109 protein-coding genes, 1 tRNA gene, 1 other RNA gene and 1 other annotated feature (1 of these 112 cut by a window edge) are annotated in these 115,343 nt (G+C 38.2%); of the genes, 30 read left to right on the forward strand and 81 right to left on the reverse strand.

Going from position 1 to position 115,343, the window contains the following annotated elements; genetic code table 11:
- The first annotated feature begins 68 nt into the window (after positions 1 to 68).
- Positions 69 to 1,247: a tyrosine-type recombinase/integrase gene (locus tag MKZ14_RS18060; RefSeq protein WP_339280303.1), complete on the forward strand. Its 1,179-nt coding sequence runs from the start codon at positions 69 to 71 to the stop codon at positions 1,245 to 1,247.
- Between the two features lie 289 nt (positions 1,248 to 1,536).
- Positions 1,537 to 2,700, forward strand: a complete 1,164-nt coding sequence (locus MKZ14_RS18065; RefSeq protein ID WP_269897772.1) for a site-specific integrase — start codon at positions 1,537 to 1,539, stop codon at positions 2,698 to 2,700.
- 145 nt (positions 2,701 to 2,845) lie between these two features.
- On the opposite strand, the gene ssrA is transcribed toward MKZ14_RS18065, so the two are convergent.
- From ssrA to secG, 5 genes are all read right to left on the reverse strand, one after another.
- Positions 2,846 to 3,201: a transfer-messenger RNA gene (gene ssrA / locus MKZ14_RS18070) on the reverse strand.
- Between the two features lie 345 nt (positions 3,202 to 3,546).
- On the reverse strand, positions 3,547 to 4,014 hold the full coding sequence (gene smpB / locus MKZ14_RS18075) for an SsrA-binding protein SmpB (RefSeq protein WP_016994795.1): 468 nt from the start codon (positions 4,012 to 4,014) through the stop codon (positions 3,547 to 3,549).
- A gap of 71 nt (positions 4,015 to 4,085) precedes the next feature.
- Positions 4,086 to 6,560 (reverse strand): ribonuclease R, encoded by a 2,475-nt coding sequence (rnr, locus tag MKZ14_RS18080; RefSeq protein ID WP_333003707.1) that lies wholly within the window; start codon positions 6,558 to 6,560, stop codon positions 4,086 to 4,088.
- A 37-nt stretch (positions 6,561 to 6,597) separates the two neighbouring features.
- Complete coding sequence (locus tag MKZ14_RS18085; RefSeq protein WP_016994797.1) at positions 6,598 to 7,344, reverse strand: carboxylesterase; 747 nt, start codon at positions 7,342 to 7,344, stop codon at positions 6,598 to 6,600.
- Positions 7,345 to 7,532: 188 nt separating this feature from the next.
- Complete coding sequence (secG, locus tag MKZ14_RS18090) at positions 7,533 to 7,760, reverse strand: preprotein translocase subunit SecG (protein WP_004228101.1); 228 nt, start codon at positions 7,758 to 7,760, stop codon at positions 7,533 to 7,535.
- Positions 7,761 to 7,965: 205 nt separating this feature from the next.
- Between secG and MKZ14_RS18095 the strand changes: the two genes are divergently transcribed.
- From MKZ14_RS18095 to dltD, 7 genes are all read left to right on the forward strand, one after another.
- Positions 7,966 to 9,213, forward strand: a complete 1,248-nt coding sequence (locus tag MKZ14_RS18095; protein WP_339280304.1) for a DUF5050 domain-containing protein — start codon at positions 7,966 to 7,968, stop codon at positions 9,211 to 9,213.
- 148 nt (positions 9,214 to 9,361) lie between these two features.
- Positions 9,362 to 11,008: an alkaline phosphatase gene (locus tag MKZ14_RS18100; RefSeq protein WP_339280305.1), complete on the forward strand. Its 1,647-nt coding sequence runs from the start codon at positions 9,362 to 9,364 to the stop codon at positions 11,006 to 11,008.
- Positions 11,009 to 11,287: 279 nt separating this feature from the next.
- Entirely contained in the window at positions 11,288 to 11,425 is a 138-nt protein-coding gene (locus tag MKZ14_RS18105; protein WP_004228095.1) for a teichoic acid D-Ala incorporation-associated protein DltX, read from the forward strand.
- A gap of 17 nt (positions 11,426 to 11,442) precedes the next feature.
- Positions 11,443 to 12,918: a D-alanine--poly(phosphoribitol) ligase subunit DltA gene (gene dltA, locus MKZ14_RS18110; RefSeq protein WP_339280306.1), complete on the forward strand. Its 1,476-nt coding sequence runs from the start codon at positions 11,443 to 11,445 to the stop codon at positions 12,916 to 12,918.
- On the forward strand, positions 12,915 to 14,078 hold the full coding sequence (dltB, locus tag MKZ14_RS18115; protein ID WP_333003713.1) for a D-alanyl-lipoteichoic acid biosynthesis protein DltB: 1,164 nt from the start codon (positions 12,915 to 12,917) through the stop codon (positions 14,076 to 14,078). Before dltA ends, dltB begins: the two co-directional genes overlap by 4 nt.
- Before the next feature lie 42 nt (positions 14,079 to 14,120).
- Positions 14,121 to 14,354: a D-alanine--poly(phosphoribitol) ligase subunit 2 gene (gene dltC / locus MKZ14_RS18120; protein ID WP_016994756.1), complete on the forward strand. Its 234-nt coding sequence runs from the start codon at positions 14,121 to 14,123 to the stop codon at positions 14,352 to 14,354.
- Positions 14,351 to 15,526 carry a D-alanyl-lipoteichoic acid biosynthesis protein DltD gene (gene dltD, locus MKZ14_RS18125; protein WP_339280307.1) on the forward strand — a complete coding sequence of 392 codons (1,176 nt, stop codon included), beginning with the start codon at positions 14,351 to 14,353 and terminating at the stop codon, positions 15,524 to 15,526. Before dltC ends, dltD begins: the two co-directional genes overlap by 4 nt.
- A gap of 42 nt (positions 15,527 to 15,568) precedes the next feature.
- On the opposite strand, the gene MKZ14_RS18130 is transcribed toward dltD, so the two are convergent.
- From MKZ14_RS18130 to MKZ14_RS18190, 13 genes are all read right to left on the reverse strand, one after another.
- A complete protein-coding gene (locus MKZ14_RS18130; protein ID WP_274517289.1) occupies positions 15,569 to 15,694 on the reverse strand; it encodes a hypothetical protein in 126 nt (41 codons plus the stop codon).
- Between the two features lie 295 nt (positions 15,695 to 15,989).
- A complete protein-coding gene (gene tnpA / locus MKZ14_RS18135) occupies positions 15,990 to 16,463 on the reverse strand; it encodes an IS200/IS605 family transposase (protein ID WP_036129052.1) in 474 nt (157 codons plus the stop codon).
- Positions 16,464 to 16,655: 192 nt separating this feature from the next.
- Positions 16,656 to 18,010 (reverse strand): IS3 family transposase gene (locus tag MKZ14_RS18140; RefSeq protein WP_339280308.1). Its coding sequence is split into 2 segments (ribosomal slippage): positions 16,656 to 17,542 and positions 17,542 to 18,010, totalling 1,356 coding nucleotides; the frame shifts between segments, so codons are not numbered across the junction.
- Positions 18,011 to 18,565: 555 nt separating this feature from the next.
- A complete protein-coding gene (locus MKZ14_RS18145; protein ID WP_016994759.1) occupies positions 18,566 to 19,093 on the reverse strand; it encodes a DUF6241 domain-containing protein in 528 nt (175 codons plus the stop codon).
- 585 nt (positions 19,094 to 19,678) lie between these two features.
- Complete coding sequence (gene eno / locus MKZ14_RS18150) at positions 19,679 to 20,971, reverse strand: phosphopyruvate hydratase (protein WP_016994760.1); 1,293 nt, start codon at positions 20,969 to 20,971, stop codon at positions 19,679 to 19,681.
- A 2-nt stretch (positions 20,972 to 20,973) separates the two neighbouring features.
- The gene (gene gpmI, locus MKZ14_RS18155; protein ID WP_339280309.1) at positions 20,974 to 22,515 is read right to left on the reverse strand and encodes a 2,3-bisphosphoglycerate-independent phosphoglycerate mutase; all 1,542 of its coding nucleotides are present in this window, start codon (positions 22,513 to 22,515) and stop codon (positions 20,974 to 20,976) included.
- The gene (gene tpiA, locus MKZ14_RS18160; protein ID WP_016994762.1) at positions 22,508 to 23,269 is read right to left on the reverse strand and encodes a triose-phosphate isomerase; all 762 of its coding nucleotides are present in this window, start codon (positions 23,267 to 23,269) and stop codon (positions 22,508 to 22,510) included. Before tpiA ends, gpmI begins: the two co-directional genes overlap by 8 nt.
- Positions 23,270 to 23,288: 19 nt before the next feature.
- Complete coding sequence (locus tag MKZ14_RS18165; RefSeq protein WP_026023505.1) at positions 23,289 to 24,473, reverse strand: phosphoglycerate kinase; 1,185 nt, start codon at positions 24,471 to 24,473, stop codon at positions 23,289 to 23,291.
- A gap of 544 nt (positions 24,474 to 25,017) precedes the next feature.
- Entirely contained in the window at positions 25,018 to 26,034 is a 1,017-nt protein-coding gene (gap, locus tag MKZ14_RS18170; RefSeq protein ID WP_016994764.1) for a type I glyceraldehyde-3-phosphate dehydrogenase, read from the reverse strand.
- 126 nt (positions 26,035 to 26,160) lie between these two features.
- Positions 26,161 to 27,213 (reverse strand): sugar-binding domain-containing protein, encoded by a 1,053-nt coding sequence (locus MKZ14_RS18175; protein WP_036078797.1) that lies wholly within the window; start codon positions 27,211 to 27,213, stop codon positions 26,161 to 26,163.
- Positions 27,214 to 27,389: 176 nt separating this feature from the next.
- On the reverse strand, positions 27,390 to 27,512 hold the full coding sequence (locus MKZ14_RS18180) for a hypothetical protein (protein WP_004228055.1): 123 nt from the start codon (positions 27,510 to 27,512) through the stop codon (positions 27,390 to 27,392).
- A gap of 261 nt (positions 27,513 to 27,773) precedes the next feature.
- Positions 27,774 to 28,007, reverse strand: a complete 234-nt coding sequence (locus MKZ14_RS18185; RefSeq protein ID WP_016994766.1) for a glutaredoxin family protein — start codon at positions 28,005 to 28,007, stop codon at positions 27,774 to 27,776.
- Between the two features lie 52 nt (positions 28,008 to 28,059).
- Positions 28,060 to 28,977, reverse strand: coding sequence for a DMT family transporter (locus tag MKZ14_RS18190; RefSeq protein WP_339280310.1), 918 nt, complete (start codon positions 28,975 to 28,977; stop codon positions 28,060 to 28,062).
- A 122-nt stretch (positions 28,978 to 29,099) separates the two neighbouring features.
- On the opposite strand from MKZ14_RS18190, the gene MKZ14_RS18195 reads away from it, so the two are divergent.
- A complete protein-coding gene (locus MKZ14_RS18195) occupies positions 29,100 to 30,470 on the forward strand; it encodes a PLP-dependent aminotransferase family protein (RefSeq protein WP_339280311.1) in 1,371 nt (456 codons plus the stop codon).
- A 54-nt stretch (positions 30,471 to 30,524) separates the two neighbouring features.
- Here the strand turns inward: MKZ14_RS18195 and MKZ14_RS18200 are convergent, their stop codons facing one another.
- The 3 genes from MKZ14_RS18200 to MKZ14_RS18210 form a co-directional block, all read right to left on the reverse strand.
- Positions 30,525 to 32,798, reverse strand: coding sequence for a S9 family peptidase (locus MKZ14_RS18200; RefSeq protein WP_339280312.1), 2,274 nt, complete (start codon positions 32,796 to 32,798; stop codon positions 30,525 to 30,527).
- 148 nt (positions 32,799 to 32,946) lie between these two features.
- Positions 32,947 to 33,696 carry a TPM domain-containing protein gene (locus MKZ14_RS18205; protein ID WP_339280313.1) on the reverse strand — a complete coding sequence of 250 codons (750 nt, stop codon included), beginning with the start codon at positions 33,694 to 33,696 and terminating at the stop codon, positions 32,947 to 32,949.
- Positions 33,696 to 34,277, reverse strand: a complete 582-nt coding sequence (locus MKZ14_RS18210) for a LemA family protein (RefSeq protein ID WP_016993911.1) — start codon at positions 34,275 to 34,277, stop codon at positions 33,696 to 33,698. The genes MKZ14_RS18205 and MKZ14_RS18210 overlap by 1 nt, the downstream gene beginning before the upstream one ends.
- Before the next feature lie 133 nt (positions 34,278 to 34,410).
- Between MKZ14_RS18210 and MKZ14_RS18215 the strand changes: the two genes are divergently transcribed.
- Positions 34,411 to 35,025: a spore coat protein gene (locus MKZ14_RS18215; protein ID WP_036078811.1), complete on the forward strand. Its 615-nt coding sequence runs from the start codon at positions 34,411 to 34,413 to the stop codon at positions 35,023 to 35,025.
- Between the two features lie 88 nt (positions 35,026 to 35,113).
- Here MKZ14_RS18215 and MKZ14_RS18220 read toward each other — a convergent pair whose 3' ends face one another.
- The 4 genes from MKZ14_RS18220 to MKZ14_RS18235 all read right to left on the reverse strand — a co-directional run bounded on the left by MKZ14_RS18220 (position 35,114) and on the right by MKZ14_RS18235 (position 38,001).
- A complete protein-coding gene (locus MKZ14_RS18220) occupies positions 35,114 to 35,836 on the reverse strand; it encodes an amino acid ABC transporter ATP-binding protein (protein WP_016993912.1) in 723 nt (240 codons plus the stop codon).
- Positions 35,833 to 36,543 (reverse strand): amino acid ABC transporter permease, encoded by a 711-nt coding sequence (locus MKZ14_RS18225; protein ID WP_004228035.1) that lies wholly within the window; start codon positions 36,541 to 36,543, stop codon positions 35,833 to 35,835. Before MKZ14_RS18225 ends, MKZ14_RS18220 begins: the two co-directional genes overlap by 4 nt.
- A gap of 90 nt (positions 36,544 to 36,633) precedes the next feature.
- Entirely contained in the window at positions 36,634 to 37,428 is a 795-nt protein-coding gene (locus tag MKZ14_RS18230; protein ID WP_016993913.1) for a basic amino acid ABC transporter substrate-binding protein, read from the reverse strand.
- Positions 37,429 to 37,926: 498 nt separating this feature from the next.
- A tRNA-Arg gene (locus MKZ14_RS18235) sits at positions 37,927 to 38,001 on the reverse strand.
- Positions 38,002 to 38,310: 309 nt separating this feature from the next.
- Here MKZ14_RS18235 and clpP point away from each other — a divergent pair.
- Entirely contained in the window at positions 38,311 to 38,901 is a 591-nt protein-coding gene (clpP, locus tag MKZ14_RS18240) for an ATP-dependent Clp endopeptidase proteolytic subunit ClpP (protein WP_004228025.1), read from the forward strand.
- Between the two features lie 54 nt (positions 38,902 to 38,955).
- On the opposite strand, the gene MKZ14_RS18245 is transcribed toward clpP, so the two are convergent.
- The 29 genes from MKZ14_RS18245 to MKZ14_RS18385 form a co-directional block, all read right to left on the reverse strand.
- Positions 38,956 to 39,213 (reverse strand): HPr family phosphocarrier protein, encoded by a 258-nt coding sequence (locus MKZ14_RS18245; RefSeq protein WP_004228023.1) that lies wholly within the window; start codon positions 39,211 to 39,213, stop codon positions 38,956 to 38,958.
- Between the two features lie 112 nt (positions 39,214 to 39,325).
- The gene (gene whiA, locus MKZ14_RS18250; RefSeq protein ID WP_036078812.1) at positions 39,326 to 40,273 is read right to left on the reverse strand and encodes a DNA-binding protein WhiA; all 948 of its coding nucleotides are present in this window, start codon (positions 40,271 to 40,273) and stop codon (positions 39,326 to 39,328) included.
- Between the two features lie 65 nt (positions 40,274 to 40,338).
- On the reverse strand, positions 40,339 to 41,334 hold the full coding sequence (locus MKZ14_RS18255) for a YvcK family protein (protein WP_016993556.1): 996 nt from the start codon (positions 41,332 to 41,334) through the stop codon (positions 40,339 to 40,341).
- Between the two features lie 4 nt (positions 41,335 to 41,338).
- Complete coding sequence (rapZ, locus tag MKZ14_RS18260; RefSeq protein ID WP_026023440.1) at positions 41,339 to 42,232, reverse strand: RNase adapter RapZ; 894 nt, start codon at positions 42,230 to 42,232, stop codon at positions 41,339 to 41,341.
- Positions 42,233 to 42,241: 9 nt separating this feature from the next.
- Positions 42,242 to 42,709, reverse strand: a complete 468-nt coding sequence (locus MKZ14_RS18265) for an 8-oxo-dGTP diphosphatase (protein WP_016993558.1) — start codon at positions 42,707 to 42,709, stop codon at positions 42,242 to 42,244.
- Between the two features lie 348 nt (positions 42,710 to 43,057).
- Positions 43,058 to 44,002 carry a thioredoxin-disulfide reductase gene (trxB, locus tag MKZ14_RS18270; RefSeq protein WP_036078816.1) on the reverse strand — a complete coding sequence of 315 codons (945 nt, stop codon included), beginning with the start codon at positions 44,000 to 44,002 and terminating at the stop codon, positions 43,058 to 43,060.
- Between the two features lie 161 nt (positions 44,003 to 44,163).
- Entirely contained in the window at positions 44,164 to 45,687 is a 1,524-nt protein-coding gene (locus tag MKZ14_RS18275; protein WP_036078818.1) for a tetratricopeptide repeat protein, read from the reverse strand.
- Positions 45,688 to 45,777: 90 nt separating this feature from the next.
- Positions 45,778 to 46,395 carry a bifunctional phosphoribosyl-AMP cyclohydrolase/phosphoribosyl-ATP diphosphatase HisIE gene (gene hisIE / locus MKZ14_RS18280; RefSeq protein WP_339280314.1) on the reverse strand — a complete coding sequence of 206 codons (618 nt, stop codon included), beginning with the start codon at positions 46,393 to 46,395 and terminating at the stop codon, positions 45,778 to 45,780.
- Complete coding sequence (gene hisF, locus MKZ14_RS18285; protein WP_016993560.1) at positions 46,392 to 47,153, reverse strand: imidazole glycerol phosphate synthase subunit HisF; 762 nt, start codon at positions 47,151 to 47,153, stop codon at positions 46,392 to 46,394. The genes hisIE and hisF overlap by 4 nt, the downstream gene beginning before the upstream one ends.
- Positions 47,147 to 47,779 carry an imidazole glycerol phosphate synthase subunit HisH gene (hisH, locus tag MKZ14_RS18290; RefSeq protein ID WP_339280315.1) on the reverse strand — a complete coding sequence of 211 codons (633 nt, stop codon included), beginning with the start codon at positions 47,777 to 47,779 and terminating at the stop codon, positions 47,147 to 47,149. Before hisH ends, hisF begins: the two co-directional genes overlap by 7 nt.
- Positions 47,776 to 48,375: an imidazoleglycerol-phosphate dehydratase HisB gene (hisB, locus tag MKZ14_RS18295; protein ID WP_339280316.1), complete on the reverse strand. Its 600-nt coding sequence runs from the start codon at positions 48,373 to 48,375 to the stop codon at positions 47,776 to 47,778. Before hisB ends, hisH begins: the two co-directional genes overlap by 4 nt.
- Positions 48,376 to 48,379: 4 nt before the next feature.
- Entirely contained in the window at positions 48,380 to 49,654 is a 1,275-nt protein-coding gene (hisD, locus tag MKZ14_RS18300) for a histidinol dehydrogenase (protein ID WP_339280317.1), read from the reverse strand.
- 42 nt (positions 49,655 to 49,696) lie between these two features.
- Complete coding sequence (gene hisG / locus MKZ14_RS18305; protein ID WP_016993564.1) at positions 49,697 to 50,332, reverse strand: ATP phosphoribosyltransferase; 636 nt, start codon at positions 50,330 to 50,332, stop codon at positions 49,697 to 49,699.
- Positions 50,325 to 51,497 (reverse strand): ATP phosphoribosyltransferase regulatory subunit, encoded by a 1,173-nt coding sequence (locus tag MKZ14_RS18310; protein ID WP_016993565.1) that lies wholly within the window; start codon positions 51,495 to 51,497, stop codon positions 50,325 to 50,327. The genes hisG and MKZ14_RS18310 overlap by 8 nt, the downstream gene beginning before the upstream one ends.
- A gap of 603 nt (positions 51,498 to 52,100) precedes the next feature.
- Positions 52,101 to 52,643: an acyltransferase gene (locus MKZ14_RS18315; protein WP_339280318.1), complete on the reverse strand. Its 543-nt coding sequence runs from the start codon at positions 52,641 to 52,643 to the stop codon at positions 52,101 to 52,103.
- Between the two features lie 5 nt (positions 52,644 to 52,648).
- Positions 52,649 to 53,290: a pyrophosphatase PpaX gene (gene ppaX, locus MKZ14_RS18320; protein WP_016991707.1), complete on the reverse strand. Its 642-nt coding sequence runs from the start codon at positions 53,288 to 53,290 to the stop codon at positions 52,649 to 52,651.
- 13 nt (positions 53,291 to 53,303) lie between these two features.
- The gene (gene lgt / locus MKZ14_RS18325; RefSeq protein WP_016991708.1) at positions 53,304 to 54,125 is read right to left on the reverse strand and encodes a prolipoprotein diacylglyceryl transferase; all 822 of its coding nucleotides are present in this window, start codon (positions 54,123 to 54,125) and stop codon (positions 53,304 to 53,306) included.
- A 46-nt stretch (positions 54,126 to 54,171) separates the two neighbouring features.
- A complete protein-coding gene (hprK, locus tag MKZ14_RS18330) occupies positions 54,172 to 55,107 on the reverse strand; it encodes an HPr(Ser) kinase/phosphatase (RefSeq protein WP_004227974.1) in 936 nt (311 codons plus the stop codon).
- Between the two features lie 142 nt (positions 55,108 to 55,249).
- Positions 55,250 to 55,573, reverse strand: coding sequence for a cytochrome c551 (gene cccB / locus MKZ14_RS18335; protein WP_016991709.1), 324 nt, complete (start codon positions 55,571 to 55,573; stop codon positions 55,250 to 55,252).
- A gap of 48 nt (positions 55,574 to 55,621) precedes the next feature.
- A complete protein-coding gene (locus MKZ14_RS18340) occupies positions 55,622 to 56,464 on the reverse strand; it encodes a YitT family protein (protein ID WP_016991710.1) in 843 nt (280 codons plus the stop codon).
- A 163-nt stretch (positions 56,465 to 56,627) separates the two neighbouring features.
- Positions 56,628 to 57,857 (reverse strand): HDOD domain-containing protein, encoded by a 1,230-nt coding sequence (locus MKZ14_RS18345; RefSeq protein ID WP_258860815.1) that lies wholly within the window; start codon positions 57,855 to 57,857, stop codon positions 56,628 to 56,630.
- A 166-nt stretch (positions 57,858 to 58,023) separates the two neighbouring features.
- A complete protein-coding gene (locus MKZ14_RS18350; protein ID WP_016991712.1) occupies positions 58,024 to 58,671 on the reverse strand; it encodes a VTT domain-containing protein in 648 nt (215 codons plus the stop codon).
- 249 nt (positions 58,672 to 58,920) lie between these two features.
- Positions 58,921 to 60,468: a fatty acid--CoA ligase family protein gene (locus MKZ14_RS18355; RefSeq protein WP_016991713.1), complete on the reverse strand. Its 1,548-nt coding sequence runs from the start codon at positions 60,466 to 60,468 to the stop codon at positions 58,921 to 58,923.
- 142 nt (positions 60,469 to 60,610) lie between these two features.
- Positions 60,611 to 62,545, reverse strand: a complete 1,935-nt coding sequence (locus MKZ14_RS18360; RefSeq protein WP_258860814.1) for an ABC transporter permease — start codon at positions 62,543 to 62,545, stop codon at positions 60,611 to 60,613.
- On the reverse strand, positions 62,517 to 63,293 hold the full coding sequence (locus MKZ14_RS18365) for an ABC transporter ATP-binding protein (RefSeq protein ID WP_004230460.1): 777 nt from the start codon (positions 63,291 to 63,293) through the stop codon (positions 62,517 to 62,519). The genes MKZ14_RS18360 and MKZ14_RS18365 overlap by 29 nt, the downstream gene beginning before the upstream one ends.
- A 12-nt stretch (positions 63,294 to 63,305) precedes the next feature.
- Positions 63,306 to 63,731: a hypothetical protein gene (locus tag MKZ14_RS18370; RefSeq protein WP_258860813.1), complete on the reverse strand. Its 426-nt coding sequence runs from the start codon at positions 63,729 to 63,731 to the stop codon at positions 63,306 to 63,308.
- A gap of 11 nt (positions 63,732 to 63,742) precedes the next feature.
- Positions 63,743 to 64,726: a sensor histidine kinase gene (locus MKZ14_RS18375; protein ID WP_036078847.1), complete on the reverse strand. Its 984-nt coding sequence runs from the start codon at positions 64,724 to 64,726 to the stop codon at positions 63,743 to 63,745.
- Entirely contained in the window at positions 64,726 to 65,430 is a 705-nt protein-coding gene (locus MKZ14_RS18380) for a response regulator transcription factor (protein WP_036078849.1), read from the reverse strand. The genes MKZ14_RS18375 and MKZ14_RS18380 overlap by 1 nt, the downstream gene beginning before the upstream one ends.
- 100 nt (positions 65,431 to 65,530) lie before the next feature.
- Positions 65,531 to 66,523 (reverse strand): lipoate--protein ligase, encoded by a 993-nt coding sequence (locus tag MKZ14_RS18385; protein ID WP_339280319.1) that lies wholly within the window; start codon positions 66,521 to 66,523, stop codon positions 65,531 to 65,533.
- 144 nt (positions 66,524 to 66,667) lie between these two features.
- On the opposite strand from MKZ14_RS18385, the gene yhfH reads away from it, so the two are divergent.
- The gene (yhfH, locus tag MKZ14_RS18390; RefSeq protein ID WP_004230455.1) at positions 66,668 to 66,793 is read left to right on the forward strand and encodes a protein YhfH; all 126 of its coding nucleotides are present in this window, start codon (positions 66,668 to 66,670) and stop codon (positions 66,791 to 66,793) included.
- Between the two features lie 398 nt (positions 66,794 to 67,191).
- On the opposite strand, the gene MKZ14_RS18395 is transcribed toward yhfH, so the two are convergent.
- From MKZ14_RS18395 to MKZ14_RS18420, 6 genes are all read right to left on the reverse strand, one after another.
- Positions 67,192 to 69,381: a YhgE/Pip domain-containing protein gene (locus MKZ14_RS18395; RefSeq protein WP_257962200.1), complete on the reverse strand. Its 2,190-nt coding sequence runs from the start codon at positions 69,379 to 69,381 to the stop codon at positions 67,192 to 67,194.
- A gap of 133 nt (positions 69,382 to 69,514) precedes the next feature.
- The gene (locus tag MKZ14_RS18400; protein ID WP_009373269.1) at positions 69,515 to 70,087 is read right to left on the reverse strand and encodes a TetR/AcrR family transcriptional regulator; all 573 of its coding nucleotides are present in this window, start codon (positions 70,085 to 70,087) and stop codon (positions 69,515 to 69,517) included.
- 121 nt (positions 70,088 to 70,208) lie between these two features.
- Positions 70,209 to 70,733, reverse strand: coding sequence for a FixH family protein (locus MKZ14_RS18405; protein ID WP_004230451.1), 525 nt, complete (start codon positions 70,731 to 70,733; stop codon positions 70,209 to 70,211).
- 3 nt (positions 70,734 to 70,736) lie between these two features.
- Positions 70,737 to 72,125, reverse strand: coding sequence for a HAMP domain-containing sensor histidine kinase (locus MKZ14_RS18410; RefSeq protein WP_279496104.1), 1,389 nt, complete (start codon positions 72,123 to 72,125; stop codon positions 70,737 to 70,739).
- A complete protein-coding gene (locus MKZ14_RS18415; protein ID WP_016995104.1) occupies positions 72,122 to 72,805 on the reverse strand; it encodes a response regulator transcription factor in 684 nt (227 codons plus the stop codon). The genes MKZ14_RS18410 and MKZ14_RS18415 overlap by 4 nt, the downstream gene beginning before the upstream one ends.
- Positions 72,805 to 73,764, reverse strand: coding sequence for a YncE family protein (locus MKZ14_RS18420; RefSeq protein ID WP_036078858.1), 960 nt, complete (start codon positions 73,762 to 73,764; stop codon positions 72,805 to 72,807). The genes MKZ14_RS18415 and MKZ14_RS18420 overlap by 1 nt, the downstream gene beginning before the upstream one ends.
- 192 nt (positions 73,765 to 73,956) lie before the next feature.
- Between MKZ14_RS18420 and MKZ14_RS18425 the strand changes: the two genes are divergently transcribed.
- Complete coding sequence (locus MKZ14_RS18425; protein WP_339280320.1) at positions 73,957 to 75,042, forward strand: glycosyltransferase family 2 protein; 1,086 nt, start codon at positions 73,957 to 73,959, stop codon at positions 75,040 to 75,042.
- Positions 75,043 to 75,220: 178 nt separating this feature from the next.
- Complete coding sequence (locus MKZ14_RS18430) at positions 75,221 to 77,953, forward strand: collagen-like protein (protein ID WP_339280321.1); 2,733 nt, start codon at positions 75,221 to 75,223, stop codon at positions 77,951 to 77,953.
- A 132-nt stretch (positions 77,954 to 78,085) separates the two neighbouring features.
- Here the strand turns inward: MKZ14_RS18430 and hemY are convergent, their stop codons facing one another.
- From hemY to hemE, 3 genes are all read right to left on the reverse strand, one after another.
- Positions 78,086 to 79,507 (reverse strand): protoporphyrinogen oxidase, encoded by a 1,422-nt coding sequence (hemY, locus tag MKZ14_RS18435; protein ID WP_333006813.1) that lies wholly within the window; start codon positions 79,505 to 79,507, stop codon positions 78,086 to 78,088.
- Between the two features lie 14 nt (positions 79,508 to 79,521).
- Complete coding sequence (hemH, locus tag MKZ14_RS18440) at positions 79,522 to 80,442, reverse strand: ferrochelatase (RefSeq protein ID WP_339280322.1); 921 nt, start codon at positions 80,440 to 80,442, stop codon at positions 79,522 to 79,524.
- Between the two features lie 152 nt (positions 80,443 to 80,594).
- Positions 80,595 to 81,647 carry a uroporphyrinogen decarboxylase gene (gene hemE / locus MKZ14_RS18445; protein WP_016994888.1) on the reverse strand — a complete coding sequence of 351 codons (1,053 nt, stop codon included), beginning with the start codon at positions 81,645 to 81,647 and terminating at the stop codon, positions 80,595 to 80,597.
- A gap of 233 nt (positions 81,648 to 81,880) precedes the next feature.
- Here hemE and MKZ14_RS18450 point away from each other — a divergent pair, with 233 nt between their 5' ends.
- The gene (locus MKZ14_RS18450; protein WP_339280323.1) at positions 81,881 to 82,396 is read left to right on the forward strand and encodes an antibiotic biosynthesis monooxygenase; all 516 of its coding nucleotides are present in this window, start codon (positions 81,881 to 81,883) and stop codon (positions 82,394 to 82,396) included.
- Between the two features lie 72 nt (positions 82,397 to 82,468).
- On the opposite strand, the gene MKZ14_RS18455 is transcribed toward MKZ14_RS18450, so the two are convergent.
- Entirely contained in the window at positions 82,469 to 83,650 is a 1,182-nt protein-coding gene (locus MKZ14_RS18455) for an ABC transporter permease (RefSeq protein WP_016994890.1), read from the reverse strand.
- Entirely contained in the window at positions 83,634 to 84,383 is a 750-nt protein-coding gene (locus MKZ14_RS18460; protein ID WP_339280324.1) for an ABC transporter ATP-binding protein, read from the reverse strand. The genes MKZ14_RS18455 and MKZ14_RS18460 overlap by 17 nt, the downstream gene beginning before the upstream one ends.
- Positions 84,384 to 84,487: 104 nt before the next feature.
- Between MKZ14_RS18460 and MKZ14_RS18465 the strand changes: the two genes are divergently transcribed.
- From MKZ14_RS18465 to MKZ14_RS18490, 6 genes are all read left to right on the forward strand, one after another.
- Complete coding sequence (locus tag MKZ14_RS18465) at positions 84,488 to 84,901, forward strand: HIT family protein (protein WP_016994891.1); 414 nt, start codon at positions 84,488 to 84,490, stop codon at positions 84,899 to 84,901.
- Between the two features lie 148 nt (positions 84,902 to 85,049).
- Positions 85,050 to 85,586: a tryptophan transporter gene (locus MKZ14_RS18470; RefSeq protein ID WP_016994892.1), complete on the forward strand. Its 537-nt coding sequence runs from the start codon at positions 85,050 to 85,052 to the stop codon at positions 85,584 to 85,586.
- A gap of 133 nt (positions 85,587 to 85,719) precedes the next feature.
- Entirely contained in the window at positions 85,720 to 86,115 is a 396-nt protein-coding gene (locus MKZ14_RS18475; RefSeq protein WP_016994893.1) for a YtxH domain-containing protein, read from the forward strand.
- 157 nt (positions 86,116 to 86,272) lie between these two features.
- The gene (locus MKZ14_RS18480; protein WP_016992097.1) at positions 86,273 to 86,833 is read left to right on the forward strand and encodes an HTH-type transcriptional regulator Hpr; all 561 of its coding nucleotides are present in this window, start codon (positions 86,273 to 86,275) and stop codon (positions 86,831 to 86,833) included.
- A gap of 202 nt (positions 86,834 to 87,035) precedes the next feature.
- Positions 87,036 to 87,581 carry a DUF3267 domain-containing protein gene (locus MKZ14_RS18485; protein ID WP_036075845.1) on the forward strand — a complete coding sequence of 182 codons (546 nt, stop codon included), beginning with the start codon at positions 87,036 to 87,038 and terminating at the stop codon, positions 87,579 to 87,581.
- Between the two features lie 70 nt (positions 87,582 to 87,651).
- Positions 87,652 to 87,837, forward strand: coding sequence for a hypothetical protein (locus MKZ14_RS18490; protein WP_008173337.1), 186 nt, complete (start codon positions 87,652 to 87,654; stop codon positions 87,835 to 87,837).
- A gap of 243 nt (positions 87,838 to 88,080) precedes the next feature.
- On the opposite strand, the gene MKZ14_RS18495 is transcribed toward MKZ14_RS18490, so the two are convergent.
- Positions 88,081 to 88,185: a YjcZ family sporulation protein gene (locus MKZ14_RS18495; protein WP_004230765.1), complete on the reverse strand. Its 105-nt coding sequence runs from the start codon at positions 88,183 to 88,185 to the stop codon at positions 88,081 to 88,083.
- Between the two features lie 143 nt (positions 88,186 to 88,328).
- Here MKZ14_RS18495 and MKZ14_RS18500 point away from each other — a divergent pair, with 143 nt between their 5' ends.
- A complete protein-coding gene (locus tag MKZ14_RS18500) occupies positions 88,329 to 89,309 on the forward strand; it encodes a peptidylprolyl isomerase (RefSeq protein WP_016992099.1) in 981 nt (326 codons plus the stop codon).
- Between the two features lie 61 nt (positions 89,310 to 89,370).
- On the opposite strand, the gene MKZ14_RS18505 is transcribed toward MKZ14_RS18500, so the two are convergent.
- The 4 genes from MKZ14_RS18505 to MKZ14_RS18520 form a co-directional block, all read right to left on the reverse strand.
- Positions 89,371 to 90,675: a HAMP domain-containing methyl-accepting chemotaxis protein gene (locus tag MKZ14_RS18505; RefSeq protein ID WP_036075847.1), complete on the reverse strand. Its 1,305-nt coding sequence runs from the start codon at positions 90,673 to 90,675 to the stop codon at positions 89,371 to 89,373.
- Positions 90,676 to 90,840: 165 nt separating this feature from the next.
- Complete coding sequence (gene yhaM, locus MKZ14_RS18510) at positions 90,841 to 91,776, reverse strand: 3'-5' exoribonuclease YhaM (protein WP_036075849.1); 936 nt, start codon at positions 91,774 to 91,776, stop codon at positions 90,841 to 90,843.
- Entirely contained in the window at positions 91,773 to 94,661 is a 2,889-nt protein-coding gene (locus MKZ14_RS18515; RefSeq protein ID WP_036075851.1) for an AAA family ATPase, read from the reverse strand. Before MKZ14_RS18515 ends, yhaM begins: the two co-directional genes overlap by 4 nt.
- Positions 94,662 to 94,665: 4 nt before the next feature.
- Positions 94,666 to 95,880 (reverse strand): DNA repair exonuclease, encoded by a 1,215-nt coding sequence (locus tag MKZ14_RS18520; protein ID WP_016992104.1) that lies wholly within the window; start codon positions 95,878 to 95,880, stop codon positions 94,666 to 94,668.
- A gap of 257 nt (positions 95,881 to 96,137) precedes the next feature.
- On the opposite strand from MKZ14_RS18520, the gene MKZ14_RS18525 reads away from it, so the two are divergent.
- Positions 96,138 to 96,323: a YhzD family protein gene (locus MKZ14_RS18525; RefSeq protein ID WP_036075853.1), complete on the forward strand. Its 186-nt coding sequence runs from the start codon at positions 96,138 to 96,140 to the stop codon at positions 96,321 to 96,323.
- 52 nt (positions 96,324 to 96,375) lie between these two features.
- Here the strand turns inward: MKZ14_RS18525 and MKZ14_RS18530 are convergent, their stop codons facing one another.
- The gene (locus MKZ14_RS18530; RefSeq protein ID WP_016992106.1) at positions 96,376 to 97,158 is read right to left on the reverse strand and encodes an enoyl-CoA hydratase; all 783 of its coding nucleotides are present in this window, start codon (positions 97,156 to 97,158) and stop codon (positions 96,376 to 96,378) included.
- 137 nt (positions 97,159 to 97,295) lie between these two features.
- Here MKZ14_RS18530 and MKZ14_RS18535 point away from each other — a divergent pair, with 137 nt between their 5' ends.
- On the forward strand, positions 97,296 to 98,267 hold the full coding sequence (locus tag MKZ14_RS18535) for a rhodanese-related sulfurtransferase (protein ID WP_339280325.1): 972 nt from the start codon (positions 97,296 to 97,298) through the stop codon (positions 98,265 to 98,267).
- A gap of 181 nt (positions 98,268 to 98,448) precedes the next feature.
- Here the strand turns inward: MKZ14_RS18535 and MKZ14_RS18540 are convergent, their stop codons facing one another.
- A complete protein-coding gene (locus MKZ14_RS18540) occupies positions 98,449 to 100,098 on the reverse strand; it encodes an FAD-binding dehydrogenase (RefSeq protein WP_036075857.1) in 1,650 nt (549 codons plus the stop codon).
- A gap of 403 nt (positions 100,099 to 100,501) precedes the next feature.
- Positions 100,502 to 100,743 (forward strand) — a binding site (T-box leader).
- A 163-nt stretch (positions 100,744 to 100,906) separates the two neighbouring features.
- Between MKZ14_RS18540 and serA the strand changes: the two genes are divergently transcribed.
- The 3 genes from serA to MKZ14_RS18555 all read left to right on the forward strand — a co-directional run bounded on the left by serA (position 100,907) and on the right by MKZ14_RS18555 (position 104,034).
- Positions 100,907 to 102,520, forward strand: a complete 1,614-nt coding sequence (serA, locus tag MKZ14_RS18545) for a phosphoglycerate dehydrogenase (RefSeq protein WP_339280327.1) — start codon at positions 100,907 to 100,909, stop codon at positions 102,518 to 102,520.
- Positions 102,521 to 102,626: 106 nt separating this feature from the next.
- Positions 102,627 to 103,121 carry an RNA polymerase sigma factor gene (locus MKZ14_RS18550; RefSeq protein WP_036075861.1) on the forward strand — a complete coding sequence of 165 codons (495 nt, stop codon included), beginning with the start codon at positions 102,627 to 102,629 and terminating at the stop codon, positions 103,119 to 103,121.
- A complete protein-coding gene (locus tag MKZ14_RS18555; RefSeq protein WP_339280328.1) occupies positions 103,111 to 104,034 on the forward strand; it encodes a hypothetical protein in 924 nt (307 codons plus the stop codon). The genes MKZ14_RS18550 and MKZ14_RS18555 overlap by 11 nt, the downstream gene beginning before the upstream one ends.
- A 44-nt stretch (positions 104,035 to 104,078) precedes the next feature.
- Here MKZ14_RS18555 and MKZ14_RS18560 read toward each other — a convergent pair whose 3' ends face one another.
- The 5 genes from MKZ14_RS18560 to MKZ14_RS18580 form a co-directional block, all read right to left on the reverse strand.
- Entirely contained in the window at positions 104,079 to 104,867 is a 789-nt protein-coding gene (locus MKZ14_RS18560) for an HAD family hydrolase (RefSeq protein ID WP_339280329.1), read from the reverse strand.
- 131 nt (positions 104,868 to 104,998) lie between these two features.
- Positions 104,999 to 105,247 (reverse strand): DUF3006 domain-containing protein, encoded by a 249-nt coding sequence (locus tag MKZ14_RS18565; RefSeq protein ID WP_339280330.1) that lies wholly within the window; start codon positions 105,245 to 105,247, stop codon positions 104,999 to 105,001.
- Positions 105,234 to 106,424 carry an MBL fold metallo-hydrolase gene (locus tag MKZ14_RS18570; protein WP_036075867.1) on the reverse strand — a complete coding sequence of 397 codons (1,191 nt, stop codon included), beginning with the start codon at positions 106,422 to 106,424 and terminating at the stop codon, positions 105,234 to 105,236. Before MKZ14_RS18570 ends, MKZ14_RS18565 begins: the two co-directional genes overlap by 14 nt.
- Positions 106,425 to 106,493: 69 nt before the next feature.
- Positions 106,494 to 107,840: a GntP family permease gene (locus MKZ14_RS18575; RefSeq protein WP_036075870.1), complete on the reverse strand. Its 1,347-nt coding sequence runs from the start codon at positions 107,838 to 107,840 to the stop codon at positions 106,494 to 106,496.
- Entirely contained in the window at positions 107,841 to 108,980 is a 1,140-nt protein-coding gene (locus tag MKZ14_RS18580) for a glycerate kinase (protein WP_333006887.1), read from the reverse strand. It lies immediately after the preceding gene.
- 165 nt (positions 108,981 to 109,145) lie between these two features.
- Between MKZ14_RS18580 and MKZ14_RS18585 the strand changes: the two genes are divergently transcribed.
- Positions 109,146 to 110,243 carry a sugar diacid recognition domain-containing protein gene (locus MKZ14_RS18585; RefSeq protein WP_066037067.1) on the forward strand — a complete coding sequence of 366 codons (1,098 nt, stop codon included), beginning with the start codon at positions 109,146 to 109,148 and terminating at the stop codon, positions 110,241 to 110,243.
- A 22-nt stretch (positions 110,244 to 110,265) separates the two neighbouring features.
- On the opposite strand, the gene MKZ14_RS18590 is transcribed toward MKZ14_RS18585, so the two are convergent.
- Positions 110,266 to 111,771 carry a coproporphyrinogen III oxidase gene (locus MKZ14_RS18590; RefSeq protein ID WP_333006885.1) on the reverse strand — a complete coding sequence of 502 codons (1,506 nt, stop codon included), beginning with the start codon at positions 111,769 to 111,771 and terminating at the stop codon, positions 110,266 to 110,268.
- Positions 111,772 to 111,937: 166 nt separating this feature from the next.
- Between MKZ14_RS18590 and MKZ14_RS18595 the strand changes: the two genes are divergently transcribed.
- Positions 111,938 to 112,336, forward strand: a complete 399-nt coding sequence (locus MKZ14_RS18595; protein ID WP_054548655.1) for a hypothetical protein — start codon at positions 111,938 to 111,940, stop codon at positions 112,334 to 112,336.
- 170 nt (positions 112,337 to 112,506) lie between these two features.
- On the opposite strand, the gene MKZ14_RS18600 is transcribed toward MKZ14_RS18595, so the two are convergent.
- From MKZ14_RS18600 to MKZ14_RS18610, 3 genes are all read right to left on the reverse strand, one after another.
- Positions 112,507 to 113,856 carry an IS1182 family transposase gene (locus tag MKZ14_RS18600; RefSeq protein WP_339280244.1) on the reverse strand — a complete coding sequence of 450 codons (1,350 nt, stop codon included), beginning with the start codon at positions 113,854 to 113,856 and terminating at the stop codon, positions 112,507 to 112,509.
- Positions 113,857 to 114,146: 290 nt separating this feature from the next.
- Positions 114,147 to 115,058 carry a copper amine oxidase N-terminal domain-containing protein gene (locus MKZ14_RS18605; protein WP_333006810.1) on the reverse strand — a complete coding sequence of 304 codons (912 nt, stop codon included), beginning with the start codon at positions 115,056 to 115,058 and terminating at the stop codon, positions 114,147 to 114,149.
- Positions 115,059 to 115,177: 119 nt separating this feature from the next.
- Positions 115,178 to 115,343 carry the final stretch of a ribonuclease H family protein gene (locus MKZ14_RS18610; RefSeq protein WP_036075878.1) on the reverse strand. The gene runs 497 nt beyond the window's last position, so 166 of the gene's 663 nt are visible here — the last part of the coding sequence; the start codon falls outside the window, past its right edge; it ends in the stop codon at positions 115,178 to 115,180.

Raw genomic sequence — 115,343 nt, forward strand, 5'->3', positions numbered from 1 at the left:
TGAGGGGAATTACTTCGCAAAACTAATCTCTTCAATTAAATAAAATTCAATCGTGGAGGATATATAACATGCTAAATATTTCAAAAAAGTACCCACAAATTAAATCATATCAATTAAAGGATGAAACAACAGTATTTCGTTTTACCGTATACCTTGGCGTTGATCCTTTAACAGGTAAAGAAAAAATCGTAACCCGAAGTAAATTTAAAACTGTAAAACAAGCGGAGCGAGCAATTGAAAAGTTAAAATTTGAATTTAGTAACGGGCTAAATCCCTCAAATATGTTAAAGACGTTTAAAGATGCTTATGTATTTTGGGACGAAGCATATAAAGTATCAGGAATTACGATGAGTACTTACTCTAAAACAGAGGGTTACTTTAAAAATCATATTTTACCGTTCTTCGGCGAAAAGAAATTAGCAAAAATTAATGTCGCAATGTGCGAGCAATTTGCTATCGGACTTTCAAAAAAACTGAAGTATTTTCATCACATTGTTAACTATGCTTCAGATGTTATGGAAACAGCGTTTCGTCTCGGAGATATTCATAAAAATCCTTTCAAGTTTGCACGAATTCCAAAGGAAGTACCTCATACTCAAAACGATAATTACATCGAAGTAGCAGATTTCAAAAAATTACTTCAAGTTTTACCCGAACTAGATTATAAAAAACAATGTTTATTACGTCTTCTTATGTATACAGGGATGCGTAAAGGCGAATTATTGGTTTTAACCTGGTCTGATGTAGATTTTGATAACGGACAACTTTCGATTCATTCAGCTTACTCCTATTCAAAACATAACAGGGGTAAAAATGTTGGTCTTACCAAAGGGAAAATTAGTCATATTATTCCTTTAGACCCTACAACCTTAGAGATGTTGAAAACATGGGAAGAGTTACAATTTAGACAGTTGAAGCAATTGGGTCTACCTCGTAAATCGGATAATGAACAGATAATTTTCAATAACACAGTCAATAAATATTTAAAAACAAGTTCTCCAAATGACTATCTAACTGAAGCTATTGATAAAGCTAATATCAAGTATGTTACAGTTCATGGTTTACGCCATACCCACGTGACACACCTTCTTGAAGCCGAAGCAGACTTTTTTGGTATTAAGGATCGTGTAGGACATTCAAAAAAGGAGAATACGACTCATATGTTTTATTCGCATGCTACAAATAAAATAAAACAAAATACTTTACAATGTTTACTTGATTACTATAAAGAATTTGATATCAATTAATCAGGAGGAAAACAGATGAAAAATGAAATTTAAACGAAAATACCGGACTTAAAATGTTACGAAGAGTGCCTCTAAGGAATTCTCATTCGATGACTTTCCACTCTGCACCTCCCGATATCTAATCGAATAAATATTTATTTAATACGCAATAGAACCTCAAAACTCTATTGCGTTTTTTGTTGTCTTACAATGTCTTATTTGCTAAAGCGTCGCCTATCACATAAACTGAAACTGTAGTACTAGTTACTACAACCTCTTTGTCTCCGTAAGCACGAAACAGGAGGAACATATGGTTAATATTAAAAGTTACAAACTAAAAACTAATGAAATCCGATATAAATTCCACATTTATATAGGCACAGATCCATTAACAGGCAAGGAAAAAACAACTACTCGTAGCGGCTTTAAAACAAAGAAAGAAGCTAAAGAGGCTTATTATGAGTTGCAACAAGAAATTAAAAATGGTACTTTCGGAAAAGTTTCTAAAGACACGTATCAAGAGGTCTATGAATTATGGTTAGAACAATATGAAAATACAGTAGAGGATAGCACCCTATTAAAAACTAAACGTATTTTCAGCAATCACATTTTAACTGCCTTCGGATCATATCGAATTGCTAATATTGATGCCGCAATCTGTCAAAAGCATGTAAACCAATGGGCAAAAAAACTAAAGCGCTTCAAAATGGTGAAAAACTATGCAGCTCTTGTTATGAAGTACGCTATGAAACATGGCATCATTGATAATAACCCTTTTGAATTAATCGAAATGCCTATTATCAAAGCAAAAATTTCAATTGATGAGGACGATGAAGAGTTTGAAAATTTTTATTCGCGTGAGGAGCTTGTACAGTTCTTAACCCTTTTACAAGAAGACCCTAATATTAAAAAGCGAGCTGTTTTTCGTTTGCTCGCTTTCTCTGGAATGCGTAAAGGGGAAATTTTCGCTTTAAAATGGAAGGATATCGACTTTGATACTTTTGATGTTCGAATTACTAAAGCAGTGAAACGTGGCGAGAAAGGGCTTTATCTTGGACCAACAAAAAATGGTAAACCTCGAACAATCAAAATTGATGAAGAAACCATTGAGATTTTAAAATTATGGCGAAGTGAGCAAGAAAAGATTTTTGCTGAGAAAGGGATTAACACTAATAAGAAGCAACAATTAGTGTTCTCTAATATTTACAACGTTCTTCAAGACCCTAATAAAACTGTACAATGGCTTTCAGACTTCCTTGTAAAACACAGTTTGGTGCATATTACGACACACGGACTACGTCACACACATTGCTCGTTGTTATTCGAAGCGGGTGCCTCGATTAAAGAAGTTCAGTATCGTTTAGGCCATAACGATGTGAAAACAACATTAGAAATTTATGCCCATGTTACTCGAAAAACGAAAGAAGGTACTATTAATAAATTTACAGCCTTTTTAAACAATGAATCCGATTAATTCCTAACAAAGGATTAACAAAGGTTAATAAGGTTTTTAATAAGGATTCAATCCTATTCAGTACAACTCAAAGGCAATAAAAAAGCGCCATAAACGTTGATATATCAACATTTATGACACTCCATGAAATTCAGTAAATTTCACTGTATGGAGACGGCGGGAGTCGAACCCGCGTCCAGAAACTCCAATACTTCAGCTTCTACGCGTGTAGTTTGCCTATTTACGATTCACGTAACATTATGCCGACAAACAGGCGTCCTGTACGCTAACCTGGAAATCTCTTGCCGATGACTCAGGTGGCACCATCGACCGTATCCCACTAAAGTTGGGCCCCACGTTCTCTACATGGGCGATAGAGAGGCAGAGCGCTTACGAGCTTACGCTGCGAAAGCTAAGTTTTGTTGTTTGCCAGTTATTATATAACTGTCGTTGATGACGGAGCCGAGCCCTCCGACGCGCGACCAAAGCTTGAACCATCCCTGTCGAATCCGTAACGTCCCCTTGAATATGAAGCGAAGCAGCTTGGCCTCGTTCAAACAAAGAGCTAGAATTGCTTCTAGTACGGTGGGAGCTTAAAAGTACGCTTCCATGAAATCTGGCAATCAGTAATACATATTATAAAACAAAATGAGAGAGAGTTCAAGTGTACCGCTTTAATAGAAAAAATTGGCTTAGCTATAAATACTATCCGCCAGATTAAGTCTGCTATCCATTACTTTTGCTACTCTATCCACCACTTTTCAACCTCTATCCGTCACTTTCGCCATTCTATCCGCCACACTCGCTCGCCCCACCCAACAACGAAAAAAACTCACCGCTATTCGCAGTGAGCTTTATCTAAATCTATTAAAATTGATTTTTTGCCTTGAAGGCACGTTCCATCTCGCGTTTGGCTTCTTTTTTGCGCATGTCGTTGCGCTTGTCGTAGTCTTTTTTCCCTTTACCGATGCCAATTAGGAGCTTGGCGTAGCCATCCTTGATGTACATTTTCAGTGGAACGATTGTGTAGCCGTCACGTTTTACGGCACCGACTAGCTCGCCGATTTGCTTTTTGTGGAGCAGCAGCTTGCGAGTGCGTAGTGGATCGTGGTTGAAACGGTTGCCTTGTTCGAATGCGCTAACGTGCATATTGTTGATCCATGCCTCGCCATTACGGACGCGGACAAAGGAGTCTTTCAGTTGGACTTTGCCTGCACGGATGGATTTGATTTCTGTACCTGTTAGGACCATGCCTGCTTCGATTGTTTCTTCGATGAAGTAGTCGTGGCCTGCTTTTTTGTTTTGTGCTAATACTTTACCAGAACCTTTTGCCATATCTTTCACCCTCTACTTAAAAGGTTGAGCTTAAGCGAAAGCACCCTTCCAATGGATACTTTCGCTTAGGCTTATTTACGTTTTGTTTTTTTCTTTTTGCCTTTTTTGGCAATGCCCTCATAGAACTTTTGCTTTTGCTTCACGCGTTTTTTAGGACCTGGGCTTGAGTCATCTTTGCGGCGTCCACGTGGATCACGGTCGCTTTCGCGTCGTTCACCTTGCTTTGATGATGAGCTACGAGTTCCACGGTCATCCTCTTGACGACCACCTCTACGATTGCCACCACGTCCGCCTTTTTCCTCATCACTGCGTGTGCTTCGGCGACTGCGTCCACCTTTGTTATCGCTGTAATTTTTACGTGCATGAATAACAGTTGGTGCTGCTTTGCGTGTTCGTCCATATGAAGTTACCATTCCAACGATTTCAAAGTCAATGGATGACTCCTCAATAATGACATTTGCCACACGAACTGTCACTTCATCACCAATACGGAATTGGCGATTTGTTCGTTCCCCGATCATAATCATTTGACGATCATCGAAGCGGTAGTAATCATCTGTCATATTGCTAATATGGACAAGTCCTTCGATGGTGTTTGGTAGCTCCACGAAAATACCGAAGTTTGTAATGGATGAAACAATTCCTTCGAATTCTTCGCCAATTTTGTCGGACATATATTGGGCTTTTTTCAGTGCGTCTGTATCACGTTCTGCATCAACAGCACGACGTTCACGCTCAGATGTGTGGTCAGCAATTTCATCCATTGCCATACTCCACTGTGCAACGGTTTCTCTCGATGTATCCTTGTTAATTAAATACGTACGAATTAAACGGTGTACAACTAAGTCAGGATAACGACGAATTGGTGATGTGAAGTGTGTATAGAAATCCGTTGATAAGCCAAAGTGTCCAAGACTTTCAGGGTAGTACTTCGCCTGCTGCATTGAACGTAAGAGCATCGTTGAAATAACAGGCTCCTCTGGCATCCCTTCAATTGCCTTCAATACATCCTGTAATGCCTTAGGATGAACGGTATTACCAGTACCTTTAATTAAAATACCGAAGTTCGTGACAAATTCAAAGAAGCGTTGAAGCTTTTCAGGCTTTGGATCTTCGTGAATACGGTATAGAAACGGTACATTCATCCAGTGGAAGTGCTCTGCCACTGTTTCATTGGCAGCTAGCATGAAGTCTTCAATTAATTTCTCCGCTACTGTTCGTTCACGTAATTCAATATCAACTGGCCATCCTTCTTCGTTTACGATCACCTTGGATTCTTTGAAGTCAAAGTCAATGGCTCCTCGCATTTCGCGTTTACGGCGTAAAATACCCGACAGCTCAGCCATGTTTTTAAACATTGGAACAAGTGGCTCATAGCGTTCAATTAGTGCCTCATCCTGCTCCTCTAAAATCTTGTAAACGTCCTTATACGTCATACGCTCAGTCGTTTTAATGACACTTTGGAAAATTTCATGTGCAACCACATTACCATTCGCATCAATAATCATTTCACAGGATAGTGTTAAACGGTCAACCTGTGGATTTAATGAACAAATACCGTTTGATAAACGATGTGGAATCATTGGAATTACACGGTCCGTTAAATAAACACTTGTCGCACGATCGTAAGCTTCAATGTCAATGACTGAGCCTTGCGTTACATAATAACTTACGTCTGCAATATGTACGCCAAGCTTATACGTACCATCTACATTTTTCGTTACGGTTACAGCATCATCTAAATCCTTTGCATCTGCACCATCAATTGTCACAATCGTTTCATGACGTAAATCACGACGACCTACTAAATCGGCCTCGGTAATTTCATCTGGCACACGTTGTGCAGCAGCAATGACTTCATCTGGGAATTCAGGTGGAATGTCATGCTTATATAAAATGGATAAAATGTCCACACCCGGATCATTTTTATGCCCTAAAATTTTTGTAATATAGCCTGTAGCAGATTTTAAATCCTCTGGCCATGTTGCTACCTCAACAACAACCTTATGTCCATCGACAGCTCCTAATGTATCTCCTTTGGCAATAAAGATATCCATTGGTAGCTTTTTATCATCTAGGACAACAAAGCCGAAGCCACGGTTAGCCTGAAATGTGCCGACAAAGCTTGTTTGACCGCGCTCAACGACCTTTGTAACCGTCCCCTCACGTCGATCACCAAATGATTCCTTTAAAACACGAATCAGAACGATGTCTCCGTTAATGGCACCGTTAATTTCATGCGGTGGAATGAACACATCATCCATGCCCTCGACATCAGGTGTCACGAAGCCAAAGCCCTTCGCATGTCCGATAAATTTACCTCTTAGCAAATTCATACGCTCTGGTAGGCCATAGCGATTGGAGCGAGAACGCACAACTAAGCCCTGCCCTTCCATGCGGACAAGCGTTTTTACAAGCTCCTTGAACTCCTCCGCATCCTCAAAGCCGAATTCATCCTCGATTTCACCGACGGTTAGTGGTTTATAATCATCTTTGCTGAAAAAATCGAGTAAACGACTTTGTAGTGTATCTTTTTGATCTTTCATACATATTCCCTCCTTCATGAGAAAATCCTATTTATAATTATTGTGCCCAATTTAGGCTTTCTAAAAAGCGATAAATGTCCTCATGTAATTGATCTTTTTCTTGATCTAATGTAATAACATGTTTTGAGTTTTCATACCACTTGATGTGCTTTTCAAGTGACTCAGTTTGATTATATATAATGTTGGCAGATTCTGTCTCTATTACTTCATCATTTGTAGCTTGTACGACAAAAATAGGCGCATAAATCATGTCAATTTCTTGACGAGTGCGGGCTATAAATTCTCGTAGTTGCTGTAGAGATGGCATGCCTTTGTCAGCAATACTTGCAACTTCAGCTTCAATTTGTTCTTCCTGTTTCCCTTGGAACTTTTTATAGTCCCTTGCATATTTCAAGACACCCTCAAACATAACGTCGGTTGTACGCATTGTCATAGGGGCACACATTGTAACAATTCCTTTAACAGGATTATTTAATGCAACGTTTAATGCCATAACACCGCCTAATGAAAGGCCAGCAACGGCTATTTCCTGATAGCCAGCATCCTGTAACTGTTTGTAGGCGGCAACAACATCCTGCCACCAGTCTGCTGGACCTGTTGTGATTAGTTCTTCTGGTTCCACACCGTGACCTTTATAGTGAGGTGCTAATGTAGTATACCCTTTTTTCTCTAAAAATCTACCAAGCATTCGTACGTCTGCAGAGCTTCCTGTGAAGCCGTGTAATAATAAAACAGCACGTGGTCCTGCCTGAAAGAAAAATGGCTGTGATAATGATTTGTTCACTGTAAGCACTCCTTCATTCTAAAACACTTATACATACTATACCCATTCTCGTCATCTCGATGATGCCCAGCGGATGGCATTGGTTATTTCGTCACAATTCATTTTTAACTACTGAGAGAGAATTTACCATTTAACAATGATAAAAGAAAACGCCCAACCAATTCGGTTAGGCGATATATCTTCAACTATTAGATTTTTGTAATAGCGATTGCTAATAAAAAGAACACTATAGCTAACACAATTGTTGCACGGTGAAGGATTAAATCCATACCACGTGCTTTTTGCTTTCCAAATAGTTGCTCAGCTCCACCCGAGATGGCACCTGATAAGCCTGCACTTTTACTAGATTGAAGTAATACCACAACGATTAACGCTAATGATACGATAACTAATGAAACTAATACTACTGTATGCATTCACTGCACCTCCCGAACTTTGAAACATCACAACAGACTACATTATAACAAAAAAAGGTTACGATGACAAACTTCGCTTTATGTTTTGCTGGAAATTTTCCGCCTCATGCTTCCATCCTTGTCGACTTATGCTACTATTTGTGGATGTCACTCCCTGTAAATTAAATTATAATGGCAAAAATGAATTTTTTTGGAGGGTGGGAAAATGAATAAAAAAATAGCAGCGCTGCTTGTATTATGCTGCATGATTCCCTTTCTTACGGCATGCTCAAAGGCCATTGACCTACTTCTTGAGGAAGAGGATGTAACAACTACAACCTTAGCAGAAGATACAGAGAATGATATGAAGAAACCAGAAAGTAAAGCGTTATCTGCCTCTTTTTCACCGAATGATCTTTTCTCAACCTCATTATTTAAGGATGATCCTGCCTTACTACAATTCACTAAAAGAGTCGAAAAACAAGTAGCAAAGTTTGAACAGCACTTTGAAGTCCCTTATACTGGGAAGCTAAACTTCGAAGATTTTGAGGTGCAGCTGAATGACTTAAATAGCCTGCTTTCCTTCGTTAATCCCTATACAGCTGGTTATTTTCTTACTTATGAATGGACGGCTTGGGAAACAGATGATGGCTATCTGGTAGAGTTGTCGATTGATTACTTAACAGATGCCAAAAAGGAGCAAAAGGTCGATCAATATGTAGAGGCTTTTGCTGACCAGTATATTACGACAGATATGACAGATTTTGAACGTGCTAAAATCATTAATGATACGGTCGTACAGTTAGCCACTTATACAGAACAAGGCTCTACTGAGGGACAAACGGTTTTTGAGCTGATAGACGAGGAAACTGCGGTATGTCAAGCCTATGCTCTGCTAGCTTATCGCCTATTATTAGCTTCGGATTTAGAAGCGAAATATGTTTATGGCTATAGTGAGGATCAGCTACATGCTTGGAATTTAGTCAGTATCGATGGCAATTGGTATCATCTTGATACAACGTGGAATGATGTGGATTCAGCGGAGCCTTATGCGATTTCCTATGAATACTTTTTAGTCAGTGATGAAAAACTAAGCCAAGATCATTTATGGGTAAAAGAAAATTATTTTACTGCTACAAATAACAATTATGATTTTATGCATGATATGTGGTATGCCAATACTGTGGATGATGTGATTTATTATAATAGTATCAATGATAATATGGTCTATTCCTATAATTTAGCCACAAATGAAAACAATCAAATTACAGAAACGGCATGCTATTATTTAGCTACTTATGATGATTCCATTTATTGCAGTGACTATGACAATGCTGGTTATTTAACAAAAATTAATGTTCAGGACGGCTCAGAAGAAGTCTTACTAGAAGATGAAGTCCTTAACTTGTACATCGAAGAAGACATTTTATATTATGAAACGATTGATGGCGCACAACATCAGGAAAATTTGTAATGCCCCAAAAGAATCTGTGTGACTATTACACAGATTCTTTTCTTCCTCTTTATTTACATAATTACCATCTTTCATTAACAAACCTTTAACGCTAGCTTTACACCCTTCCTTTACACTTACAGTTGAATTCACCTAAAGGAGGAAAATCATGAAATACGCAAAAAAATGGACTTCATTGTTTTTAGCAAGTGCAGTGACTTTATCCGCAGTTAGTATCCCACAGCAAGAGGTACATGCAGCCGAAGTAAAGAAACCGACAAATGTCATTATGCTTGTGATGGATGGTAGCAGTAATAATGCTGTCACCCTTTCTCGTTGGTATAAAGGTGAAAGCCTAGCAATGGATGAAATTTTATCGGGTGCTATGCGCACATATTCTGCTGAATCAGCCATTACTGATTCCGCGCCTGCTGCTACAGCATTAGCAACTGGGCATAAATCGAACGATAAATATATAGGTGTGCTCCCCTCTGTGATCAACTCCCCTGGATTAGCGCAAATCGCTAAGGAAGATGCCTTCCGACCTGTTGCCAATGTGCTAGAAGGAGCTAAGCAGCAAGGTAAGGCCACTGGGTTAATTTCTACTTCCGAAATTCAACATGCTACACCAGCTGGTTTTTCTGCACACGTCAACAATAGAAGTCAATACGGGGATATTGCAGAGCAGCAAGTTTATCAAAATATTGATGTTGTCTTAGGCGGTGGTCTAGAATCACTTTCACCAGGCACATCAAAAAATGCTCGTCAAGATGGCGAAGACTTAATCAAGGTTTTGAATGAAAAAAATTATGATCTCGTTAAAACACGCGATGAGCTTTTTAATAGTCAATCCTCAAAAATTTGGGGAAGCTTTGCACCAAGTGCACTTGCTTATGATTTAGATCGTGCAAAAACAAGGGCATCTGAGCCTACACTTGCTGAAATGACGAATAAAGCAATCAATACGCTGAAAAAGGATGAGGACGGCTTCTTCCTCTTTGTAGAAGGTAGTAAGGTTGACTGGGCTGCACATGCCAACGATACAATCGGTATCATTAGCGATATATTATCATTCGATGCTGCAGTGAAAGAGGCGGTTGATTTTGCGAAGGAAGACGGTAACACTTTAGTCATTGCAGTAACTGATCATGGAAATAGCGGCATTACGATGGGGAACGCTAACACTACTAGTACCTATTCTAGCATTCCAGTCTCTGCTTACATCGACCCGTTAAAAAAAGCTACGATGACCATTGAAGGAGCTTTAAGCCAACTAAAAGAAGATCGCTCTAATTTAGTTGAGGTCGCTGCTCTATATGGCTTAGACTCGTTAACGGAGGTCGAGCTTAAAACATTACAGTCCGCTAAAGACTTAGGCAATGAAATGGTAAAAATGCTAGCCAATCGTGCTAACATTGGTTATACAACAGGTGGCCATACGGGTGAAGATGTATTCTTATACTCATTTGGTCCTTCTAAATTGACAGGATTAGTTGAAAACACTGATTTAGCTCATACAATGGCACGCTTTATGGGCTTTGACTTAAACACATTAACAAATGATTTATATGTGCCTGCAACGAAGGCATTTACGGAAAAAGGATTTACAACAAAAATCGACTTATCAGATAAAGAAAACCCAACATTTATTGCACAAAAAGCAGATATCACAGTGAAAATTCCAGTCAATAAAAACACGATGACGTATGAACAAATTTCCTCAAACACGGCAAAGACTCATACATTTGATACAATCAATGTCTACAATGGCTCTGAATTTTATGTATCTAAAAAAGTTATTAATGAAGTGAAATAAAAATAATAGCACGAACATAAGTTGAAATTATTCCCTTATGTTCGTGCTTTTTTTACATAAGATAACCAACCAATAGTTTGTAAAACCCACACATTCCCCCAAAACCTTAAATTTACCTTAAATTAATCTTATGATTTACTGAATTCATCTTAATTCAGCAACATTTTTCTCCACATTCCGTCAAATCAGTGTTAAAAACATAAGGTAAGGATTTTTAACTAGTAAATTACTATTTTTTGAAAGTTTAATCTTATACTTTTTTTCATTGGAGGTGGACAAATGCAATCCATCAAAAATAATGAGTATTTACGCTTCATTGGCTTCACGCTGTTTTATTTGATTGTTTTGGTACTGTTGTTTCTTATACATGGCTTCCATGATATGAACGCTGGACCATTTATATATACGGAATTTTAAATAAAGGAGATTAAAATATGTTAAGTATTTTGGCAGCTATTGAACGTGTGGCCATCCAGCAGCCACAAAAAACTGCTTATCAGACACACAATGCCTCCTTAACTTATAGTGAGCTTTGGCATTTATCGGATCGTCTTGCCGATTATTTAATGAAGCTTAACTTGCGGAGACAACAACCTATTGTCATTTATGGACATATGTCCCCCCTGCAAATTGTTGCGTTTATCGGAGCTGTAAAGGCTGGCCATCCATATGTACCTGTTGATTCATCAACACCATCGGAAAGATTACAGCTCATTACAGAAGCTTCTGGAGCAGGTTTAGTATTGACAACAGAGCTATTACAGATGCAGATGAACATTCCCGTTATGGCAGTGCATGATATTCTGGATGCCTCCTCAAAGGACGTGATCCTATCATCCGCAACATGGGTTCAAGATGAGGATATCCATTATATTATTTACACTTCTGGTTCAACGGGTCAACCAAAAGGGGTTCAAATAACAGCTAGTAATCTAACACACTTTGTTATGTGGATGCAGGAGCACTTCCCTTTACAGGAAGACGGCGTATTTTTAAATCAAGCACCTTATTCCTTTGATTTATCTGTTATGGATCTCTACCCAGCTCTTGTTGGTGGACACACACTTTATGCGATTACACAGCAAGAAATTGCTAATCCAAAAGCGTTGTTTGATACATTAGCGACGTCAAATACTCGTGTATGGACTTCTACACCTTCCTTTGCCAAGATGTGTTTGATGAACAAAGAATGGGATCAAAAACTCATGCCTGCATTGGATACTTTTTTATTTTGCGGAGAGGTATTACCGATAGCGGTATGTAACGAGTTGATGCTCCGTTTTCCACAGGCAATAATTTATAATTTATATGGTCCTACAGAAACAACAGTTGCTGTATCCTATGTAAAGGTGACGAAAGAGCTAGTAGCTCGCTTCGAACAATTACCGATTGCCCCTATAACGGAGCCAAACGTATCTGTAGCTGAAGATGGAGAAATTATTATTTCAGGGCCAACCGTTAGCGCAGGGTATTTGGGGGCGCCTAAATTAACAGCTAAAGCTTTCCCGATCGTGGATGGCGATCGCATCTATCAAACGGGTGATATAGGCTATGTGCAGGATGGTTATTTGTTCTTTTCAGGTCGTAAGGATTTCCAAGTGAAATTACATGGCTACCGTCTAGAGATTGAAGAGATTGAAAAACAAATTAGTAACCTGCCACCTGTTTCAAGCTGTGTCGTTGTACCTGTTTATAAAGAGAAGGAAATCATTTCTCTTAGTGCCCATATTGTTTTACATGAGCCATTAACAGACGGTGCTTTTAAAACAACAAAGCAATTGAAGGCACTTTTATCAGCGTACTTACCTGCCTATATGATACCGAAAACGTTTAAATATATGGACGCTTTACCACTAAATCCAAATGGTAAGGTAGATCGTAAAGGATTGGCGGTTATGGAGACAGTATGACGCCTTATGGAAATATAGCATTTTTTGTGATCATCGGACTTTTATTACTACCTACCATCCTCTTAGGGTTACGAGGCAAATCTTCGAAACGCTATAATCTTTTTGTTTCGGTCATTGTCTTAGCATTAATCTTCGGACATTCAATGAATGGGACCATCTCGCTCGTATTATTTACTGTCTTTCAGGTAGTTCTTATTGTGGCTTATCAGCGTTACCGACTTCAGCAAAATAGCGGAACCATTTTTATAATAGCAGTGCTTTTATCCATATTACCCCTGATTCTTGTGAAGGTTTTGCCGATTCTCGGGTTACATCATTTATTTGGCTTCCTTGGTGTATCCTACATTACGTTTAAAGCGGTGCAAATGATTTTAGAAACCCGTGATGGCTTGATGAAAGAGAAATTTTCGGTAGTAGAGCTAGTCTATTTCTTATTATTCTTTCCTACCGTATCATCGGGACCTATTGATCGTTGGCGTCGTTTTACAAAGGATTTTCATACCGTGCCTTCCTCGGAGGAGTACCAAAAGCTGCTATTGAGTGGCATTAACTATATTTTTGTCGGCTTTTTATATAAGTTTATTTTGGCTTATTTAATTTACAACTACACGCTTATTTATTTGCCTAACCATACGTATAACTATTTGACACCTTTTCAGGGGCAGCTAGCGTATATGTATATGTATAGCTTTTACTTATTCTTTGATTTTGCTGGCTATAGTGCATTTGCTGTCGGTGTGAGTCGGATAATGGGTATCCAAACACCGATTAACTTTAATCGCCCATTCGCCAGCCGCAATATTAAAGATTTTTGGAATCGTTGGCATATGAGCCTTTCCTTCTGGTTTAGGGATTATGTCTATATGCGCTTTGTCCTTTGGATGACAAAGAAAAAATGGTTAAAAAATAAATTTGCTATTTCGTATATAGGCTTCTTTTTACTATTCTTTTTAATGGGTATTTGGCATGGTCTGGAATGGCACTTTGTGGTCTATGGACTCTATCATGCCCTATTGATTATTAGCTTTGATAAATTTGAGCGCTGGAATAAAAAGCATAAGCGTTGGCCAAAAAATAAATGGACGCATGCTATTGGCGTAATCATTACGTTTCATGCTGTATGCTTTGGCTTCTATATTTTTTCTGGCACATTATTTTAAACAAAGGGCTGTAAGAGCCTGTTCACTAAAGGAGAATTATTAATGGATCAACAACAAGTTTTAGAAATGCTAGTCGAGTTATGTGAAGATGAAATTATTGTAGAAAATCCAGATATTGATTTATTTGAAGAAGGTTTACTAGATTCATTTGGGACAATTAATTTATTAGTTGAAATTGAAAACCGTTTTAATATTTCTGTCCCTATTACTGATTTCAATCGTGAAGAATGGAATACGCCTAATCGAATAGCAGGGAAATTAGCTGAAAGACAATGATCAAAAAAGGCTTTCTTTCTTTATTTATTGCATTTGCTCTTTTTACTGGCTTTGTCTTTTTTCCTAATGCTTGGATTAAAGCATGGATATCCAATGAGGATGTGGAGCAAGCCAAAACAAACATGTCTCCACTTGTATTTCAGGGCACATATTTACAGGAGCGAATGTTGCAAGAGCCTAGTTCCATGCCACTTTATGGATCCTCAGAATTAAACCGATTTGATCCATTCCATCCATACAATTATACGCGAGCAACTGATGCTCCGTATTCGACATTTATGATTGGGCGTGGAGGCATGCAGTCCATTACCCACTTCTTGAATTTCGCAGCACAAGAAAACAATTTAAAGGATAAAAAAGTGGTCTTTATTATCTCCCCTCAATGGTTTACAGAGAAGGGCATGGGTGAATTTCACTTTTCACCGAATTATTCCATGTTACATGCTTATGATTTAGCCTTTAATCAGGAGATGGATGCCAACCTTCGTAAAAGAGCAATGGAGCGCCTACTTGAATTTGATACTGTCAAACGAGATCGCCTCTTAAAGACCATGTACCAATATCAAATGTCTAACGGCAAGGAAAAACCAATTACTGGACGTATGGCCATGGTTGCGGGGCGTTTCCACAAGGCGTTACTAGAAAAGAAGGATTTATATTATTCCCTTTTCCCACGTAAAGGTCATGCATTAAAAAGTAATGACAAGCTCATTGCCAATCAAAGCTTTGAGCAACAATTGCAGCATGCAGAGGCCTATGGGGAGAAGCGTGTATCCAACGATTATATGATTGAAGATCGCGCCTATCAGCGACTTGTAAATGCTAAATTTTCAAAGTTTAAAGATATACGAAAAAAAGAGGATTATACAAACTCTCCTGAATATGAGGATTTCCAACTAGTTATCGATGTTTTAAAAGATGCTGGTGCCAAGCCACTATTCGTCTCCATTCCAGTCAATGGCTATTGGTATGATTATAATGGCTATCCTGAGGAGCGTCGTCAAAAGTACTACGATAAAATGGAGCAAGTATTAAAGGATGCAAATGTTGCCTATGTTGATTTTTCAGATCATGAATATGATCCTTACTTTATTATGGATACGATTCATATTGCCTGGAAGGGCTGGGTCTATCTCGATCAGCAATTAGATCAGCATTGGTCACAGCCATAAACATAATCAGGACAGTCTAACATAGTAGACTGTCCTTTCCTATTATCGTAAGAGACCTTTTATGTAAAGCGCCATTTGCTCGCTTATTTCATTTAGTTTTTCAATGGCTTCACTAAATTGTTGAACCTGCTCTGCCTGATCATTTGAAGCTACTTCAATTTGCTCCATGCTCTCCATAAGTGCTTGAATATTACTCGTAATCGTTTTAAGAGAGGTTTCACTGTTGCTGTAGTTGTCTCACTAGAAAGTTTACTTACCTCTTGATCCCCATAGCCCTATCCCCCTCTAATTTTCTTTATTATACTTGACTGCTTGGGGTATACATACTTCTAATCAGAACCACCAGTATAACTGGTGGTTTGCTCTGCGCGTGAAACGCTGGGGTACTGGCCCATGTCTAAAGACATTCTGAATGGTCCGCCAACCGCACTCCGTTTTCACACAAACCGCTAAAGCGGCTTACTTATTTTTTCTTTCTCTTGATTTCTTCTCCTGTGAATGGGTCAATGAATTCTTTCATCGTCATTTGATCTTGCAGGATATCTTCTTGTAATTGATTTTTTATATACTCCTGTATCTTTTTCTTATTTCGGCCGACTGTGTCCACATAGTATCCTCGACACCAGAATTGACGATTACCGTATTTATACTTTAAATTTGCATGTCGGTCGAAAATCATTAGACTACTCTTCCCTTTTAAATAACCCATGAACGCAGATACACTCAATTTCGGTGGAATACTTACCAACATATGAATATGGTCAGGACAGGCTGTTGCCTCTATGATTTCTACATCTTTTCTTTCACATAATTGGCGCAATATTCTTCCAACATCCGCTTTAATTTGACCATAAATAATCTGCCTTCTATACTTTGGCGCAAAGACGATATGATACTTACAATTCCACGTTGTATGTGCTAAACTTTTATTATCCATTTATGGGGGCTCCTTTCGTACGAAGTCGGTTGACTAGACCTGACTTTATTGTACGTTTGGAGTTTTTTTATTGTCCATAGCTAAAAGCTTTCCGGAACCCCCTGCATAGCAGGGGGTTTTCAAAGCACACAAATAAAATACCTCAAAGTATGTACTGAAGTGACCCCTAAAAGTTAGACACGGTTATTTCGTTTAGACAGCTTGGGTAAAATGAGTTCGGTACTGCACTGGACTCATTTTTAATTTTGCCTTCATACGTTTCGTGTTGTAATAGTTTATATAGTTTTCCAGTTCCTTTTTAAAATGCTCGACACTTTTAAATTCCTTTAAATAGAGAAATTCTGACTTCATGATGCCAAAGAAATTCTCCATGACAGAATTGTCGTAACAGTTGCCTTTACGCGACATACTTTGCACAATCCCTCTTGATTGAAGGGCGTGGCGATATTGTTTCATTTGATAATGCCAGCCTTGATCGGAATGCATGAGGAGCTGGTGTTCTTCTGGCAACCGCTCTAAAGCCTTTTCTACCATCTCTGAAACTAACGAATATGTAGGTCTAGAGCCAATTGTATACGTAATAATTTCGCCATTAAATAAGTCTAAAACAGGCGATAAATAAAGCTTTTCACCAATTAACTTAAACTCTGTAATATCTGTTACCCATTTCTCATTAGGCGCTTTTGCTGTAAAATTGCGATCTAAAATGTTAGGCGCAATTTTACCAACTGTCCCTTTATATGACTTATATTTTTTCATACGAACGATGCACTTTAAGCCTAGCGCTTTCATCAGGCGTTGCACTTTCTTATGATTCACTTTTTGCCCACGATTCGCTAGCTCATCACGAATGCGACGATAGCCATAACGGCCTTCATGTTCCTTATAGATTTCTTGAATTTCGGCCTTTAACTCGGCATCTGGATCGGGACGATTCATCTTCTTTACTAAATCATAGTACGTGCTACGTGGAATTTCTGCGAACGCTACAAGCGCCTTCACCGAGTATTTATGCCTTAATTCATAGATGACGTTTACTTTGTCTTCTTTGGTGATTTTTCCTTGGCTTGAACTAAGGCGTTTAACTTTTTTAAATATTCGTTTTCCATACGTAGACGATTGATTTCTGCTTGAAGTGCTTCTGGTGAGCCTTCTACTGGTGCTTGTTTTGGTTGTTTATTTGTTTCTTTTTTCATGGATGGACGCCCCTTTTTCTTTGATTGAAGGGCATCGAATCCTTTTGTTTCAAATTGTTTTTTCCAAAAACGAAGTGTAGAAGGAGTAGCTATATTAAAGATAGCTGCCGTTTCAAGTAAGGACGTACCGTTTTCAATCATATAGTTTAGTACGTCTAGTTTAAACTGTGCCGAATAATTTGTATATCGTTTTATAAACGCTTCTACGCCGTTATACTCATATTGTTTCACCCAATTAAGAATCGCTTTGTGATCTGTTCCAATTAATCTAGCAATTTCATGTGAACTTTCTTTACCTTCTATGTAACGCAGGGCTGCTTGTAATTTTTCTTCTGATGTATATTTTGCCATATAAAAACTGCTCCTCCAATTGTTAGATGTGTCTAACAATTGGGGAGCAGTTCAGTACATACTTTGAGGTATTATTTGTCTATTATTTAGTTGTAGAACGATTGTAAATCAAGATACTGAGCTGTTGAACCAAGTTGCTCTTTAATGCAAAGAGTTGGTTAATTTTACTACACGGTCTGTACGTGATGGAGCACCTGAGCATGCACCTTAATTGATTATGGTCAATTCTATGAAGTCTACAATAAATTCGGGAGTCTTAGTGAACACAAAAACTTGAAATTTCGGATTTCGCTTGTTCCGTTTTGTAAGGTCCAAATTGTGACTGTATGAATGGTTGAATCGCCCAACTCTTCTTGTACACGTTCTTCAATCCATTGGCTTTTGCGTTCAAAGTGATATTTAAATGATAAAGTCCTTTGTCTGTTAAGTTCTTTCTTCGTTCATTAATAAAACCCTTCACCGATAATGTTTTTGTATCCTAGTAATTGGTGGATTTTGTGTAATAAATATTAATGGTAACAAACAGAAAAATTTGCATACAATTTAAAAATTCACCTATTTTTCATCTGTGTAAAATTGTTCAATATACTGCTCTTCTTCCTCGGGCGATAATAAACGAGTTGCTCTTCCTGAATTTGTTGTGTCATCGCCACCTTGCAATTCCCAAATTTTATTATGGTCGTCAACGGCGTTTGAAAAATCACCTTTCGACCATCTTTCTAATATTGAAATGTAAAGATCTTTATATTTATAATCGTTCATTTTAACTACAGTTAACAATCGATCAACTTTTTCTTGTGTTATTCGCTCACGACCCCATTGAGAAGCAGCTTTCACTTTTTGGTGAGACATGCTATGGATGGTTTCATTTACTTTGCTTTCCATTAAATTGTCAGGATAAAGCAATTCTTCTTTTGTAACTTTTTTATCTTCAAGCGCTACTCCGTCAACAACAATAGTGGCTCTTTCTTTTTTGGTAACAGGTTTTTCCTTTTGTTCGGTGGATTTAATGTAACCAAAAATCCCTCCAAAAATTATCAATATTGCAATGATAACAATTGCAGATTTTGTTTTTCTCTTCATGTTATTAACTCCTCATTGTAATTTATATCATTATATCATTATGTAATTATGTATTGGTTTATATTATGTAATTAGGATAATAATAACAGAGTGTTCAATGACTATAGTACGAAAACTGTTCGTAGATAATGGTATATACTTTGTATTCAGCATGTTAACCAACGCAAAATTGCGTCCTTAATTAAATACAACTAATACAATTTTGTATGCGTTAATCCGTCACAGGTGCTCTCTATAGAGGAGAGTACCTCAAAAAAACATTGCTGAGGTATCTAGCATTTTGCTAGGTACATAACGTTTTTACAAGGGGGGCGTGTTTTGCGACTCCTTTTACATGAACTGTAGAAACGTTTTCAATTTCATTCACCTCATGAAACTCGTCCAGATATTGAATGAAGTGAGTTGTATTGTAGTTATAAATTTCTGTTGTTCTGATTGAATAATTTTTAATCTGTAAATGTAAATTCTTTCAACAAATCTTTAATAAGCACGAAAAAACCTCCGATCTACAAGTGTTTCTCACACTTATAAATCAGAGGTTGAAACAATACATCCGTATTGCCTATTTTCGCTTTAATCAAATACCTATTTTAAGTTATAGAAGGAATTTAAACCAAGATACTCTGCTGTTGAACCAAGTTGATCTTCGATACGAAGAAGTTGGTTATATTTAGCTACACGGTCTGTACGTGATGGAGCACCTGTTTTAATTTGACCAGCATTTGTTGCAACAGCGATATCAGCAATTGTTGCGTCTTCTGATTCACCAGAACGGTGAGAGATAACTGCTGTGTAGCCTGCACGTTTCGCCATTTCGATTGCTTCAAATGTTTCTGTTAGTGTACCGATTTGGTTTACTTTAATCAGGATGGCATTGCCTACGCCCTGCTCAATACCAGCAGATAACTTTTTCGTATTTGTTACAAATAGGTCATCACCTACTAATTGTACGCGACTGCCGATACGGTCTGTTAATAGCTTGTGTCCAGCCCAGTCGTTTTCGTCTAAGCCATCTTCAATTGAAATGATTGGGTATTTATTTGTTAACTCTTCGTACCAATCCACCATTTCTTCAGAAGTTTTGACAACACCTTCTCCATCTAAGTGGTATTTGCCGTCTTCTTTATTGAATAGTTCAGAGGATGCTACGTCCATTGCAAGTTTCACTTCGTCACCTGGTTTGTAGCCTGCTTTTTCAATCGCTTCTAAGATCACTGTAATCGCTTCTTCGTTAGAGCCAAGGTTTGGTGCGAAACCACCTTCATCACCTACTGCTGTGTTGTAGCCTTTTGCTTTTAGAACAGCTTTGAGGCTATGGAAAATCTCAGCGCCAATACGTAATGCATGACGGAATGATTCTGCACCAACAGGCATAACCATAAATTCCTGAATGTCTACATTGTTATCTGCGTGAGCACCGCCATTTAGGATGTTCATCATTGGTACTGGTAATTGCTTAGAGTTGAACCCACCAAGATATTGATAAAGAGGTACATCTAAATAATCTGCCGCAGCATGTGCAACTGCCATGGATACACCTAGAATTGCGTTGGCACCTAGCTTGCCTTTATTTTCTGTGCCATCTAGCTCGATTAAAGCTTTGTCGATGACTACTTGATCAAGAACAGAATAGTTACCTTCCAATTCTTCCGCAATAATTGTGTTTACATTTTCAACTGCTTTTAATACACCTTTGCCTAGGTAACGAGATTTGTCACCATCACGTAATTCTACCGCTTCGTATTCACCTGTTGATGCACCTGATGGTACGATTGCGCGACCAAATGCGCCTGATTCTGTAAATACTTCAACCTCTACTGTTGGGTTCCCACGTGAGTCTAAAACTTCGCGCGCATAAACTTGTGTAATAAATGGCATAATTAATTCTCCTCTTTTTCAATTAATGATTGTCCTGTCATTTCAGTAGGCTGTGACACCTCTAATAATTCTAACATGGTTGGTGCTAAATCGGCTAAAATACCACCATTTCTTAACATTATATTTGGTTTTGTCACAATTACTGGAACAGGGTTTGTTGTATGAGCTGTCATTGGCTCACCTGCTAAAGTTAACACTTCATCAGAGTTGCCATGGTCAGCTGTAATAATAGCTGCGCCCCCTTTTGCAAGGAGTGCATCTACTACTTTTCCTAAGCATTCGTCTACTGCTTCAATGGCTTTAATAGTTGGCTCCAGCATTCCACTATGACCAACCATATCAGGGTTGGCAAAGTTAAGAATAATGCCATCAAATTTTTCAGCCTCAATTTCTGCAAGTAAAGCATCTGTCACCCCATAGGCAGACATTTCAGGTTTTAAATCGTATGTCGCCACCTTTGGAGAAGCAATTAAAATACGTTCTTCACCTGGGAATTTTTCCTCACGTCCACCACTCATAAAGAATGTAACATGTGGATATTTTTCAGTTTCCGCAATGCGCAACTGTGTTTTTCCATTCGTCGCTAATACTTCACCAATTGTATTTTTCAAGTTGTCATTTTCATAAGCAACCTGTGCGTCGACTTCATCACTATAGTGTGTGAAGGACACAAATTTTAAATTCTTTGGATGATTTGCAGATATAGCAAAGCCATCGAATGCTTCATTTGTAAACACTGTTGACAGCTGAATGGCACGATCAGGACGGAAGTTAAAGAAAATCACAGCATCATGATCGCCAATTGTTGCTACTGGCTCGCCATGCTCTTGAATGCTAAATGGGATGACAAATTCATCTGTTACCTCACGCTCATAGGATGCTGCTACACCACTTTTAGCACTTTCTGCTGTTTGACCAACGCCATCCACCAGGACATTATAAGTCAGTGCGACACGATCCCACCGTTTATCACGATCCATTGCATAGTAACGTCCATGAATCGAAGCAAATTGCCCTATGCCTATTTCAGCCATTTGCTTTTCAGTTTCTTCGATATAGTCTAATGCTGTTGTTGGACCAACATCACGACCATCTAAGAAGCCATGTACATAAACTTCATCTAATCCCTGCTGTTTAGCTAGCTTCAATAGTGCAAACATATGCTCATAATGACTATGGACACCACCGTCTGACAATAAGCCCATAACATGTAGCTTTGACTGATGAGCTTTAACATGTGCTACTGCATCTAAAAAGGCTTGATTCGTGAAGAAATCTCCATCACGAATAGATTTATTTAAGCGTGTTAAGCTTTGATATACGATACGTCCTGCACCGATATTTAAGTGCCCTACCTCGGAATTCCCCATCTGTCCTTCAGGTAATCCAACGGCTTCTCCCGCAGCTGTTAATGTCGCATGAGGGAATTGATGCCAATATCGATCAAAATTTGGCTTATGGGCCTGTGCTACTGCATTCCCAAATGTTTCATCTCGAAATGCAAAGCCGTCTAAAATAATTAATGCTACTGGCTTTTTAGGCATTTGCTGCCGCCTCCAATAATGTTAAATAAGATTCTGGTTGTAAGCTTGCTCCACCAACTAAAGCACCATCAATATGTTCTTTCGATAAAAGCTCCTGAATGTTATCAGGCTTGACACTGCCACCATATTGAATGCGCACAGCATTCGCAGTTTCAGCATTATATAGCTCTTCTACTACTGCTCGAATCGCTCCGCATACTTGATTTGCATCGTCTGCTGTAGCAGTTTTACCAGTACCAATCGCCCAAATCGGTTCATACGCAATGACCATATGCTCTACTTGCTGTGCTTCAAACCCAGCAAGTGCCGCTTTAATTTGGCCTGCCACTTTTTGCTCTGTTGTGCCTGCTTCACGTTCTTCTAGTGTTTCGCCACAGCAAATAATAGGCACGATAGCGTGTGCAAGTGCTGCTGCTACCTTCTTATTAATCGCTTCATCTGTTTCGTTGTAGTATTCGCGACGTTCTGAGTGTCCTAAAATGACATAGTCAACATCCACACTTGCTAGCTGTGCTGGACTAATTTCACCAGTAAAAGCACCTTCATTTTCATAGTGCATAGTTTGTGCACCAATCGCCAGCTCTGACTCACTAGCAACTTGCACAAGTGTAGGTAGGTAAAGAGCTGGTGCGCAAATAACAGCATCTACTTTGTCATTGGAAGGAAGTTTTTCTTGTACAGCATCTACAAACTGAATAGCCTCTTCAAATGTTTTAAACATTTTCCAGTTACCTGCAATAATTGGTTTACGCATCATTTTGCCTCCGATTAGCTTATTTATCGTTTAGTGCTACAATCCCTGGAAGCTCTTTGCCTTCCATTAATTCTAAGGAAGCACCACCACCTGTAGAAATGTGATCCATTTTATCTGCTACTTCAAATTTTTCAACTGCCGCTGCCGAATCGCCACCACCAATTACTGTGTAGCCTGCTGTTGTTGCCATTGCATCAGCAACAGTTTTTGTGCCGTTTGCAAATTTGTCCATTTCAAAGACACCCATTGGTCCATTCCAAATGATTAATTTAGAGTTTTTGATAACTTCTGCATAGTTTGCAGCCGTTTTTGGTCCAATATCTAGACCCATCCAATCAGCTGGAATAGCATCTACATCAACGATTTGTGTTTCAGCATCCTGTGAAAATTCATTTGCCACAACAGCATCGACTGGCATATGTAATTGCACACCTTTTGCTTTTGCCTTCTCAATAAAGGACTTTGCTAGCTCGATCTTATCTTCCTCTAGCAATGATTTACCGATATCGTGGCCCTGTGCCTTAATAAATGTAAAGGATAAACCACCACCGATAATTAAGTGATCTACTTTTTCTAATAGGCTTTCAATAACACCAATTTTATCTTTTACTTTGGCACCACCAATAATGGCTGTAAACGGATGCTCAGGGTTAGACAAGGCTTTACCTAGTACATCTAATTCCTTTTGCATTAAGAATCCAGATACAGCTGGAATATGCTTAGCGATTCCTTCTGTAGAAGCATGCGCTCGATGGGCTGCACCAAAAGCATCATTAACATAAATATCTGCTAGCTGAGCAAATTGCTGTGCTAATGTTGGGTCATTTTTCTCTTCACCAGCATGGAAGCGTACATTTTCAAGCAATAGAATATCTCCATCTTGCATGTTTGCAACGGCTTCTTCCACTGCTTGCCCAATGGATTCATCAAGCTTCGTAACAGGCTTGCCCATTAATTCAGCTAAGCGAATGCCAACAGCTGTTAAACGCATATCCTCTTTTACCTCACCTTTTGGACGTCCTAAGTGAGAAGCTAGAATAACTTTAGCACCCTGCTCTACTAAATACTCAATTGTAGGAATCGCTGCACGAATACGCGTCTCATCGGTAATAGCACCATCTGCCATTGGCACATTAAAATCTACACGCACAAAAACGCGTTGACCCTTTACATCAATATCTTTCATTGTTTTCTTATTTAACATGAAGAAACTCCCTTCAAAGTTTGTTTTAGTTTTACACCCTTGTGTTTTACCCATCTTGGCTCTACACCATGCTTACTAAATTGAAAAGTCAGTTAGTACTTTTTCAGCGTCACTATCTCATGTAAGTATGATTCTCCAACTTTTGATAATGAACCCTAATACTTGTTTTTATAGTAGCAAAAGTTAACTGCGATGTCTTGTAATCAACATGTATCAATTACGTCTCAGCGTAATTGTGTCCAGATTTTTTTAGAACTTGCTTTGAAACATTCCTCTTCAAAATCCGTGACATTCGCTGAGGCTTTTATCTTGATTCAGTCGTGATCGGACACCAATGAACCAAGAGAGTCATTTGTGTATACATCTCACCACCTATAAAGGTGGGTGTTTTCTGGCTGAATCTAGAAAAAAAGGAGTAAGGGTTATCCCTTACTCCCAATACCCTTGTATATTATATCTATTCGATATTATAAAGGCTATACTTTTTGTGCATAAAAAGCAGTAATATGTCACACTTTTTACTCAAAATGTCGAAATATGATACTTATTTATGGTTTAAGCCTTGTTCAGCAATGTATAAAGCTAGGTCCATTAAGCGAGTAGAGTAACCAATTTCGTTATCATACCAAGCTAAAACCTTCACCATTTTGTTTTCTAACACCATTGTTGAAAGGCCGTCTACCGTAGAAGAATGATGGTTACCGTTATAATCAATTGAAACTAATGGTAGCTCATTGTAATCTAAAATGCCTTTTAACTCATTTTCAGAAGCTTCTTTTAATGCTGCATTAATCGTTTCTTTCGATACATCTGCTTTTAGCTCTACAACTAAGTCAACACATGATACGTTAGGTGTTGGCACACGCATAGAGAAGCCATCTAGCTTACCTTTTAATTGTGGCAATACTTTTGATACAGCTACTGCTGCGCCTGTTGTTGTTGGAATCATAGACACCGCTCCAGCACGTGCACGACGTGGGTCAGAGTGTGGGAAGTCTAGAATTCGTTGGTCATTTGTATAAGAGTGAATTGTTGTCATCATACCGCGTTCGATGCCAAATTTCTCATCAAGTATTTTAGCTACTGGTGCCAGACAGTTTGTTGTACAAGAAGCATTGGAGATCACATCATCAGTTGCTGGGTTATAATCCTCATGGTTTACACCCATAACAAATGTAGGCATTGCTCCTTTTGCTGGTGCTGATAGAATCGCTTTTTTCGCCCCTGCTTCAATATGCTTGCCTACTTCTTCCATTGAACGGAATCGACCAGTACATTCAAGCACTACATCTACGCCTAATTCGCCCCACGGTAATTGTGCAGGATCTTTTTCAGCATATACTTTTACACGTTGACCATTTACTACGAAAGAATCTTCATCTGCATTGACTTCAGCATCATAGATACCGTGTACTGAATCATATTTCAATAAGTGCGCAAGCTGACCAGCATCTGTTAAGTCGTTTACGGCTACTACTTCAAATTCATCATGCTTCATTGCCTCACGAAATACTAAACGTCCAATACGTCCAAATCCATTAATCGCTAATTTTAATGCCATTGTTAATTCCTCCAATAATGTGTGATGTCTGTCTCTATGAATAGAGACATCAAAATTTACTTTATGCTCATTCAAAAAATGCTTTAGCACTTTCTGAGATCGAGTGACATGTTTACAACTTTGCCATCATTCAAGATGCTTATTTTCTATAGAAGATATTTTAGCAGCAATTGCTTTGGCCGCTGCTTCATCTGTTACAAATATGGTTTGCTTAGGTGCTACTTTAAAATAAGAAAGCATTGCATTGACCTTCTTTTTGCCTGCTGCAACTGCAATGACCTGCTCACTGTTTTGTACCTGCTCAAGCTGGATACCAATTGTGCGTATGCGATGTACTATTTCTCCATCGGCATTGAAATAATAACCGAAAGCCTCACTTACAGCGCCTTTGTCCTCAAGAATTCGCAAATCCTCAGGAGATGAGTTACGACGAATAGCCATTTCCTCTGCGGAGCCAATCCCATGAATGACGCAATCTGCTTGATCATAGAAGGCCATCATTTCTGTTACCATCGGCTCTGTTAACATCGCTTGATAAGCTTGCTCACTTAAATGCTCTGGTAAAAATAAAGTACGGTACTGAGTTTCCATTTGCATGGCAAATGTTGCAACAAGTGTATTGGCCTGCATTTGCATTTCATGTCCAATCCCCCCGCGTGCAGCTACAAAGGTGATATGCTTTTGTCCGTCTAAAGGATGTAAAAACTGCGCAAGAGAGGCAACAGATTTTCCACCAGTGACAGCTACAACTTGCTCATCAAAAGCAGTCGACATAAATTGCAATGCTGCTTCTTTGCCAAGCATGGTTAGGATTGTCTGATCCTCATTGTAATCACCAGGAACTACGACTACACGTTGGATGCCCAAGTGGCTTTCAAGCACTTTTGCAAGCTGGGTTAAACCAGCCCATTCATAAACGATGGCTCTTAATTTTTCAATGACTATTTCACCATCATCTGTACATACCATACCCGACTTTTGCGCATCTAATAACCCTTGTTCACGTAAAATATCAGTTTCTTTGCGTATTTCTCTTTCTGTCATTTTCAGTGAATCGGCTAGCGTACGTCGCCCGATTGGTTGCATAAGTTGAACGGCTTGCAAAATTCGATATCTTGCTTGCAGAAGCGGATACATTTCAGGAAGTAGCCTTTGCTGTGCCTCTGGAACAGTTAACATATCTATCTACTCCCCTAATTAATAGTGGTGGGTTTGTTTTTAACCCACTAAATTATTTTGTGTCCCACTTATGGTTTTATTATAATATGCATTGTTTTAAAGTGCAAGTAGTTGTCTTGTTCTGGATAAAAAAAAAGCCTCATAGCTATAAAAACAGCTACAAGACTTTGTTGAACTTATTTAGTGAAAGATAAAATCGCGTTCTTTTTAAAACCTTCTAAAGCTTTTGTTGCTTCAGTTTTATTTGTAAATTCAAAAATACGAACGTCCTTTTTCTCAAATACTGTAATTACCCACATTGTAAAATCTCCCTTCACATCATTCATTTTTGTAATATAACAACCACTAAAATTTGTGATACATTTGCTAAACTGTTTTATAACAACTTCTTACTTGATACCTATTCTACTCCGATTTTTAGGAAAAGAAAGTCTAATGTGAAGGTCTTCACAAACTGTTCAAATTCAAACCGCTTTCATTGAACAATTTGTGAATTGTGAGAATGACAGCTAATAATAAAGTCATTTATACCGTTAATAACTCTTTATACTTTCAGTAGATTAACTGCCTAATCGCTCCATTAACGTGGCATAATCTAAATTACCATACTGAATGACGACACCATCTTTTTCAACTACCGGAATCATTAGCATATATTTTTCATGTATGCGATCATCCTGCTCTATATCAATTATTTCAATATCAAATAGAACATCTTCCTGAACAAGCTGTAATGTCTGTAGCCCTTCTACACATAAAGGACAATTCGCCCTACTAAAAAATTTAATTTTCATAGATAGCACCTCCTCCTTTATTATAAACGATGTGGCAATGAAGAAATGGCTACTATTCTTTGATGATGTTTATTTGAGCTTTCTTAGTATCCTTCTTTGTAATGGCTGTATTTTTGCCAACAATGACGGAAATCACGACAATCATTGCCACGACGATCGTAAACCAAGAGATGGATTCATTTAAAAATAGCGTAGCAAAAAGAATCATTAAAAATGGCTGTAAATATTGGATCTGACTAACTCTTGCAATACCTCCTAAAGCCATTCCACCATACCAAGCAACATATGCTAAAAACTGACTGACAACAGCTAAATATAATAGGCTAACCCACGCTGTAAGAGGGGCATGTAGCATTTCCAAGGAAAATTGGGAAATGACAGGGACAATAAAAAAGGGAGCCGCCAGCAAAATAGCCCAAGCAATAACCTGCCAGCTCCCTAATTCCTTCGCTAACTGTCCTCCTTCTGCATAGCTAAGACCTAATATTACAACTGCTGCTAATAATGCTAGATCTGCCATATGTAATTGTCCTAAGCCTAAAAAGCTAGCATAAATAATAACTGCTATAGCCCCAATAACACTCGATAACCAAAACTTAAATGATGGACGTTCACCTGCTCTGAATAAAGCAAAGCCCGCAGTCGCTAAAGGTAAAAGTGCTAATTCGATTGCGCCATGTGTAACTGGCAACCTTGTCATTGCCCAAGATGTAAGTAAAGGAAATCCTAATACTGCCCCAAAGGATACTATTATCAAGCTTTTAAATTGTCTAGCATTCGGTAGTCTTTCTTTTCTTACAAGTAAAACGATGGCTACGATGAACGCCGCGATGACAGCTCTCCCCAATCCTACAATTGTCGCTCCAAAGTATGGTACAGCTGTACTTGTTGCGGGTAACGTTAGACTAAAGCAAATTACCCCCACAAATCCTAACAGCAAACCTATTTTTTCTTTTCTTTTATCCTGCATGTGCTCATCCTTTCATTTTCCTCTCCATCTGTCCCTGGTATAATCCATAGTAATCGGTGCTATCTCTAAAATGAACAGAATTTTCTACCAACTGTCCTGGTACAGATAAAGGAGGAAGGACGATGATTGCAAAATATGTAGAGGTTGTAGAGAACATTAAAGAGCAGCTTGCTAATGGTGTGCTCATTGCAGGCAGTAAACTACCTTCCGTACGACAACTGTCTGAGAAATTTTCCTGCAGTAAAAATACAGTGATAAGAGCTTATAATGAGTTAGAAAAGGAGCATCTTATTTTTTCCAAACCTAAAAGTGGCTACTATGTTGTGAATAACATAGAGCAACCGAGTACACACCAACAAGTTATTGATTTTTTATCTGCTGGTCCAGACAAAAGCATTATGCCCTATATTGAATTTCAGCATTGCATCAATCAAGCTATTGACACATATAAAGAAGAATTATTTAGTTATAGTGATCAGCAAGGGCTTTACTCGCTACGTGTACAATTGGCTAAGTATCTGCAGGATTTACAGGTCTTTACTGAACCTGATCGATTATTTATTGTCTCGGGCTCACAGCAAGCATTACATTTACTAGCGGCGATGCCTTTTCCGAATGGTAAAAATAATATATTAATAGAACAACCTACCTATTTTGGTTTTATAGAATCTGTCCATCTACAACAAGCTACAACTTTTGGGATTGATTTAACAATGGAGGGCATTGATTTAGATCGTCTTGACTATATTTTTCGCAATAATGACATTAAGTTTTTCTATACTGTCCCGAGATTCCATAATCCTCTTGGTCATAGCTATACAAATGACGAAAAAAGAAAGATTGTGGAATTAGCAGACAAATATGATGTTTATATTGTGGAGGATGATTTTTTAGGAGATTTAGATCCTAACACAAAAGCGGATCCGTTATTTTCTTTTAATCCCTCTGGTAGAGTTATTTATATTAAAAGCTTTTCAAAAGTATTTCTTCCAGGTTTAAGAGTAGCGACAGTCGTTCTTCCCACTATAATGACAAATCATTTTCTACGTTATAAATTTAGTGCTGATTTCAATAGCTCTGTTCTCTCGCAGGGTGCCTTAGACATTTATTTAAAAAGCGGTATGTTTCATAGCCATATTAAAAAGATTAAAGAGCTTTATATAAGAAAAATGAGCGTTTTACAGGAGGCTTGCGAATCATTACTTCCCACCTCTACTAACTATACGAAACCAGTATCAGGCTTTTATCTTTCTATTGTTCTTCCTGATAATGTAAGTGCTAGGCAGGTGGTTCATTTATTAAAGGAAAAAAATATATTGATGGATGACGTTACTAGAATGTTTCTACCAGAATTTAAAAAGGATAATCTTATTCGTTTAAGTATTTCTCAGGTAGATGAACAATTAATTTATACTGGTATTCAGGAGCTAGCACTTTGCATTTCATCATTTAAACGTAAAATGCGCTATCCAAATTCCATTCACCTATTGTAATTAAAAAAGGCATTGATTGTGAGCAAGCTACACATCAATGCCTTTTGTTTTAAGTTATTTTAAATGACTATCGAAGAATTTTACCATGGCATTATAGAATTCAATTCTATTTTCTTCATTTGCGAAGCCATGTCCTTCATTATCTTTTAGCATGTACTCTACCTCCACACCTCTAGCGCGTAAGGCTTCCACAATTTGATCGGATTCTGCTTTGTTCACACGTGGGTCATTTGCTCCTTGAGCGACAAATAAAGGTGTTTTGATTTTATCTGCATGGAAAACAGGTGAAACAGCAGTTAACAATTCTTTGTCTTTCTCTGGATGGCCTACACGCTCATAAAACATGTTACGCATAGTTTCCCAGTAAGGAGGGATGGTATTTAATAATGTAAATATGTTAGATACCCCTACATAATCAACTGCAGCAGCATATAGATCAGGTGTATACGTAATACCCGCTAATGTTGCATAACCACCAAATGATGCTCCATAAATACCAATGCGATCAGGGTCTGCAATGCCCTGGTCAATTGCCCATTGTACACCATCAGTAATATCATCTTGAATCTTCAGACCCCATTGCTTATTACCAGCCTGAAGGAACTCTTTACCATATCCAGTTGACGAACGGAAATTCACCTGAAGCACTGCATAGCCACGATTAGCTAATAATTGTACTTCTGGATTGAAGCCCCACATATCACGTGCCCATGGTCCACCATGTGGATTGACAATAAGAGGGAGATCTTTCACTTCTTTATTTTTCGGTAAAGTTAAATAGCCATTAATCGTTAAACCATCTCGGCTCTTATATGAAATTGGATGCATTTCTGCAAGTTCATTCGGATTTAACCAAGGGCTTAAAGTGGCCAACTCAGTTAATTCATCTGTTGTAGAATCGTAGTAATAATATTTTCCATAGACAGTATCACTTGAAACGCTCACAATAAATTTTGTCATTTCTTTATTGTAATCATTGATACCAAGCTCACTTTCATGCACATTCAGCTTGCTTTGGATTTTACGGAAAAGCTTTTCAAAGTTCTCGTCAAAGAATTGGTAATGTGGTTTATCTGTTACATACGCACCATATAGCAATTTATCGTGTTCGGCACTATATAAGACACCAGAAACATCTACTTGATCATTCGACATAATTACTTCTTCATTACCTTTTAAGTCGTATTTCACAACTTCAACTTTGTCTCTACCTTTGTTTGATGTAGCATAAATGTATTGATTGTCTTTTGAGAAAGCTAGTGGCATTACTTCATCTCCAGCTTTCATTTCAATAAATGGCTTGAATTCATCCTTTTCAGAATCTCGATAAAGAATCGTGCCTTCCACACCATCTGAAGCTACAGCAATTCGCACATTGCCATTGCGATCCGCTAGCCAGCTCGTAATATTACCTGGATTTTTTGCAACGTGCGTTGTTTCACCAGTCTTTACATTCAGCTTGTAGACATCAAAAACTGTTGCATCTTCCTTATTCATCATGATAAGTATTTCATCTTTAACACCCTGTAGGCCACTTAATACCCCAACTGTGACATTTGGATATGGCGTTAGATCTTTTTCCTCAGAGCCATTAAATGTTGTAGAATAAATATGGAAGTTCTCATCTCCACCTTTATCCTTTAAATATAGTAAATTATTATCCTTCCAGAAAAATCCTGCGACATCCCGATCTTTTGAATTCGAAACACGAACAGGCTCACTATCATCATTCATCTTTTTCACGAAAACATTCGCTCTATTCTCCCAAGCAGAGGAGTAAGTAATGTAATTGCCATCTGGTGAAAGTTCATAACCGAAATTACCAGGATTTTTCATAAAGTCTTCAACTGAAATTTCCTTTACACCTTCATGATTGGAACCATTTTTTATTTGTTTTGCATTGTTTAATATTTTTACTGCATCTTGTTTGGACATTGCTTCTGTATTTAATGATAAGCCATTAAATAGACCAATCTTATTGGCTTTCTCTAAATAGTCAGCAAGTGAAGCTTCTTTTTCTTCTTTATTTAACGCTCTAACTAAAATACGAGCCGCTTCATCACGTTTAATTGTCAAACTTAAATCTGTGAATTCTCCAGCCTTTACCCATTTATCAATAATTTGTTGACGCATTGAATCCGATCCGTGCTGGAATGTTAAAGTTGTTACAGCTAAATTCAAAAATTCCTGCGCTGACACACGTTCTTCTTGTGCTGTTACTGTGCTATTAGTTTCATTTGCAGCACGGACTTCTTGCATTGTTGCAGGAATAACTACAGAGGTTGATAAAATAATTGCTAACGATGCAGATAAAAATCTTTTTTTCAAAATGATTCCTCCCTATATCAGTTTACGTTATATCGATTGTCGATATATTTAAATTATACCAATTCTAGCATTATTGTCAATAATTGAGAGGCTATTATTTAAGCCATAATGAAAGCGAACTAAACAGATTAGTTCGCCACTACCTCTATTAAAATTTCCTGCTTGCTCCGCCACCAGCAGAAGATCCACCACCAAATCCACCAAAGCCGCCTCTACTCGAACGTCCTCCACCAAAACTACCAGGATAACCGCCATAGCCTCCAGCACGAGGACCTCCGCCACCTTTCGAAAAGAACGTATAAAAAATAAGGACAATGATAATGATTAGGATAATTAACCAAGTGGGCATGTCTTCCTCTTCGTTTGTTTGCGCTGGCATATCACCGGTCCAATTATACTCTTGGGCAACAGCGCGAAAAACTTCAGAATAGGTCGCTTGAAAAGCTTGATCTAAATTACCCGTACTTGCTGAGGGATAAAATGCATTATCTAAAATGCGTCCTAATTTACCATCTGGTAATGCTCCTTCTAATCCCTGGCCCACTGCAATTACAACGTCGTTATTTCCTTCCCCTTGACCAAAGGTAGCTAAAATCAAGACACCGTTATTTTTTTCCTTATCTCCAATGCCCCATGAACGAATCAATTTTGTCGCATACATTTTCGGCTCTTGTCCATGAAGACTATCAATTGTGACAACCATGATTTCAGCCCCCGTGCCTTGATCCAATTGCTCGGAATAATGATTTATCTCTTCTTTGACATTCGCTGAAATGACATTAGCAAAGTCATGTATATACGTATTTTTCATAGGTGACGGCATCGTTGCTTTCGCTAGATTTGAGAAAAAAAGAAGCACCGAACAAACGATGATCATCTGTACAATGCAACGTTTCATTAATGGGTACCCGATTGGCTAAAGTCGATAGATGGTGCTTTGTCAGCTCCTGCTGCGGCTTTAAAGTATTCTTTTTGTTCGAAGCCAAACATTCCTGCCATTAAATTCCCCGGGAAACGTTTAACATGTTTATTGAATTGTTGCACCTCATTATTGTAATCCTCACGTGCTACAGCTAGACGATTTTCGGTACCTGCTAGCTCATCCATTAACTGGCGGAAGTTTGCATCTGCCTTTAAGTTTGGATAATTTTCTACAACTACTAGTAAACGACTAAGAGCGCCAGTTAAAGCATCATTGGCAACAGCTTGCTCCTCTGGTGTTCTTGCACTTCCCATTTGTGCACGTGCCTGCGTAATATTCGCTATCACCTCTTGCTCATGACTCGCATAGCCTTTCACAGATTCCACTAGATTGGGAATCAAATCATAACGACGTTGGAGCTGATTTTCAACTTGTGCCCATTTAGAATCAACATTTTCCTCGGCTGTCACCAGGCTATTATATTTAGGTATAAATAATAAGGCGATTACAACAAGAATGATGACAATTATTCCAATTGGTCCAAGTAACTTTTTCAATTTTAAGCCTCCTTGACTTGCATTTCCTTCTAACTTTAGTCTACATTTTTACCTTTACATTTATACCGTATGAAATTGAATTGACACGACATACTAAATACTGCAACAAAAAATTATTGAGGAGGCGTTTTTTTTGTCACAATCGTTTTACAATGAATCATCAAACCAAACAAATTTCAATCAACAACATAGCCTAAATCATGGTGGACATGAAATGATGGACATGCATGAAACAATTGGCGAAATTATTGCAGGTATGAACCAAGCGATTATTTTGCGTCCCCATGTAAAAGATCCTGAATTACTCAATATTTTGGATCGCCAATATAATTTCACTCTTGGTATGTACAATACGATCGTAGAATCCTTCAAAACAGGACACGATCCATCTGTTCCAACAGGACGCTACCAAATGGAAACAGGAAATGACTTCAAATATGGCCTAAATCCTGGTCAACCAAAAAAGCCAATGCAAAACGCAAATGAAATCAATGATGAAGCTATTTCTGGATTTTTACTTGGCGCTCAAAAAGGAGCAGCAAAATGCATGACAACTGCTGCGTTGGAGACAACAAACCCTGTAGTTCGACGCGTTGTTGCGGATAGTATTCCTAACTGTATCGAAATGGGCTACGAATTATCCATTTATCAAAATAAACACGGCTATTATCAAGTGCCTCAGTACTCTCAACAGGATATGCAAGCGATGCTGAATGCATACGACACAACATCTAATCCCCTTCATTAAATAAAAACAGTCCATGGTGAATACTCACACCATGGACTACTTTTTTAGTACAAAAAAGCGAACAAGCATGTCGTTCGCTTTTTCAGTTTTATAATACTTTTCCTAAAAACGCCTTCGTACGGTCGCTTTGTGGATTGCCGAATAGTTCCTCTGGAGAACCTTCTTCTACAATATAGCCCCCATCCATGAAGACCACTCGATCGCCTACTTCACGGGCAAAGCCCATTTCATGTGTCACAACAACCATTGTCATCCCTTCAGCTGCTAGATTTTTCATAACATCTAGCACCTCTTTTACCATTTCAGGGTCAAGTGCTGAAGTTGGTTCGTCAAATAAAATAGCTTTTGGCTTCATTGCTAAGGCACGAGCAATTGCCACACGCTGTTGCTGACCACCTGATAGCTGCTCAGGATAATTATATGCCTTGCTATCGAGGCCAACCTTTTTTAATAGTTCATGTCCTAGAGCCTCTGCGTCTGTACGACTCATTTTACGAATTTGCATAGGTGCCATTGTAACATTATCAATAACAGTCATATGCGGGAATAAGTTAAATTGTTGGAACACCATACCTACTTCAGCGCGAATTTCATTGATATTCGTTTTAGGGTCGTTAATTTTTACATTTTCAATATAAATAGCACCATCCGTTACTTCTTCTAACATATTGATGCAACGGAGAAATGTACTTTTTCCTGAACCAGACGGCCCAATAACACAGACAACTTGTTTTTCTTGAATTTCATAATCGATTCCTTTTAATACTTCAAGCTTGCCAAAGTATTTGTGTAGGTTTTCAATTTTTATCATCTAGCTTCCCGCCCTTCTACCTTAGCTTTACGAGGGACATAGCTATTGCTAAATCGTTTCTCGATAAATGCCACAATTTTCGTTACACCATATGTTAAAACTAAATATAATAATGCTGCAACGATATACGGTTCCCAGAAGCGGAAGCTTGCACCAGCTACGACCTTACTAGCGTATAAAATATCTGGTGCTGCAATTACTGTTACGAGTGAAGAATCTTTTAATAATGCGATAAATTCATTTCCTAATGGTGGAATCATCCGTCTAAATGCTTGAGGTAAAATGACCTTACGCATCGCTTGGTTATGCGTTAATCCAAGAGAGCGAGCAGCCTCCATTTGTCCTTTTGCAATACTTTGGATCCCTGCACGGAAAATTTCTGCATTATAAGCAGCACAGTTTAAAATAAGCGCTGTAATCCCTGATACCATATAGCCTAAAGAATGACCAAAAATTGTTGGAATAACTGCTAAGTGAATTAACAAGATTTGTACAAGCATCGGTGTTCCACGGAATAAATCGATATATAGTTTAGATGGCCAATAGATCCATTTTTTACTCGATAATTTTCCAAGGCCTAAAAATAGCCCTAATAGAATACCGCCAAAATAACCACTAAGTGTCAAAATAAGTGTTACGCCAATACCTCGTATAAACATATCTCGGTAGTTCCAGACAATGTCCCAGCGTAAGTCAAAGATGTCCATCCGAAAACCCCATTCCCCTTTAAATTACGATTAATAAATGAGCCGTTAGCACAGTTACTATGTTAGTAGCATCATGTCATTCATTTCTTACTAAAAATCAGTACCTGTAATTTCTTTTAATTTACCGTTTTCTTTAATCTTTTTAAGACCTTCGTTTAATTTATCTAGTAATTCTTTATTGCCTTTTTGAACCATGAAGCCATAGTATTCTTTTTCGAATGCGTCATCTTCAATTACTTTTAGTTTTTGATCTGGATGAGCCTTAATATATTCATAAACGACTGCGTTATCTCCGATAGCTGCATCAACATTACCATTTAGCATCTCTTGAATAGCGATTGGCTGACTTTCAAAAGCCATAATATTTGTACTTGCTTCCCCTTGAAGCTTTTTCGCCGCCATATGACCAGTAGCATTAATTTGTACTGATACTTTTTTATCTTTTAATTCATCAAGAGATTTAATTTTTGAATCTTCTTTCACAACAATTAATAACTGAGACTCATAGTATGGTTCTGTAAAATCAAATGATTCTTTACGTTCTTCCGTAATTGTGATCCCTGAAGCACCGATATCTGTTTCACCGTTTTTAATTGTTTGGAACACTGGCTCCCATCCAATATTATTCCACTCAACCTCAAAGTCCATCTCATCTGCAATTGCTTGTAGAATATCGACATCAATCCCTACAATTTTCCCTGAATCGTCAACAGATTCAAATGGTGCAAAAGTGGCCTCAGTACCTACTTTATAGACCTTTTTGCCATCTCCACCATCTTCTGAAGAAGAGCTACCTGAAGATGCCCCATCTTTTGTACCACATCCTGCAAGCGCTAATGTTAATGCCGCAATAATCATCAGTAACATCCAACCTGTTTTTTTCATTATATTTCCCCCTAGTTCGATAATTTTCCAAATTACGTATTATTTTTCGCAATTCGGAAATGTTAGACTATTAGGTCAATTATATTAACATTATAGTATTTAGACAACAACTTTTCGCATAAAACTAAATATTTTTTCATATAAATTTATATGAAATTCATATAATTTGAAAAAACATGTATAAATAACAAGAAAATAAACCTAAAACTAATATATATACAATGAGAACCATGCCAAATTTCGATAAATTTAGGCAAAAAAAAAGAATCCCCTCAGATAGGATTCTTTTTTTTTCGACTATTGCTAGTCTCACGTACAGTATGTTCACTAAAAAATAATTTGGAGTTGTTGCTTTTTTGAAGGTTTGAAAGGAATAAATAGGGGAATAATGCCAACTAGGACAGTATTCCCTATTCTTCCTCTCGATCTCCAGTAAGCAGGCTGCTAAACTACTTATTAGGAGATGAGCTATAACAGTATATCAATTAATCAGTAAAATGGCGCCCTCGGAGGGAATCGAACCCCCAGTGCAAGAACCGGAATCTTACGTGTTATCCATTACACCACGAGGGCAAAAGACACAAAAAAAAAGTACTCACTCTAGGCTTACGAAAAGCATGATGTAGATAACCCTCATTTTTGAAGCATACCTGCAAAATAGTGTTCTGTACTTTAAACCTTATAACCTTAATCATTATACAAGCCTATCCTATATAATTCAACCATAGATTGCAAAAACAATTTATTTTTTTTAATTTCACTTTAGCAGGGTTAATATTTGACCTTCCCTGACTATAATGTGTATGATAAGGATACAGCTGAAATACAAAGGAAAATTTTCAGCAAAGGTATTCGAATTTAGCTTTTTAAGGAGGATTTAACATGAATTTAATTCCTACAGTTATTGAACAAACTAGTCGTGGTGAGCGTGCATATGACATTTATTCACGTCTACTTAAAGACCGTATTATCCTTTTAGGAAGTGCCATTGATGACAATGTTGCCAACTCCATTGTCGCTCAGCTTCTTTTCCTACAAGCAGAAGATCCAGATAAAGATATCTCTCTTTACATTAATTCACCTGGCGGATCCATTACGGCTGGTATGGCAATCTATGACACAATGCAAATTATTAAACCACAGGTACAAACAATTTGTATTGGTATGGCTGCATCAATGGGTGCTTTCCTACTTGCAGCTGGAGAACCTGGTAAACGTTTTGCCTTACCAAATGCTGAAGTTATGATTCACCAACCACTAGGTGGTGCGCAAGGGCAAGCGACAGAAATTGAAATTGCTGCTAAACGTATTTTATTCTTACGTGAAAAATTAAATGGCATTTTATCTGAACGCACTGGTCAACCACTTGAAGTCATTGCAAGAGACACAGATCGTGATAACTTCATGACTGCTGAACGTGCAAAAGAATATGGCTTAATTGACCACATTATGCATCGTAGCGATAATAAATAAAAAAGAGAAGGCATCACAGAATTGCTCTGTGATGCCTTTTGTATTTATTGAATGTTAATCTTCGTTTTCAATAATTGTTGCCAACGCTGTAACCGCTTGCTCAGCATCGTTACCTTCACTGCTTAAAGTCACTTCAGTACCTTTAGCAACTGCTAAGCTCATGACACCCATAATGGATTTGGCATTTACTTTTTTCTCGTCTTTTTCTAGAAAGATATCAGCACTAAAACGATTTGCTTCCTGCACAAATAGTGCTGCTTGTCTAGCTTGTAGTCCTAATTTTAATTTAACCTGGACTCTTCTCTCAATCATTCTCAAAACTCCCCTTCACTACCGTTCATCTATTAGTTTTATCTTACCTTACTTACAGGCAAAAGAACAATAAGCGATTAGCATGACATTCATACCTGAAAAGTATGATAACTTAACCACCTATTTTTTCACCACGCCTTAATGCATCCGCAATCTCATCAATTTTTCTCAATCGATGGTTAACACCAGATTTACTAACCGTTCCACTAGATACCATTTCACCAAGCTCTTTCAATGTCACATCTTGGTATTCAACACGGAGACGAGCTATTTCACGAAGCTTCTCTGGTAGTTGATCAAGACCAATTGAATTTTCAATAAATCGAATATTCTCTACCTGCCGTAATGCTGCACCAATGGTTTTATTTAAATTGGCAGTTTCACAGTTCACAATACGGTTGACACTATTACGCATATCTCGCAAAATCCGAACATCTTCGAATTTCATCATAGCCTGATGTGCGCCAACAATATTAAGGAAATCTGAAATTTTTTCCGCTTCCTTTAAGTACGTCACAAAGCCTTTTTTACGTTCGATTGTTTTGGCATTGAGTTCAAATTCATTCATCAAATCCATTAATGCTTCACCATGCTCTTTATATAAAGAATAAACCTCTAAATGATAAGCCGATGTTTCTGGATTATTGACAGAACCTCCTGCTAAAAAGGCTCCCCTTAAATAAGCTCTTTTTTGGCCACTCTTTTGAATGAGCTTTCTTGAGATAGTATGGTTAAATTGAAAGTCGTCTGAGATGATTTCTAAATCAATTAATAGCTCACGCGCACCTTCTCTTACACGACATATATACACATTATTTTTTTTCAATCGCATTTTCTTTCGAACAAGTAATTCCACATTGTACGGATACAATTTTTTCATAATCGTATATAGTCTTCTGGCTATTGCAGCGTTTTCGGTTTGCACGTCTAAGCTTAGTTGTTTATTTGCAAAGGATAATGAACCATTCATACGAATTAGGGCAGAAACTTCTGCTTTCATACAATGATCGTCCGCTTCTATTTGTGTCAATTCTTTTTTTGTTTCAGAAGCAAAAGACATATCACGCCCCCCTTTCAATCATGATTTCTATGTATATGTTCATCTTACCATATACAATAAAGCCATTATGTTTCTATTATTGGTCCTCTTACTTTTTGATGGTAAATATCAGCATAATCTACCAGCCATTCTGCAACATTCGTAGCATTATGGCGAACCGTTCCATCTGGTCGAATTGTAGCAATGTCCCGTTTAATAACTTCTAATCCCATACTTTCAAGCTTTGCTACATCAAATGTTACTGGTTCCGCTCTTTCTTCTTTATACAATTCTTTTACAGGGTTCGGTAGTTCTTCATCATTTACTAAAATGGAATCGATAAAATCATGGCCAACATGCTTATGTATGGCTGTTACATGATCGCCTGCTGTATAAGAAATAGTTTCGCCCTTTTGTGTCATTAAATTACAAACATATATTTTTCTTCCTTTAGCCTTAACAACTGCTTCTCCTATTTCCTTCACAAGCAAATTCGGAATAATACTTGTATATAGGCTTCCTGGTCCTATTAAAATATAGTCTGCACGAAGTATTGCACGAATAGCTTCTGGTAACGGTTGCACATTTTCAGGTACTAAAAAAACGCGATTAATGCGTTTGGTCGCTGTCGGGATTTTTGATTCGCCCTCTATAATTGAGCCGTCATCAAGTACAGCATGTAGGGTGATTTTTTTATTAGCAGCTGGAATTACTCGACCATGAACTTTTAAAACCTTTCCCATCTCACTTATAGCATGACTGAAATCTCCGGTAATATCAGTAAGGGCTGTAAGCATTAAATTTCCTAAGGAGTGGCCTCGTAAATCTTCAGATGCCGAAAAACGGTATTGAAACATTTGCTCTACAAGGGGCTCAATATCTGATAATGCTGCAATCACGTTGCGTACATCACCAGGTGGTGGGATATCATAATCATCACGTAAACGACCTGAAGATCCACCATCATCTGCTACTGTTACAATAGCAGTTATATCAAATGGGTGATGCTTCAGCCCGCGAAGTAACGTGGAAAGCCCTGTGCCACCACCAATTACCACAAGCTTTGTTTGCTTTTTCCCCATTCACTCATTCCTTTCTACGATTAATATCACGATGCGTAATAACCGTATTTTCCTTGCCCGCAAAATATGCACCAAAAAATTCTGCTAATGTCACGGAGCGATGCTGGCCCCCAGTACATCCAAAAGCAATAACAAGCTGTGATTTGCCTTCTTGTCGATAGAGCGGAATCATAAAGTCTAATAAATCCGTTAGTTTTTGTATTAGTATTTGTGTATCTTCCAACGCTAACACATAAGAAGATACCTCCGTTTGAAGACCCGTTTTTGGACGTAGCTCCTCCACATAGTACGGGTTTTTAAGGAAACGAACATCAAACACTAAGTCTGCATCAATCGGCATTCCATGTTTAAAGCCAAAAGACATAATATTAACGGTAAAAATAGTATCTGCCTCACTCGCAAATTCTTTGACGATTTTTTCACGTAATTGCTTTGGTTTCATGTTAGATGTGTTATAAACAAAATTGGCACGACCTTTTACGACAGATAAAAGTTCTCGTTCCTGTTTAATCCCATCTAGAGGTAAACCATTCACTGCTAATGGATGTGCACGTCTTGTTTCTTTATAACGTCTGACTAATGTGGCATCATCTGCATCTAAAAATAAAATACGAGCAACAATATCGCCTTCTTTTAGTATATGGTCTAATGCGCCAATTAGAGCATCAAAAAAGTCGCCTCCGCGCATATCCATCACTGCTGCAATTCGAGTACTGTTTTTACCAGAATCCCTTAGTAAGGTTAAAAAAGTTGTAAGTAACGCAGGTGGTAAATTATCAATACAGTAATACCCTAAATCCTCAAAGCTTTGAATAGCTACTGTTTTCCCAGCCCCAGACATTCCTGTAATAATAACCAATTCATGTGTACTTTGTTGGCCTTCAACCACCACTGTCATGCAACTCCTTTATTGTTCTTTTGAAATTTGTATTTTTTGATGAAGTAATTCAAAATCCGTTGTATAGTCAAACGTGCCATACTGAATGCCTGATTGCGAAACAGCAAATTGTAAATTAGTTCGATCTCCTTCAGCCATTGGCAAATGTGCTAAATCCTCTACTGGGTGCCATGCAAGTTTGCCTTCTCTTGTTTCTTCAAATGGTACTCCATCTACATCCTTTGCAACAAATGTATAGAGCATCCATTCATCCACTACATCATTGTTTTCTTTAATGATCATCGTATAAACACCCTTTAAATGAACATGTAAAGGTGTGACATTTGTCTCTTCTTGAAACTCACGAATAGCAGCCTCAAAGATTGACTCGCCGCTCTCCATTTTCCCTCCTGGAGCTACATACCAGCCTCGTCTTGGTTTCTGAAGTAATAATACTTTACCGTCTTTTACGGCAATTAAATTTGCAATTCTTTGCATAGGCACACCTCTAATCACTTTTGCATTCTACTCTTCATTATAACAAGACCTTGTAAGATTTGTCCTCATTTACAACTCTTGTACGCAGACTATTAACAATTTAGTTCTATTCAAAGATAACCATCTCATCTTGGGCGAAATTTACGTGTTTCGTAATATTATTATTTGATTTTTTACACATAAAAAAGTAGGCTGCTCCCACCTAATGGAGGCGGAAACAACCTACTAAACAAAATAAAAGGGGGATTGCTAATTACATTTTTAATCATACACCTTTTATATGTCATTCAAGTTACAGCAATATTAAAACCACATTAAAATTGTATTTTTTTCCTTAAAATAGCCATGTTAGGCATTAATCTTCTCTAATAGCTCTTCTACATAATGTTGAACAGCTTGCGCGGCAATACTACCGTCACCAGTTGCTGTTACAATTTGACGAAGTGATTTTTCACGAACATCTCCAGCTGCAAAGATACCTGGGATTTTTGTTTCCATCGTGTCATTTGTCAAAATATAGCCAGCGTCATTTAAAATACCTAATGATTCAAATGGTTTAGTTAAAGGTAGCATACCAATATAGACGAATACACCATCTGTAGCAAATTCAGATTCTGTACCATCAACAGTTGATTGTAGTGTTACACTCCCAACTTTACCATTCGCTTCATTGATTTCTTTGACAGTTGCATTCCAAATGAAATCAATTTTTTCATTGGCGAAGGCACGATCTTGTAGAATTTTTTGTGCACGTAATTTATCGCGACGGTGGACAATTGTCACTTTATCTGCAAAGCGAGTTAAATAAACACCCTCTTCAACAGCTGAATCTCCGCCACCTACGACAACAAGATTTTTTTGTTTAAAGAATGCACCATCGCATACTGCACAGTAGCTGACACCACGACCACCAAGTTCTTTTTCACCTGGCACACCCATTTTTTTATATTCTGCACCAGTTGTAATAATAATAGCACGTGTTTTATATTCTTTTGCGCCTGATTTAATTGTTTTATATTCTTCTCCATCGATGATTTCCGTTACATCACCATAGGCGTATTCAGCACCAAATTTTTTAGCATGCTCAAACATTTTTGTAGAAAGCTCTGGTCCTAAAATTGTCTCAAAACCTGGGTAGTTTTCCACTTCTTCTGTGTTTGCCATTTGTCCACCCGGAATGCCGCGTTCAATCATTAATGTTGACAAATTCGCACGAGATGTATAGACGGCAGCAGTCATCCCAGCAGGACCTGCACCAATAATTACTACATCATAAATTTTTTCTTCTGACATAAATACTTCCCCCTAAACAGAATACTTTTTATCTTCATTCAACCAATACACAAAACGTCATTATAGAAGAAGATCAATGACGCTACGAAAAAATTGGTGTTAGCGTTAGTATGTTCATCGTATGTGAAAGTATAAAGTTATTCAACTATGTTGCTCATACTTTAATTATGACTGTTTGGCAAAAACGTTAAGATTTCGTCAATATACTTCGATAAAGTAGATACAGATACTCCATATTGCTGTGCAATTTCCTTTTTTGTCACTTTGAGCATTTGTGAAGATCTGAATAAATAATCATTTGCTCCTGCAATTGCTGTTGGATTTGTAAAACGATAATTTTCTACTAAAGCTTGTTCACATAGCACAAACCACATTTGAAACATAGGTACAATTAATGATGATAGCTTTCCATACTGTTCTAATAAAATTTCTGAAACCTCTACTGACCGTAAAAAGCTTGCTTCTACTTTGTTTTTCTTATCAAATTCATGTCCTAGTGCATAAGCCAAAAATAATTTCTCAAAAGAGCCTAATTGTTCAATATTAATCCATTTTGGATGGGCGATAATTTCTTGCTTATGCGCTGTGCCTTTCAGTAAAAACAAGCCAAAAATGCGCTCACTTGTATAAGTGCTCTCTAATTTTTCAACAATAAAATCACGATCATGCTCCAATGCATCAAGCCCAAATTCATTTTCTTGTTGACGCCAAGGTTCAAAGCCCTCTTTGTCTGGGTCTAATTCTAGAAGCTGATCCCAAGCACTTTTCGAAATCTCCTCATGTCCTGAGAAATAGGCAGCATGCGACAACCAAAAGTAAAATCCTGCATCTCCTACATAGCCTCTCTTTTGCATACTGCGCAGCCATTTATAGGCTAATTCATATTGGCCGATTAAGGCTAATGTAGCACCAAGTTTATATCGATGCTCCCAAGTATAGGGTTGAATTTTGACAAGAACATTTAACAGTTCTTGTAAATCCTCTTCATTTTTTTCATAATAAGCAATCACCGTTAAATTGCATAATGCATGTAGATTGCCCTTATTTTCACGTAGCACTGTATGCAAGAGAGCCTTTGCTTGCTCTTCTTCTCCAACATAAAAATAAGCGAGTGCTAGATTATTATAGGCGGACCAAAATGCTGGTCGATCTTCAATTAAATCTTCTAAAATAGTAATAGCTTCAGGAAAATCTCCCTTTTCCATGCAACGACGAGCTTGCTCCTGACGATATAAATCCTCACCAGAGCCTTCAAGCTCTTCAAAATCATCTTGCTCAAAAGCGACAAACTCTAATATTTCTGCCGCTTCATCTGCATAAGCACCCTCAGGTTCTAGCTTTAAATATTCTTCAGCAAAGCGTTTTGCATCATGCATGATGCCCACACATCCTGATACTTCTGCCATGTAAAATATGATTTCTGGATTATCTGGATCAATTTGATAGGCACGACGAAGTAGATCATACGCTTCCTCAAAACGTTGACCTTCTAACTCTACTATGGCTAACTGCAAGATAATCATTGGATCGTCGGGGCTTAAATCTACCGCACGCTGTAAATATTTATAGGCTTTATTCATTTGTCCACTGTTCATTGCTTGAATTGATTTCTTATAATAATAGTCGCCTGTTGGAATGAACGACACTATATTCGATTGAGTCTCATTTTGACGTTTCTTTTCCAATATATTTCCTCCGAAACAAGAAATAAGGAACGTATTTTACGTTCCTTTACACAGTATCTCCTATTATACCACACAATCAATAATATGCTGTTATTTCTCCTCGTGACGTTTTTCCAACACATGTAGAACATCATAAATGCTTACTTTTTGTTCTTGTAATAATACTAGTAGGTGATAAATTAAATCAGCAGCCTCCCATTTTACTTCCTCAGCATCTCGGTTTTTGGCACCAATAACCACCTCTGTTGCTTCTTCCCCAACCTTTTTACAGATTTTATCAATACCCTTATCAAATAAATATGTAGTGTACGCTCCTTCTGGCATTTCCTGCTCTCGCTTTTCGATGACACGAGCAAGTTTAGAAATGATGTCAATAGAACCTACCTTCTCATTTTGCTGAATGACTTCAGTGAAGCAAGAAATTGTACCATTATGACATGCTGGCCCCGTCGGTAGAACCTCCACTATTAACGCATCTTGATCACAATCTGCTTTGATTGACACTACTTTTTGTGTATGGCCACTTGTTGCTCCCTTATGCCAAAGCTCTTGACGGGATCGAGAATAAAACCAAGTTTCCCCTGATTCAATGGTTTTAGCTAATGACTCCTTATTCATATATGCTACTGTTAATACCTCTTTTGTATTGGCATCTTGTACTACAGCTGTAACAAGACCGCTCTCATCAAATTGAATGTTCTCTATCATCTTACCGCCACTCCTTTTTCACGTAAGTATTCCTTTACTTGCGCTACACTCGTTTCTTTATAATGGAAGATGGAGGCTGCTAGTGCAGCATCTGCATCTACCTCATGTGCTAATACTTCGTAAAAATGTTCGGCATGTCCCGCTCCACCACTGGCAATCACAGGAACTGTCACAGCTTCACGTACTGCTTTGGTTAAGGCTAAATCAAAGCCTGATTTTTCTCCATCTTGATTCATACTTGTTAATAAAATCTCACCAGCTCCTAAGCGTACAGCCTCTTTTGCCCATTCAATAGCTGACCAAGATGTTTTGTTGCGTCCACCATGTGTATAAACCATCCATGTGCCATCTTCCTCACTATAGCGAGCATCAATTGCTACAACAATGCATTGTGCGCCAAAGTAATCAGAGCCTTCCTTAATAAGTGCAGGTCTTTCCAACGCGGATGTATTCACCGAAACTTTATCAGCACCTGCTCGTAAAATACGCTTCATATCATCCAACGTACGAATGCCTCCGCCAACAGTAAAGGGTATGGCAAGCGTAGCCGCTGTTTGACGAACGACATCTACCATCGTTTCTCGACCTTCATGTGAAGCAGAAATATCTAAAAATACAAGCTCATCTGCTCCTTGTTCATCATAGAACTTCGCAAGCTCTACAGGATCTCCTGCATCTCGGATAGAGACAAATTGTATACCTTTTACAACACGACCTTCTTTCACATCAAGACATGGGATAATACGTTTTGTTAGCATGCCTTCACACCTTTCAACCATTGCTCTAATAAATAAACACCTAATTCCCCTGATTTTTCAGGGTGAAATTGCATGCCAGTCACAAAACCATTCGTCACAATACCAGGTACTTTAATGCCATAGTAATCAGCATAGGCAACAAGCTCTGATTCTACTATATCTGTTGCATAAAAGGAGTGAACAAAATAGACATGCTTGGCTGATACTTCATTGTGTAACCATGCAGGACGATTTGTCACAATCAGTTCATTCCACCCCATATGTGGTACTCTATATGCTTGGCCCTCTTGGCTACCACTAAAGCGTTTAATACACCCCTTGAAAAAGCCTAGTCCCTTTGTTGGGGTTACTTCATCACTTTGCTCAAATAATAATTGCATGCCTAGACAAATCCCTAAAAGAGGACGGTTTTCGCTTTGTACCTTCTGTAAATATTGATCTAAGTTTGTTTCAGCTAAACGCTTTCTGGCATCAGGGAATGCACCCACCCCGGGTAATAAAAGTGCGTCAGCTGTATCTAACGCCTTCTCATCAGCAGTTATAATAACCTCACAGCCAAGCCGTTTTAATGCTTGCTCTACACTAAATAAATTGCCCATACCATAATCAATAACACCTATTTTCACGTCAACAGCCCCTTAGTAGATGGTACGCCTTTAACACGCGGGTCAATTTCCACTGCGGCATCAATCGAACGTGCTAATGCTTTGAAAATTGCCTCAATAATGTGATGTGTATTCTGGCCATAAGGTACAATTACGTGAACATTCATCCTTGCCTCAAGGGCAAATTTCCATAAAAATTCATGCACTAATTCTGTATCAAACGTTCCTACTTTTTCTTTCAATGCTGGCACACGATACTCTAAATGAGGTCGATTCGAACAATCGACCACTACCTGAGCTAGTGCGTCATCCATCGGTACAAAGGCGTTACCATAGCGTTTAATGCCTTTTTTATCACCAAGTGCTTCTCGAACAGCCTGTCCTAATACAATACCAAGGTCCTCTGTTGTATGGTGATCATCAATATAAGTATCGCCATTAGCATGTATTGTGCCATTAAATAGTCCATGCTTAATAAATAAGTCAAGCATATGGTCCATAAAACCTACGCCTGTTTGGATATCAGCCTTGCCCTCACCATCTAAATCAATGGCTACTAAAATTTGCGTTTCATTCGTTGTACGCTCTATCTTTGCATATCGTTTCTTTTCTGTCATCGTCCTATTCCTTCTCCCATCCACGTGATTCCACTGCACGAGCATGACCCTCTAAGCCTTCCATACGCGCTAGACGTGCAATTTTTGGTGCATTGTCACTCCAGGTTTTTTTACTATAGTAAACAATACTTGATTTTTTCACAAAATCATCGACATTTAAGCCACTTGCAAAACGAGCAGTACTATTGGTTGGTAGTACATGGTTGGTCCCTGCAAAATAATCACCAACTGGCTCAGAACTATATCGACCTATAAAAATACCGCCTGCATGTCTTATTTGCTCAGCTAGTGCCTCCGCATTTTCTGTCACAATTTCTAAATGCTCTGGTGCTAATGAATTAATAGCTTCCACTGCATCCACCAATGTTTCTGCTACATAAATTACTCCAAATTTCTCTATAGAAGCACGAGCTACTTGTTGACGTGGTAAGTTCAGCAATTGCTTCTCTACTTCCTCAGCTACTTTTTTGGCTAATTGCTCTGAGGTTGTGACAAGAATTGCGCAAGCTAGCGGATCATGCTCTGCTTGTGATAAAAGGTCTGCAGCAATTTCATCAGGATAGGCTGTGTCATCAGCCAGCACAGCAATTTCACTCGGTCCTGCGATCATATCAATGGCCACTTCTCCAAATACCTCACGTTTGGCAAGTGCCACATAAATATTTCCTGGACCTGTTATTTTATCGACTGGGGAAATTGTTTCCGTACCATAGGCAAGTGCAGCTATGGCCTGTGCCCCACCAACTTTATAAATCTCATCAATCCCTAAAAGGTGAGCCGCCACAAGTACACCTGCTGGTAGTTTCCCTTTCTGCCCTGCAGGTGAAGTAATAACAATACGTTTCACCCCTGCAACCTGCGCTGGTATAACATTCATCAATACAGATGAAGGATAGGCTGCTGTACCACCCGGAACATATAGTCCTACTGCATCTAAGGCCGTTACCCGTTGACCTAACCAAGAACCCTCTCCCAGTTCTAGGCGATACCCTGAACGTATCTGTTGTTCATGATAAAAGCGAATATTTTCTGCTGCTTCCGCTAAGTCCTTATAAAGTTGAGGATCAAGTTCACTTACTGCTTCTTGTATTTCTTCTTCAGAGACGCGCAAACTTTTAGGGACATAGCCATCCCACCTCTCAGTATAGGTACGTAACGCCGCATCTCCCTGTACCTTAACATCTGAAAGGACTTGTCGCACAACTTTTATTTGTTCCTCATTTCCTCCTTCAAGTGGTCTTTTTAAGGAAATGCCTTTTTCAAGCTTTGTTATTTTCATCGGATTAATCCCCTTTAGTCCTTCATATGTAGCTAAAAATGATTACTCTTTCTGCTCATTCACACATTTCTTTAATCGCTTCACAAGATCAATAATACGCTCACCTTTCATACGATAACTTACTGGGTTTGCAATTAATCGAGAAGAGACAGCAGTAATAAATTCATATTCTACTAAGCCGTTTTCTTTTAATGTACGACCTGTAGAAACAATATCGACAATTCGATCAGCTAAGCCAATCATTGGTGCTAATTCAATAGAACCATTGAGCTCGATTATTTCCACTTGCTCACCAATGCCTTTGTAGTACTTCATTGCAATATTCGGATATTTCGTAGCAATTCTTGGCGCAATCTCATTCATGGAGGTGTTTGGTAAGCCTGCAGAAGCGATATAGCAATTACTAATTTTCAAATCAAGTAATTCATGCACCTCTCGCTGTTGCTCTAACAAGACATCCTTACCAGCAATACCTATATCCGCAACACCATGTTCAACATAGACAGGAACATCCATTGGCTTTGATAAAATAAAGCGAATTTTTTCCTCTGGTATTTCAATCATTAATTTACGTGACATTTCTACTTCTTCTGGTAAATTAAAGCCTGCCTCTAACAGCATTTGATATGCCTCTTCAAAGATTCGTCCTTTGGGCATTGCAATCGTTAATTCATTCACCGCCAACTTCCTCCTGTCCAACTACCACCACTTCTGTAAAATATGCTAAAAAGGCCGCTTCATCGACTAGACTACTACGTAACTGCAAAGTAGCTAATTTTCCTGCTGCTCGTAAAGTTTTAACCTTTAGTAAAGCTGCCTCAAATTGTTCTTCTTCAAAAAGTACAACTGTTGCTTCCTGTCGTTTCTCGGACTGCCCATTAAGTGTTTCTAATAAACGATCCACACGAATACTAAATCCTGTAGCACCAACCTTTGAACCAAATACCTCTAACAAGCCATCATAACGGCCTCCATTTCCTAATAGGAAGCCACTTCCTACAGCAAATACTTCAAATAGCATACCCGTGTAATAACTCATATGACTCGAAAGTGTGAAATCAAAAGCTACATAATCAGCTAAGTCAGCCATTTCAAGTAGTTGAGCAAGTTGTTGCATGTATTCTAATGCGTCATTTTTACGTACATATTTTTCAATATCTCGTATATCCTTGACATTCATGGCTTCTTCAATAAATTGTAAGAGGGCATCGGATTTAGCTTTTGGCAGATCAAATGATTCTACTGCTTCTTCAAACCCTACATAATTTCGTTGGACAAGCAATGTTCTAAGCGTTGTTTGCTGTTCAATACTCTCTGTGTAATCTTGTAAAATGCAATTTAATATACCAGCATGTCCAATTGTGATTTTAAACTCTTCCAATTTAAAATGCTTTAATAGCTCCATTGCCGTTACAATAACTTCTGCATCGGCAAAAACTGATTGATCACCTATTAACTCAATTCCCATTTGATCAAACTCAGCTGGCCTGCCACCTTCTGCTTCCTGAGCTCGAAAAACGCTGGCAAAATAGGCAAGGCGTAATGGAATCATTTCCTTTAATAGTTTCGATGTAGCTACTCGGGCAATCGGTGTAGTCATGTCAGGTCGCAGCACTAACGTATTCCCTTGGCTATCCACTAACTTAAATAAATGAGCATCAGCAATCGCTGAAGCCTTCCCCACTGTATCGAAATACTCCACCGCAGGCGTTTTTATAAACTCATAACCCCTTTTATATAAAAAGTCTCTACCAGCATGTCTAACTGCTTCAACTTTCTCATAGATTTGCGGAAATGTATCGCGCATTCCAAGTGGTTTTTCAAACATTTTTATCGACGACATATGGACACTTCCTCACATTTCACTTTAATTCACTAGAGTGTTAGAGAATTAGATTATGAAAGAATTTTAACTTATTTCAATAAAACAGTCAACGTTATCCTCATTAATTATCGAAATCTTTAAATACTTATTATTCTGTTAATTATACACATTGAATTGAAAAGACTTGCAAAAAAAGCATGACTCATTTTTCTTATAATTTGACAAAATGCTTTAGCGAGAACAAGAATAGGTCTAAAATGTGACAAAACAATCATCAAACTTTTATATTAATACCTTTCAAAAAACTTAATTTAGAATAGCATTAATAACAAAAAGAACCATTTACACTACACATTGGTGCGATTTATTATGGAAAAGGTGATTTTATACTGGTGACAAAGTGTCACTTCACTCAACTGAAAACATTGATGGAACTGCAATTAAATTAACTTTTGTTGAAACAACTTGCTTAGGCGATCATGACACTTGTAAATTCAAATCAGACTAAGACATAGCTCTTATATAAACAGTAAAAGCTACTCCAAAAACTAGTGTGTTTTGGAGTAGCTTTTTTATGCTAAAAAACTCACGAAGTATAGAACCATACTACGTGAGTTTTTATTATTTCTTTGGTGTACACCACTTTACAACCTCATTACGTTTGCGCTCTGCCATTTGTTCAGCTGTATAAATAATTTGCATCGGATTCCCCCCTGCTAAACAGCCTGCTGGCACATCCTTATGTACAAGTGTGGCAGCTGAAACAATGGCGCCATCACCAATTGTTACCCCTGGTAAAATGGTTGAATTTGCCCCAATCATTACTTCATTTCCAATATGAACATCACCTAAGCGATATTCCTCTATTAAATATTCATGTGCTAAAATGGTTGTGTTAAATCCAATCACAGTGTTGTCTCCAATGAAAATTCGTTCAGGAAACATGGTATCTGGCATGACCATTAAGGCTAATGACGTTTGCTTACCAATAGTCATGCTTAAAAATGTACGATAAAGCCAGTTTTTCACACGTAAAAATGGTGTGAAGCGTCCGATTTGAATGACAATGAAACACTTCATCACCTTCCAAAAGGACACCGTGTCATATATATTCCAAAGTGAATTGGCTCCTTGGACACGGTAACGTTCTGTTTTACGCGCCATCTACCTTACCCCTCTTTCACAATATCAAATAAATCTGACATATGTTGCAACATATATTCTGGTTGATACTGCTGTAAGTAAGCCTCTCCCTTAATTGCCCAAGCGACACCCGCTGCTCTTACACCAGCACGATGTCCAGCTTCAATATCGTGCGAATTATCGCCAATCATAATCGCATAGTCTTTTTCTATTCCTAATCTTTCCAACGCAAGTAATACTGGCTCTGGATCAGGCTTCACATTCTTCACATCATCTGTACCAATACGTACATCAAATAGATGTGTTGCACCAAGAATAGCAAGTCCACGATCGATGGTCTCATTACGTTTCGTCGAAACAATAGCCAATCGTATACCTTGCGCTTTTAATTGCTCTAGAGTTGACACAACATCAGGGTATTGGCTAACTAGTTCATCATGGTGTGCAATATTCCAAGCTCGATACATTTCTATCAAAGTATCTTCTTCACCTGGTGCAATGTCATTAAATGTCTGTTTCAATGATGGACCGATGAATTTCAGGCAGTCTTTTGGCGAATATTGCCCGGGAAATCGCTCATTTAATACATGCATAAATGTTTGAATGATTAAATCATTTGTATTCAGTAAAGTTCCATCAAAATCAAATAGTAGTGCCTTTACAGCCATTTTTTACAACCCCTTATTTATTATCCAAGTATTTTACGGCTGGTTTCACCTTTATTCTACGATAAATAATGGCACCTAGACCCACTACAATACCAATAATGGATACAACCTGTGCTGAACGTAAATCTCCAACTAAGTAGAGGCTATCTGTACGCATTCCTTCGATAAAGAAGCGACCGATAGAATACCAAATTAAATAGCTAAAGAAAATTTCACCACGATTTAAGTTCACTTTGCGCAAAACTAATAAAATGATAAGCCCAATCAGGTTCCAAACCGATTCATATAAAAAAGTGGGGTGTACATAAGAACCTAATTCTTCGATATACATTTGATTAATAATCCAATCTGGGAGCATTAGGTTTTCTAAAAATGCTTTCGATACCTCACCACCATAAGCCTCTTGGTTCATAAAGTTGCCCCATCGACCAATAATCTGCCCGATTAAAATACTAGGTGCTGCAATATCTGCTACTCGTAAAAAGCTTACATTTTTTATACGAGTAAATATGTAAGCTGTCACAAATGCCCCGATGAGTGCACCGTGGATGGCAATACCACCATTCCATATCTCAATAATTTTGCCTGGATTTTCGCTATAGTAATCCCATCGCATTGACACATAGTAAATACGTGCACAGACAATGGATATAGGCACTGCCCATAATAATAAATCTGCAAGAAAGTCTTCAGGCAAACCTCGCTTAACGGCCTCTCTCTGCCCAACAACATAGGCTAAAATGATTCCCGATACAATCAGTAATCCATACCAACGAACTGGAATTGGTCCTAAATGAAAGGCAATCGGGTCAATTTGCAATAGTAATAAATCCATTTTCTACTCCTCTCAATATGCCATTAACAATATTATTCGAAAATTTTTAATCGTCTAACACATCATTTGATGAAATCACTTCATCTAAACGTCTTGAAAATTCCTCTGCCGCATTGACGCCCATTTTCTTTAAACGATAGTTCATCGCTGCTACTTCAATAATAACGGAGACATTGCGTCCTGGTCTTACTGGAATTGTTAATTTTGTTAGTTCCGTATCGATTATTTTCATTTTTTCTTCTTCTAAGCCTAATCGATCATAAACTTTTTGTGGATCCCATATTTCGAGTTCAATGATGAGGGTAATACGTTTATAGGGGCGTACTGCACTTGCACCAAATAGTGTCATAATGTCAATAATGCCGATGCCTCGTATTTCCAATAAGTGCTCTAATAAAGGTGGAGGGCTTCCAATTAATAGGTTCTCTGATTCTTGACGAATTTCAACACAATCATCCGCTACTAAACGATGACCTTTTTTTACAAGCTCAAGAGCTGTTTCACTTTTACCCACACCGCTTTTACCAATTATAAGCACACCGATGCCATACACATCGACAAGTACCCCGTGCGCTGCTGTCATCGGAGCTAAGCGTCCCTCTAAGTAGTTCGTCAATCTACTCGAAAATTTGGTTGTGGTCATATGTGTTTTAAACACAGGTACATGCTTTTCGTTTGATGCTTGAATAAGCTCCTCTGGTACTTCTAAATCTCTAGAAATAATGATAGCAGGCGTGTCCTGTGAACAAAGTAAACGCATACGCTCAAGCTTAACATCTGCTGGGAGCATTTCAAAAAAGGAAAGTTCAGTCTTGCCGAGTAATTGTACACGATTCGCTGGATAATGAGTAAAGTATCCTGCCATTTCAAGCCCTGGTCTTGAGATATCGCTTGTCACAATTGTCCTGCCTATTCCTTCTTCACCAGCTAATAACTCTAACTTAAATTTCTCCATAACATCTCTTGTTAATACTACGACCAATGAAAAAGCCTCCAATCAATGGATAAGGTTCACCTTATTTTAGCATGTCTATGTGTAAAAGAAATGTATTTACTCTCAATACAGCGTTTGCTTGCACTAAAAAAACTAGCGGCTCTCCAGCCCGCTAGTTTTTAAAAAGCAATTATTTTTGAGTTGCTAACCACTTAGCAACTGCCTCAGCATCTGCACCTTTTACTAATCCTGCAGGCATGCCGTTTTTACCATTATTTATAATATCTAAAATTTCTGATTCAGACAAACGTGAACCTACATTATTTAATGCTGGACCATTTGCACCTTGTAGCTCGCCACCATGACAAGTAACACAAGATTTCATCGCAATTGCTTCGCCATTTGGCTCTGCAGCACTTTCATTACCCTTATTAGATGCAGTTTTATCTCCGCCACCACATGCAGCTAAGAAGATTGCTGATCCGAACACTAATGTTAACATTGCTTTTTTCATTAGTACCCCTCCTCATAATAAATACCTTACGCCGCCATTATACCAAAATTATGCACGTTTGAAACCTTCTCCTAATACCTCGTATGCATCAGAAACGATAACAAACGCTGATGGGTCAACGCTTTTAATGAGTTGTTTCAGCTTTGTGAATTCTGTTTGATAAACAACAACCATCAGAACTGGTCGTGCCTCTCCTGTATACCCACCAATCGCTGGTAACTTCGTTACTCCACGATTAATTTCAGCATAAATGGCTTCTCTAACCTCATCTTGTTTCAATGTAATGATATAGACCATTTTAGATTGACTAAAACCTAGCTGAATAATATCAATCGTTTTTGTGGTAACATAAAGTCCAATGAGAGCATACAAACCTTTTTCTAAGTCAAAAACAATTGCTGCACTAATTGCGATTACGCCATCTATTAACAGCACACTTGTTCCAAGCGACAATCCTGTAAACTTCGTAATGATTTGCGCTAGTAAATCAGTGCCACCAGTTGAAGCATTCCCCTTAAAGACCATTCCTATTCCTAGCCCAACAACAATTCCACCAAAAAGAGCACCCAATAAAGGATTATCAGTCCAAGGTTCCCAGCTATTTGTTAATAAAACAATAAACGGTAATGTAATTGTCCCAATAAAGGATTTTATCCCAAATTTTTTGCCCAGTAATAAAACACCAGCAATAAAAAGCGGAACGTTAAACGCATACTGAACGATTCCCGGATTCCAGCCAAATAAACCATGCAAAATCGTACTAATTCCACTTACCCCACCTGAAGCGACTTGATTTGGTAATAAAAAGACATTAAAACCAATAGCAATTACTGCCGCTCCTACAATGACATACACATACTCCACAATGCTATCTCTCACATCATGTTTCATTTCCCCACGCCCACTTCAACTATCAGAATTTTTTAAAGACGAGATGATTATAGCAAATACTTTTAGCATTGAGAACTTCATCTTGATGAAGGGATACTATATTGAGGAGCTGTAAAATAAGCTATCTTACTGTCATCAATAAGATAGCTTTTGCTGAATTAATTTAAAATGATTTTTCTGCCCATTCAATGGCTTCATAATATAAAAGATCAATGTCAACTAACTGAATATTCAACTGTACAGCTAGCTCTTCTAAGCGCGGCCAATCTAGTTTACTTAACGCAACACTAAACTCCAAATAAGGAGTCATTTCCGTTTCAAAGCCCAGAATGGTATTCGTAATATCCTCTGAGAATGGTAACTGCTGTAAAATAACATTCATCGGTCTTTGAAGTAATGTATCAATTAGAGAAAACATGCCGACTAAAAAATACTCTGAGAAATTCTTTTTATAAGCTAGCTTAGCTAGTTTTTCACAAACCTTAGCTCGGAATAAAGACGTACACATCACTTCTTTAAAAAGATCAGAATCGGCATCAATATCAATTTCACGCATGGCCAATAAATAAATCCATTTACGTAGATTTGATACACCCAATAACACAATCGCTTGTTTGATGGAGCGCACTTTCGATTTAGAACGTTTAGATGAGTTATTAATCATTTGCAATAATTTGTATGTTAATGAAATATCACGTTCAATATTTTCTGCTAACAATTGAATATTCGGTTCTTCCTCTTTTAGTAAGGAGATAGTGTGAATGTATTGAATCGCATTTGCTGGAATGTCTGTTGCTCGTATTATTTGCGGTTGTTCAAAAAAATAACCTTGAAATAACACATAGCCAGAGGATTTAGCGACTTCAAATTGATGACGCGTCTCTACTTTTTCAGCAAGCAATTGAATATGTGGAAACTTCTCCTTAACCTTATTTTCGATTTCCATTCTTTTTACAATGGAAGAAGCTAAAAAATCCACCTTAATATAATCAATTTGTTCGAATAATTCATCATAAACTTCCACTTGATCATCCATCATAAAATCATCCAAAGCAATTTGGAACCCCTGTTTTTTTAGCTCAATTACACGTTCCACTAATTGATTGGTAAGTGGAACATCCTCTAATATCTCAATCACTACCTGTGAGGGATTTAAAAATTCATATATAGAGCTCATCAATAAGTTTTCAGTAAAATTTACAAAACCAGGTTTACCTTTCGTTACCTCTTCAAAACCAATTGAAAGAAATGAGTTCACAAGTACATCAATCGTTGCTGCATCTGAATCGACCATTGGAAAGGCATTTACGTTTTTGCTACGATATAACAATTCATATGCAACAACTTGCTCATGAAGATTAAATATAGGCTGTCTGCCAATGAATACTTCCATTCCGTTGCCCCCCCATTTCTCCATTTTCTAGTAATTTATAGTATAACATTTTTTACGACCTGATGCTTATACTTCAAGCTAACTTAACATGCCAAATTGGCTTTTTTAGACAATTAAAAAGAAAGGACAGTCCCCCGTGGTATTGCTCACTTGAGGACTATCCATATTATTTACCGACTTTGGATTTTATTGCTCCGATCACTGCAGGCACAACCGATATAAAGATAATCAAAATCAATACAACTGAGAAGTTATCTTTAATAATTGGAATATTCCCAAAGAAGTAACCTAATAATGTGCAACTGAATACCCATAAAATGGCACCAAAAATATTATAAAATAAGAAATAACTATATTTCATTTTACTTGCACCCGCCACAAACGGGATAAATGTACGAATAAATGGCATGAAACGAGCGATCACGATCGTTTTCCCACCATGTGTATTAAAGAATTTTTCAGCTGCTTCCATACGTTCCTTTTTAACAACTCTACCGAGGAGGCTCTTTGGCGGAATAGATGTCCCTACCTTATGTCCAATATGATAATTCACCGTATCTCCCAAAATAGCTGCTGCTAAAAATACAGGGATTAAAATCCACATATCAAACGCGCCCATTGCTGCTGCTAATGTTCCACTTGCAAATAACAAGGAATCGCCAGGTAAGAATGGGAAAATAACAACGCCTGTTTCTACAAAAACAATCGCAAATAAAATAAGATAACTCCAATTGCCAAAATCACGAATAATTTCTTCTAAATGCACATCAATATGCACAATAAAACTTATTAACTCCTTAATGAGTTCTAACATGTTTTTGTATGCTCTCTTTCAATAGTATTTTTACCTAAAAGCTTTGACGTGGCTTCACCTCAAAGGGTTCCAGTTTTGTACGTCTTTTTACATTACTTCCTCACTATATGACAAGCCCTCGAAAAGTATGTAGAAGATTTCACAAGTTTGATTTTATCACTTACAGATATCTACTCTCAACTGATTTTACTATTATACGAATAATGTACAAAAAAAGAGCTACCATTTTTCAATAGTAGCTTTTCTCGCTTAAACTTTTTCTTTTAATGAGCGTCTTAATATTTTTCCTGTAGTGTTTTTTGGTAGTTCATCCAGTATCTCAATTACCTTCGGAACCTTGTACTTCACCATATGTTTAGCACAATAGGATAGAAGATCGTCTGTTGTAGTAGCCGCTACTTCTTTTAACACAACATAGGCATGTACCGCTTCCCCTAAGTTAGGGTCTGGGAAGCCTACTACTGCTGCCTCCACAATATTATTATGGGCAAACAACACTTCCTCCACTTCACGTGGATAAACATTAAAGCCCCCCACTATAATCATATCCTTTTTGCGGTCGACAATGTAGAAATATCCTTCTTCATCTACCTTTGCTAAATCTCCTGTATAGAGCCAGCCGTCACGAATCGCCATTGCTGTTTCTTCAGGCATTTTATAGTACCCCTTCATCACATTGGGACCCCGTACAATTAGCTCTCCAACTTCGCCCACAGGTACTTCCTGACCATTGACATCGACAACTTTGTTCTCAACATTGCTGATAGATGTTCCAATAGAGCCAGCTTTACGATCACGATCTAGTGGGTTAAAACATGTAACAGGTGAAGCTTCGGATAAGCCATATCCCTCTGACACACGCACATTAAATTTCTGCTCGAAATTATGTAATAGCGCAACAGGCAAGGAGGCGCCACCTGAAATAGCTAAACGAATAGTCGAGAAATCTTCAGGATTGCCTTCCGGTAATTGGTATAAGAAATTATACATAGTAGGAACACCAGCAAATACCGTTGCTTTTTGCTCTCTTGCTAAAGCGAAAATTTCGCTAGGGCTAAAGCGTGGTGCAAGTAAAACTGTTGCTCCACTTAATAAAGGTGCATTAACTACAACCGTTAAGGCAAATACATGGAAGACAGGAAGTGTCGCAATAACACGGTCCTCTGCATTAATGCCTAAATAATGAGCAACATCTCGTGCATTTGAGTACACATTACCATGTGTCAGCATGGCCCCCTTTGGACTACCTGTAGTTCCTGAAGTATATAAAATAATGGCATTGTCATCATCTGCAACTTCAATAGGTTGTAAAGATTGAGTTGTTTTGGCGATGACATGTGTAAATAAATGTGTTTTTTCTTGTGCCTGTGGTGATAAAGCTGCCACTTTTTCCGCTATATCTGGTGTTGTTTCACAAACTATAAATGTTTTTACTTGTGGAAATGCTTGTACACCTTTTTCAACCAATGGTAGCAACATATCCAGAGCAATGACTGCTTTTACATCTCCATTATGCAAAATATAAGAAATTTCATCAGGTGTATAGATTGGATTAACAGGTATTGCCGTTGCCCCTAAGCGCATTGTTGCATAGAGAGCAATTAAGTAGTGTGGCGTGTTGCCGAGTAAAAACGCCACATGATCCCCTTTTTCAACGCCTAAATCTTGTAATCCTTTTGCAAAGCGGCCAACAGTTTGCTCAAATTCCCCATAAGTCGTATCTTTCCCCATAAAATGATACGCCACTTTTTCAGGTTGTTCTGTTGCCTGTTGACGAACACGTGAAACTAAATTCAATTACACCATCCCCTTATCGTATAAAATGAATCGCTATTCAGTAATATTATATAAGAAATATATCTAAAAAACAATGAGTCTTTTTATCTCATGTCATAAATTACGTTAAATAATTCATTTTTTTCTCTTTTAAACCATTACCTCATGAGCGAATATGGGAGATATAGCGCCATCGAATTAAATAAAAATAAACAACTTGTATTAAGACAAAAAAGCCAAAAGCAAAGAATACTTCTTTTACAATCGATATATTTGCAAAGTCTCTTAAAATACCTTGAACCATTAGAAAAGCAAAGGCACTATGCATCATCGCAACACCCCAAGGTAAGAAAAATTGGGGAAACAAATGGCGATTAACTAGCTTTTTTAGCTCCGTATCTGTTAAACCCATACGCTTTAACACATCAAATTTACGCTTTTCACGTTCGAGGGATGTATGCAATTTAAAATAGATAAAGCTACCAGCCGCAAGTAAAAATACAGTAGCTACTAAGACACCCACTAATGTAAATAATGAGTAGGTAGCTAATATATAAGAATAATTTAATCCTGCATTTTCAAAGTAAAAAGGGCTAAATCTATTCTTTTTAATAAAATACAGATTGGATTCTAGATGTTCTATATCCTTACCGATATCCTTTGTTTCCATCCATTGAGGAATAACAAATGTAAATAGATGATAGCTTGGTTGAATAATATCTTGATCGGAAATCGGATGAATAAGCTTAGCGAAGTCTTCATCACTAATGACAATCGAATTAACACTTACAATCGAGCCTGGAAACACAATTTTTGGATAGACACTATCGATAGTGAGCGGTATATTGTTTTCTTCTAAGACCGTCTGCACGACTCGATCTTTTAATTTTTTTAGGGAATCCTCCGAATAAGGAATGAATACTGCCTCACCTGCTCCCAGATTTAATAATGGATAACTATAGGAAGAAAGCAAGACATTCATATCGGACTCGCGAAAAACCTCCACTTCATTTCGCGTGAAGGAAGAGGTTTGCTTTACAACAATAAATCGGGATAGCTGATAAGATAAACCTTTCTCCTCTAATTGTAGCCTTAAAGAATTGATATGCTCCCGTTCATATGGGTTATCGACATCCCCCTTATATACCAGTCCGAGTGGATTTAATCGATCATATTGAGTTGTATAAGAGGACATCGTCGCTAATACACCAACAGATAAAAATGCAAGTGTCGATACCATTGTCACAACGAAAAACATTTTCACGTTATCCATCATTATATGCGTTTGTTCTGCTAGTGACAGGAGACGATAGCGTTGCCAATGATATTTGCGTTTCCCACGTGCTAAATCTAAAAAACAAGGCACGGAATCACTGAAAAAATAATAGGTGCCAAATGTTGCAGAAAATGGTATTAATAGCGTTAGCCCGATTAGTGATGTATGGCCCACAACAAACGCGAGGACATACGTTGTTACAATTAAAGCAATACCATAGAAAGCTCGTATTTTGGAATACGTTGTTAAGCTATTTAAATAATCACTGCCTTTAATAAGATCTCGTAATTTTCTCTCTCGTGTAAAATACACACTAATAAAAGAAATAACGAAAAATGCACTTGTGAAAACACCAATCGTCAGTAAAAATGGCTCCCATGAAACGTACAGTGGTAAATCATCTAAATGTAAAATTTCCCGAACAATCATAAAAAAGAATTTTGAAAATGAGAAACCAAAGACAATCCCTACAATAATGGAGCCTGTTCCAATAATCATTGTCTCTAAAAAGACAAGTCTATTCATCTGACGTTTTTCCATTCCCAAATGCAATAAAATGGCAAACTCATGTGATCTGGCCTCTAAAAAAGCACTCATGGAATAATATAAAAAGAATAATGTAAACAGGACGAGAACAATTTCAGCCCCCACCATACCAATGAGAGACATCTCCCCTAATATCCCACGTTCAATATCAGGGTGAAACATCAGCATAGAATAGATAAAAAATACAGCCACAGAAAAAAAGCTTGCCATGAAAAAGGCACCATATATCCGGCTGTTCCGCACGACATTACGGTAAGCGAATTGTCGAAAGGTCACCTACTTGCCCTCCTCCTAGTAAGCTTAAAACATTTAATATCCGTTGGAAAAACATCTGACGACGGTCATCTCGATAAATTTCATTAAAAAATTCACCATCTTTAATGAATAACACTCGATCACAATAACTTGCTGCAATCGGATCGTGCGTGACCATCACTATTGTCGTTTGTTTATCCTGATTCACCTTTGTTAATAGTTCAAGCACATCACGTGAAGAATTTGAATCTAAATTACCTGTCGGCTCGTCCGCTAAAATGAGACTAGGATTATGAATAAGTGCACGACCGATTGCCGTTCTTTGTGCCTGTCCCCCAGATATTTCATTTGGACGTTTATGAAGGAAGGAAGTTAAGTCTAGCTTTTCTACAATACTTGCCAGACGCTCCTCCATTACCTCTAGCGGCTGCTGATCTAACGTTAAGGGCAACACGATATTTTCCTCGACCGTCAGCATATGCAAAAGATTGAAATCCTGAAACACAAAACCGAGCTGTCTTCTTCTAAAGTACGCAAGCTCTGTTGCATTCAATTTATGTGGATTCATTCCATCTAGTATGATTTCTCCACTAGTTGGTTCATCGATGGTCGAAATAATGTTCAGTAATGTCGTTTTACCGCTCCCTGAGGGGCCCATAACAGCTAAAAACTCGCCTTCTTCGACGTCAAAGCTCAATTGATTTAATGCACGATGTGTTACTTTACCTTCGTACACTTTTGTCACATCTTTAATTTGCAAAATAGGCATACTTCATTCACCTTATTTCTTCGTTAATTCTAAAGATTGAGGTAAAAGCCACTGTAATACGACCTCAAAACCAATATGAAAATGAGGCTCAGTTAAAGCCAGTATTGGCTCTTCCTCTACTAAACTAAAGCAATGCTCCCCAACAATTACATCCCAAGCATCCATTTCGCCCTCTACGATTGCCCCACATACAGTATAATACCCACTATACATAATCTGCTGACCGTCGACAGGAAAAGCATTCAATAATGTTGGTTGTTGTAAGTTTAACCCAAGGCTATTTGAAAAATGCAGAAGTTCTTCATCTAACTTTTCATTTGCCAGAAGAAAATTTTGATAGGCTAATGGATCCCCCGCTTGCAGATGTGTCATATAAAGCGCATTTGTTTTCTCCTTATCAATCGTTAGTTTCCAATCTTCAATACGTACCTCTACCATCCTAGTGCCCCCTAATTTGTAAATGTTACTGTTACAATAGTCCCTTTTCCTACTTCTGATGTAATAGCCAGCTCATGCCCTAGCTTTTCACAGATTTCTTTGGCTAAATAAAGGCCCATCCCAGTTGATTCCCCTGTTTTCCGCCCATTTTCGCCAGTAAAAAAGGCTTTCGTAACACGTGAAAGATCGGAAGCGGGAATCCCAATACCCTCATCGCAAATCGCAAGCTGTACATAGTCATCCTTTTCAATGGCAGAAATAACAATTTTTTTATTGGCCTCAAACGTGTATTTCACTGCATTGGTGATAAATTGTCCAAGAATGAAACGAAGCCATTTCGAATCACTGGCAACAATTAGATCGTCCTCAATATGAATTTCCGGAAAAACTCTTTTCGTAATAAATAAACGTTTATTTTCATTAACAGTTGCAGTTACAATGGCTTTTAGCGCAACTCGCTCTACTTGCATGTCATCCTCAAAATTTTCTAGGCGTGCATTAACAAGTACCATATCCAAACCTCTACGCAAACGATCAATTTCCTCCTGAACATTCTTTTTATCAAGAGGACGGTCATCCTGTAATAATAATTCAATCACTGAAATAGGAGTTTTCATTTGATGGACCCATTGGTTCATAAACTGATCATGTCTTTTTTGACTTGCATATAAAGCATGCAGCTCATGTTGATAAAGTCGATACAACTCATGCATATACTTCTCGGTTTGCATAGCTTCTGGCGTTTTTGCGTTTTTTTGTAGCACATCTTCCATTGCTGTTGGCAGCTGAGTTATCTTCAATAAGTAGCGTTGTCGCATTAGATAACGAACTAGTAAAAAGGATGCTAATAGTACAAGACTAATACAAAAGGAATAAATTGCCGTATCTATATTTCGAAAACCGTCTAGTGCATAGATAACCATGATGAAGCCAACCAATAAGAGCTGGAACACAATAAATGAGGCATAATCACGTAAAAAAAGCTTCCAGCCCACTACAGCTCACCTGCACTTAATATGAATCGATAACCTGCACCACGGACCGTTTCAATTGTTGACGATATATGATAATCCGCTAACTTTTTCCGAACTCTGGTCATATTCACATTCAATGTGTTTTCATCGACAAATGCTTGATCGTCCCAAAGCTCCTCTAACAATTGCTCACGTGACACTACTTTCGGTGCGTTGCCCATCAATAGCTCTAAAATGATACATTCTTTTTTCTGAAGTGGTATTTCTAAATCATTTTTATGTAGCTCCATTCTTTCTAAATGAAGTACAAGCTGACCTTGCTTGATCGTCCGTTCTTCTTGCCTTACTGCATATTCACCATATGTACGGCGTAGATGACTACGGATTTTAGCCAACACAATTTCGTAATTAAAAGGCTTTGTAATGAAATCGTCGCCACCATTTTCAAGTGCAAAGATTTGGTCCATTTCTCCTGAGCGAGCAGAAATGAAAATAATCGGGCATGTTGTATGCTGACGTAGCTGGCGACACCAATAATAGCCATCGTAAGCAGGTAAATTTATATCAAGCAGCACCATATGTGGATTAAATGCTGTAAATTCTTCTATGAGATGATCAAATTCTTGAATTGTTGCAACTTCGTATTGATATTTTCTAAGCGTTTCCGCTAGTAATGATGCAATCTTGACATCATCTTCAACTATGAATATTCGATGCTTTTCCATATCAACACTCCTTTCTTTCTATATTGTATCAAAAAAAGGTTCGACGACATAATTGTCAGCGAACCTTTAGACTAAAACATTACATGAAACCGTATTTTCCTTAATAAATTAATTGTAAAAAGTCCTCAGTTGAAATTCCACCAAAATATGTAGGGATATCAATGTCTGCTAATGCCTTAGCAATTGCCGCTCTGTCATAGTTTGTCCCAACTAAGCGCTGTTCTATATCAGCCATATCACCGACACCAAAGAAATCTCCAAAAATATGCACTTCTTCCATCACACCATGATTTACTTCTAGGCGAATATCAATGCCTCCTGTTGGGAATCGGTGTGTTTTTTGAATATTAAAGCGTGGTGATTTCCCAAAATTCCACTCCCATGTTTGATAGCGTTCCTCTGATAGCTTGTGGATATTTGCCCAATCATCTTCGGTTAGCTCATAATAACGAATATTTTCTTCCCCGCCAAAAATGGATTTTAAAATTTCAAGACGGAATTCCTCAACTGTCATTTGCTCTTTTAAAAACTCTGAAATGTTTGCTACTCGAGAGCGAATCGATTTAATACCTTTTGATTCGATTTTATCCTTTTTGACCTTTAAGGCTGAGACAACCGCATCGATTTCTGTATCAAACATCAATGTACCATGGCTGAACATACGTCCTTTTGTAGAGAACTGAGCATTTCCTGAAACTTTACGTCCCTCTGCTAGTATATCATTACGTCCTGAGAGCTCTGCATTCACACCCATTTTTGCTAGAGCGTCAACGACTGGTTGCGTGAATTTTTTATAGTTCATAAAGCTATCGCCATCATCATTTGTAATAAAGCTGAAGTTAAGATTGCCTAAATCATGATAAACAGCACCACCACCTGAAAGACGGCGCACAACAATAATGCCATTGTCCTCTACATAGTCTGTATTGATTTCTTCAATCGTATTTTGGTTTTTACCGATGATGATAGACGGTTGATTAATGTAGAAAAGGAGCACTGGCTCTCTCTCAACGTCCATTGTTTTTAACAAATACTCCTCAATAGCAAGATTAATGCGTGGATCATGGATCCCTTTATTATCAACGAAAATCATAGTTCACGTTTCCTCCTTCACAAAATATCCATATTTATTTTACCGTAAATTAGGCATTTTGTGTTGACGAAAAGCATCTGTTATAATACACTAGAAAATATCAAAACAGTAATAGTACAGATGAACTTAAAGGAGGAGTCCACAATGTTAGAAAACGTAGTTGAATTTTTCAAGAATTTACCTGCTAAGCAATGTACTGAGTGCGGTGAAAAAATGGAAGAACAAAGCGAATGCTACAGCAACACTTGTGAAAAATGTAACCACCTATAAGCATTTGCCTATTCTGATATAGTCATATACGTGCCCCACACGTAGCAATCATGACACCCTTCATCATATTTTGATGAACCCTTAATTAAATCTCTTACACTTACAAAAAACAACAGCTGATACGCTCATATCAGCTGTTGTTTTTATGTTGTTGAAAAAGACAATCACTAGCAGTGAAAGACATTTTGGCAAGGGAAGGGGATTTCCGTTCTGCCAGCGTCCCGAGGGAGCAGCTCACCTACTTAAAAACAAATGGCCGCAATGGAAATCCATACTTTTTTTCATAAAATTTCTATAGATAGCTTCGTTTTTATTTATGTCATTTGAGGCTGAAGAATTATTACATAACCCCTATGAACAACAAAGCACTCACCGTACATTAGGTGAGTGCTTCATGATTAGTTTTCTTCAGCTACTTTAGAGTAACGTTTATTGTGCAGTAGCATAAAGTAACCAAATGTGATCGCTAAGAATGCTACTAAGAAGCCAGCTAGAACTCCATAGTTTTGCATTAAGAATGACGTATCACCAGTAGAAATACTTGATTTAAATGCTTGAACTGTATATGTCATCGGTAATAGCTTGTTAAATACTTGTAATGGTGAAGGTATTAATTCTAATGGGAATGTACCTGCACTTGTTGTTAATTGTAAAATTAGTACAACAATTGCCATGAAACGACCAGGGTCACCAAAGATCGAAACAAGCATTTGGATTAAGGCTAAAAATACATAGCTTGTTAATAAGGCTGTTAAAATAAAGTAGCCCATGTTATTCACTTCGAGGCCTAGACCCCATTTGACAATAACTACTGTTAGTAATGTTTGCACTAAACCTACGACTGCTAGTACAGTCACTTTACTTGTAAACCAAGATGCCCCGTTTTTAGGACGAATAGCAGGTTCAACAAGTGGGAACACAATTGAAATTAATAATGCACCTACGAATAAACCTAGAGAAATAAAGTACGGTGCAAAACCTGTACCATAGTTAGGAACATGGTTTACAGACTCTTTTTCAACTTCAACTGGACTACCTACCATATCATACGTGTCTTGATTTGCTTTAACTTCATTTGCTTTTTCACTAGCCTCACCTAATTTACCAGATAAAGTAGCTGTACCATCTGCAAGCTCCGTAGAACCATCTGCTAGTGTTGCAGATCCTTGTGCTAGCTCACCAGATTTTGAAGCAAGTGTTGAAGTACCTTTATTTAATGTTGTTGTACCATTCGCTAATTCATTTAAACCAGATGCTAATGTTTTTGAACCTGTTACAGCTGTATTCACACCTGCATGTAGTTCACCTAATTTTGCAGCTAATGTAGCATTACCTGCTTGTAGACCTTTTGCACCTTCCAATAAAGCATTACTTTTAGCTGTTAATGCATTCGCACCAGCTAGCACTTCTGCTTGACCTGCTGCAATTTGAGTTGCCCCAGAGCTTACTTGATTGGCACCAGCTTGTAATTTTTCTGTACCAGCTGATAAGGATGTTAAACCGTTATGCACACTAGCACTACCTGCCTGTAGTTCCGCTAATGTTTGTTTCAACGCTGCTGCTTGCTCTTCAGGCATTGAAGCCATCATCGTTTGTAATTGATTTGATAGAGCTGTAATGCCTGCCTCTACTTTTGCAGATCCCGCTGTTAATTGAGTTGCTGCACCATTCAATGCACCGGCATTCTCAGCAATAGATGCTGCACCTGCACTAATTTGCTGTTGTTTGTCGTTTAAAGTGTTTAAACCAGCACCAACTTTTGCAACACCTTGTGTATATTGTGATAACCCCTGTTCAAGGCTCGTTGCTCCATTTGCAGCTTGCTGTGCACCCTGTTGTAATTGAACAGTACCATCTTGTAGTTTGACTAAACCACTAGATAAGTCATTCGCGCCTTTTGCGGCATCTCCCGCACCTTTTGTTAATTTATCAGTACCATTTGATAGTTCAACTGTGCTCGATGCTAGTTGCTCCAGATATCCTTTTAAATCTTTTGCACCATTCGCTACTTTTTGTGCACCCTCATCTAGCTTATTTGAGCCATCTGCAGCTTCTGTAAAGCCATCTCCAAGTGTTGCAATGGAATCAAATAATTTTTCAGCATAAGTCGCTGATACTTGAGAATTTACTTCAGCGCGTACACGATCCATTGCAGTCTCACCAATTTGAGCACCAAGGAAGTTCAATCCCTCGTTTGGAATGTAGTTCATTACTAATTTTGATGGTTTGTCATCTAATAGTGTTGTTGCATGTTCGGAGAAATTTGTTGGAATTTCTAAAATCATATAATAGTCACGACTATTTAAGCCTTTTTCAGCTTCCTCTTTTGAAACTTCTATAAAGTTAAATTGCTCGCTATCTATCAATTTATCGACCAAGGTATCCCCTAAGTCTAATTTAACGCCATCCATCTCAGCACCAGTATCCTCATTAACAACAGCTACTGGAAGATTAGGAAGCCCCGCATAAGGATCCCAAAACGCCCATAAAAACATACCCGCATACATTACTGGAATAAATAATACAGCAATGATTGACACAAGCATTTTTCTTGTTTTAAAGATCTTCAGCCACTCAGCTTTAATCATATAATATCCTCACTCCTAAACTATTTGACCGAAAACGTCATTTGGTCATTTTCATTCAAAAAAAATAATCAACCTCGACAATATTGCAAAAAGAGCACTTGATTCAATACTTATACAGCTGTATTTTATCGAATCAAGTTAAAATCAAACCTCGAAAGATAGTTTCCTTAAAAAGATTAAGAATCTTTTCTTCAGGGATTACATCACCATGTAACTCATGCCAATCGACAACAAAAGCAAGATATGCCTTCAGCAATAAGTAACTAACTAGCTCCGCATCACACTCTCTAATTTCACCTTTATTAATACGTCGTTGTATTAACTCTGCGACATACGATAAGATTTCAGTCTCGATACGTAGTAGCACCTGTTTAACTGCTGGTGTTCGTAATTCTTTTTCTTCCTCGATTAGCTTTGCAAATAAAAGATGTTTTTCTCGGAACTGTAGCATTTTCATTAAAGCATTATGCGCATTATCCATAAAGCTTGCTGATGCATCCAACACTGCATCTGCTTCCGCTTTCATCTCTCGTACAAGTGACATTGCGATCTCTTGAAATAAAATTTCTTTATTTGCAAAGAATGTATAAATCGTACCTTTACCGACATTGGCGATTTTAGCCACTTGCTCCATTGTTGTTGCCTTGTAGCCAAACAATGTAAAGGATTTTGCAGCTGCTTCAAGAATTTCCTGCCTACGATCCATTAGTAACATCCTTTCTAGTTAGGTTATGTACATCTCTCGTACACTTCAATAAAAATGACCAGAAAACCATTTCGGTCATCTGGTCATTATCATATTCCTATTTCAAAAAAATTGCAAGCCTTTAATGATGATTTTTTTCATCTTTTTTCTCTTCCTCATGATCCATATCATCTGAAGTGTCATTATTATGATCCATCATGTTATTATCCATGCTGTTATTGGCTTTTTCATCCTCTGGGACAACCTTTGTCATATCAGGGCTTCCAGCAATAATTTGTTGCTTTGGCATATTATGAACACCGTTAGCTGTTGTATGTGCATACATATAATACACACCATCATGATCAAAAGTAGTCGTTGCTTTATATACACCGTCTTGCTCTAATTTCCCATCAATCATTTGTCCTTCATCGCGTTTTCCTGATTCCCAAACTTCAAATTCTACTACAGCATCATCGACATTTTTTCCACCTTGTTCAACATGTGCTGCCAGCTCAATCGTTTCATTGAGTGCTACTTCTTTTGGTGTTAAAATTTCAACTTCTGGGATCTGTGGTACTTCTGGTTCTGGCAATGCCTCTTTTTTTTCTCCACATCCTACTAATAATGTAGGGACTGCAATTAGCGCAAATAACCACTTTTTCATCTTTTAATCCTCCATTAATGGCAACCGTATCTTCACGGATGTGCCTTTTTCAACAACACTTTCAATTTCTAACGTTCCTTGTAACTGTTTTAATAACTGTTCAACAATCGATAAACCTAGTCCACTACCACCGTCCGCACGACTTCGAGCTTTGTTAACACGATAAAATCGTTCAGTGACATGGGTTAAATCCTCGACAGGAATACCAATTCCATAATCCCTAATGATAATTTGTGCACTACCAGCCTTTTCAGCAGCAACAATTTCCACCTTAGAATTTTCATGCGAGTAATTAATCGCATTTTCAATAATGTTAATAAATATTTGTTTTAGTTTTACTTCATCCGCTTCAATAATTAGGGCATCATCTACATCTAAATATAAAGTTATGTTCTTTTTATTTGCTTGATGCGTTAAGATTTTTTGAACCTCTCGTAATGTTTCACCTAACGGAATTGGATATAAATCAATGTCAGTTTGTTCATTTTCTGTTCTTGCCAGCTGAAGTAATTCGTTTGTTAAGCGTTCCATGCGATTGGCCTCACGGACGATTAGCTGAATGGTTTCTTCTTTTTGGCCTTCTGTGATGATGCCATTTTGCATGGCTTCGCTATAGCCCTTTACATAGCTAATCGGTGTTCGTAATTCATGCGAGACTGTTGCCAAGAATGTTTTTTGTGCTTCATCCTCTTGCTGAATGGCCTCTGCCATTTTATTAAAGGTACTAGATAATTTACCGATTTCATCTCGTGAATTGACAGGTACACGAGTCTCATAATTCCCATAGGACATCTGCTCCACTGCAAGCTGTAAATCGTTTAATGGTCGCATAATATGTCGAATCCCTTTATAAATTAAATAGCTAACAACTACTAAAAATATGAAGGCACTAATAAACAATAAAATAACGCCACTATTTGCCAATTCACTAATTTTGGCCAGTGGGAAATAAATATAAATAATACCTTCTAATCGATTTTGATCAACAAGTGGTACAACCACCGAAATAAGTTGTCGATCAAAGCGAGGCTCGTACCCAATTTTTTGCACATACTTTCCTGCCAATAATTTTTGTCTTTCCTCAGGACCAATCAATGTCTCATAATCGATATCAAATGGAACACAGGCACTTAATTCACGAGGATTCCTTACCGCAAATATATTCAAATTGGAATAATCATTAAATTCTTCAATATCTGCAATAAATTCATCCGTAACCTTGCCATTATCATACATCGTCTGAAGCTTTAAGCCGACTTCCACCATTGTATCTTCTGTATCCTGTACATATAAGCGTTGATATAAAAAATTTGTGAGCACATACATAAAGACAACGGTAATAATTAAAAAAGCGAAAATTAACAACCAAATGCGAGTGGCAATCTTTTTCATTCGCCAGGGTCAAAGCGGTAGCCCACTCCCCAAACGGTTTGAATATGCGAAGCCGCATCCTTTCCAAGCTTTATTCGTAAGGTTTTAATATGTGTATCAACCGTGCGCGTACCACCTACATAATCAATATCCCAAATGCGTTCTAGTAGTTGCTCCCTCGAATAGGCATTACCTGGATTTTTCATAAATAAGTGTAAGAGCTCAAATTCCTTTAAAGTAAGTGGAATACTCTTTCCATCAACAGATACTTTACGTGCTATTTCATCTATTTTAATAGAGCCATAAATCACGTACTTTTGCTGTAGCTCTGTAATATTTGCACCACTTCGTCTTAATACAGCATAAATTCTGGCTACGAGTTCTTCATGTGTAAATGGTTTAACAATATAATCATCCCCGCCAAGGGTAAGACCTTTCACCTTATCCTCATTCGCATCACGTGCAGTCAAAAAAATAATCGGCACATTTGACATAGCACGAATACTTTGACAAACAACAAAACCATCCTCATGTGGCATCATTACATCAAGTAGTACTAAATCTATATTTTCACGTACTATTACATCGTAAGCTTCCGTTCCACTAGCGGCAGTAAATGTCTCTATATCAGAGTTCTTGAGCATCATTTCAATTAAATTACGCATATCCTGCTCATCATCAACTATTAATACAGTTGTCATTATTGTTCCTCCCTTACTAACAGCTGAAAGGCACCTTTCCCTACATCAACTGTTTTTTCCTTCTGGCCATCTTTTATAAAGTACAATGTGTGATCATCATAGCCAGCGACAACAATATAATCTTTAAACTGGTCCACTACAAAGGGGTTTGCCCCAACCTCTTGCTGCCATAATATATGTCCATCAAAGTCTGCCACATATAACTCATTATGACCATGACTCACAACAAGAACAGCATCTTTGGTCTTTTTTAACCCTACTGGCATCAAAGGCATGTCGATCTCTCCATGCAGTTGACCTGTAGTCAAATCATATTTTTTAACAGAACTATTTGGCTTACTTCCTTCTCCATGACCACCAACCCATAGCTCATGTGTTTCTTCTAGAACAGCAATTCCATGCGCAGATTTTTGAATCGGCCACTCTTGCTCAATTGTTAAATCCTTCATATTTAACACCGATAATTTTGTATCTTTAAAATTAATAACATATAGTTTATCCCTATACGATGTCATTGACATTGGATAATTGCCTAGTTGTTGTGTAGCTAGCTGATTACCTTCTTGATCAAAGCTTGTCACTGTATTGGTTTTACTATTCGTGATAAAAAATTGCTTGATGTTGTCATCGTAGTATACATTGGTCGTACCAATCTCTACTTTTTTTGAATAGAGCTTTTCTCCGGTTGATATTGTATAGACGTCGATGTTATTTAGTTGGTGTCCATATAATAAAACTTGGTCATCACCTAATAGTATGGCTCCTGAATAAGCCTTATCAAATAACCATGTCGCAAGTACAATCCCATCCTCATCAATAAAATCTAATGATGGCTCTTGTATGTTTAATGAAGCTATAAAACTTCGTTCCCTTTCAATGGGTTCATATGACTTTTCAGCGCAACCCGCTAACCATATAATTTGTAGTAACGAAAAAATGAAGAATGCCCATTTTTTCAACTTTATCACCTCTGCCCCTTAACTATACTTCACAATTGTGAAATTCGGGTGAAACTTGGAAGGTAAATTTATGACAAACCATGAAAATACATTTCACATTTCATGCTCGCAATTCCTCTAACAGTCTAATCATCCAACCAATATTTCCGTCCTAACATATATTACAAAGATAATGGTAAGGAGGAATAGAGTATGATTTCCATTAGCTTATGTATGATTGTAAGAAATGAAGAAGAAGTTATTGGTCGTTGTCTTGAGTCCGTCAAAGATATTGTAGATGAAATTAATATTGTTGATACGGGATCAACAGATAATACAAAGCAAGTGGTTGCACAGTATACAGGCCGAATTTTTGATTTTAAATGGATACATCACTTTGCAGCAGCACGGAACTTTTCCTTTCAACAAGCAACAAAGGATTACATCCTTTGGCTTGATGCAGACGATGTTTTTTTAGAGGAAGATCGCCAAAAATTAAAGGCACTCAAAGCATCTCTTAACTCTGATATTGATGCTGTTTCAATGAATTATCATTTAAGTTTCGATCATGAGGGAAATGCAGACGCCTTAATAAGAAGATATCGACTTGTCAGAAGGGAGAAGCAATTTCAATGGATTGGTGCTGTTCATGAATATTTAGAAGTTAGTGGTATGTTGTTTGATAGTGATGTCGCTGTTAGCCATTTACCATTAACACACGATCACTCCCGCAATATTACGATTTATAGACAACTGATTGAAGCTGGAGAAACACTATCACCACGTGATACATTTTATTTTGCTAATGAATTAGTAGATCATGGCCTGTTTGAGGAAGCTATTTATTATTATGAATTATTTTTAACGTCCAAATTAGGGTGGGTTGAAGATAACATTCGTGCCTGCTTAAAATTAGCAGATTGCTATTCCCATTTAAACGATAAAGAAAACAATCTCAGTGCTATACTACGAAGCTTTGAATACGATATCCCCAGACCAGAAGCCTGCTGTCGCCTAGGCTATCACTTTATGGAACAATCTAGAAATTACGAAGCTATCTTTTGGTATGAACAGGCTCTAGTTATTAAACAGAAGCCAAATGCCCCCTTTCAGAACAAAAGCTTTTCTACATGGCTACCCCACTTGCAGCTCTGTGTTCTTTACGACCGCTTACAACAATATGAACTGGCCAATGCCCATAATGAATTAGCGGGCTCGTTTATTCCAAATGACCCCAAAATTCTACACAATAAAGAATATTTCAAGCGCATTTTAACAATCATTCAAAATGACTCTTAAAAATATCAACAACCATCTAAAAAGTTTCAGCTCATCTTCACATGATAAACATCCAATTATCTTAAAAATATTTGCAACGAATCTATAAATAACTCTCTATTTACAAGTAATTAATAGTTATGTGTCTACCTCCTTTATCATTACGCAGAATACGATATTTGAGAGAGGAGGTGAGACTATGCATTTTGGAAATTTTAAAGATAGAGTTTGCAGTAGATGTCATTCATTTCCTTGTTGTTGTAAAACTGGTCCTATTCCAAGTTGTCCAATTTGGCCAGTGAAACCTACAGGACCGACTGGGGGAATAACTGGACCTACAGGTAGTACTGGGGCGACTGGCGCGACTGGGGCGACCGGGGTTACTGGCGTTACTGGCGCGACTGGGGTCACTGGTTCTACCGGAGTTACTGGGGCTACTGGGGCTACTGGGGCGACTGGCGTTACTGGCGCTACTGGCGCTACTGGCGCTACTGGTGTTACTGGCGCGACTGGTGTTAATGGGGCTACTGGCTCTACCGGCGTTACTGGCTCTACTGGGGTCACTGGGGCTACTGGTGTAACTGGCGTTACTGGGGCTACTGGGGCTACTGGGGCTACTGGGGCTACTGGCTCTACCGGCGTTACTGGCTCTACTGGTGCAACCGGGGCTACTGGCGTTACTGGTGTTAATGGGGCTACTGGTGTAACTGGTTCTACTGGGGCTACTGGGGCTACTGGGGCTACTGGGACTACTGGGGCTACTGGCGTTACTGGCGCTACTGGGGTCACTGGGGCTACTGGCGCGACTGGTGTTAATGGGGCTACTGGCTCTACCGGCGTTACTGGGGCTACTGGGGCTACTGGGGCTACTGGGGCTACTGGTGTTACTGGCTCTACCGGCGTTACTGGCGCGACTGGGGTCACTGGGGCGACTGGGGTCACTGGCGTTACTGGCGTTACTGGCGTTACTGGCGCGACTGGGGCGACTGGGGCGACTGGCGCTACTGGTGTTACTGGCTCTACTGGCGCGACTGGCTCTACTGGTGCAACCGGGGCTACTGGCTCTACCGGCGTTACTGGTGTTACTGGTGTTACTGGCGTTACTGGTGTTACTGGTGTTACTGGCTCTACCGGCGTTACTGGCTCTACTGGGGTCACTGGGGCTACTGGTGTAACTGGCGTTACTGGTGTTACTGGCGTTACTGGCGTTACTGGCTCTACTGGTGCAACCGGGGCTACTGGCGTTACTGGAGCCACTGGCGTTACTGGGACTACTGGTGTAACTGGTTCTACTGGTGTAACTGGTTCTACTGGTGTAACTGGTTCTACTGGCTCTACTGGTGCAACTGGGGCTACCGGCGCTACTGGCTCTACTGGCGTTACTGGTGCTACTGGTGAGATCGGGGCTACTGGGGTCACTGGTTCTACTGGTGTTACTGGCGCTACTGGCTCTACCGGCGCTACTGGAGCCACTGGCGTTACTGGCTCTACTGGCATTACTGGAGCCACTGGCGTTACTGGCTCTACTGGTGTAACTGGGGCTACTGGCGTTACTGGCTCTACTGGTGCTACCGGGGCTACTGGCGTTACTGGGGCCACTGGCGTTACTGGGACTACTGGTGTAACTGGTTCTACTGGCTCTACTGGCTCTACTGGTGCAACTGGGGCTACTGGCTCTACTGGCTCTACTGGCGTTACTGGTGCTACTGGTGAGATCGGGGCTACTGGGGTCACTGGTTCTACTGGCGTTACTGGCTTTACTGGCTCTACTGGTGTTACTGGGACTACTGGTGTAACTGGTGTTACAGGAGCTACTGGTGTAACTGGGGCTACGGGGGCTACTGGTGCAACCGGAGCTACTGGTGTTACTGGCGCTACTGGTGTTACTGGGGTTACTGGTGTTACTGGCGCTACCGGGGCTACTGGCTCTACTGGCTCTACTGGCTCTACTGGCTCTACTGGTGCAACCGGGGCTACTGGCATTACTGGAGCCACTGGCGTTACTGGTGTTACTGGTTCTACTGGCGCTACTGGTGCAACCGGGGCTACTGGCATTACTGGAGCCACTGGCGTTACTGGGACTACTGGTGTAACTGGTTCTACTGGGGCTACCGGCGTTACTGGGGCTACCGGCGTTGCTGGGGCTACTGGGGCGACTGGCACTACGGGAGCTACTGGCGTTACTGGCTCTACTGGGGCATTTGGAGCTACTGGAGCTACCGGCGCTACGGGGGTTACTGGCGCTACGGGTGTAACCGGAGCTACTGGCGCTACCGGCGTTACTGGGGTTACTGGGGTTACTGGGGTTACTGGCTTTACTGGCGCGACTGGGACTACTGGCGCAATTGGACCTACTGGGGTGACTGGTACTACTGGCGCAATTGGACCTACTGGGGTGACTGGTACTACTGGCGCAATTGGACCTACTGGGGTGACTGGTACTACTGGGCCTGCATTTACTGAAGGGTTCTCTGCCTTTAAAAACTCGTTGACTGTTAGTGGATCTACTCCAATCACTAACTGGAGTGTCGCTTCACCATACTTTACAACACCTGCTTTCAATCCAACAACTGGTATATTCACTGTACCAACTACAGGTAGGTATTCCTTTGAAGCAACCATTAACTACTCCACTGCTGCGGCTATTAGCGTTACTTTAGGAGCAGGAATAAACCCTTCATTTGCAATTAGACAAAATGCTACTACAAATTTAATTAGTGGCTTGTTCCCTGTACTAAACGTCAATGTGGCACTTGTATTAACATTACGCGCAGTTCTTGGAAATGGCACAATCACTTTAGCAGGAGAAGTGGATTTAAATGCTGGAGATACGATCGATTTGTTCTATGAAGCCAATGGATTGACCATCTCTCTTACACTAGGCGGCGCTAACTCTGGTGGTATTGTTTGGTCATGTCATCGAATTTCTTAGGGCTAGGACATTAATAAGCAATACAATTCTTAGAAGAAATAGCCAACCTCAAAATAGTGGTTGGCTATTTCTTTGACAATATAAAAGATGGTACAAACATTGATAATAAATGTTTGTCCCATCTGATTTGTATTACTTGAAGATTTCCATTAATACTTCATTTGCAACCTGTTTACCTTGCTGCACACACTCTGGAATCGATATCCCTTCAAACGAGCTTCCTGCTAGCTTTACTGTTGGAAAATGTTCTTGTAGTTCCTGCTTGATACGAAGGACTTTCGCCTCGTGTCCAACTGTATATTGTGGCATCGCATTTTTCCAACGTGTTACAACAGTTGTAATAGGTTCGCCATCGATACCAATCGTTTTCTTTAAATCCTGAAGCACAGTTTTTTCAATCTCCGTATCCGATAAAGCCACAATCGCTTCGTCGCCCACTCGACCAATATAACTACGTAATAATACATAATCCTCTGGTGAAGTACCTGGCCATTTTCGATTCATCCAAGTACAAGAAGTAATCGAAAAATCACTATTTCTAGAGACATAAAAAGAAAGAGCATCTAAATCACCGAGCTGTTCCTTTTTAAAGGCCATTGTAACGGTAGCAATAGTCGCAGCCTTCATTGTCCCCAATTCATGTAATAGACTTAGCTTGCTAAACATTTTTTCAGCCATATTAAAAGGGGTAGCAATAATAACAGCATCCGCTTTGATATGCGAGAAATTATTGAGCATCACCTGAACTGAGCCATCCTTACCATGCTCTATTTCCTCTACTTTGACACCCTTCATCACGGTCCCCGGAAGTAGTGATTCTTCTATACTTTCGATGAGTGTTTCTAGGCCATTGCTAAAGGTTTGAAAGATTCCTTTATTTTCAGCTATCTGATGATTGCTTAAGAAATTCGTTCCTGACTTCTTCATACCAATTAGCAAACTACGATATTTTTGTTCTAAACTATAAAGCTGTGGGAATGTTGAACTCATACTTAATTGCTCAATATCCCCTGCAAATGTACCCGCTAGTAAGGGCTCTACTAGATTTTCCACAACCTCCGCACCAAATCTTCTTCTAAAAAACGCTCCTAATGGTTGATCGTCATCCTGTGTAGAACGGGGAATGAAAAAGTCCCCCGCCGCACGAACTTTACCACTAAGTGAAAACAAGCCTGACGTTATAAATGAAGAGATATGGGGTGTCTCTCCTGATAGGAGATGACTAGGTATTGGGTATAACTGACTACCAACAGCAACATAGTTTGGCCCCGCATTACTTGTTAATAGTTTCTGTTCGATCCCTAGATCCTTTGCTAAAGCATTGACATAATTTTCACGATCAAAAAAAGATTCTGGCCCACGCTCAATAATAAAGCCATCTTTTCTTAGAGTTTGAATTTTTCCGCCAAGACGTAATGACGACTCGACAAGTACGATATCTAATGGCAATTCTTTTGCGCTTGCTTCTTTTTGCATATAGAACGCAGCTGTAAGGCCTGTAATGCCACCGCCTACGACAACTACCTTTCGTCTTTTCTGAGTCACCAACATCATCACTTTCTTTTCGCTTAGCTTAATTTTTTATGAATCGCCTCTACCATCGCATCAATAAATAATGGGTGTGTATTTGGCATTGCTGGACGATAGTATTTTGCACCAAGTTCATCACAAACAACTTTACATTCAAAATCGTTGTCATACAACACTTCTAAATGCTCTGTTACAAAACCTACTGGTGTATAAACAAATGAACGGAAGCCTTTTTCTTCAAATAGCTCACGTGTCAAGTCTTGAACATCTGGACCAATCCAAGGCTCTGGTGTTTGGCCTGCTGATTGCCAGCCAACCTCTACATTTTTTAAACCTGTCGCAGCTTGAATAAGACGAGCTGTTTCAATAAGTTGATCTTCATATGGATCACCTAAGTTTTTAATTTTTTCAGGCAATGAATGTGCTGACACAATTAGACAAGCTGTTTCACGTTCTTCTTCTGACATTGCATTGAATGTCTCATTCACTTGTTGTTTCCAGTACTCAATGAATTTCGGCTCGTCATACCAAGATTCTACAGAAGTAATCTTTAAGCGACCTCCTGCTGCCTCTTCAGCACGACCATTATAAGACTTAATAGAGAAAGTAGAGAAATGAGGAGCTAAAACAATAGAAACCGCTTCTTTTATGCCCTCTGCTACCATTTGCTCAACTGCATCTTCTATAAATGGATGAATATGTTTTAAACCAATAAACAATTTATATTCTACAGCATCCTGTACTTCGTTCAAACGTGCACATAATGCTTCAGCTTGTGCTTCTGTTGCCGCAGCTAATGGAGATAAACCACCGATTGCTTCATAGCGGCTACGTAAATCTTCTAAATGCTCTGCAGAAGGTTTACGTCCATGACGAATATGCGTATAGTAAGGTTCAATATCTTCTTCTTTATAAGGTGTTCCGTATGCCATTACTAGTAAGCCTTTAACTTCTTTCATTACCCTTTTCACCTCTAAAATTGTTTTATGTTTTCATATATTATGTGATAAAAAGAAGCTGCCCAATCTTGATTATTGGACAGCTCCTTTTCTACATTGAAATTAAAATTTCCTATATAGAAAAGGACATATTATTCACATTTGATTGACTTCTATAAAGAACGAGCATGAATTTGTTGAGCACTATATTCATGAATAAGCGTTGTAAGACGTTTTAAGACATCCGGGTCAACCTCTGGGAAAACACCATGGCCTAGATTAAAGATATGACCTGGCATTTCTAGACCTTGATCGATAATATCTTTTGTTCGTTTTTCAATAATTGACCAATCTGCAAGTAATAGGGATGGATCTAAGTTTCCTTGTACAGGTTTTGTAATACCATTGGCACGCGCGTCTTTAATAGGTAAACGCCAGTCTAAGCCCACAACATCAATCGGTAAATCATTCCATTCTTTTGCCAAATGGCTAGCACCAACTCCAAATTGAATTAGTGGTACATTTTCTTTTTGCAACTCTGCAAAAATACGAGTCATAATCGGTTTAATAAATACACGGTAATCCTCTACATTTAAGGCTCCAACCCATGAGTCGAACACTTGGATAGCTTTTGCACCAGCTTTAATTTGAGCCGTTACATCTGCAATAATCATGTCAGCAAGTTTATCCATTAAAGCAAACCAAGCTTGAGGTTCTGATACCATAAATGACTTTGTTTTATTATAGTTTCTTGAAGGACCACCTTCAATCATGTAGCTTGCAAGTGTAAATGGTGCTCCAGCAAAGCCGATTAAAGGCACATTCAATTGCTCTTCTGCAAGTAACTTGATTGTCTCTAAAACAAATGGTGTATGCTCTTTGGCATTGAATTCACCTAATTTTTCTACATCTGCTACTGACCGAATAGGATTAGAAATAACAGGACCAACACCTGCCTTAATTTTCACATCTATCCCGATTCCAGGGAGAGGTGTGACAATATCTTTATATAAAATTGCAGCATCCACATTGTAATTCTCTACAGGTAGACGAGTGACATACGCACATAGCTCTGGTTGATGTGTAATTTCCTCTAAGGAATACTTTTCTTTAATTGCACGGTATTCTGGCTGAGAACGTCCTGCCTGACGCATATACCAAACAGGTGTATGTGCGGTCCTTTCTCCACGTGCAGCACGTAGAAGTGTATCATTAAAAGTTGTCATGAATAGTTCCTTCCCCTCGTTAAATTCTTACTATAAAAAATCGCTTGTTTATTCCTTTATTATTGATATCCGTTTCCAATAGTAAACGCTTCCTCTGTTATTGTATAGTTTTCCTAGTGAAATGTCATAAAATTGTTCTTTCTCGACATATTCTTTTTGAACGGAGCGTTAGACTTACACCAGAAAGGGTATAATCACGCTATATTAGTAAGATTCATAAGGAGGATAAATTCATGTATATTTATTTAACTTCTGGTACTGGTGATTTTTTGGAGCAGGTAAAAAATAAGTATCCTAATGAGCATATGATTTTATTTCATGGGGAAGGAAACTCTGTACTGATACATGAAACCGAAGGAAAAACAGTATTTGCGACACCCCGTAAATTTGAAGTGCTGGATGCAGTAAATGATTTAGAGGAACGTGGTTTCTTTGTTTTCAATAATATTCCTGTAACAGATGAAGGACGGCCAGTTTTCGAGCACCGCTTTTTAGAACGATCACGCGCTATTGAAAATGAGCCTGGCTTTGTTGCATTTCGTTTATTACGTCCAATCAAGAGTGAGACTTATATTGTCATGACTCAATGGAATGGACCACATTCATTTGAAGCTTGGAAAAGCTCGAAAGCATTTGAATCAGCTCATGCTAAAACAGATGACTCAACTGCCGTACGCCAGCAAAATATCTTTTCAGCAGCTTCTTATGTCACAACTTACAATGCAATACCAAAAGAAGATATTGAGTAGCTAATATAAAAGCTCATTTTCCGAATGTTTGCATTGGAAAATGAGCTTTTCAATTTGTCAGCTATAGCCTTTTCATTTGGACATTTTGGCTGTTAATTCACTAATCACCAAAACTATAATAACGGCTATATAAAACATCGGCTGTGTAATGGCGCACAAACCTACAATAATGGCTTGAGTAATCATTGCTAAACGCACAATTTGCTTCACAGCTAGTTGACGAGCATGCTCTGGTAACGGATAGAGCATGTCCATTCGAAATTCGCCACTGGATAGCAAAGCTTGTTTTAACTGAATTGTTGTGGCAAAGCTTAGTGCACCCGCTACAATCCATGTAACGACAGGAATGTCTACAAAAGCTGCAATGATTGCTGAAATGGCCGTAAGACGAAGCCATAAATAGAAATGGTCATCTGTCCGGACAAAGGTACGAAACACCAAATACTTTTGAGCATTCCCCTTACCATACGGTACAAATCGATAAAGCCAGTCCATCCAGCTTCGACGTCGAATGCTACCGTGTAAATGAGGTACGTCTGTAAAATAATTGGCAAAACGATAGAAGCTCATCATACGATTTTGTTCAAGCTTGACAAAATGCTCATACGGCACAGGTTCGCCAGCTGATTTTTTACTAAAGACAATAATATATATAACACTAATAACTGTAGCTACTACAGCTAATAGCAACTGTGCATGGAGCGCCATATAAATAGCAGCCACAAAAATGACAGCTCGAATAAACCTGTCCACCCAAACCATTTGCCCTCGTTCACTATAACGATAGCTGAATTCTCCTCGAACACTTAGATATTTCAATACAATGGTAAGTAAAAAGATCGTCCATATTTCCACCGTGGATAATTCCGTCACGGCTTTTAATAATGGAATACTAACAATATAGACAATCGCTACAATCCACACCTGAGACCAAAACGTCCAAGCCAGCGCCTTGCTGAAGTACAGAGACATTTTTGATTCTAAAGGTAATAAGTATACTTGATCTGGCTCTCTCAACAATGTAGTTGGACGGCTAAAGGCCAATATCGCCCCAATGATAACAGCTATCACGATTTCTGCTGGAAAGTCTTTTTGAACAACTTTCAGCCATTCGCTATATTGATAGCCCCCTGCTCCTATTAGAAATACAAGTACAATGACTATATGCCCTGTAAATATAAATTGCATATATTTTTGTACTTCTCCTATATAATGCATGAAGCGAGAGGACCATACATCACGCAAGTTCTTCATGGTCCCGCTCCTTTGTCATAGCAATATAAAGGTCATCTAATGTCGCATACGGCATAGCAAATGATTGACGTAAATCAGCCATTGTTCCTTGTGCTCGTACTCTTCCTTCATGCAATAAAATAATGCGATCACAATGCTTCTCAGCTGTCGATAGAATATGTGTAGACATTAATATAGAAGCACCTTCTTTTTTCTTTTCATCCATTTGGTCTAATAACGATTGAATACCTAGTGGATCCAATCCCACAAAAGGCTCATCAATAATATATAGACTTGGATTCACTAAAAAGGCACACATAATCATAACTTTTTGACGCATTCCCTTCGAAAAATGTGAAGGAAACCAATTTAATCTCTTCTCCATTCGAAACTCTTTTAACAGCACCTCAGAACGAGCAGCCAGGGTAGCTTTGTCAATACCGTAAGCCATCGCTGTTAATTCTAAATGCTCTCTTAATGTTAGCTCATCGTATAAAACAGGGGTTTCAGGGATATAAGAAAAAGCTGTACGATACTTGTCCGTATCTTCCTTTAATGTCACACCATTTAGACGAATGTCCCCTTCCTTTGGCAACATTGTTCCTATAATATGTTTAATCGTTGTACTTTTACCCGCTCCATTTAAGCCGATTAAGCCAACTAATTCACCTTTTCCAATCGTAAAAGATAGATCTCTAATAACAGGTTTTCTTGTATAACCACCTGTTACATGCTGTACCTCTAATACTGACATATTCTCACTCCTCTTCTTGTTTTATATTTTATCAAAAATTAGCAAATGATACAGGTTTGAGTATGATAGAATGTACTTACATATACGTTAAGGGGGAAATTCTTATGAGCGATTGCCTATTTTGCAAAATTATTGACGGATCAATTCCAAGCACAAAAATTTATGAAGACGATCATGTCTATGCATTCACGGACATTTCACCTGTTGCAAAAGGACACACACTATTAATTCCTAAGCATCACTGCCAGGATCTATTCGAAATGCCAGAGGAAGTAGCACGTCATTTATATGCTGTTGCACCAAAAATCGCGAATGCTATTAAAGCAGCGTTTCAGCCAATTGGTTTGAATACAATTAATAACAACGGTGCTGCTGCTGGACAAACTGTTTTCCACTACCACTTACATTTTATTCCGCGTTACGATGAAAAAGAAGGGCTAGGCTTAATTTGGCAAACACAAACATACGCACCAGAGCAGTTGGCAGAAGTAGCAGAAAGTATTAAAGCCAATCTATAAGCCATTTGTAATATATTAACATCTGAATGTTCAGAATGCTGTATTGCAAATTTTTAAAATTTAGCGTACAATCACAAATAAGTTTCGCTAGCGGTCAAGAGGACACGCTAGGAGACAAATAGATTAGCATAGTCGAGGAGAGATTCAAATGAATACAAAGAATTTAGTATTAATGGCACTGTTAGTAGGTGTCGGTGCTGCTCTTTACGTGGTTACACCAGGAATGGTGAATGGGATGAAGCCTGATTTTATGTTAACCATGATGTTTATTGGTATTTTATTATTCCCAACAGTGAAAGAAACGTTCCTACTTTCTCTTTCAACAGGGGTACTTTCAGGTTTATTTACAACATTCCCAGCAGGTCTTGTTCCAAATATTATTGATAAAGCTGTTACTGGTTTTGTATTTTTAGCTGCTTTACTCATTCTCAAAAAACTGGCAGGTCACTTCGCCGTATCTGCTGTATTAGTTGGTTTGGGAACGATTCTTTCAGGAACTGTCTTTTTAGCAGTTGCACTTTTTGTATTCAATGCAAATGTTGGTGCAACGTTTGCGATGCTATTTATTGGCGTTGTCCTTCCAGCTGTCGTATTTAACGTTGTTGCTTTTGCAGTGATATATCCAATTGTTTCAAAATTAGTGAAGCGCTCCAAGTTCAATACAGCTATTTCTCAAATATCATAAATAAACACTTAAATAATCCAAAGAAACTAAACTGTGATGGCCAAATCACTCGTTTAGTTTCTTTTTTCTTTTTGTATTTATGCATTTCATGGTTTAATAGTAAATAAACATGACTAGAAATGAGGTATCTAATATGAAAGCAAAACCATTTTTACTAGGACTAACAACAGGAATTATCGGCGGGACAATTGCTGTGCTTTTCTCAACGCCGCAATCTGGGCAACAGCTACGTGCTTCTGTTAGACAAAATGTTTACCAAACAAAAGGTATGCTCCTTGATGTAAAACAACAAGTAGGAACTGTAAAACAATCTGTTAATACACTAACAAATGAAGTAAAAAATAATATCCCACAAATAATAAATGATTTAAAGCAAACAATTACGACTTTTACTGAAGAAATCGAACCAACGAAAAATAATTTGCAACAAGAATTAGATGCTTTACAGAATTCGATAAGCGAAATCGAGAAAAACATTGCACAAATTACGGAAAACAAGAAAAAACCTCAAGAAAAAGTTAGCGACTAAAGTCCTTATTCACAGTCGGATAATCTATTTTTTTACCAAAAACTATTGCTATAATATTATTTTTTAACCACTTTTCAATTTTTTAATTTTTCTAACTTTAAACTTTTTTTCTTTACTGCTATAATATTTTTAAAAATGTGAAAGAAAGCAGTAGGTGATGGCTTTGTCAGAGGAATTATATACACAAAAAGAAGCGATGCTTTATAGTCAAAGAATCGCACAGTTATCAAAAGCGCTGTGGAAAGCGGTTGAAAAGGATTGGCAACAATGGATTAAACCTTATGATTTAAATATTAATGAACACCATATTTTATGGATTTCATACCATTTAAAAGGTGCTTCCATTTCTGATGTTGCGAAATTTGGCGTTATGCATGTTTCTACAGCATTTAATTTCTCCAAAAAATTAGAAGAGCGTGGCTTTCTTAAGTTTTCCAAGCGTGATGACGATAAACGTAATACGTATGTTGAGCTTACAGAAGCCGGCACAGAGCTCATTGTAGAGATGAATAAAAACTACCATAATACGTACCATTCTGTACTTGAAGGGTCATTAGCATTAAAAGATTTATACGGCCGTTTCCCTGATTTTTTAGATGTAATGGCTGTTATTCGCAATATCTATGGTGAGGATTTCATCGATATTTTCGAACGCTCTTTCCAACATTTCCGTGATTCCTTTGACACGCTAGAAGAACGCACACCTGTAAAAGGATAAGACGAAGCTTCAAACTGCACATAATTTTTCCTGCAATTATTTATAAGTTGAACAAAAATGAGTTATACTGTTCATTCAGGAATGAGTCATGTGAAGGAGGTATTTCAGAAATATTTCTGAAGTGCCTCCTTTTTCTTGCATTCTAACATAATTCAATTTACATTAAATAGGACACTTCCTATTTCGGAGTTGATAAAAAACCATGCATTGCTGGAAAATTTTAAATTTAGAACATCATTACGGTACTACGCGTATTATTATAATGGGTGTCATTACTTTTTTAGTGGTCTTTTCTGTTTCGTATGTAACGTTTAATTTATTCAATGAAGAGCATTATACAGATCGACTATTCTGGCTCTTTGTAATAGCTGTGCTAACACTTTATCCCATTCATAAATTTTTGCACTTTGTGGCTCTATTTGATTTACGCCAGCATTTAAAATTACGCGTACGTAGTCAGTTTTATATAATTCCTGTTTTACACATGCGAATTCGAGAGCCTTTATCTAAAAATCGATACATCTTAGCATTACTTACGCCTTTTATCGTTCTAAATACTAGTATTATAGTTGGAACATGGCTTTTACCAGCCTATACCCATTATGGGACATTGCTGTTAGCCTATCACTGTAGTCTATGTCTGATTGATATCCTTTACGTGAAATATCTATTGAATTCACCTAAAAATTCGCAAATAGAAGAAACACCTAAAGGCTATGAAATTTTAGTTCCACCGACCGTTCACTAAATTGCTTGTACTTGTTTTTTATTGACGTTCTTTGTTATGCTATTACTATTGAAAGAGGGGAGGAATAGACTTGCTATTAATGATTGTAGTTCTATTCTCGGTATTCTATTTATTTCAAATTAATCGCATGACCTATGCTCTATGCATGCGACGTGAAATTCCCGAAGAAAACCAACCAAAAATATTCCGAACTATAAATATACTTATTACTATCCTACTTGTCTCATTCTACATTGAAATTTTATATGCAGTATAGCAGAAAAATCCATTACGCCTCGGCGTAATGGAATCTAATTTTTTCTGGCTTTTTTTGAAAAGCTCCTTTCAAAAACATGTGACATCCGCGCCCGTCCGCACGCTCGAAGATAAGTCGAGCCCCCCATGCAACAACTTTTACTAATCAATTAAATTGTTTAGAATCTAAGGCATGCGGCGCGAATGCCTACATTGTCAAGAAAAGCTAAGAGTTAAAGCTCTTAGCTTTTCGCTGTTTTATTAATTAGTATAGGAACGCTGCACCAACGATAATTAATAAAATAAATAACACAACTAATAAAGCAAAGCCTGAGCCGTAGCCACCGCCACCGTATCCTCCGTTGCCCATAACTTCACCCCCTTTCTTTTCTATATCCTATGCGCTTCAAAATTTGAAATATAGGCAATACTCAAGGGGGAACCATTTTGTTTTTAAATCGTTTATGTTATAGTAAAAAATGGACGAAACCATGTTAGGAGAGAATATCCACTATGAAAAAGACAGTTTTATCTTTAACTCTAGCTGCATCTGTATTAGCGCTTGGTGCTTGTAGCGGCGGAGACAGCAAAGCAATCGTTACTTCTAAAGTGGGCGATATTTCAGTAGCTGATTTTAATGAAAAGGCAAAAGCTTTAACAGGCTCATATGTAATGCAGCAAATGGTGACTGAAAAAGTTTTAGCTGACAAATATGAAGTAACAGATAAAGAAATCAAAGAAGCTTATGACACTACTGCATCACAATTTGGTGATGGCTTTTCACAAGCGCTTGCTGAAAGTGGCTTAACTGAACAGGGCTTTAAAGATTCTTTACGTGTTCAACTTCTTCAAGAAAAAGCTTTAAAAGATCAAGCAATTAAAGAAGAAGATGTGAAAAAATACTACGAGCAAATGAAAACAGAACTAAATGGTCGTCATATTTTAGTAGCAGATGAAAAAACAGCAAAAGAAGTGATTGCAAAAATTAAGGGTGGCGCTAAGTTTGAGGACGTTGCAAAAGAGTACTCAACAGATACTGGTTCTGCTCAAAAAGGTGGAGAGCTTGGATGGTTCTCTGTAGGTTCAATGGTTGACGAGTTTAACGATGCTGCTTATGCTCTTGAATTAAATACATTAAGTGAACCAGTAAAATCTAGCTTTGGTTACCACGTAATTGAAATTACGGACAAGCGTGATGTAAAAGGCGTAGGTTCATTTAAAGACGAAGAAGAAAACATTCGTTCAACTATGTTAAGTAAACTGAACCAAACTGGCGAAGCTCAAACGATTCTTAAAGATATTGTTGCAAAGATGGCTAAAGATGCAGATGTAAAAACATCTGATAAAGATTTAAAAGAATCACTTAAATTCTTTACAACAACAAGTGAAGAACAAGCAAAAGCAGCTGAAGAAGCAGCTAAAAAGGCTGAAGAAAATGCGCCAAAAGAGGATTCCGAAGATAAAGCAAAAGATACTGACAAGGAATCTAAATAACTTAGAGACGAGTCTATACAAAAAAGAAGCACCTGATATATCAGATGCTTCTTTTTCTTCTCTATTTTACTTTAAATTGGCTAATTTCAGTTTGTAGGTCGTTTGACATTGTTTGAAGAACATTTGCAGCACTTGCTATTTCCTCATTAGAGGCACTTTGCTGCTCAATTGATAAAGCAATATGCTGTATGCCTGAAGATGTGCCATTCGCTATGCCAACGACTTCTTTTACAGCCTCATCTGTTTGACTTGTTTTCTCATTGACACGCAAGACAATATCCTTTACTTCCTTTGTACGATGACTTATCTGTTGCAAATCTACGACTATATTTTTAAAGGTATCGCCTGTCTGTTCAACAGATTCACGCCCTTCCTCCACAAACTGCGTCCCACTATTAATAGCATAAACAGCACTGGAGGTTTGGTTTAAAATATCATCCACCAATGTTCGAATATTATCTGCAGCTTTTCCAGATTCCTCTGCTAGCTTTCTTACTTCATCTGCCACTACTGCAAAGCCTTTTCCAGCCTCTCCTGCACGAGCTGCTTCAATAGATGCATTCAATGCAAGCAGGTTTGTTTGATCTGTAATACTTGTAATCAGCGCTACAATCGTACTAATTTCCTTTGATTTTTCACCTAAAGCATTCACAACTTCGGTTGATTGATGAACAGATTCATTAATGGTATTCATTTTCTCAATCGTTTGCTCAATTAACTGTAATCCTAAATCAGCCTTTTGGTTCGTTTCATTCGCTATTGAGGCCACTGCCTGTACAGCAGAAGATGCATGATCCATATCTTTAGTGATTAAATGTGCCGATTCAGATAATAAATCCATTTGCCTTAATTGTCCTTCTGCACTGGAGGCAATTTCCCCAATGGCACTGGAGATAGTTTCAACTGTTTGACTGCTTTGCTCGGTAATCGTTGTAAATTCCTTTGTAAAGGCTGATACATCTGTCGATGCTTTATTCGTCTTTTCAATGACCGTGCCAATTTGCTCTAACATATGATTAAATTCAGTAGATAATTGACCAATTTCATCTTTCAATCGATCATCAATGCGAACAGTTAAATCGCCATCAGCAGCCAGTGTCATAGCATTTAACACACGCTTTACACGCCTTAAGACGATATACCTTGTACATAACGAAATAATTACTGTGCCGATAAATAACGAAATAAATGTATTGATGACAACCCCTGCACTACCATTTAAATGCACTACTTTCTCGAATTGACGACTAACAAATTCTGAAATATGGGAGCTAATAAACAAGCTTATGCCAATTGCTAATATCATTTTGAAAATTAAACTTTTCCAAAACTTAATTTTCCGTGAAAAAAGTCCCTCTGTATCCATTACTTTTCCCCATTCCTATAATTTCTCTCTCTATTCTAAAATAAATATTCACATTGGTACAATAGTTAGGCACTACAAATAAATATATGAATACTTAGACTCAGAGAAATTAATAACGAATAGCTAGACAGCAATGTTAGTTTATGGGCTGATTTATACTGCTTTTTAAATAGTAGGCTTGTAGAATGAACGATTATCAAGAGGGAAGAGTCTCTCTGTAAATTCACCCGGTGTCGTTTTTCCTAATGCTCTTGTTAACATATTCATCTTTGCATCAATGTTATCAATATAATGCAAGATTTCTGCTTCCTGAATCATCGGTTTTTTCGGGCTACCCCATTCTTCTTTCCCATGGTGAGACAATACCATATGCTGTAACAGCATGACTTCCTCACCTTCAATTTCAAGCTCACTAGCAATCTTAGCAATTTCATTCACCATAATCGTAATATGGCCTAATAAATTGCCCTCCACTGTATACATTGTGGCAACTGGTCCTGATAACTCTACAACCTTGCCTACATCATGTAAAATAATTCCCGCATATAATAAGTCACGATTTAGTGTTGGATATAGATCAGCAATGGCTTTACCTAGTTTAAGCATAGAGACCATATGATCTAATAAACCTGACGCGTAGTCATGATGATTTTTTGTCGCTGCTGGAAAAACTAAAATGGCCTCTTGGTGTTTTTTTATAGCCGCTCTAGTAATTCGTGAGATATTTGGGTTTTTAATATCAAAGAAAAATTGTGTTAATTCTTCATATAGTTGTTCTTTCGGTGTTGCAGAGGACGGCACTAAATCATGAATAGCGATTCCTTCCTCTGGCTTTGCAACACGAATAGATTTGATACGCAATTGATTCTTTCCTCTATAGTCATGAATCTCTCCGCCAACACGTACAATGGCTTCCGCATGGTACATCTTTTCATGATCCTCATTCGTGTCCCATAGCTTTGCCTCTATATCCCCACTTTTATCTTGTAATAATAGCGACATAAATGGCTTTCCAACGGTTGTAACACCTTTTGTCGCTTGTTTTATTAATAAAAATTGATCAACTGCTTCTCCAACTTGGAGCGTCGTAATCCCTTTCATGTTGACGCCACTCCCCTTTCATTTGCTAATGCTCCTATATCGACAATCTGATCTCTCTGCCAATATTTGAGCATTGTATCATGGCAAGTAAAATATAAAATTTGACGTTCATATCCTACTTCTTTCATTAATTGTACCATTTTGTCTGTGCGGTTTCGATCAAAATGGACAAAAGGATCGTCCATAATCATGGGAAATGGAGCTGCGCTCACTAGGGTTTTTGCTAGAGCCATTCGCAATGCAATATAAGCTTGCTCTTTGGTAGCCTGCGACAACTCCACCATTTGATAACGTATTCCTGCAGCATCCTGTGCTACAAAATAACCTTCCTCATGAATCGAAAGTTTGTCATAGTTTCCTTCTGTTAGTAAACGGAATATGGCATTTACCTCTGCAAGGACATGAGGTAATTTTTCTTCGCGAAGACGGAATAAAGTTTCATGAATAGCTGTTGCCACAGCTTTTTTAGTTGCCCATTGCTCTATTAACTGCTGCAATTCTGTTTTCTCCTGCTCAAACTGTTGAAGCAATTGACCATACTTTTCATCATTTAATAGCTGTTCTTTTTCCATTAGCAAAGCGGCACGTTGTTCAAGACATTGGTCAATTTCTAATTGCAATGACTGCTGCTCTTGTTGTAAAGCAAATATGCCCTCGTTAACAGTGTCCTCCATCAGATTTTTCTTCTGTTGAAGATCGAGTGAAGATAATTGAGCCTGAACAGTTTGCAATTCTGTCTCAATTTTTCTTCTCTGTTCAAATTGCTCATGCATTTCATAATAAGCCTGTTCATTTTGGATTTTTGCTTCACTGAATAGCTCGTACATTTCAGCTGTATAACGATCCATTCTTGATTGTCCACCTTCTATTTTTATTTGGATGTTGGCTAGCTGATCTTTTGCATGCTGTGCTTGCTGCTGATGCTGTTGTGCTTCAAGGTAGGCTGTTCGTAAATGCATATAAATTTCCTGTTCATCATAGGCTCCATCTAAAACCCGTTGAAGCTGCTCATAAATGTTGCTCTTTTCTACCTGTGTTTCTTGCAATAGACTTGAGGTACTGTTTCGTTTAGCTGCTAATTCTTGTACACCACGAATACGCATAAATAATTCGGGCATTAGCGTTCTAGCTATCGTTCCTTGTAAGCGATAACGCTTTAAAAAATGCTGGAGTGTCTGAGTGGCTTCTTCACTCTCTACCTCCGCTTGTTGAATTTTATATTCAAGAGAAGTGTATTGCTGCTCTTTTTCTTTCTGCTGTTCATTGATGTGTAACCAACGATCTTCATATCTTTGCTTCTTTAAAAGAACTGCTTGTACTGTCAATTCCTCCTGCTCTAACTCCCGTAGGAGGAAATTGTGCTCTTTATTAGTAGGTTCATCTGCTTGCTTAACATATCGAATAAACAAAAAGGTTAGCAATGATAAAACTGCTCCAATTAGGATTACAACTATGTTTTTTTCAAATACGCCATAAGCAAACGACATGAAACCAATCAGTAGTACAAGCCAGATAAAATAATGAGGCTGCTTCTGCTTACTGCGTTGCGATTTGGCAGCACGTAATTGCTCAAGCCTCCGCTTTTGTTGTGGCCACTGTGCTAAAATATGTTCTTCCTCGCTTGTTAATGACTCAAGCATTAGCTGCTGCTTCTGTTTGGCTATTGCATCTAACTCTTGGTGTACTTGATCGAGTGAACGTAGATAAAATTTTAGCTCCTCCTCGGCCTCCTCTAATTTACTTATTTGAAGCTGAAATTGTTGCTCCTGTTGGAGTGAAACTGTTTCGTTCAGAAGATTTTCTTGTGCCTCTTTGTCTGTTACACCTAGTAAACGAAACTGTGCTTCAATTTCTTGTTCGAGTAAAAAGAGATCATCCTGTAAATTTTGCTCCTTCACCATTAGCTGATGCCACGTTGCCTCTTTTTGCATAAGGTAAGCCATTTCATTAACCTTTTGCTCATCCACTGCTGCTATTAGTTTCTCCTGCAATGTTTGATGCTGCTCCTTTAATTGCATCAGTTGTTGACTTTCATGTAACAGACGATCCTTTATTTGTTCATAACGTCTAATACCCTCTGATGGAAACTGAACATGCTGATAATTGGTCATTGTTTGTTGCAAAGTCTGTTGCTGCTTGAGAAGAGGAAGCGCTTGCTTTTGAATAGTTAATTGCTGCCACTGTTGCTGTTGCTGTTTTTGCGTACCATATAGTTGTTCTAACTTTTGCTCGAGTAACTGTAATTGCTGTAATTTATCCTCAAAGGTTTGTATTTTTCCCTGTTCCTGTTTAATCGTCCGCTCCAGCTGCTTTAATTGCTCGATCTTTTGATTAATCAATGGCACTTTACCTGTCTTTTTAAACAACTCACTAGCCTCTTTATCCATTTTCTTTTCAAGGGTGGATAAATGCTGAATACCTGTTGTACCTGAGGCAAGTAGCAAATGAGTTAGCTCCTCTTCAGACATTTTTTCAATACCTTGTAGCTCATGCAGTGAAAAAGAAAAAATGGCTTCAAAGGATGCCCTAGAATAACCATATAAAAGCTTTCCTAACAGCTCCTCATGCCCCGTTGTACCATCCTCAAGATAGACAGTAACATCACCAACAGCTTTTCCTTTCACACGTTCAATTGTGCATTGACCATAAATTGGATGCAAAAGTGTCAGCTGACCCCCATATTTTGTCGAAATTTTCGGCTCATATTTGCGCTGTGTCTGCTGCCTTGTAGGGAAGCCAAAAAGCATTTGTAGTATAAACTGTTGAATCGTCGTTTTTCCTGCTTCATTTAAACCATAAAAAATAGTGACACCATCATTTAACGAAATGGAGATATTTTCATGCTTACCAAAGCCATAAATTTGGATTTTTTGAATTGTCAGCATGTAATCACGCCCTTTGAATTTCTTCTGCTAATAATGTCTGTGCACGATGCGTTAAGTTCTCAATATCCTTTTCACTAAGTGGCTCTATTAGCCTTGCCCCACCGGCATATTGGTACAAATCTTTTAAAATATCCTTCCATTCATTACTGTCCCACTGTTCCATTAAGCTCACAACGGATTGGGTAGTTGCGGTATGCTCATAAAATCTCGCGGCCTTTTGCAACACCATTTTTTGTACCCAACACATTGGCTCAATACCTTCCTCAGCCTCTCGAATAGTCTCTAACCATGCATCTACTGTTGCATGCTCAAATAAAGCTTCTGTTTGTTCGTCAATTTGTTGCAAATGAAGCTCTACTACTGATGCGCCAAACTTCTTTCTATTGGCTGTAATCGCTTCTGCACATCTCTTCAGCAATTCATTGGCGTGTACCACATCCGTACAATCCACCTCTATCGTGCTATAAACGACAGCAGAAGTAGAGATAAAATCAAGCTCAGTCGATGTTTTGGATAACGTCACATCATAAAAACCTTTCATTCCTTGTTCTTTACGATGTCGACTTTGAATATTGCCCGGATAAACAATGGGCGGGTTTTGGTGTAAAAGCTGTCGTTTATGAATATGGCCAAGCGCCCAATAATGATAGTTCTTTTCAAGTAACTGCTGTTTTGTAAAAGGGGCATACACATCATGTGTCGTATTGCCTGCCTCACTGCCATGTAGCATACCAATATGAAGGGCATGCTGATCATGCGCAGTTGGATAGCTTTCGATAACGGATTCCCTTAAATGACGTTCGGGATAACTAAAACCATATATATTCACTTGCTGACCACGTATTTTTAATTGAACTACACTCGTTTCAGCCGGTAATTCATAGACATTACTTGGTAAAGCAAAGCGTGTCCATGTGCCATTTAAATGATCATGATTTCCGTAGCTCACAATCACAGGGATATTGTGTTGAAAGAGCTTTTCCATTGCATCTTGAAATCTTCGTTGTGCTTGCAAGCTACGATTTTCACCATCATAAATATCCCCAACAATTAGTAAAAAATCAGGTTTTTCCTGAATCGCTTTAACGATAATTTTATCGAACGCTTCAAAAGTGCTTAACCGTATTTTCTTTAAAATGTGTTCGGGTAGACCAAATAAGCCCTTAAATGGACTATCTAAATGTAAATCTGCCATATGGAAAAAACGAATTGCTGACATCCAATCACCTCAAATAGTAGATAATTCTCTCTTTAGTGCAAACCAAAGTAATAATATGCTGATTAACCAATACCGAATATTTGTTCTATTTTATCATAATTCATGTTTGATGAAAAATGCTATTACGGAAAAAACAACATTGCCTCACTTTTTCCACAATTTTCGTAATTTATCAAAAAATCCACTAGTTTTACCGTGAAGTTTATAAATCTTCTATGTATAATAGAAATATATTCAAGTAAAAGGGTGGGGTCTGTATGGAGAATTATCGTTTTACAGCTTTTGAAAAAACAGGAGAAACATTATTTGATGAAACTTGGACTTTTGAAAATGATGAGGCTGCTAAACTAAATGGACAACAACAAATTGAAGAAAAAGGTGTTGCCGATAAAACTCATCGTCTTGTAAACGCTTCAGGTAAATTAATTTTATTCCATGTTTAGTGGCTAATAAAAGGCACGTAGTCAAGTGTTTGCTACGCGCCTTTTATTATTTTTATTTACCTACAAAGACAGGCGTTCTTTTCTCTACAAAAGCATGAATGCCCTCAATATGATCTGATGTTTTACGCATTGTAGACTGTCCCTCAGCCTCTAATGCTAAGATATTTTCTAGCTGTGGCATATTTTGTGCATGCAGAATTTTTTTCGTCGTAATCATGGAAGATATTGGGGATGCAAGCATTTTACCCACCAGCTGATCTGCCATTGCAAATACAGTGCCCTCAGGTGCAATATAATCAATTAATCCTGCATCTAATGCTTCTTTTGCTGTTAATACCTTCCCCTCCCATATCATTTGTTTTGCCTTAACAGTACCTACACGCTCCTTCATGAAGAAATGACCGCCACCATCTGGAATCAGTCCTATTCCAATGAAATTCATAGCAAGCTTACTATTTTCACAGGCTACAATAATATCTGCCCCTAGTGTTAGACTAAATCCTAAACCTGCTGAAGCTCCATGAACTGCTGCAATCACTATCATCGGTAGCTGATAATATGCCTTTACGATACGTGTCAGATAAACCATTGCCTCATCAATATTCAGCGGTTTGCTTTCATCTAGCATTGCTTTTATATCACCACCCGCAGAAAAGACCTTTCCTTCTCCACGAATAACAAGCACCTGAATATCTTTTTCCTGTTGTAGAGCTTCAAAGCATTCTGCTAGTTCACGCATCATAATATCATCCATAGCATTCATCGCCTGCGGACGATTCAACGTTAATGTTGCGCGACGTTCTAATTTTTCTAAAGTAATTGTTGAAAATTCCATCTCTATAACCCCCAAATATGAATAGTCATTCACTATATAATTCGTGTTTTTTTAGAAAACTCCTTCTCTCTAAGCAAAAATGCTCCTTGTTATGCTATATTAAAGGACGAATATTGAGATAAAGGTGGTAACGTATTTTGACACAAAAAGACTATCGTGTATTACTTTATTATAAATATATTACGATTGAAGACCCTGAAGCTTTTGCAGAAGAGCATCTAGCACTGTGTAAAGAGATAGGGCTTCTTGGTCGCATTTTAGTAGGCTACGAAGGTATTAACGGCACTGTATCAGGTACCATTGAGCAAACAGATGCTTACATGAGCCATATGAAGGCTGATGCTCGTTTTAATGATATTATGTGGAAAATTGATGAGGTTGAAGGGCATACCTTTAGAAAAATGCATGTACGTCCTCGTAAGGAAATTGTTCACCTAGGCTTAGAGCAGGATATCAATCCGTTAGAAATTACAGGTGATTATTTAACACCTAAAGAATTTATGGAACAGATGCAAGATGACAACACAGTAATCATCGATGCCCGTAATGACTATGAATATGATCTCGGTCATTTCCGAGGTGCTGTACGACCAGATATCGAAAACTTCCGTGACCTACCTGCTTGGATGGAGGCACATAAAGAAGATTTTGCAGATAAAAAGATCTTAACTTATTGTACAGGTGGTATTCGCTGCGAAAAATTCTCAGGTTGGCTAAAACGTGAGGGCTATGGTAAGAGCGTAGGTCAATTGCACGGCGGTATTGCTACATATGCGAAGGATCCTGAAGTAAAAGGTCAATTATGGGATGGTCAAATGTTTGTTTTTGACCGTCGTCGAAGTGTACCGATTAATCAGGTGGAGCATGTCATTGTTGGGAAGGATTATTTCACAGGGGAACCTTCTGAACGATATACAAACTGTGCAAACCCAGCGTGTCATAAGTTAATGCTTTGTGAAGAAAAACATGAGGCATTTTACATGCGAAGCTGTTCAGATGATTGTCGCCGTGCCGAACGCAACTTTTTCGTGGAGGAAAACGGTTGGACAAAGGAACAGGTTGAAGAACAAATTGCTAAGATTGCAGAGGTCCAACAATCAAATTGTTAATACTTAGAGAGATAATGCATTAAAGATAGTTTCCCTGTAGTTTGGGCAAGTAAGATTCCAAATCCATTCAATTTAATTCAGGGGATTATTTCATAGTCATTTGCAGCTCAAAAAATTCAGCATAGTGATCATCAATTCAAAAGAGCATCGTTTATCAAGACGATGCTCTTATTTATACACTTTATCCTTGTCCTAAATAACGTCCTACCTGGCGTCCACTAAATAAACACCCACCTACAAATGTCCCTTCTAAAGCGCGGTAGCCATGGACACCACCGCCACCGAAACCACTTACTTCACCAGCAGCATATAACCCAGGAATTGGCTGACCGTCCATACCTAAAACAGCACCATTTAAATTTGTTTGTAAGCCACCTAAAGTTTTCCTTGTTAGAATGTTTAAGCGAACAGCAATTAAAGGCCAATTTTTGGTATCTAAAATTTTATGTGGCTTGGCAACACGCACCCATTTATCGCCAATATAATTTCTTGCTCCATGAATAGCGTTTACTTGCAAATCCTTCGTAAACTTATTGTCCATTTCACGATCTCTTGCCAAGATTTGTTCTTTAATCTTCATGAAATCAAGTAGCTCATTCCCAGCAAGTTTATTCATTCCATCTACAAGTTCCTTTAGATCATGTGCAATCACAAAATCCTCTCCGTGATTTTTAAAAGCTTGGATCGGAGCCGGTGGGCCTGGTAAAATGCGTTTTAGAACATCGCTAATGCTTTTGTTTGTTAAATCTGGGTTTTGCTCTGAGCCAGATAAAGCAAATTCTTTCTCAATAATTTTTTCCGTTAAAATAAACCAGGAATAGTCATAACCAGTTTTTTGAATCGCCTCCAACGTACTGAGCGTATCAAACCCTGGAAAGTTGGGTGCATGAAAACGATTCCCCTCTGCATCAAACCACAGGGAGGAGGGACCAGGCAATATCCGAATCCCATGGTTAGGCCATATCGGATCCCAATTTTTTAACCCCTCTGTGTAATGCCACATACGATCACGATTAACAATGCGTCCCCCAGCGTGTTCCGTAATCTCTAGCATTCTTCCATCAACGTAAGCTGGCACACCACATACCATATTTTTAGGAGGTGTCCCTAATCGAGCAGGCCAATTTTTTCTTACTAAATCAAAATTTGCCCCAATACCTCCACTTGCCACAATCACAGCTTTAGCTTCGTAGGAAAATTCGCCGATCCCTAATCTGGAACTTTTTTCACCTCGATTAATAAAGGTTTCAGCAAGCACCGTTCCGCTAATTCCTGTAATCTCCCCTTCTTGCTGGATAAATTCATCCACACGATGTCTTGGCTTGAAGTCAATAAATCCATCTTTTATAGCCTGTTTCACTTTATCTACAAATGGCTTTACAATGCCAGGGCCTGTTCCCCAGACAATGTGAAACCTTGGTACTGAATTGCCGTGTCCTCCTGCTAACGAACCTCCCCGCTCCGCCCATCCAACAACGGGGAAAAACTTTATTCCTTTTGACTTTAACCAGTCGTATTTTTCACCTGCAGCAAAATCGACATAGGCTCTTGCCCATTTATATGCCCAAGAATCCTCATCATCTAAACGATCAAAGCCTGCAGTTCCTTGCCAATCCTGCCATGCAAGCTCCTTACTATCTTTAATCCCAAGCCTTCGTTGCTCTGGAGAATTTACTAAAAATATTCCACCGAACGACCAATATGCCTGTCCCCCGATTGAATTTTCAGGCTCTTGATCTACTAAAAGAACTTTTTTCTTTGCATCGATTAATTCACAAGCTGCGACTAATCCTGCAAGTCCAGCACCGACTATTGCAACATCATACTTCATTCTTACACCCCCAAATCCATATCCTTAACTAACATTCTTCTCTCACAGTCTATTTACCTTCTACTATTCATATTTTTGTCTAAAATGTGACAAACAAAATCGTTCGCTTTCTCGGATCCACACCATCGACAATTAGCATAAAACCTCTATTTTATTCCATTTAATTCCCATATAATTTTTTATTCTAAAACTGCACAGAAACCTGATACTATCGGACTTTTCAAATAGCGTTAGCGCTTTCATTGTACTCCCCAAAAAGACGAACAATAAAATAATATAATACATAAATTGTTCGTAATTGGTTATTTTTCAGACTTTTGAAGTCAATATTTTTAAAGTTTTTAAGAAATATCGTTGACAAAGGTGAACAATAGGGATTATGATGTTAACAAATTTAATCACAAAAAATATAACGACGGAGACACACTAGTCGCAAGAAAATCCATAGAGAGCTGATGGTTGGTGCAAATCAGTGATTTCTACGATAATAGTTCCACTCCTGAATAGATAAGCCGAACAACTTAAAAGTAAGCTTATCCGTCTCATGCACGTTACGCATATAGCTAAGACTGCCAGAATAAATTTTCCAGCAGTGATTAAGGGTGGTACCGCGAACCAAAGTTTATACAGCCTTTCGCCCCTTACAACACAATAATTGTGTTTGTAAGGCGTGGAAGGCTTTTTATATTGTTTTCGATTTAGAAAGGAGATTGTTTGCATGCTGTAAGATGTTCGAATTTTACAAATTTCAGACTGTCGTAGATAAAGCCACTACCAACCAATAATGATAAAAAAGGAGCTAATTATAATGACTACTGCAACAAAAACAAGAACTATTAACGTATTTATCGCTGATCTACTAAGTGAGGATGGTATTTTCCCATTACGCCAGGAACAAGATTTAGATTTAAACATTATTGTAGACACAGGACTAGCACCTGAAGAATTAATAGCTAAAATCGCAGATGTAGATGTATTACTTGTTCGTTCTCAAACAACCGTAACACGTGAAGTGATTGAAGCAGCTAAAAGCTTAAAATTAATTGGTCGCGCTGGTGTTGGTGTCGATAATATTGACCTTGCTGCTGCTACAGAACACGGTATTATTGTGGTAAACGCACCAGACGGCAACACAAACTCAGCTGCCGAGCATACAATTGCGATGATGACTTCACTTGCCCGTCATATTCCACAAGCTTTTAATACATTAAAAAATGGGAAATGGGATCGCAAATCTTATGTTGGCGTGGAGCTAAAAAATAAAACTTTAGGTGTTGTAGGTTTTGGTCGAATCGGCGTTGAAGTAGCGTATCGCGCAAAAGGTCAACGTATGAATGTAATGGCATATGATCCTTTCCTAACTGATGAACGTGCCAAAGAATTAGGTGTAACAAAAGCAACGGTTGAAGAAATTTGTGCAGCTGCAGATTTCATTACAGTTCATACACCACTTCTACCTGAAACTCGCAACCTTATTAATAAAGATAAATTTGCGATGATGAAAGATGGCGTACGTATTATTAACTGTGCGCGTGGCGGCATTATCAATGAAGACGATTTATATGATGCAATCGTAGCAGGTAAAGTGGCTGGAGCAGCTCTTGATGTATTTGTTTCTGAACCAGCAACAGATCATAAGCTACTGACTTTACCACAAGTTATCGCAACGCCTCACTTAGGAGCATCTACAATCGAGGCACAGGAATCTGTAGCGGTTGATGTATCAAATGACATCATTAAATTTTACAAAACAGGTACTGTAACAAATCCAGTAAACATGCCATCTATACCAAAAGAGCTTCTTGCACAAGTTGAGCCTTTCTTTGAATTAGCTGAAAAGCTTGGTTCATTCCTATCACAAGTGACAACAGAGCCAGTCAAGGAAATCAACCTATCTTATGCTGGCGAAGTAGCAAACTATGACGTTCGTCCATTAACTTCAAATGCGTTAAAAGGTTTACTGTCTAAAAATCACGGTAATCATGTCAATGATGTGAATGCTCGTTACTTATCTGAACGTATTGGTATGAAAATTAATGAGCACAAAACAACAACAGCAAAAGGCTTTACAAGCTTAATTACTATTGAAATTATTACTGCTAACGAAACGCACACTGTAGCAGGTACACTATTAAACGGTTTAGGTGCACGTATTGTAAAAGTGGAGGACTATGTTGTAGACGTCATTCCACAAGGCCACCTACTTTACATTAAAAATACTGACAAACCAGGTGCAATTGGCCGTGTAGCAACAAAGCTTGCAGAAAAAGAAATCAATATCGCGACAATGCAGGTTGGTCGTGCACAGGTTGGTGGTACAGCGGTTATGATGCTAACGGTTGACAATGTTGTAACAGAAGAAGATTTAGTATTTGTGGCACAGCTTGAAAACATTGATGAAGTGAAAGCCATTACCCTATAATTATCAACAACAAGAAGCAGGGAGTCTCTACTCTCTGCTTTTTCTTTTTGGTAAAATGATACTTTTCTAAAGGTTCTTCGTCTTTAAAGAAAAGGAGGTGCACAGCTTGAACATAGAAGAAATATTTTACTTACATAATCACACCATTTTTAAATACTTATATTACTTACTAAATGACGAAAAATTAGCGGAGGATTATACACAGGAAACCTTTGTCCGTTATTTGAAACATCACCAAACAATTAAAGAAGGGGCTGATCTCGCTTGGTTACGCTGCACCGCGCGTAACCTTGCCTATGATCATTATCGTCGAAAAAGGATTATTCAATTTGTCCCTTTTTTACAACAGCATGAAGAACAAACGTCACCTTCTCCTCATCAATGGCTGATGCAACGGGAAGATGCCAGGATACTATATCTTGCAATTCGCAAACTAAAAATTACCTATCGCGATGTGATTATCCTGCGCAAAATAGAGGGACTATCCATCGAGGAAACCTCCAATATTCTTGGCTGGAATGAGGGGAAAGTAAAAAACACATTAAAACGAGCACTCGTCGCTTTAAAAAAAGAGCTAGGAGGTGAAATGGATGAAGTATGATAAGAAGACATGGCAACACTTAGATGATTTAATGCTATCTGATCAGCAGGAAAAAAAATTATTACGCAATATGATAGAGCCTTTAGTAATTAATAAACAAACGAGAAAAAATAAATGGAAAATCCCTTCTGTATCATTGCTATTTATAGTAGTTCTTGCTTTATTAGTTTTATCTTTTGTTCAACGTCCTACTAATTCTCCTATGACAACGGATTCGTCAAAAGCAATCCAACGAATCTATTTAAAGGAGAATATAAACAAGGAAACCTTTATAGCAAAGGATTCTTGCCTTTATGTTCCTCAGCAATGCTATGCTCATTCAAAGGCTATCATACAGCTACAAAAAAATTTGGACAACGCTTCTCCTGTAACAATATCCGCTAGTCAATGGAAAAATGGTACTATCTATGATATTTTGATTCTCTATAATGACCGTACACAAGAGAAATGGAAGGTCCTCAATAACAAGATTTTCTTCAATGTTGAAACCAAGCAAGCCTTTCTAATTGAAGAATCAATTGACTCTCTACGCTATTTTTATGATGAGAAGCGGTCGACGAAACTTATTATGGGGAATATTTTCATCCTACTTACGCATTTCATCCTATGGATTGCAAAAAAAAGAATGCCTTATACAGAACGTCGCTTTTTCGCTGCGACAGTTGAGCATGCTATTGCCAATGCCATCATGCTCGTGTTGTTTGGAGGTATTTCATTTGGTATCTATCTTGTCCACCATACAATTCATGCAACAATTATTTATGGCCTTTTCTCACTCTACTCCTTTATGCAAATCTATTATCGTAAAAAGGCTGGTGAACCTAAGGGTTACTTAATTGCTAGCGCTCTTGTTCAGCTTTGTATAGCGATAGCTTTTACATGTTTATACCTTGGACTGAATGTCTATTTTTAATAAAAAAATGTACTGACTCCATGAAGGGTCAGTACATTTTTATACTATAGCTTATTTACAAGCTCCAACAACGCTGTCAAAGAATCCACCTCATAGGTAGGTGTCACAGCCCCGCTGGCGATATTGCTTTCACGATTAATCCATACATTACGCATTCCCACACGAGATGATCCTAAAATATCAGTATTAAGATTGTCGCCAACCATAATTGCCTCGTCCGCTGTAATACCTGCTTTCTCCATCACATACTCAAAAATAGATGCGTCCGGCTTACCTTTACCAAAGTCACCTGAAATAATAATATGATCAAAATATGGGGCAATTTCTGGTGTGATTTCTAGCTTTAAATTTTGCAAACTTGGTGCGCCATTTGTAAGCAATACAAGCTGATATTTTCCTTTTAATTCATCTAACACTGCAAAAGTATCTTCGTATAAAAATGGAGCCACTTTACGCTCGGCTACAAAGCGCTCTCCTAGCTCTGCTCCAAACGCTGTATCCTCAATCCCAAGAGCAGCTAACCCTTTTGTCCAAGCCGCTGCACGATAGCTAGGAACAATTTCCTTCATTTTTTGGAAGGAATCCGTCGAGTCGTCAAATGTTCCCCAAAGACCTTCAAATGGATTGATACCAATTAAAACCGTATAATCATATGTTTCATAACCCTCATATAAAGCACGTGCCTCTCGGCGAACAGCTTCCTCTAACTCAGCAGGATTCACATTATGTACAGTTGCTGCATAGTCACATGTTTTTTCAAATGCTGTTTTGACTGATTTTTTATCCCATAGTAATGTATCATCTAAATCAAAAATAATAGTATTTATCGACATTTTGTCCGCTCCTAGCTCCCGATTAATACTATTATTTTAGCATATTTTCAAAATATTTAGGATAACAAATTATACACATTTCCTCTAGCTAAAAACAAGCTGTGCATCAATTTCTCACAGCTTGTCATCTATTAATTATTTTTATTTCGTAAACGATTCATTAAACTCTGAATGTCTGCTCTTTTTTGTTGTGTTTCTTCTTGTAAAATTTCAATATGGTAAATACCATTTTTTTCTTCTATCTGAACACGATCACCTACTTGCACAGCCTTGTTTATGGCTGACTGCGAAATAATGAGTTGTTCCTCTTCTGCCGGAAACTTTAAAAAAACCGCATAGCCATCTTCAATACGGTCCAATGTGTATTTACTCAAGCTCACTTACAAGTTCCCCTTTCTCATTCCGTAATTGCGCAGCATCTCCATCGTTTAACCAAATTTGTTTAGTCGTCCATTTCAAATAATTTTGCCCTTCCCGCGCATTGGTTCCACTAGTAATATAAATTATTTTCCCTGGCTGTAAAGAGAGATTAGGGAAATTATAAACTTGATGCCCTTCAATTGAAATAAGCTGCCAACCTTTTAAAGATACTGCTTGTTGTCCACTATTTTTGATTCCTACTATTTCAGTAACTAGATCCTTGCTAACGATTTCAATAGCTGTTGTCGGTGCTACTTCTTTAGATGGTTTATTGCCCGTTTCTACTCTTGAAGTTTCCTTGCCATTCACCGCATAGTTTACCCCATCTGTGGACACCGTAATCGTTCCTAAATCTGCTGTGGCATAGATTTTGCTACCAATAGCCTGCAAACGATCCACTACTTCTGCATGTGGATGTCCATATTTATTATCCTCTCCATAACTTAATATCGTGACCTCTGGTTTTACAGCCTGAATGAATTCCTCCGAGCTACTTGTGTTAGAGCCATGATGTCCTGCTTTTAAAACGGTTGCTTTCACATCATACTGCAACATTTCCTTTTCTAATGCCACTCCCGCATCTCCCGTCAATAAAAAAGAGACATCCCCATAAGTCATTTTTAAGACAATAGAGGCATCGTTATTATCTGTAGCCTGTTCATTGGCATTTAAAACTTTCACATTTACATCCTTATCAAATACAATATCATCACCTATTTTTGGCACATGGTAAGGAATATTTTTTTCATCGATACGTGTCAGCATCTCTTCAAAGGTTTGCGATGTATGTACTTTTCCCGAATCATAAAATTGTTCAATCATCATGTTATCTAATACAGGAATAAGCCCCCCAATATGATCAGCATCTGGGTGTGTCGCTACCACAATATCAAGCTTATTTATTCCAAGTTCTTTTAAATAAGAAACAATCTGTTGTCCTGCGCCCTTCACTCCCCCATCTATAAGCATCGTTTTACCACTTGGTGATTCAATCAGTATAGAATCCCCCTGCCCCACATCAATAAAATGAACCTGCATTTCATGACCAGCTGTTACATGAATTTTCTCTGTCTTGACTGCCTCAGTACAGCCAGCTAATAAAAAAATACAAAGGAGTAATACTATTATTTTTTTCATCTACTAACTTCCTTTCTATTTTCCTATTATACAAAAAGAGAGCTAGCCATGGGCCGCTCTCCCTTTACTTTAAACAAAAATCCACCATAAAATCATCGTAATAATAATCGTCACAAGACCCTGTAACAACGTGGCCACCGTTTGCGCTTTATAGGCTTGTGTCACTTCCATGCCACTATACTGTGTAATTACCCAGAAGAAGCTATCATTCACATGGCTAACGGTCATTGCCCCTGCTCCTATTGCCATCACCACTAATGCTAATGGTACCGCTCCCTCAATTCCCAGTGTCACAAGCATCGGGGCTACTAAAGTAGATGTAATCACAAGAGCTGTTGTGGAAGAACCTTGGGCTGTTTTCAATGCTGCTGCTACTATAAATGGCACTAGAAGGAATAATGTACCTGAGGCGAACATACCTAAATCCATTTCCTGAAGCATTTCTCCAACACCAGCATTTTTTATAACAGTTCCAAACGAACCACCAGCACCTGTTATAAGTAAAATAGGTGCTGCTTCTTTTAGACTTTCGCCAATCCAACCTGTTAATGTCGTTTCATTGATTTCAGGTAATAATAAAAAGGCAGCTGCTACACCTAAAAATAGTGCCACTGTTGGAGAACCTAAAAATTTAAAGATGGTATTGAAAGTCGATTCCGTATCCCCAACTAATGCTGCTATAGAACCCAGACCAATTAACACAATTGGCAGAACGATTGGTAAGAATGCTTTAAATGTTGAGGGCATTTTCCCAAAGGATTTAATGACCTCCTCATAATCTAATGCCTCAACCTCATCTTCAGGAACTCGAATTTTTGTCGCCACTTTTACTGACCATAGATAGCCTACAAATGTCGCTGGTATCGCTACTAGTAAACCAATGACAATGACTGTTCCTAAATAATCTGCTGCGCCAATATTTCCTGCTGCTGCAATCGGCCCTGGAGTTGGTGGTACTAATACATGTGTTGCAAATAAGCCAGTTGCTAAAGCTACTGCCATAGATGCAATCGTGACATTCGCTCGCTTTGCCAATGATTTTTGCAAGCTAGATAAAATAATAAAGCCTGAATCACAAAATACTGGTATGGATACGATATAGCCAATTAAAGACATCGCTAATTGCGGACGTTTAGGTCCTACAATTCGTAACACTACTTCCGCCATTCGATAAGCAGCACCTGATTTTTCTAATATTAAGCCTATGATAGTACCGGCGATAATAACTAAACCAATACTTGTCATCAAGCCTCCAAATCCAGTATTAATGCTTTCCACTACTGTCAATAGTGGCATACCTGAAGCAATTCCAACAAAGAAAGCACTGATTAATAAAGCTAAAAACGGATGAAGCTTTAACTTAGCTGTTCCTAAGACAACAAACAATACCCCTATTAATATAATAATGAACAACATCTAGACATCCCCCTTTTGTAAGTAACGCTCTATCATTCTTTTAGTTTTTAACCGAATAAAGTGTGCAGGTTCTTGCATTGCCTGCTGCACATCAATCTCCTCATCTACCAATGACTCAACAACTGTAAAATACGCTTGTAATGCTGTATTCGCCTTGGTATCAATTCCTCCAGACAGCAGCATCGCCTCTACATTCGCTTGCTTTGCAGCTTTGGCTACACCTAATGGTGCCTTACCATGTAATGTTTGAAGATCAGATTTTCCTTCACCCGTTATCACTAACTGTGCTTCTGCTAAATGAGCCTGAAGTTGTACAGCGTCCAGCACAAGGTCAATTCCTGCATGGAAGGTTCCTTTTAAAAAAGCGATTAATGCGCCCCCCATTCCCCCAGCGGCTCCAGCACCTTTATAGTCATGTAATCGTATAGCAAATTGAGCTTCAACAATATCTGCAAAATGCTTTAAACAACGATCAAATTCAGCGACCTGGTGTTTTTGAACACCCTTTTGTGGACCAAAGATGGCAGTAGCTCCTCGTTCACCAATAAGCGGATTATCCACATCACAGGCAATCGTAAATGTTGATTCTGCTAATCTAGTATCTAGTAGACTCATATCTATGACATCTAATTGCATAAGGTTAGAAACACCAGCCTCAAGTTCCACCCCTTCCGCTGATAATAACCGCACACCTAATGCTTGTAACATACCAGTACCCGCATCATTTGTAGCACTCCCACCAATGCCAATAATAAATTTTCTAAAACCTTGATCAAGTGCGGCTTTAATTAATTGTCCTGTGCCATAAGATGTAGCAAGTTCAGGATTTTTCTCATTTTCTTGTAACAGCATAATACCAGATGCTTGAGCCATCTCTATTACACAGGTTACTTGATCGCCCAGTACACCATATTGAGCCTGGATAGCTCTTCCCAATGGATCAAGCACAGTTGCTGAGCAATATCGACCATCTGTAGAGGCAATAAGTGAGTGCAGTGTACCTTCACCACCATCTGCCACTGGTAGTATAATTGTTTCAATTGAATGATCCACATCTAAGATTCCTTTTTGCATTGCCTTTGCTACTTCAACTGCTGACAGAGTACCCTTGTAGGAATCTGGACTAATGATAACTTTCATGTTAAACCTCCACTTATGTCGTCCATTGACATTTACGTAAATTTTCATATCCCTAAGTTAAGCGCTTACAATTTATTATAATGACAATAAATTCAGAAAACATTATAATAGGTGTACAATTTATCTGTCATATAACAGGCTGTTTTTTATGCGAGGTGTATAAACATGTTGACAAAAAAGTTAGCAGAAGACATCGTCCATCAAACGATGTTGCGCTTGCGTCACAATATTAATGTTATCAGCCCAAGTGGAGTCATTTTAGCTTCTGGGGATAAAATGAGGGTGGAAAATATTCATGAAGGTGCACTATACGTAGCACAGTCAAAAGAGACTCTAATTATAAATGAGGAAAATATAGCACTTTATCCAAACACAAAACCAGGCATCAATATGCCAATTATGTATCAAGATGAGGTTGTAGGTGTTATAGGTATTACAGGAGATTCAGAGGATATGCTTGAAATTGCTAATCTCGTTCAGCTCACAACAGAGATTATGGCCCATCAAGCGATTGTTGAATCTAAAAGCGAATGGCAACGAAAGAATAACGATTACATATTTGAAGCACTCGTTCATGGAAGTAAGCTAGACGGAACCTTAACTGAACGGATTCAGAAATTACCATTTGCTCTTTCTGGCCCTTTTCAGGTGATTTTAGTGAGCTTAAATGAAGCATCCTACGCAGAAAATACAATACCCTTCTTTTTTGAGGATCTATTTTACAAACAGCCTATTCTTGCTGGTCATAGCCAATTACAGGAATACTATATCCTACTAACAAGTTGTATGGAGCAAAATTGCCGTCCTATTATAAAAGCACTGCGTAAGCAGAAGCAGAAACTTCCCTCCCTTCAAATTGGGGTAGGGCCTGTGGTTCAGCATTTATCTCAGCTTCCCTATAGCTACCAAGGTGCCAGAACAGCTCTAAAATTTGCTGCAATCAATAATGAATTGACTTTTTTTGAAGATGTCGAGTTATATTCCCTTTTTAAACCTCGTGAATCGGAGGAGGTACAAGCATTTTACCGTCGTGTACTCAAAAATTTAGACGCTAAACAATTGGAAACATTACAATCGTTTTTTGATTGTAATTTACAGCTAAAGCATTGTGCTCAGCAATTGAATATTCATCGACATACACTTACTTATCGTTTGAATAAAATAAGGGAATTAACAGGCTATGATCCGCAATACTTTGAGGATGCTGTTCTGCTAAAAATGGCCTGTACATTACGAACACTACAAACAATGAAGGCAATCTGAACAGATCAGATTGCCTTCATCATTAAGCCTTATATAATTCATTTAAAAATTCTATTTTCTTCCCAATAGCCTCTTCAAAGGTCATGATATAGGCAGCAGGATCTTTCGGATTATGGAATTGTGTAATTCTCCCTGTTTCGGGATGAACAAATTTTGAGGATGCCCCACAGCCAATTCCTAAGATTGTCTGCACTTCTTCCATAATAACGATATTATAAATACTTTCTTCTCCCGCTTTACTATAGCCGACATTTTCTAAATTACCTAAAATATTTTTCTGACGATATAAATAGTATGGAACATAATCATTTTCTTTTGTCCAAATTTGTGCCATTGCCATCATTTCAGCTACCGTATCACGGTCGGCTACTTTGTATTTATCCTTATTACGCGTCATCTCTGAAGCACGTTTAAATGATAGCGTATGAACAGTTAAAGACTCTGGCTGCATTTTTGCCGATTCCTCTAATGAATGTTGGAATTCTTCAATCCCTTCATTCGGTAGCCCAATTATAAGATCCATATTGATATTGTTCATACCTGATTCTCTTGCAAGCCAAAACTTCTCAATGGTTTCCTGGACTGTGTGATGACGACCAATTGCTTTTAATGTTTCATCAGTATAAGATTGTGGATTTACACTAATACGATCAATACCCCATTTTTTTAGTACTTCTAATTTTTCTGGTGTGATGGTATCAGGTCTTCCTGCTTCAACTGTCACCTCTCGAATTGTTTCAGGGTTAGGGAATGATTCATACATCGTTTGATACAAGGCGTCCATTTCATCGGCCTCGATGGAAGTCGGTGTACCACCACCCCAATAAATGGAGGTGATTTTCATATCATTGTCCTTCAGCCATTTGCCCATTTCACGCAATTCAATATGCAAGCCATCTAAAAAAGTCGTAACACGGCCTTGCTTACGATTACTACCAATCGCATAGGCTGGGAAAGTGCAATATGCACATTTGGTAGGGCAGAATGGAATACCGATATAAACACTGATTTCTTGTCCAATGGAATCAAGATCAGGAATGGTCACTAGTTGTCGGTCCACAATTTCCTTTAATAGTCCAACTTTTTCCTTTGATAAGCGGAAATCTCGAATTAATAGATCAGCAATTTCTTGCTCACTTTTACCTTCTTTTCTAAATTTATGATACAGCTTTGTTGGGCGTACACCCGTTAAAATCCCCCATTGCTGATGCACTCCAGTATGCTGTTCAAGAACATCTAAAAATACATGTGACAATGCACGTTTTATGCGAATATTTAGCTCACGATCTGTTGCCGGGGACTCATATTGAATACTGTACTCATTCGTGTATTGCTTACCATCTACAATCAAGTTTGCTTTTGTAGAAATGGAAAAATCGTCTCCAGTCTGATAGTCAAATGAAGCAGACATGTCTGCTCCCATTGGTTCAACCTTCAGCTTGGAATCCTCAAAAAATAAATTCGCAATATGATTTAATACGCGAATCCAATCTTCGGGATATTTTTGATCTATGTGAATAATTTTCATTTCGTTTCGCTCTCTTCTTTTATATAATTGCAGATTTAAGTTTAACAAATTTCTATGACTATAAGCAAAATAACAATTAGAATCTATAAAATAACAGAATATTCAGTTTAAATATAGACAAACTATTTTTTTGTCATTATAATTTTCAGAAAAGGTGGTGTCGAGAATGTTTATTTTAAAAAATGACAATTATACATCTGTTTCGAGCTTTATTCATCAAGTAGAAGTAGCATTCCACCATTTTGATTTAGAGCGCTGTGACGAAAAAACATTATATGTCACGGTAAAACTTAATTACGGCACACATAAAGTACTTTGTGATTTTATTTATATTATTGATCAACAAGAAATCTATGGCGCTATTTCAATTAACAAGCATTATGAAAAGACAAGGGTATTTATTCAACAGCATTTTCAGCAATTTTTATTGTATTCAGATGAAATGGTATTAGCTAAAAACTTCATGAGTACAATATCCTTTAAACAATGTCTCCAACAATTTGCGAAAAAGTATCCAGCCTTTATTTCCTCAAAGAACCATTACGCTCTAGCAATGGCTGAGTAACTACAAATAAAAATAGTATGCCAAGCATTGTTGGCATACTACAGACTGTAGACAAAAGCCATCGAGAGGTTCACTCTCGATGGGCTTTTGTCATTTTTCTTCCTATTTTATCTTTAATATTTGGTAATATACTACCAAATTCAACATACTCTTCGAGCATAGCTACCTTCTTAAGCTGCCTGCCACGTCCAAGTAGCCAGTTTCTTTAAATTCATGGCAGCAAAAGTAAGCATCGCCTGCATGGACAATTTTTTCAGACCTCTTAAGGTTGTCCATCGCATACCATGCTTTTCTTTTGCATCGGCAAAGACACGCTCAATCGTTTCTTTGCGCTTTGCATAAATTTGTTTGATGTCATAGGAATGGCGTAAATGTTCAGCTTCCTCCACATACGACTCCCAGATATGGCGTTGAATGAGTTTTTGATGATGCTTACTTTCTGTACATTGGGAAAGGCTTGGACACTTCGCACAAATCAAAGGATTCGATTTATATTGACGATACCCTTCTTTAGTCGTTGTCGTATACTTCAATATCTGTCCTTGTGGACAAAGATAACAATTATAGTGCTCATCATATATATACTCATGCTTTCGGAAGAATCCATCTTTCGTTTTAGGACGTGTATAAGGAAGAACAGGCAACATTTGATTCTCTAATAAAAAATTCGTAATCGCTGGTGTTTTATAGGCTGCATCTGCCGCAACAGCTAATGGTTTTTGAACGTTTTCAATGACTTTTTCCACAAGTGGCTGTAATACATGACTATCGTGCACATTTCCCGGAGTTACAATGGCACCCAAGACAAAGCCCTTTTCATCTGTCGCTGCATGAAAAGAATACGCAAACTGCTTCGTACGTTCATCCTTCACGTAATAGCCACTTTCAGGATCTGTCGTGCTTTCCTTTATTTCTTTCCATTCTTCCTTTTCAAACTTCTCCGGGGGAAAGGGCTTTTTTCCGTGTTCCTCACGATCCATATTTAACTCTAATTGAAGTTTCTCTTCATAAGCCCGTGTTTCTTTTCGCACAACTTTTTTATCATACTTTCGTTTATTCGCACTCGCTTTCACATGCGTAGAATCGATAAATAAATGGTCTGCATGGAGGAGTCCTTGATGCATAATCTCTTTTAATATACGATAGAATATCTGCTCAAATATATCAGTGTCTTGAAAGCGACGGACATAATTTTTACCGAAGGTAGAGAAATGCGGGACTTCTGTATGGAAGCCAAATCCTAAAAACCAACGATACGCCATATTCGTTTCAATTTCTTTGATGGTTTGACGCATGGACCGTATACCAAAAACGTACTGAATAAACGTCATTTTAAAGAGAACAACAGGATCAATACTAGGGCGTCCTTTAGCAGAGTAGAGGTTTTCTACTAAAGGATAGATAAATGAAAAATCAATAGCCGCCTCTAGTTTTCGTACTAAATGATCTTGGGGAACTAATTGATCAATCGTTAGCATTTCTAATTGTTCACGTTCATTGATTTGATTTTTCGTCATCATGGTTGATCACCTCGAAAGTGTACTTTTTATCAATAATTCTTTATGTAGAAGTTGATTGGAACGAAGGGTGGCGACTCCTGCGGGAAAAGCGGGAAAGTCGAGATCCTGGACTGAGCGAAGCGAGGGAAGCAGCTCGACCCCGCCCGCGGAAAGCGTCCGCCCGTAGTGGAAATCAACGGCTTTACTTTATTTTATTGTAAAAGAAAAAAGACTGTAGGCAAACTCAAAATTCATTGAGTTTGTCTACAGTCTGTAGTATGCCAAGCATTGTTGGCATACTATTTTCTTAATTATTTTAAATATCCATCCACAAATTCAACAGGTACATATGTCTTTGTATCTTTTAAGGTCGGTGCGACTGTTAGTGTACGTAATGCCTTATTATAGCCAAATGTTTTTTCACCGCGAGTAATTGTATAAGACATATTCCCTTTTGAAAGGATTGCCCCCTTGCCTGTAGAATCCACTTTGAAGCCAAGCTTTTCAGCGATCACACGCAATGGCACCATTTTTGTACCAGCTACTTCATAAGAATCTGATGCGATAATATTATCAATTTCTTCATTTATTGGATTCTTAGTAGCTGAGGAATCATCGTCCAGTACAATTACTTTAGATGGTGTTGTTTGCGCTGGAATACTTTTAGTAGAGGCCGTATAGAAAACAACTAGATGCTTCTCTGCTAAATCTTTAGCGTCCACCTTTTCACCTTTTTCATTGAATAGCTCTGTTTCTTTCCCGATATTTAATTTTAAAATATCATACGTATTAGTTAAATCTTCAAAGAAATAATCCACTTCTACAAAGCCTGCTTTTTCTGTTTCAACGATGACAACCTCTGGATTGAATTGTGGTGGATATATATATTTTTGAGGTTTGTTAGCAAATGTATAAGCTACTATTTTATCACCCTTTTGAAGCTCCACTTTCTTCCCAGTATTGTCGAACACAAGAGTATCTTTAGTCATTTCTAATACATTTGTTTGCTCGCCTTCTTTTACTGTGTAATATGTAATATTTTCCCCAACACGAACATCTTCCACAGTACCACGAGTATCATTAAAAATGTGTACGGGATCAATTTGTATTTGTGGTACCTCTGCTTCTGTCGATTGCTGCTCATTTGCTGAAGCTACCGGTACAAGGGCACTTCCAAATAATAATGCTGATATAGCTACAGGTGCTATTTTTTTCATGTTCATAAAATCTCTCCTTATTGTTTGGATTCAAAGGAGTAGTAGTTTTAAAATGGAAAAAGTTTCAGTGCAAGCAGAGGATTTTATAAGAAGAGGTGGCAGTAGATACTACCACCTCTTATTAGCTATTCTTTAACAATCTCGCTCAAACCAGTAATATCGATGCCATTTAAAGCTTGAGTAGCAAGGCGGTCCGCTTCAGAATTTTCCTTACGTGAGACAAGCTGGTATTCTGCTTGAATGTGAAGCTGCTCCAACTTAGCATCAATTTTATCTGCCCAACTTGCTAAT

The sequence above is a fragment of the Lysinibacillus sp. FSL P2-0066 genome, assembly GCF_037969495.1.
GTDB lineage: Bacteria > Bacillota > Bacilli > Bacillales_A > Planococcaceae > Lysinibacillus > Lysinibacillus boronitolerans.

Excerpts from the sequence above, each read along its gene's own strand:
- MKZ14_RS18060 (WP_339280303.1), top strand. The coding sequence starts at position 69 with ATGCTAAATATTTCAAAAAAGTACCCACAAATTAAATCATATCAATTA.
- MKZ14_RS18065 (WP_269897772.1), top strand. The coding sequence starts at position 1,537 with ATGGTTAATATTAAAAGTTACAAACTAAAAACTAATGAAATCCGATAT.
- smpB (WP_016994795.1), bottom strand. The coding sequence starts at position 4,014 with ATGGCAAAAGGTTCTGGTAAAGTATTAGCACAAAACAAAAAAGCAGGC.
- rnr (WP_333003707.1), bottom strand. The coding sequence starts at position 6,560 with ATGAAAGATCAAAAAGATACACTACAAAGTCGTTTACTCGATTTTTTC.
- secG (WP_004228101.1), bottom strand. The coding sequence starts at position 7,760 with ATGCATACAGTAGTATTAGTTTCATTAGTTATCGTATCATTAGCGTTA.
- MKZ14_RS18095 (WP_339280304.1), top strand. The coding sequence starts at position 7,966 with ATGAATAAAAAAATAGCAGCGCTGCTTGTATTATGCTGCATGATTCCC.
- MKZ14_RS18100 (WP_339280305.1), top strand. The coding sequence starts at position 9,362 with ATGAAATACGCAAAAAAATGGACTTCATTGTTTTTAGCAAGTGCAGTG.
- MKZ14_RS18105 (WP_004228095.1), top strand. The coding sequence starts at position 11,288 with ATGCAATCCATCAAAAATAATGAGTATTTACGCTTCATTGGCTTCACG.
- dltA (WP_339280306.1), top strand. The coding sequence starts at position 11,443 with ATGTTAAGTATTTTGGCAGCTATTGAACGTGTGGCCATCCAGCAGCCA.
- dltB (WP_333003713.1), top strand. The coding sequence starts at position 12,915 with ATGACGCCTTATGGAAATATAGCATTTTTTGTGATCATCGGACTTTTA.
- dltC (WP_016994756.1), top strand. The coding sequence starts at position 14,121 with ATGGATCAACAACAAGTTTTAGAAATGCTAGTCGAGTTATGTGAAGAT.
- dltD (WP_339280307.1), top strand. The coding sequence starts at position 14,351 with ATGATCAAAAAAGGCTTTCTTTCTTTATTTATTGCATTTGCTCTTTTT.
- MKZ14_RS18130 (WP_274517289.1), bottom strand. The coding sequence starts at position 15,694 with ATGGAGCAAATTGAAGTAGCTTCAAATGATCAGGCAGAGCAGGTTCAA.
- tnpA (WP_036129052.1), bottom strand. The coding sequence starts at position 16,463 with ATGGATAATAAAAGTTTAGCACATACAACGTGGAATTGTAAGTATCAT.
- MKZ14_RS18145 (WP_016994759.1), bottom strand. The coding sequence starts at position 19,093 with ATGAAGAGAAAAACAAAATCTGCAATTGTTATCATTGCAATATTGATA.
- eno (WP_016994760.1), bottom strand. The coding sequence starts at position 20,971 with ATGCCATTTATTACACAAGTTTATGCGCGCGAAGTTTTAGACTCACGT.
- gpmI (WP_339280309.1), bottom strand. The coding sequence starts at position 22,515 with ATGCCTAAAAAGCCAGTAGCATTAATTATTTTAGACGGCTTTGCATTT.
- tpiA (WP_016994762.1), bottom strand. The coding sequence starts at position 23,269 with ATGCGTAAACCAATTATTGCAGGTAACTGGAAAATGTTTAAAACATTT.
- MKZ14_RS18165 (WP_026023505.1), bottom strand. The coding sequence starts at position 24,473 with ATGTTAAATAAGAAAACAATGAAAGATATTGATGTAAAGGGTCAACGC.
- gap (WP_016994764.1), bottom strand. The coding sequence starts at position 26,034 with ATGGCATTAAAATTAGCGATTAATGGATTTGGACGTATTGGACGTTTA.
- MKZ14_RS18175 (WP_036078797.1), bottom strand. The coding sequence starts at position 27,213 with ATGTTAACTGTTCCAGAGGCACAGCAAAGGCTACTTCCTGAAATGTAT.
- MKZ14_RS18180 (WP_004228055.1), bottom strand. The coding sequence starts at position 27,512 with ATGTGGGTAATTACAGTATTTGAGAAAAAGGACGTTCGTATTTTTGAA.
- MKZ14_RS18185 (WP_016994766.1), bottom strand. The coding sequence starts at position 28,007 with ATGAAAATTAAATTTTTTAGTAGGGCGAATTGTCCTTTATGTGTAGAA.
- MKZ14_RS18190 (WP_339280310.1), bottom strand. The coding sequence starts at position 28,977 with ATGCAGGATAAAAGAAAAGAAAAAATAGGTTTGCTGTTAGGATTTGTG.
- MKZ14_RS18195 (WP_339280311.1), top strand. The coding sequence starts at position 29,100 with ATGATTGCAAAATATGTAGAGGTTGTAGAGAACATTAAAGAGCAGCTT.
- MKZ14_RS18205 (WP_339280313.1), bottom strand. The coding sequence starts at position 33,696 with ATGAAACGTTGCATTGTACAGATGATCATCGTTTGTTCGGTGCTTCTT.
- MKZ14_RS18220 (WP_016993912.1), bottom strand. The coding sequence starts at position 35,836 with ATGATAAAAATTGAAAACCTACACAAATACTTTGGCAAGCTTGAAGTA.
- MKZ14_RS18225 (WP_004228035.1), bottom strand. The coding sequence starts at position 36,543 with ATGGACATCTTTGACTTACGCTGGGACATTGTCTGGAACTACCGAGAT.
- MKZ14_RS18230 (WP_016993913.1), bottom strand. The coding sequence starts at position 37,428 with ATGAAAAAAACAGGTTGGATGTTACTGATGATTATTGCGGCATTAACA.
- clpP (WP_004228025.1), top strand. The coding sequence starts at position 38,311 with ATGAATTTAATTCCTACAGTTATTGAACAAACTAGTCGTGGTGAGCGT.
- MKZ14_RS18245 (WP_004228023.1), bottom strand. The coding sequence starts at position 39,213 with ATGATTGAGAGAAGAGTCCAGGTTAAATTAAAATTAGGACTACAAGCT.
- whiA (WP_036078812.1), bottom strand. The coding sequence starts at position 40,273 with ATGTCTTTTGCTTCTGAAACAAAAAAAGAATTGACACAAATAGAAGCG.
- MKZ14_RS18255 (WP_016993556.1), bottom strand. The coding sequence starts at position 41,334 with ATGGGGAAAAAGCAAACAAAGCTTGTGGTAATTGGTGGTGGCACAGGG.
- rapZ (WP_026023440.1), bottom strand. The coding sequence starts at position 42,232 with ATGACAGTGGTGGTTGAAGGCCAACAAAGTACACATGAATTGGTTATT.
- MKZ14_RS18265 (WP_016993558.1), bottom strand. The coding sequence starts at position 42,709 with ATGCAAAGAATTGCAAATTTAATTGCCGTAAAAGACGGTAAAGTATTA.
- trxB (WP_036078816.1), bottom strand. The coding sequence starts at position 44,002 with ATGTCAGAAGAAAAAATTTATGATGTAGTAATTATTGGTGCAGGTCCT.
- hisIE (WP_339280314.1), bottom strand. The coding sequence starts at position 46,395 with ATGATAGAGAACATTCAATTTGATGAGAGCGGTCTTGTTACAGCTGTA.
- hisF (WP_016993560.1), bottom strand. The coding sequence starts at position 47,153 with ATGCTAACAAAACGTATTATCCCATGTCTTGATGTGAAAGAAGGTCGT.
- hisB (WP_339280316.1), bottom strand. The coding sequence starts at position 48,375 with ATGACAGAAAAGAAACGATATGCAAAGATAGAGCGTACAACGAATGAA.
- hisD (WP_339280317.1), bottom strand. The coding sequence starts at position 49,654 with ATGAAAATAACAAAGCTTGAAAAAGGCATTTCCTTAAAAAGACCACTT.
- MKZ14_RS18310 (WP_016993565.1), bottom strand. The coding sequence starts at position 51,497 with ATGTCGTCGATAAAAATGTTTGAAAAACCACTTGGAATGCGCGATACA.
- MKZ14_RS18315 (WP_339280318.1), bottom strand. The coding sequence starts at position 52,643 with ATGGCGCGTAAAACAGAACGTTACCGTGTCCAAGGAGCCAATTCACTT.
- ppaX (WP_016991707.1), bottom strand. The coding sequence starts at position 53,290 with ATGGCTGTAAAGGCACTACTATTTGATTTTGATGGAACTTTACTGAAT.
- lgt (WP_016991708.1), bottom strand. The coding sequence starts at position 54,125 with ATGGATTTATTACTATTGCAAATTGACCCGATTGCCTTTCATTTAGGA.
- cccB (WP_016991709.1), bottom strand. The coding sequence starts at position 55,573 with ATGAAAAAAGCAATGTTAACATTAGTGTTCGGATCAGCAATCTTCTTA.
- MKZ14_RS18340 (WP_016991710.1), bottom strand. The coding sequence starts at position 56,464 with ATGAAACATGATGTGAGAGATAGCATTGTGGAGTATGTGTATGTCATT.
- MKZ14_RS18345 (WP_258860815.1), bottom strand. The coding sequence starts at position 57,857 with ATGGAAGTATTCATTGGCAGACAGCCTATATTTAATCTTCATGAGCAA.
- MKZ14_RS18350 (WP_016991712.1), bottom strand. The coding sequence starts at position 58,671 with ATGTTAGAACTCATTAAGGAGTTAATAAGTTTTATTGTGCATATTGAT.
- MKZ14_RS18365 (WP_004230460.1), bottom strand. The coding sequence starts at position 63,293 with ATGCCTATTTTGCAAATTAAAGATGTGACAAAAGTGTACGAAGGTAAA.
- MKZ14_RS18370 (WP_258860813.1), bottom strand. The coding sequence starts at position 63,731 with ATGGTAGAGGTACGTATTGAAGATTGGAAACTAACGATTGATAAGGAG.
- MKZ14_RS18380 (WP_036078849.1), bottom strand. The coding sequence starts at position 65,430 with ATGGAAAAGCATCGAATATTCATAGTTGAAGATGATGTCAAGATTGCA.
- MKZ14_RS18385 (WP_339280319.1), bottom strand. The coding sequence starts at position 66,523 with ATGATTTTCGTTGATAATAAAGGGATCCATGATCCACGCATTAATCTT.
- yhfH (WP_004230455.1), top strand. The coding sequence starts at position 66,668 with ATGTTAGAAAACGTAGTTGAATTTTTCAAGAATTTACCTGCTAAGCAA.
- MKZ14_RS18395 (WP_257962200.1), bottom strand. The coding sequence starts at position 69,381 with ATGATTAAAGCTGAGTGGCTGAAGATCTTTAAAACAAGAAAAATGCTT.
- MKZ14_RS18400 (WP_009373269.1), bottom strand. The coding sequence starts at position 70,087 with ATGGATCGTAGGCAGGAAATTCTTGAAGCAGCTGCAAAATCCTTTACA.
- MKZ14_RS18405 (WP_004230451.1), bottom strand. The coding sequence starts at position 70,733 with ATGAAAAAGTGGTTATTTGCGCTAATTGCAGTCCCTACATTATTAGTA.
- MKZ14_RS18410 (WP_279496104.1), bottom strand. The coding sequence starts at position 72,125 with ATGAAAAAGATTGCCACTCGCATTTGGTTGTTAATTTTCGCTTTTTTA.
- MKZ14_RS18415 (WP_016995104.1), bottom strand. The coding sequence starts at position 72,805 with ATGACAACTGTATTAATAGTTGATGATGAGCAGGATATGCGTAATTTA.
- MKZ14_RS18425 (WP_339280320.1), top strand. The coding sequence starts at position 73,957 with ATGATTTCCATTAGCTTATGTATGATTGTAAGAAATGAAGAAGAAGTT.
- MKZ14_RS18430 (WP_339280321.1), top strand. The coding sequence starts at position 75,221 with ATGCATTTTGGAAATTTTAAAGATAGAGTTTGCAGTAGATGTCATTCA.
- hemY (WP_333006813.1), bottom strand. The coding sequence starts at position 79,507 with ATGATGTTGGTGACTCAGAAAAGACGAAAGGTAGTTGTCGTAGGCGGT.
- hemH (WP_339280322.1), bottom strand. The coding sequence starts at position 80,442 with ATGAAAGAAGTTAAAGGCTTACTAGTAATGGCATACGGAACACCTTAT.
- hemE (WP_016994888.1), bottom strand. The coding sequence starts at position 81,647 with ATGACAACTTTTAATGATACACTTCTACGTGCTGCACGTGGAGAAAGG.
- MKZ14_RS18450 (WP_339280323.1), top strand. The coding sequence starts at position 81,881 with ATGTATATTTATTTAACTTCTGGTACTGGTGATTTTTTGGAGCAGGTA.
- MKZ14_RS18455 (WP_016994890.1), bottom strand. The coding sequence starts at position 83,650 with ATGAAGAACTTGCGTGATGTATGGTCCTCTCGCTTCATGCATTATATA.
- MKZ14_RS18460 (WP_339280324.1), bottom strand. The coding sequence starts at position 84,383 with ATGTCAGTATTAGAGGTACAGCATGTAACAGGTGGTTATACAAGAAAA.
- MKZ14_RS18465 (WP_016994891.1), top strand. The coding sequence starts at position 84,488 with ATGAGCGATTGCCTATTTTGCAAAATTATTGACGGATCAATTCCAAGC.
- MKZ14_RS18470 (WP_016994892.1), top strand. The coding sequence starts at position 85,050 with ATGAATACAAAGAATTTAGTATTAATGGCACTGTTAGTAGGTGTCGGT.
- MKZ14_RS18475 (WP_016994893.1), top strand. The coding sequence starts at position 85,720 with ATGAAAGCAAAACCATTTTTACTAGGACTAACAACAGGAATTATCGGC.
- MKZ14_RS18480 (WP_016992097.1), top strand. The coding sequence starts at position 86,273 with ATGGCTTTGTCAGAGGAATTATATACACAAAAAGAAGCGATGCTTTAT.
- MKZ14_RS18485 (WP_036075845.1), top strand. The coding sequence starts at position 87,036 with ATGCATTGCTGGAAAATTTTAAATTTAGAACATCATTACGGTACTACG.
- MKZ14_RS18495 (WP_004230765.1), bottom strand. The coding sequence starts at position 88,185 with ATGGGCAACGGAGGATACGGTGGCGGTGGCTACGGCTCAGGCTTTGCT.
- MKZ14_RS18500 (WP_016992099.1), top strand. The coding sequence starts at position 88,329 with ATGAAAAAGACAGTTTTATCTTTAACTCTAGCTGCATCTGTATTAGCG.
- MKZ14_RS18505 (WP_036075847.1), bottom strand. The coding sequence starts at position 90,675 with ATGGATACAGAGGGACTTTTTTCACGGAAAATTAAGTTTTGGAAAAGT.
- yhaM (WP_036075849.1), bottom strand. The coding sequence starts at position 91,776 with ATGAAAGGGATTACGACGCTCCAAGTTGGAGAAGCAGTTGATCAATTT.
- MKZ14_RS18515 (WP_036075851.1), bottom strand. The coding sequence starts at position 94,661 with ATGCTGACAATTCAAAAAATCCAAATTTATGGCTTTGGTAAGCATGAA.
- MKZ14_RS18520 (WP_016992104.1), bottom strand. The coding sequence starts at position 95,880 with ATGTCAGCAATTCGTTTTTTCCATATGGCAGATTTACATTTAGATAGT.
- MKZ14_RS18525 (WP_036075853.1), top strand. The coding sequence starts at position 96,138 with ATGGAGAATTATCGTTTTACAGCTTTTGAAAAAACAGGAGAAACATTA.
- MKZ14_RS18530 (WP_016992106.1), bottom strand. The coding sequence starts at position 97,158 with ATGGAATTTTCAACAATTACTTTAGAAAAATTAGAACGTCGCGCAACA.
- MKZ14_RS18540 (WP_036075857.1), bottom strand. The coding sequence starts at position 100,098 with ATGAAGTATGATGTTGCAATAGTCGGTGCTGGACTTGCAGGATTAGTC.
- serA (WP_339280327.1), top strand. The coding sequence starts at position 100,907 with ATGACTACTGCAACAAAAACAAGAACTATTAACGTATTTATCGCTGAT.
- MKZ14_RS18555 (WP_339280328.1), top strand. The coding sequence starts at position 103,111 with ATGAAGTATGATAAGAAGACATGGCAACACTTAGATGATTTAATGCTA.
- MKZ14_RS18560 (WP_339280329.1), bottom strand. The coding sequence starts at position 104,867 with ATGTCGATAAATACTATTATTTTTGATTTAGATGATACATTACTATGG.
- MKZ14_RS18570 (WP_036075867.1), bottom strand. The coding sequence starts at position 106,424 with ATGAAAAAAATAATAGTATTACTCCTTTGTATTTTTTTATTAGCTGGC.
- MKZ14_RS18575 (WP_036075870.1), bottom strand. The coding sequence starts at position 107,840 with ATGTTGTTCATTATTATATTAATAGGGGTATTGTTTGTTGTCTTAGGA.
- MKZ14_RS18580 (WP_333006887.1), bottom strand. The coding sequence starts at position 108,980 with ATGAAAGTTATCATTAGTCCAGATTCCTACAAGGGTACTCTGTCAGCA.
- MKZ14_RS18585 (WP_066037067.1), top strand. The coding sequence starts at position 109,146 with ATGTTGACAAAAAAGTTAGCAGAAGACATCGTCCATCAAACGATGTTG.
- MKZ14_RS18590 (WP_333006885.1), bottom strand. The coding sequence starts at position 111,771 with ATGAAAATTATTCACATAGATCAAAAATATCCCGAAGATTGGATTCGC.
- MKZ14_RS18595 (WP_054548655.1), top strand. The coding sequence starts at position 111,938 with ATGTTTATTTTAAAAAATGACAATTATACATCTGTTTCGAGCTTTATT.
- MKZ14_RS18600 (WP_339280244.1), bottom strand. The coding sequence starts at position 113,856 with ATGATGACGAAAAATCAAATCAATGAACGTGAACAATTAGAAATGCTA.
- MKZ14_RS18605 (WP_333006810.1), bottom strand. The coding sequence starts at position 115,058 with ATGAACATGAAAAAAATAGCACCTGTAGCTATATCAGCATTATTATTT.